Origin of the sequence: Acinetobacter ihumii (genome assembly GCF_900625095.1) — a bacterium.
Taxonomy (GTDB): domain Bacteria; phylum Pseudomonadota; class Gammaproteobacteria; order Pseudomonadales; family Moraxellaceae; genus Acinetobacter; species Acinetobacter ihumii.
On the sequence record NZ_LR130760.1, the window covers coordinates 1,366,567 to 1,481,909 of the forward strand.

A 115,343-nucleotide genomic window follows, 5' to 3' on the forward strand; every position below is an offset into this window, starting at 1 on the left:
GCAGCGCATGCCCTTGTCGCAAATTGAGCATTATGTCGATGATTTTAAAATCTATGCCGAACATCATCCGAAAATAAAATATTTCATTACGGCTTTAGGCTGTGGCATTGCAGGTTATAAAGTCTCTGAAATTGCGCCCTTATTTAAAGGCATTCACAACAATGTGATTTTGCCAGAATCCTTTAAACCTTATATTGATGAAAATGCCATTTCACAATTTCCAGATTTGACCTCGCATACCGTGCAGTCTTTTATTCATGATGATGTGATCTTCTATTTTGATCATGGAAGTGACTCTTTTGAGGAAGCATTAAATAAGACTGATTTGAACGATGCTGAAAAATCAATCGCGCTGATTGTTTTAAATGAAGAGATGTATCCACGTGACCGTTATGGTCGTGGACGTGAAAATGAACTTGAAGATATTTTAAGTAAGTTAAATGGTAAGATTTTTAACTTTCATGGTCATAGCGAAGGCGCGATGATTTTTGTCGGGGTCATTGTTGCACTGATGGAGCTTTATGATATTGATGAACAGGATTTTATAAAACTCTGGCGTGGTGATATCACCATTCAGCATCCGATTAATCGAATTAAACCTTAGAACCTGAAAAATGCGCTTTTATCATGCACAGATGAAAGAGCATTTTTGATTTTTATTTTTGGCATTGATATACAAAGCATTTTTAATACAAATTTGTATGATCATCATTAAATTGATTGTTTATTACACTCATCTATTTCAAAGCGTCATGCTTGGTTTTATACTCCATTAAAAATCAAATCATTCATTGGAACTTCCTGAATGCAGACTTTAGATTCATCTATTTTTGACCTTGCACCAATTCCAATGTGGCTGGAAGATTACAGCGATATAAAAATCCAGTTTGATGCGTGGCGCGCTCAAGGCATTAAGGATCTGTACACATTTTTAAGTGAAGATCTTGATCGAGTTCGCCAGTGTGCACATAAAATAAAAATTATCTCGGTCAATCAACAAACACTGGATTTATTTGAAGCTAATTCTCAAGAACATTTATGTAGCAATCTGGATCGGATCTTTCAGGAAGATATGTTTAAGTCCCATATCCATGAATTAGTCGATTTATGGCAAGGGAAAACCCATTTTTCCAGTGTTGCAGTCAACTATACGATATCTGGAAAACGTCTGGATATTCAATTACGAGGGGCAATATTACCGGGTTATGAACAAAGCTTTGAGCGTTTGTTAATCACAACGGAAGATGTCACCTCCTATCAAAACGCACGTAGACTCGAAGAAAAAAATCGTCACTTGGCTGAGGCAAGATTTGTTTATTCACCTGCTTCACTTTGGGTCGAAGATTTTAGTCGAGTGAAGGTTCGAATCGATCAATTAAAACAGATTGGAATTGATGATTTTCGTACTTTTTTAGATGTCCATCCTGAGTTTGTTAATCAATGTATTGAGGATATTTTAATACTGGATATTAATCAGGCGACACTGGATTTATTTCAGGCACCCGATAAACAAACCTTACTTAAAAATATTCACAAAGTTTTTTCAAATGAAATGTTAAATACTTTTCGTGAGCAACTGATTGAGCTCTGGAAAGGCAATATTCATCACCAGCGCGAAGCCATCAATTATGCGTTAGATGGCAGTATCCGCAATGTGCTTTTACAATTTACGGTATTTCCGGGCTATGAAGAAGACTGGGGACTGGTTCAAGTTGCTTTGACTGATATTACCGCACGCAAGAAGGCCGAAAATTATCTGGAATATTTAGGTAAGCATGATGTGCTGACTAAACTTTATAATCGTTCATTTTTTACTGAAGAGCTGAATCGGCTGGAACGCAGTATTTTACGACCAGTTTCCTGTATCTTTTTAGATATGAACGGCTTAAAAGAAGTCAATGATCAACTCGGACATGATGTGGGTGATGGCTTATTGCGTCGTGTCGGCAGTGTATTGACTCAAGCCATTCAAAATACCACCTATACTGCATCACGTATTGGCGGTGATGAATTTGTAGTATTGATGCCGGGAACAGATGAAACAGCCGTGTTGGTCATGTTACAGACCATTCAGGAACTGTTTAATATCGACAACCAATATTATTCAAGCCAACCGATTAGCATGTCTTTTGGTTCTGCGACCACACTTGAAAATGAAAGTATCGAATCTATGCTGAAACGGGCTGACCAACAAATGTATCAACGCAAAAAACATTTTTATCAGGATAAAGAAGCCAGTTAAAAGCATTCAAATAGCTTTTAGCCCTGACGCGCTTTAAAACGTGGATTAGATTTACAAATCACATAGAGCTTGCCACGACGACGTACAATTTGACAGTCAGATGAGCGTCGTTTTGCACTTTTAAGAGAAGATAAAACTTGCATGAATAAGCCCTATTTTTGATACATTATATCATTACATTAAAATATTTATTTAGCGACGTCAAGTCTAAAATATTTATAAAAAAACCCTTCATGTTTAAATAAAGGGTTTTCTGATACATAGTTTTCAATGTCGACAGAAATCTAGCGTTTTCCCATCGATCGACGTGTACCACGCGGTGGCATCCAAGTACGATCTGCATATTGTTCAGGTTTTGGTCGAACCTGATTATGTACGGCATCTTCGTCATCGCGATCAGCCGCTTGAGGCATTGGAAAAGGTAATTTTACAGCCGCCTTTTTCGCTTTGGGCTTTTGTTCACTCATGATGTTCACTTAAATTGGGTGATCTTTATATATCTTAAATGATTTTGACCAGAGATGCCGCTAAAAATAACAAAGCATATTGTGATTCGATCATTTCGATGACATTCGTTTTATATTTTTTATAAATTTGTTTGGATAATAAAACATGTATCCAAGATTTTGGGCTAAGATAGTATGCTTTTATTTTTTTAATCCCATAAGAAGGAATGCTGCCGTGGACGTACGTCTGTCTGATCGTGTAAATGCCATCAAACCGTCCCCTACTCTTGCTGTTACCAACAAAGCTGCTGAGCTTAAAGCAGCGGGTAAAAATGTGATTGGTTTAGGTGCAGGTGAACCAGATTTTGATACCCCGCAACACATCAAAGATGCTGCTATTGAAGCCATTAACAATGGTTTTACTAAATATACCGCAGTTGATGGTACGCCAGGCCTAAAAAAAGCAATCATTGCAAAATTTAAACGCGATAATAATCTTGATTATCAAGCCAACCAAATTTTGGTGTCTTGTGGTGGGAAACAGTCTTTCTTTAACTTGGCACTTGCTTTGTTAAATAAAGGTGATGAAGTGATTATCCCTGCACCTTACTGGGTCAGCTATCCAGATATGGTGATTATCGCTGAAGGCACACCTGTCATTGTAAAATGTGGTGAAGACCAGCGTTTTAAAATCACGCCTGAACAATTAGAAGCAGCAATTACACCAAATACGCGTTTACTGGTATTGAACAGCCCTTCTAACCCAACAGGCATGATCTATACCAAAGCTGAACTTGAAGCATTGGCTGAAGTTTTGCGTAAACACCCGCAAGTGTATATCGCATCTGACGACATGTATGAACCGATTCGTTGGGAAGATGAGTTCTACAATATTGCAACCGTTGCTCCAGATTTGTATGACCGTACCATTGTTTTAAATGGTGTATCAAAAGCTTATGCCATGACAGGCTGGCGTATTGGTTATGCCGCAGGTCCTGCAAAATTAATCGGTGCGATGAAAAAAATTCAGTCTCAATCTACTTCGAACCCAACTTCGATTTCACAAGTGGCTGCTGAAGCTGCATTGAATGGTCCACAAGATGTGCTTGAGCCAATGATTGAAGCATTTAAACGCCGTCATGATTTAGTGGTAAATGGTTTGAATGAAATTCATGGCATTAGCTGCTTACCAGCCGATGGTGCTTTCTATGCTTATGCCAATATTCGTCCATTGATTCGTGCTAAAGGTTTAAAATCTTGCACTGAGTTCTCTGAATGGTTGCTTGAAGAAACTGGTGTTGCCGTTGTACCGGGTGATGCATTTGGTCTAGGTGGATTTATGCGTATTTCCTATGCAACAGCAGACGAAGTACTTGTTGATGCGTTAGCCCGTATTAAGAAAGCAGCTGAATCGATTGATGGTATCGATGCTGCAATAGCATCCATTGAAGCTGAGAAAAAAGCTTAAGTTTTTTAAGCTTTTAAATAAAACCCCGTTAGAGTGATCTAACGGGGTTTTATTTAAATATGGGTTTTAAAGTTCATGTATGGCTGCCAATACTGAATCATTATTTTTTGATTTTTCCTGATGTACTAAACCAATATTTGAACGATCCAGAATCTGATCAATAATCTGCAATAATAGCTGATTTGCATTTTCACGTGCCTGATGACTACGCCATGCGACATGATGATCTGGTCGCACCAATACGCAACCATTTTCATTAATTTCACGTAAAGTCGTCCAATCACCATAAGAGTCAAAATACTCAAGCCCCAGACCAATTTGTTTCACATATACTTTGAAACCTGTCTGCTGTTCAACGTATTGTGCTGCTTGCAGCCAACATGCTCCACCATGTCCTGTTAACAGGGTCATTTGGCCATGCCCACAGATATCGAGTGTTGAAAGTTGATTACCTTTGGCATCATGCAACCATGCATGTGGCAATTTTGCTCCCGGACTTGTGGTCGGTTGATAATACAAATCTGCATCTTGAGTTTTTTGCGGCGCGCTGGGTTCACTGACAATGGCCTGACTGGCATAGTATTGACCAAGCTCTACACCATGACAATTAAACTGATAATGTTGTAATTGTACGGCTTGATGCAACTGGTCGCGGCGTTGCTGACCCAATTCAGTATCTTTGTACAGTTCATTTAAACTGTCCCAACCTTCTTGTTCAGATTGTCCCGGTTTAAAACCCAAAGCCTGAGAAATTGGCAGCATATTTTTAACCGATTGCATGGCACGATCAACCACACCTTTGCCGACTGGTTGACGTTCTTGCGTATAGGATTCCAGCAAGCCCTGACCAGCTTGTCCTTTTAACACCATCGCCAGTTTCCATGCTAAATTGAATGCATCCTGAATCGATGTATTGGTACCTAAACCATTTGCGGGTGGATGACGATGAACGGCATCTCCCATACAAAATACGCGACCTTTGGAATATCGCTCTGCCACAATATGATTGATTTGCCATTTACTGGTGGTTAAAACTTCGATATCAATTTCATCATCACCTATGACTTTTTTGGTACGGGCAATCATCGCTTCATGACTCAAATCAGGCTCACCTTCGGCAGGATCATACATATATAACATGATCCATTCATCCCACGGTTTGACACAAATAAAGGTTCCACTTCCTACCCAGTAATCGCTGCCCGGCTGAACAATCCAGTACAAAACACCCGGACGATGTTCACAATATTTGGTTAAATCTGCTTTCAACCAGACATTGACCGCGCAACCCAAGCCCATTTCACCTTGTAAATTCAGTCCTAATTGATCAACCACCAGACTTCGTGCGCCATCTGCTCCAATCATATATTGTGAGCGAACAGTCAATTCTTGTTGCGTGGTTCGATCTAAAATCGTCGCGGTTACGCCCTGATCATCCTGTACAAAATCGAGCAATTCCGTATTAAAGCGTGTAAGTGATCCTGCTCGTAATGCTTCATTGGCTAAAATTGGCTCTAAAATGTGTTGGGGAATATTACACATCTCTGATGGACTGGCTTTTTCATAATCTGACTTGCGCTCAATCGCATTACCCCATGTCAGAAGCCGAGCAATTTCTTGTCCTGAAAAACTGGTTGCCCAGATATTATTGGCCATTAAATCATGTGGTAAAGACAGGGCTTTAACCTGCTCTTCAACCTGTGCATCACGAAAGACTTCTACCGTACGCTGGTTGGTAATGTGCGCGCGTGGCCCGTTGGCAGTCCAACTATGTTTATTAATCAATAGATTCTTGATACCGTACCGAGAAAGTAATAGCGATGAAACCAATCCTGCTGGACCACCACCCACAATCAGAACAGGCACTTCAATATCATATTTTGCTGTATTTTCTGTAGATGAATGACTCATGATGAAACTCCATTTCACATATTGAGCGATAATTTGACGAGTAATGATTTAAACGACTTCGTAATTCACAACAAAATCTTCTGGGACATTCGGTCCCCATAAGTACAAAGAATCTTCTGGATCATGATTGGCGGCGGGCCACTCAAAACCAGCAGGAATAAAGTCAATATCGTAGGAATACTCGCAATAGCTGCCCCACGGATCGCGCACATAATAAAAATAATTGGAGCCGAGCACATGGCGACCTACACCCCAGCCCCGATTCCAGCCTTGTGCAAACATTTGCATTGCACCAAGTCCAACTTCTTCAAGTGAACCGACGTCCCAGCTACAATGATGAAATCCTGCTGCGCTCGACTGAGCAAATGCAACGGTATGATGATCTGCACCATGTGGCGCATGCATAAATGCTACAATGCCTTCTGAATAATCAGACAGATTTAAACCGAGGGTCCGATGATAAAACTCAATGCTACGGGCTAAATCTGAGGTAAATAATAGAATATGTGACAGACGCTGTGGTCTTACCTGAGTGGTTAAACGTCGATAACGTGCACCACGTTCACCCCCATGTGCTTCTGCATAGCTCACAGGTTTTTTACTATCAGGTGTCACTTTATTCGCAACACGAATATCAACTGAAATCCCGTCTAAATCTTGAAAAGTAAATCCTTGATCATGTTCAGTGATGCTTATATTTTCCGCCAAAACTCTCTGTTTTAGCGCATCAATATCTTGTTGATAAGCCCCAAAGCAAACCTGACGTAAAACTTTTTTATCCGCTTGACCGATATATGCCCAAATATGATCATCCTGAAATGTTCTTAAAACTAGACGATCTGCCTGTTGTTCGACCCTTAAACCAAAATCCTGATAAAACTTTTGTGCAACCGCTAAATCTGGAACATCAATAGAAAAATGATCAACTGAATGTATGCCAAAAGGTCGTTGCGTATCTAATGTAGTTTTCATTGCAATCCTCTCTAGGTCATCAAAAGTAATCCTTACTTTCTCTCTGGATTGAAACTGAATAATAAAGTAGCTGAATAAAAGCGTCCTATTCAGCTCTTTTGTTCATTATTTGGTTTCATTGCGAATAGGTGAATGCAAAATGCCAATTTGTTCAATCTCTACTTCACAAATATCACCTTCTTTCATCCATAAAGGTGGCTTGTGACCAAGACCCACACCGGCAGGTGTACCAGAAACTATCAGATCACCCGGTTCGAGCGTCATTGCTTCACTGATCGTACTAATCAAGGTTTCAATATCGAATAACATGTCATTGGTATTGGCTTGTTGCACAATTTTGCCATTTAATCGTGTGGTCAATAACAAGCCTTTTGCACCTGCGGGTAGTTCATCGGCGGTCACAAACTCTGGACCAAAAGCACCTGTGTCATCAAAGTTTTTACCCACCGTCCATTGAGGTGCTTTAAACTGATAGTCACGAATAGAAGCATCATTAAAAATAGAATATCCAGCAACATAATCCAGCGCATCTGCTTTTGAAATATGACGACCACGTTTACCAATAATCGCAACCAGCTCACCTTCATAGTCCAGTTGCTCTGAACACAAAGGACGTTTAATCGGCTGCCCGTTGGCAATTAGGCTAGAATTAAACCGTGAAAATAAAGTTGGATAATCTGGCTGCTCATAAGGAGATTCTTTCGTGTGGTCAGCATAATTTAATCCAACACAAATAATTTTTGGCGGTTGGCTTAAAGGCGGTAATAGTTCGACGTAATTCAGGTCAATTGTACTTCCTTGTTTTAGTACTTCTGCGGCGTGTGTCAATGCATCACTGCCTTGTTGTAGCAACTGCTCCAAACTACCCAGATAGTTTTCTTCTGCTTCGCTAAGACCCTTGAGTTGATCACCCACCCGAATGGCCAATCCTTTTTTACCTGCCTGCATATAACTTAAAAATCGCATGGCTTTACTCCCTGTATGTATCGCTTAAAAAGTGTGCATACATTCAATATAATCTAAAAATATATTTTTTCAACAAAAAATATATTTTTTTATAAAATATTTATATTCCACTTTTTTTTGCGTATACTTTTAACTATGAGAGAAAAGTTAGCCATAAAAATGATGACTTCAAAAACGTTAAGCCAAACAGAAATTGTTTATCGATCAATACGCGATGACATTCTTTCGTGTAAACTTGCACCGGGTTCTAAACTCAAAATCAATGAACTTTGTGAAAAATATGCAGCCTCATTAGGTGCAGTTCGTGAGGCACTCTCGCGCTTATGTTCTGAAGAATTAATTATTTCTGAAGCACAAAAAGGCTTTCGGGTCTCACCTATTTCCACCAAAGACCTACAAGATTTAGCGAATACCCGTATCCATATTGAGAGTTTGTGCCTTGAACAAGCCATTAATAAAGGTGATTTATCTTGGGAATCCAATATTGTCGCCAGCTTGCATCGATTGAATCATTTGCCTGAACGACAAGCCAATGCCCCCGAACTGACCGACAATGTTTGGGAGGAAGCGCACAATGCCTTTCATAATGCACTGATCGCGTCATGTGATAGCTATTGGTTACAGCATATTCGTAAAATATTAAGTGTGCAGAATGAACGTTATCGCCGCCTTTCTGCTGTACTTGATCAACATGATCGTGATTTAAAACAGGAACATCAACATATTGCTAATGCTGTACTTGAACGTAATATTAAAATGGCTCAACAATATATCGGAGACCATATTTTGACGACCACCCAAATTGTGCTCGGTAATTTTGATCTTTCAATTGCGGAGCTTTAACTGTAAAAGCTCCAGATAAAATACTTCAGCCCATTAACTCAAACGCTTTGGTCGTTCCAGACTCAAATAATGACAATAATAAGGCAGGGTTTGCTCAAGGCTTATTTGTTTAACCTGCTGCTCTTCTGTACTCCACGCCAAAGCAGAAGTTTTTGCAAAAAGCCCTTTACGTTCAATTGCAAAAAGAAAAAGTGAGTTATGCCAACATTCTGTCAGGTGTGTCCATAAACTCTGATCAGCATGACTCAAAATTTTAACTTGATGCTCAGTCCACTTATCGCCCAACCAGAGTTGCAATAAATCACCCAGATAAATTTTTTCTTCACTTACGATAGAAAAATGAATATGGGCATCTTCAACAGACTGATAGTACAACGCTGGATCACGCAAAATATCCAGATAGCGAGTTTGATAATATTGAAATTGAGAGAAAATCTCTTGGATATGAAGTGTTGGCATGATACTGCCCTCCGATTTAGCCATTTAGTGCTGGCAAGTTGGGTTAAATCCACACAGTTTGAATTTGAGTTCAAACAAAATTATGCTTTTAAACATAGCAATCTATAATCTAAAGCACAAGTATTTTTACACCCGATGTGACATTTGTTCAAATAAGCAACATACACACGCAAAATGAAAGAAACATGAAAGATTAGGCTTGACCCTGTTTAAAATCCCCTTATAATCGCTTTCAGATTCTCCCATAGCTCAGTCGGTAGAGCGACGGACTGTTAATCCGCAGGTCCCTGGTTCGAGCCCAGGTGGGAGAGCCAAATACGAAAAAGCCCGCAGCATTAAAGCGGGCTTTTTTTACGTCTAAAATTTATGTTTCAGGTCTCAACTACCATTCTATTTTCTGTCTCCATAAAATGTACTATACAAATTAAAGCATAAAAAAGCTCGCATTCAGCGAGCTTTTTTAAATTAATATGAATTACAGGCTGTAGTACATATCAAACTCAACTGGGTGAGTCGTTGTATTTAAACGACGTACGTCTTCAGTTTTAAGTTCGATATAAGCATCCAACATTTCTTTAGTGAACACGCCACCTTTAAGAAGGAATTCGTGGTCATTTTGAAGGGCTTCAAGTGCCATATCAAGGCTATGAGCCACTGTTGGGATTTTTGCTTCTTCTTCAGGAGGAAGGTCATACAAGTTTTTGTCAGCAGCTTCGCCCGGATGGATTTTGTTTTGAATCCCATCGATACCCGCCATCAACAATGCTGCAAAGCCCAAGTACGGGTTCATCATTGGATCTGGGAAACGAGCTTCGATACGTTTGCCTTTCGGGCTAGACACGTAAGGAATACGAATAGACGCTGAACGGTTACGTGCAGAGTAAGCAAGCATGATTGGTGCTTCGAAGTGAGGAACCAAACGCTTATAAGAGTTTGTAGATGGGTTTGTGATGGCATTCAAAGCACGAGCATGCTTGATGACACCACCGATGAAGTAAAGTGCCATTTCTGACAAACCTGCATATTCATCACCAGCAAACAAGTTCTTGCCATCTTTAGAGATTGACATATGAACGTGCATACCAGAACCATTATCACCCACCATTGGTTTAGGCATAAAGGTAGCTGTTTTTGCATATTGATGTGCAACGTTCCAAACCGCATATTTAAATTGTTGTACTTCATCCGCTTTACGAACAAGCGTATTGAAGCTCACACCAATTTCTAACTGGCAAGATGCAACTTCGTGGTGATGTACTTCTACACGACCTGGACCCATGATGTCTTCAATTTTTGCACACATTTCAGCACGCATATCTTGATGAGAATCAACTGGTGGAACTGGGAAGTAACCCCCTTTAACACGTGGACGGTGACCAGAGTTACCAGACTCATAGTCTTTACCAGTTGACCAAGCCGCTTCTTCAGCAATTAAAGTATGACGAGCACCAGACATGTCGATGTCCCATTTCACTTCGTCAAATACAAAGAATTCTGGCTCTGGACCGAAGAATGCTGTATCACCAATCCCCGTTGATTTTAGGTATTCTTCTGCACGACGAGCAATCGAACGTGGGTCACGCTCATAACCTTGACCAGTTGAAGGCTCAATGACGTCACAAGTGACAACAACTGTAGGCTCAGCAAAGAACGGGTCGATAAAGCCAGTTTCTGCATCTGGACGTAAAATCATGTCAGATGCTTCAATGCCCTTCCAACCAGCAATTGAAGAACCGTCGAACATTTTACCGTCTTCAAAAGTATCTTCATCAATTGAATCTGCTGGATAAGTAACGTGTTGCTCTTTCCCTTTAGTATCGGTAAAGCGAAAATCGACCCATTTTGCGCCACTTTCTTTGATGAGTTCGAGGACCTTGTTCGCCATGCTCTGTATGCTCCAGTGAAGTATTATTGCACTTGTGAAGTGCGTGTTAGTCGTTGGCTGTTATAAAGCAAATCCCATACCAACTTTTAAAGACTATTCTAATTTATTGAATTCCTTAGCAGAAAACCTAAATAGAGTTCATCGTGACTAAACTATTATACTGCGTGTAATTTTAAATGCACCATATTCAATCATTTTCATTTTTGTTTAGATTTCTAATTATTTTTATGTTTCATAATGGTGCATTTTTATTTTTATGTATTAATCCAGTGCATCTTTGTCGGAATAGCATGTTCAAGCTGAGTTCGCTAATATGACCGTATTGCTAAAGCTACGAATTTTTACATGAAACCCTCAACCGCTAATCTACTCGGGCTGTCATCTATCTTGATTTGGGCCAGCATTGTCGGCGGCGTTAAACTAATTACAGAACAATTAACCCCCTTATTGGCGATTGCACTGCTTTATAGCGTCAGTGCAATCAGTATGGTCATTTTAAACCGTAAAACCATTACATTTGCTTTACCTAAGACATATTTAATTGTTTGTGGGGGCTGTTTTGTCCTATATGAAGTTTTGTTTTTAAGCGCAATTGGCTTATCACATACCCGCGACGAAGCCCTGATTTTAGCCATGGTGAATTATCTATGGCCAAGCTTTACGTTGTTATTTGCTTATTGGTTTCGGCAAGTTTCTTTTCAGTTAGCTGCATATCTAGGTATTCTGATTTCAATCTTTGGTTTGGCTCTTGTTATTAACCCCAATGTTTTAAATATTTCGTTATTGTTAAAGACCATCGCCCAAAACCCAAGTGCTTATTCACTGGCTTTTATTGCAGCAATTTTATGGTCATTTTACTGTATATTTACACGAAAATATGCTCAAGGACACAATGCAGTTCCCTTATTTTTTTGTTTAACTGCACTTTCATTGTGGGTTTTATTTTTTATTTCTAATCAATCTTGGCAACAACCCTTAGCTTCACTCTGGTTGATGATTATCGTGATGGGCAGCTTGATTGGAATGGCATATAAAAATTGGAACCAAAGTCTTCAATTTGGGCAGATTCAGTTATTGTTGCTCGCGTCTTATTTTACTCCGATTTTATCGAGTTTATTTGGCAGCATCATTTTAGGTATTATACCAGTTTGGACATTCTGGCTGGGCACTTTTCTCGTTAGTTTTGGCGCACTACTGTGTTGGCGATTTAGCAAAAGCATTTGAAATGATTTAAGCAAAAATTGCCAAGTAAAATTAAAGCCCAATTTTGCGTTGGGCTTTTGATTGTTATCTCAATAAGTGATTTAAGTTAAAACCTTTTCACTCATCAATTTCTATAGGGTCACCATCTTCAGGGCGAATATGCGGTTCACCATCTTCCGCAGGATCGACACTTGAACCATCTTTGGTTATGGTGTTGTACAATTCATCTTCTTTTTTATCATCAATGAATTCTTCATCTGCAAAATCCATTGGCTCGTCATCATCATTAAAATCTAAAGGTTTTTCTTCGTCTATCATGGTCGATCCGTCACTTATATTGAATTGAATGTAGATCATATAATCTTTAAGCATTTATACGTGACATTCAACAGCAGACAAGCATGGTTTATGTAACAGTGAACTAAAAAGATTTTAATAAAACTTGATGAAAAATTTACTGCTTGTGCTCATGCGTGCAAACTGTAGTTAAACAAGATGAAAATTGATACTATAGCCGCTTAGTTTGGCGGCTTTATTTTGAGTGAAAATCTTAAAACGGGTTACTAAACAGGTAACACAAACAAGCTAAATAAATATCTAAATATTTTTCAATAGGTTGCGTTTACAATGCTGCTCATGATCGACAATTACGACTCTTTTACGTACAACATCGTCCAATATTTTGGCGAGTTAAATCAAGACGTTAAAGTAGTTCGCAATGACCAAGTCACATTAGAGGACATTGAACGATGGCAGCCGAAGTATTTGGTGGTCGGTCCAGGTCCTTGTTCGCCAACCGAAGCAGGGATTTCCATTCCAGCGATTCACCATTTTGCAGGGAAAATTCCCCTGCTCGGTGTTTGCCTAGGACATCAAGCGATTGGACAGGCTTTTGGTGGCCATATCATTCGTGCCAAAACCGTGATGCACGGTCGTTTATCCGATATGCATCATATTGATAAAGGCATTTTTAGTGATTTGCCATCACCATTTTCAGCAACACGTTATCACTCTTTAGTGATTGAACAGGAAACCTTACCTGAGTGTCTGGAAGTGACCTGCTGGACCAATCAAGCAGATGGTTCGATGGAAGAAATTATGGGCGTCAAACATAAGACACTCCCTGTTGAAGGTGTGCAGTTTCACCCTGAATCGATCTTGAGCCAACATGGTCACCAAATCTTCAAGAATTTTTTAGAGATTTATGCATAAATGAATATTCAACAAGCGTTAAATCATATCACCAAAAATATTCATCTCACTCAAGCGCAAATGGAAGATGTGATGCGTAGCATCATGCAAGGTGAAGCCACTGAAGCACAAATTGGCGCGCTGATGATGGGTTTACGCATGAAAGGTGAAAGTATTGATGAAATTACCGCTGCGGCGCGTGTTATGCGTGAACTTGCGATTAAAATCGATGTCAGTGATGTCCAGTATTTAGTTGATATTGTAGGTACAGGTGGCGATGGTCAAAACCTGTTTAATGTTTCAACCGCATCCAGTTTTGTGATTGCTGCGGCAGGTGCAACCATCGCTAAACATGGTAATCGTGGTGTGTCGAGTAAATCAGGTTCTTCTGATTTATTAGAACAGGCAGGGATTAATCTCGATCTGGACATGCAACAAACTGAACGTTGCATTCGTGAAATGGGGGTCGGTTTTTTATTTGCACCGAATCATCATAAAGCCATGAAATATGCGGTTGGTCCACGTCGTGAACTCGGCATTCGAAGCATTTTTAATTTACTCGGTCCGCTTACGAATCCGGCTGGGGTAAAACGTTTCGTAATTGGTGTGTTTTCAGATGAACTCTGTCGCCCAATTGCAGAAGTGATGAAGCAACTTGGTGCAGAACATGTGATGGTGGTGCACTCCAAAGATGGTCTGGATGAAATTAGCCTTGCATCGCAAACCTATATCGCAGAACTCAAAAACGGCGAAGTGACTGAATGGATACTCAATCCTGAAGATGTTGGCATCACTTCTCAAACTTTAAGCGGTTTAATGGTGGAAGACTCTAGTGCCAGTCTAAAATTGATCAAAGATGCGTTGGGTCGTAAAAAATCTGACATTGGTGAAAAAGCGGCCAATATGATTGCCCTGAATGCAGGGGCAGGTATTTATGTATCAGGGCTGGCCACCAGCTATAAACAGGGCGTGGCTTTAGCACATGATATTATTTACGGCGGACAGGCACTTGAAAAGATGAGCATCTTGTCTGAATTTACCAAAGCATTAAAGCAATACGCAAACAACTGAGGTTATCCAAATGATCCAGATTCAAAATACCATCTTGGGTAAAATCGTTGATCGTAAGCATGAAGAATTGGCTGATCGTTTAAAACAACGTAGCCTGAAAGATGTCGAAGAGTGGGCACAACAAGCGACACCTGTTCGTGGTTTTGCTCAATCGTTACACAGTAAACGTCCCAGTGTAATTGCAGAGATTAAAAAAGCATCGCCATCTAAAGGCGTGATTCGCGCTGACTTTAATCCTGCTGAAATTGCAGCACAATATGAACAGGCAGGTGCAGCTTGTTTATCGGTACTGACGGATGTCGATTTCTTTCAGGGTGCAGATGAAAATATTGCCATCGCGCGTGAACATTCTAGTCTTCCTGCCCTGCGCAAAGACTTTTTGGTTGATCCATACAATGTGATCGAAGCACGTGCCTTACAAGCTGATTGTATATTGTTGATTGTGGCGTGTTTGTCTGATCAACAACTTGAAGAAATGTCGAAGACTGCATTTGAATATAACTTGGATGTTTTGGTTGAAGTGCATGACGAACAAGAGTTGGAACGCGCACTTAAACTTTCTGAGCAATGTTTATTGGGCGTGAATAATCGTAATCTTAAAACCTTTGAGGTTGATTTAAATACCAGTTTGCGCTTAAAGAAGCTTCTTGATCCTTCGCGTTTATTGGTCACTGAAAGTGGTATTGCTACACCGAATGATATTGCCATGATGCAGGATCATGATATTCATGCGTTCTTGGTGGGCGAAAGCTTTATGAAACAACCACGACCTGACCACGCCTTTACGGCATTGTTTGGTGTACCAGAACAAGTTTAATGTTGAAACAGACGACTGTTTCATTTCTTCAAAACTGCTTAAGTTTAAACACTTAAGCATTTTTTGTTTTCACAAATATGTTGCAGATTGTGATTAAGACGAACCGATCTTATGATCTCTTGTGTTTTTCATACTATAATCCTCTCAAATATTTTTTATTGTGATTCTTTAATTTCAGTCATGAGCAAACACGACACCTCCCTCTCCAAAGCCCAACAAGATTTGTTAAAACAGTTTAAAAAACAAATCTCAAATGGTCAGGAAAAAGTGAGTAAACAACAAACGTCAAATAAACAACCCATTTATAATGGTCCTCAAACTGAACCAGAAGATGACAGTCAATTGTTGAGTAAAGCATTGCAAGGTGTAAAACCGATTGATACTGGTAATATCGCGGATATTAAACCCAGCCGTGCAAAAAAGGTTGATGCGCAAACCCTAGCCAAACGCGCAGCGGCTGAAGGTAGTGCTGATACTGAAGATGCTGAACTGTCTGACACTCAAGCGGTGCTTAACCCAGTGGCGAGTCAGGCAAGCCTGAGTTACCGTATTGCGACTTTACAACACAAAGTCTTTGAAGATTTAAAAGCAGGTAAATTACGCTGGTTTGAGGCAGTAGATTTACATGGCTGTACAGTAGAACAAGCGCGTTCTGCGGTGTTGCAGATTATTCAGATGGCCAAAGCTGAAAATCAAAATGTCATCAAGATTGTACATGGCAAAGGTCCCGAAGCCATTTTAAAAACCTATGTGAATGGCTGGTTGCGTCAGCATCGTGATGTTTTAGCTTTTATCAGTGCGCCTGAAAATCAAGGCGGTACAGGTGCAGTTTTGGTTCTACTCAAACGTGCAGAGAAAAATCCGAAATTTGATGCACAGAAATGATTCAATACAATCATTTTTGTATATCAAAAACCTGTAGTAACTGCGCCACGACTGAAACTGCGATGATTGCAGGTTGTTTTGAAGTGATTCCAGTCATTCCAATCGGGCAAATCAAACGCTGCAAATCTGTCTGAGTATAACCTCTGGCAGACATGCGTTTTTCAAAAATTGCCCGTTTACTTTTTGAACCAATCATCCCAACAAAAGCAAAAGGTTGCTCTGAGGGTTTTAACGCTTCAAAACACAATTGTAAATCCAGTTGATGATCATGGGTTAAGATTAAAATTGCACCCTTTCGGTCAAAATGGGCAATTTCCGTTTCAGGTAAATCAGTACTAATACAATCAATCTGCTCGGTTAAATCCTCTGGAAAGATATCATCGCGACTATCCACCCAACTAATCTGCACCCCAATCGGCAGTAAGCAACGCACAATTGCCTCACCGACATGACCTGCACCAAAAATCATGACTTTCATGGCATAAGGTTGAACTGTCTGAACCCATTGCCAATCCGTATCAACTTGCTGGAAATCACAATTCAGTACAGTTGATGAATCATTTGCAATCGACCAAATAGATGTTTGTTTATTCGATATTTGTCGAACAATACGCTGTCCTTTTTGCCAAGCCTTTTCACAAGCAACAAGATCATGATGCACAGCCTCTATTTTTTCAAACAGTAACCACATCACGCCCCCGCAACATTGCCCCAAACGTGCACTCAGATTAAATCGCTCAACAAACTGTTGTCGTGCATCAAGACTCAACAGCATGTTTTTTGCAATATCAATTGCTTGAAACTCCAAATGACCACCGCCAATGGTATCGGATTGTTGTATTTGCTGTTGCTGATCCAGTCGAAGTAGCATGCTTGCTCCGACTTCGCGCGGAGTAGAACCATCAGCTCGAACGACTGTGACCAGTACGGCAGCAACACCTTGCGCTTGCCATTCGACTAAATCTCGCCACCATTGTAAATGCTGTATTGCCATCGAAAAAACTATCTAAGATGCGGCTGTGGACGAGCTGCCATGGCTTGACCCCGACCGATCGAAATCGCACGTAAAATTTCTTCTGCTGTTGCAGGTGCGTTCAATTCAAGTGGTGCATCTTCTGGAATTGCTGCTTGTACCGCTTGGCGGATGGCAGAAAACACTGAAAGCCCCAACATAAACGGCGGTTCACCTACTGCTTTAGAACGGTAAATGGTATCCGATGGATTTTCATTATCAAATAATTTGACATTAAAAATAGGGGGTATGTCTGCACTGGTTGGAATTTTATAGGTCGACGGCGCATGGGTAAACAAGCGTCCAGCATGCGACCCTTGTGGTTGCCAATACAGCTCTTCAGTCGTGAGCCAACCCATGCCCTGAATAAATCCACCTTCAATCTGTCCAATATCAATGGCTGGGTTAATCGAACGTCCGACATCATGCAAAATATCGGCACGTAAGACCTTCATCTCTCCCGTCAAAGTGTCAATCGCCACTTCACTCACTGCTGCACCATAGGCGTAATAGAAAAATGGACGACCTAAATGATTGACCTGATCATAATGAATTTCAGGGGTTTTATAAAAACCGCTATCCCAGAGTTGCACCCGTGCCATATAAGCACGATTCACTAAATCAGCAAATGCCCATGAATGACCATTTGCTGTGATCACTGTGCTATTTTCAAACTGTATTTGCGCTGCATCGCTATGGCTAATTTCAGCTGCCAGTTTAGCTAAACGTTCACGAATTTTGATACAGGCATTTTGTACCGCCTTACCATTTAAATCTGCACCACTCGATGCTGCTGTCGCAGAGGTATTGGGTACACGAGACGTATCTGTGGCAATCAGACGCACCCGATCAATCGGTAATCCTAATTCATGTGCAGCCACTTGACGGACTTTGGTATAAAGTCCCTGTCCCATTTCCGTACCGCCATGCGTAATGGCAACTGTACCATCCATATACACATACACCAGCGCACCCGCTTGGTTGTAGTGTACCGCGTTAAAGGAAATCCCAAACATTAAAGGTGTTAAGGCAATACCACGTTTAATGACGTCGTTATTTTGGTTAAAAATTTCAATATTTTGTTTGCGTTTAAAATATTGGCTGCTTTGCAATAATTCTTCGACTATTTTCGGCGCAACATTGTCCCGAACTTCTGCACCATAATGCATATGATCACGACCATTGCCCGGTTTTTCGGCAAAGAAGTTACGCTGACGGACCAAGACAGGATCACATTTTAAATGTCGAGCAATATCATCCATGATATTTTCAATCACAAACATCCCTTGCGGGCCACCAAAACCCCGATAGGCGGTATTGGAAACGGTATTGGTTTTACAACGCAAATTTCGTAGTTGTACCGCATTTAAATAATAGGCATTACCAATATGACAAATGGCACGTTCATTCACAGGTCCAGACAAATCCGCAGAAAAACCACAGTTTGATGCCAATTGCACTTTAAGTCCTTGTAATACACCTGCATCATCAAACGCCACTGACCACTCATACGCAAAACCATGTCGTTTGCCTGTCGAGCTCATGTCATCATCACGATCTAAACGTAATTTACAAGGTCGTCCACTTTTCTGTGCAGCCAGTGAGGCAATACATGCCCATTGTGCTGATTGCGATTCTTTACCTCCAAATCCACCGCCCATGCGACGTGCTTCAACACTGACCTGATGCATGTCAAAACCCAAGGCATGACAAATCAGAAGTTGCATTTCTGTCGGATGTTGTGTTGAACAATACACTTTCAAAGTATGGTCTTCTTGGGGAACAGCGTAAGAAATTTGACCTTCAAGATAAAAATGCTCTTGCCCACCCAGTTCAATTGAACCACTTAATTGATACTTTGCCGTTTGAAACGCTTGCTCCACTTCACCATGAGAAAAATCAACCGGTGGCAATACCCACGATTCTTTTTCGATTGCATCTTGAATACTGAGAATAGGCGTTTCTGGGACATATTCTATGTGTGCTAAGCGTACTGCATGACGTGCCTGCTGATAGGTTTTGGCAGCGACCACAAATAAAGCCTGACCATAAAATTCAACCTGATCTTCAGCAAAAATCGGATCATCATTGACAATCGGCCCCCAATTGTTTTTGATCAGAATATCCTTCGCCGTATAAACGGCATAAACGCCATCCGCCTGACGCACAGCATCCAAATTAAATTGACTCATTTTACCTTTGGCACACTTTGAAAAACCGACTGCCAAATGCAGGGTATTTTCAAGTTCTGGCAAATCATCAATATAAGTTGCAGTTCCTGTTACATGTAAATGTGCACTTTCATGTGGAATTGAATCTCCAGCTTTGGCAGATTGTCTTTGCACTGTTAAATGATCAATCGATTGATTCATATTACACCTCCACCAAAGCAATCAGATCATCCAGCCGGGCAACAGATGATTGCTTGATTTTCTCAATATAAAAACGCTGTAAACAGTTCTGCGCTACCTGTAAACGATACGCGGCACTAGCACGGCCATCATTTAACGGTTGATAGTCCTTTGCCAATGCGACTTGTGCCTGTTCAATCCGTTCAGGTGTCAGGCTCTGACCCAATAAAACTTTTTCAGCATTGAAGGCACGTTTAGGAATTGCTGCCATTCCACCGAAAGCAATTCTTATAGATTGCACCACATTATTTTTGTCCAACTCGCAGTAAAAAGCAGCACACACTGCGGAAATATCTTGTTCAAAACGTTTCGAAATTTTATAACTTGCAAATTTAAATGCTGTGGAGGGTTCACGAATTGGAATTAAGATCGTTTCGACAAACTCTCCAGTTTGTAGTGCAGTTTTTTGATAATCCAAATAGAAATCCGCTAAGTTCACTTCACGCGTTTGCTCACCACAACGTAAACGTAAGGCAGCATCCAGTGTAATTAATGCAGGCATTGAATCACCAATCGGCGAGCCATTTGCAATATTTCCGCCTAAAGTGCCTGCATTTTTAATTGGCATAGAGGCAAAACGGCGTTGTAGATCGGCGAAATCTGGATAAATTTCAGTGATTTTACTCAAGGCATCACTGAGGCTAACATTCGCGCCAATTTCTAAACGACCAGCTTGAACTTTAATGTTTTTTAGCTCTGGAACCTGACCGATATATAACAGATCTCCAAGCTCACGCCCAAGTTTGGTGACCCATAAGCCCACATCAGTACTGCCAGCGACAATACGTGCCTGCGGATATTGTTGACGTAAAGTAGCAAACTCCCGCAAGGTTTTGGGTGCAAAAAACTGTTGGTGAAGATAGGACAACTGTAAAGGTGGTAAATCCTGCATCTGTTTCAGTTCATCAATAATGTTCTGACGTTCCAGCATCATTTTTGGATAATCAAATGCTTTTTGTGCTGCATCCAAAATCGGGCGATATCCTGTACAACGGCATAAATTGCCTGAAATATAATCCGTCACTGTTGCTCTGCTTGGCATTTCTGCTTCATTTTCATACATCGACCACAACGACATAATAAAACCAGGCGTACAAAAACCGCACTGCGAGCCATGATATTCCAGCATGGCCTGCTGCACAGGATGTAAATGAGCTTCTGTGGAGCTAGAAAGTGTTTGCAAGTCTTCAACACTAAATAATGCTTTACCATCTAAAGTCGGTAAAAACTGGATACAGGCATTGACGCTGTGCAGTTGTAACTGGTCATTGACCAACTCCCCAATGACCACTGTACATGCACCACAATCTCCTTCAGCACAGCCTTCTTTGGTTCCTGTTTGACGCGTTTTGTCTGAACCTACATATTCACGTAAATATTGTAAAACTGTTGTGGTCGGAGAGAGCGTATCAATTTGCTGTTTTTGTCCCCTAAAATAAAATGTGATTGGACGTACTGACACTTTTGACATTTTCTATCCCTTTTTCTTTCTGCATCCAGATACCGTTTAATGAGCAAATAAAATGCCATTTCGTTCTATCATGTTGAATTTCCGCCCAACCAGATACCCTGTATAAGAGTTTAGATATATCCGAAGTTTCAGTTAGAAATTGCACATGCTCAGATCATTTTTAACAGACTTTTGATGCAAAAAAGCATAAGAAGTTTGTATTTGACGAAATATCGACCATGAACAAGCTGAAAATTATTCAGCTTTTATTTCGTCCTCTCTATCAGAATAAATATACGGCAAAGTTGCATGACCCACTTGTTCGGTTTTCTGATACAATGCCGAGCTTGTTTAGTAGAGTAAGCCAACACGTCTTATGTCAATGCAGCAATCCTATGCAAATATTCTGACCTCAGTCGGTGAGGATTTAAATCGTCCTGGGCTAAAAGATACGCCTATTCGAGCTGCCAAGGCATTTTCGTTTTTGACCTCTGGCTATGGGAAAACACTAGAAGAAGTCACCAATAGTGCCGTTTTCCCATCCGATAATCATGAAATGGTCTTGGTCAAAAATATTGAATTCTATTCTTTATGTGAGCATCACCTCCTTCCCTTTTATGGTCGGGTACATATTGCCTACTTGCCAGAAGGTAAAGTTTTAGGTTTGTCAAAATTCGCACGTATTACCGAAATGTTTGCACGTCGTTTGCAAATTCAGGAAAATTTGACGCAACAAATTGCGCAAGCTGTGCTGGATGTGACACAAGCGCGTGGCGTTGCTGTCATGATTGATTCAGCGCATATGTGTATGATGATGCGTGGCGTAGGCAAACAGGAATCTACAACGCGTACTGTTTCATTTTTAGGCGACTTCAAAACTGACAAAGAAGTCCGTCGTGAATTTTTAAGTGCTGTACCAGAAAGTTATTAATTTCTGGGCAATTTCATCAAAACCAGCCAGAAACTTTCTAAAATCTGGCGGTTTTAGACATTAACGAAGTCATGATAAAGGTAGGTCGTTAGTGGAGTTTTTCGAGTTTTTAACTGGTTTTGAACATTATCTTCCTATTTTGATTCAACAATATGGCTTATGGATTTATGCCATTTTGTTTTTGATTATCTTTGCAGAAACTGCCTTTATTTTTATGTTTTTTTTGCCGGGCGATAGTCTTTTACTGGCCGTCGGTGCGCTTTGCGCCACGGTTCCCATGATGAATCTGGGTTTTATTATCCTATTACTGTCATTAGCAGCAATGCTCGGTTATATGGTCAATTATCAGATTGGTCGTCGTTTAGGCGTTCGTGTTTTTGAAATAAAATCTCGTTTTATTAAACATGAACATCTCCTCAAAACGCACGAGTATTTTAGACGACGTGGTGCCATCACGATTTTAGTTGCCCGATTTATTCCCTTTGTACGTTCTTTTGCACCGTTTGCAGCTGGTTCAAGTGGCATGAACTACACCATATTTTCAATTTACAACATTATTGGTGCTTTTATCTGGATTGCTGTTTTGGTTACAGCAGGCTATTTATTGGGTCATACCGTCATGTTTATTGGTGATATTGAATAACGCTGTCTAAGCTTATCAGAAAAGTGACTTGATCATGACCATAAAACATGGGATATTCTTTCGCAGCGTCAGCAAGTATTCCACTTGGCTACATCGTAAGCGTTCACGTTAGCCAACGCATCTTTTCCAGTATCTTTTAGATCTTGGAAGTGGATGCATGTGTCAATGGTATCCTCTTCCTTGGAGTATCGAATGACACAGATTGATCAGAATACCAATATGCGCTCAGCCCTTCAGACTGACTCAGAGATGAGAACGCTTTATCCTTTGGTTATTGCCCTTTTTCTTTCTTATTTAACAATTTCTGCTCCACTTGCAGTGATCCCACTTTATGTACATGACAATCTAAATCTGAATAATTTTTGGGTCGGGATTGCTGTTGGGACGCAATTCGTTGCCACTGTCCTGACACGTCCTTATGCAGGTCGTATCGCAGATCAAATCAGTGCAAAACGTGCCACCTTGCAAGGTATGATTGCCCTACTTGTTGCAGGCTCAATTTATATGCTTGCCTTTTTTCTGCCAACAAGCATTAGCATTAAATTTATGATTTTATTGGTCGGGCGTTTAGCTCACGGCTATGCTGAAAGCTTATTGGTGAGTGGACATTTAACTTGGGGACTCGGTCTAGTTGGTCAAGCACGTGCAGGTAAATTACTCTCTTTGACAGGCATGGCGATGTTCGGTGCGCTCGCAGCAGGTGCACCCTTGGGTTTGTGGTTGTTTGAACTTTACGGATTTGCAGCAGTCGCATTACTGATTCTCATTCTGCCTTTATTTTCCTTAATGATTGATGGTTATATTCGTGCAACGCAACCTCATAGTGGTCATTATCCGCCACTTAAGCATGTGATCCGCTATGTATGGCGTTTTGGTCTGATTCTGGCTTTACAAGGCGTAGGATTTGCCTGTATCGGAACTTTCGTTGCTTTATATTTTAAACAGCAGCAGTGGCAATATGCTGGTTATGCATTGACCTTTTTCGGTCTAGCTTTTGTGGCTGTACGTATTTTTTGTGGACATTTAACTGATAAAGTTTCAGGTTTTAGTTTGGTCAAATACTCCTTAATGATTGAAGCCATGGGTTTATTTTTATTATTTATTTCGCCACGTGTAGAAATTGCCTTAGTCGGTGCAGTCGTCACTGGAGCAGGATGTTCTCTTATTTACCCAGCCTTGGGTGTAGAACTGATTAAAGGTGCACCTGCACAAATTCGTGGTACCGCCATGGGGGTCTTTTCAGCGTTTCAGGACATTGCCTATGCAATTTATGCACCTGTATTTGGCTTAGTCGCGCTTTATCTAGGCTATCCTTCGGTATTTATTGCGGCTGGTTGCTGCGCACTTGTAGGCTGCCTGATGAATATTTACACACGAAAGTTTGCACACAATTCATAAACACAGGGGCACATTTTGCCCCTTTATTTTCAATGCTGTTGATAAAATGTCGTTTTATAAATCGTTACTAAAAACCGCACATCATCTTGGTTATTTTGAAATGATGGATGGTTTCTATTCGATTGCTTTCATCGCTGTTCAAACCCACTTTATATCTTTACTTAAGGCACAAAAATAAATGACTTAGACAACAATCTATTGAAAATGATTCAATTTCCAATGTCCGTTAGAATCTCTCGTTCCTAATATCTTGAGGACTAAAACCAAACTGAGCAGCAATAATAAATACCATGAACCCAATTTACCCCAACCGACCATGTGCCAAGCATCAACTTGGCTTGGATAAAGCCAGATTTTATAAAAAGTACTGATATTTTCAGCAATCCAGATGATAAATGCCAAGACTAAAAGTACAGGCAACATCGGCAATTGAAAGCTTTGACCAGATAAACAAAACCTTAATTTGGTTTTCCAGAAGATGATTGCACTCCAGAGAAATAAAACATAGCGCAAATCGGGAATAAAAAACTTACTCATAAAATTGATATATGAGCACAATGCTAAGGCCAACATATGGCCAAAACGTGGCAAAGCCTCAAATGATATCTGATATAAACGTAAGGAACGGGCAAAAAAACTGCCGACGGCTGAATACATAAATCCAGCAAAAAGCGGTACTGTCCAGAGTTTAAAGATGGCAGGCTGTGGATATTGCCATGATGCAATTGCAGGATGTGTCAGAAAAATTTCCATCAGCATCGCCATAATATGAAACAGCGCAATGACTTTGGCTTCAGCCCAAGATTCTAATTTAAGGTAAAGTAAACAGGCTTGAATGATGAGTGCATAAAAAAGCAAATAGTCGTAACGATAAAAACCATGATAGTCATGACTGCCCATAGGCGCAGTAAACACAAATGCCAACAGTAGTAAAATACCAAACAAGGCAGCCGAAGCTGCCTTAAAAGAAAAATTAAATACAAGTCTCAGGATGTACACAAAAATGTTATCCCAAGTATTTGGCACTATATTCATGCACGGTATCGACAAAGACTTTGGGTTGAGCTGGATCAACCCATTGCGTGATGCCATGTCCCAAGTTTGCAATATAACCTGTGGTTTCACCATTGGCATAGGCATCGTCTAGCATGGCTTTAACAGACTTTTCAATGGATGCATGAGAGCCATATAACACGGCAGGATCCAGATTTCCCTGCACCGCGACACGTCCGGCAATCGTTTGACGCGCAACATTCAACGGTGTGGTCCAATCCAGACCAACAGCATCTGCACCTGTTGCAATCATCGGCTCTAGCCATTGACCACCGCCTTTAGTGAATAAAATAACAGGAATACAACGACCATCTTTTTCGCGCTGTAAGCCTGCCACAATTTTTTGCATATAATTGAGAGAAAACTCAATATATTCACGGTGTGCCAACGCCCCGCCCCAACTATCAAAAATCTGGATGGCTTGAGCACCGGCATCTATTTGCGCATTCAAATAATCAATGACGGCGACAGCCAGTCGATCCAACAAGGCATGTAACACTTCTGGCTGTGCATACAACATGTGTTTGGTATGGCGAAAATCTTTGCTCGAACCACCTTCAATCATATAGGTTGCCAAGGTCCACGGACTACCTGAAAAACCAATGAGAGGCACCTGACCACCTAAAGCAGAACGAATAGCGGAAACGGCATTCATGACATAGTCCAGATCAGACTTGGCATTAAAATGAGGTAAATTTAAAACATCCTGTTCTGTGCGAATGGTCTTTTTGAACTTGGGCCCTTCTCCAGTTTCAAAATACAGCCCTAAACCCAGCGCATCTGGTACAGTTAAAATATCTGAAAATAAAATAGCCGCGTCTAAATCATAGCGACGTAAAGGCTGTAACGTCACTTCACAGGCAAAGTCAGTATTTTTACATAACGATAAAAAGTCGCCCGCTTTACCGCGTGTTTCACGATATTCTGGTAAATAACGACCTGCTTGTCGCATCATCCATACAGGTGTGGTATCTACAGGCTCACGCAATAAAGCACGTAGAAAACGATCATTTTTTAAGGTCGTCATTTACTTTCTCTATCTCAATTTTTTCTTGCATGCATCATAACAAAAAGGGTTGCGATTTAATAACGTCTTGGTGCGATAAAATGCGGATTAGACAAGATAAAAATGAGGAACTACACAAAACAACTACTGCATGATCCTGTATTTTCTGTAATACTTGCCAAGTTTCTATCCCAACTATATGAATAATTCTTAAGGTTGAATTACATGTTTGTTCGCTCTTTGCTCGCTTTGAGTCTAACTTGTATTATGACTGGTACAGCCTTTGCTGCGCCTACGGCCGAGCAACCGTTAAATCCTAAAGTGATTCGCACTCAGTCTGTTCAAGATCCGATCGATCCACTTGCTATTGAACGTAAGCCTCTTTCACAAGATACGTCGGCGGCATCTAGTCCGGTCTCCTCTCCTGTTGCAAATGCAGCTTCAACTCCTGCTGCAAATGTTGCATCTGCCTCTAGCCCAGCAAGCTCAGATCAGGCAGAAGTCAGTGCTCAGGAAGAACATGACCTTAATCAGGCATCTGCCACCTTGCAGAATCTTGAAAGCAGTGAAACTAAAAATGCAGATACAGGCATCGCACCTACTGCTGCACAAAAAGCCGCAGCCACAACAACTGCATCAAAAACTCAAGTTGGCAAAGCCTCTTGGACGCTTGATGGTTTAAATCATGCAGACTGGTATGAAAATATCGGACGTGGTCAGTTTCCCGTGTATGCGCGCGCACAAGTCATGCTAAACAATACACATGCGTCTCCAGGTGCTATTGATGGCACCAGTGGCATGAATACATTGAAAGCGCTTTCATCTTTTCAGCAAATGAACGGTTTAAAAGCAACAGGTGAATTAACCCAAGAAACTTGGGATGCATTGGTTGCCAAGCAAAATAAACCTGCTTATGTGGAATACACCATTACTGAAGAAGATTTAAAAGGTCCTTATGCTCCTTCTATTCCACATGACTATGCGCTACAAGCTAAAATGAAAGGCTTGTACTATGTACGTGTGACTGAAATGCTGGGTGAAAAGTTCCATATGGATGAAGACTTTTTGAAAAAGTTAAATCCAAAAGCTACTTTTAAAAAAGCGGGTGAAAAAATCATTGTTGCCAATGTGCGTAATGACCTGCCAGAAGATATTCATTTGATTATTGCGCATAAAGGCGCACGTCAATTGTACTTATTTAATAGCCGTAACCAGATGATTGCTTCATTCCCTGCAACCATCGGTAGCAGTGATACGCCATCGCCAACAGGAACTTATAAAGTGGTCGGTGTTGCACCGAATCCGTGGTATAGCTACTCACCAAGTAACTTTGTACAGGGTAAAAACTTAAAACCACTATCATTACCACCGGGTCCTAATGGTCCTGTTGGGAATATCTGGATTGGTTTAAGCAAGAAATCATTCGGTATTCATGGTACGCCAAATCCATCTACAATTTCTAAAACTGCATCGCATGGTTGTATTCGTTTAACCAACTGGGATGCTAATGATTTAGGTAAAAAAGTACGTAGTGGCGTGACTGTAAAATTCCTAGAATAAATTTAACCTGTATTGAATACTAAAAAACCTGCATTTCTTGTGCAGGTTTTTTTATGATGATTTGAGATATTCATCAGTTATTTTGATTCATTTTATTGTTCCATTATTTTTAATAATATCCATTAAAATTAAAAATCATTTCAAAAATAGAACAATTTGTTCCAATTCTGAGGTTTTTACTCAGGTTTGGTCTTGTTAGTATAAGCCCATGAGATAAATACAAGAATTTGGGAGGTGCAGAATGAATGCATATCTACATCGTAGTGAAAACCGTGGTCATGTCCAAGCTGGTTGGTTAAATACCTATCATAGTTTTTCATTTGGTAGCTGGTACAACCCGAAATATATGGGATTTGGACCACTACGTGTGATTAATGATGACACCATTGCCGCACATAATGGGTTTGGTACACATCCACACGACAATATGGAAATCTTAACTTATGTGACCGATGGCCGACTCACTCACCGTGATAGCATGGGGAATGAAGAATATATCCATGCTGGTGAATGGCAGTTAATGAGTGCAGGTACAGGTATTACACACAGTGAAATCAATAATGGAGATGAGCCTGTTCATCTATTCCAAATCTGGATTCACCCTAATGTGCGTGATGCTGAGCCAACTTATCAACAAATCAAACTTGACCCACGTGAAGCTCCGAATCAATGGCACTTGATTGTGGGACCTAATGACAATGCGCCTATGTTGATCCGCCAAAATGCGGAAGTCAAAACTGCCGTATTGGAAGCAGGTAAAGAGCTTGAAGTTGTTGCCACTCAAAAACACAATTATGTGCATGTGGTCAAAGGTCAAATCATGATTGAAAATCAAATTGTTAAAGCAGGTGACGCTTTATTATTTGATGAGAAAACCGTGATTAATGCACTTGAAGATAGTGAAGTGATCTGGTTTGACTTACCAGCATAATGTTCTCAAATATACGCACTGTTTCGTCAGAAGCAGTGCGTTTTTGTTATTTTTGACTGAGACAACCCGATCAGGCATGCTTGATCATCTTAAACATTCTTAATTTAAATGCAATGCAACCGTTGAATATAAAAGAAATTTCCAAGATAACATCTTTTGATATGCATCCAATATTAAAACAATTGTTATTACAAGCTGACCCTGATTGGCAAAGCATTACACAGTATGTTCATGACTCTTTAATTTTTCTTGTACAAGACTCCGAGCAGAATATTTTAGGTGAACTTTGTTTAATTGCCGATAATCATTTAGCCGAAATCAAAAATTTAGCGATTGCTAAAGAGTATCAAGGTTTGGGCTTGGCTAAAGGACTGATTCATTATGCAATTGATTATTGCCAGAAGCAGGATATACATACGCTGATTGTAAAGACTGGAAATTCAAGTTTAAATCAACTTGCCCTCTATCAAAAATGTGGTTTTCGAATGAGCTATATTGAAACTGATGCTTTTAAAGATTATCCAGAGCCAATTTTTGAAAATGGTATTCATTGTGTGGATCAAATCGTGTTGATACAGCAACTTTGAGTCGGAAAATTTTATAAGCTACTTTTTCAACACCTTAAATCTTTATTTAACATATATTGTGCATGTCTAAATACTAAATATCGTTAGCAAATTTTTACCTATTTTGGAATTTATAATTGACGTATGCCGTCATGAACATGCTCCATTTTTTAAAGTAGCTGATCCTGAATTTCTAAATGACGTATGCCGTCATGAACCTAAGAACCTCCATGATGGTTATACACAATATTTTCTAAATGACGTATGCCGTCATGAACGAGCGTGGCTGGTGGTGGTCGCCGTCAAATCATTTCTAAATGACGTATGCCGTCATGAACCCGTCAGTTGCATCAACACCGCCCAAAACATTTTTCTAAATGACGTATGCCGTCATGAACTACTGGATTTGCTAAAGCAGGTGTTTGACCTTTTTCTAAATGACGTATGCCGTCATGAACGTTGCCCAATTTGAATTGATCGAATGCAGCATTTTCTAAATGACGTATGCCGTCATGAACATTGCAATATTGATTTGCTTGAGGGTATGCAATTTCTAAATGACGTATGCCGTCATGAACTCACTTCGAGTAGATCCGAGAACTCACCTATATTTCTAAATGACGTATGCCGTCATGAACTGTTTAAAGCGGGTATTAAATACAAGAAATGTTTTCTAAATGACGTATGCCGTCATGAACTCAGCATTTTGAAGATGGTGAAATGATCGATTTTTCTAAATGACGTATGCCGTCATGAACTGGTCGATTGCGCTGAGTCGGGAGCAATCACATTTCTAAATGACGTATGCCGTCATGAACAAATTTATGCTGCATGCACATGAGCGTGGGTTTTTCTAAATGACGTATGCCGTCATGAACCTTATGATCGTGTTGTGCCAGTGCCGTTTGCTTTTCTAAATGACGTATGCCGTCATGAACTTTCTTCGCATTCTTATCTGCTGTGATTGTTTTTTCTAAATGACGTATGCCGTCATGAACTTTCACGCTGCTTTTGGGTAATGCGCTTTGTCTTTCTAAATGACGTATGCCGTCATGAACATGCGTTGCAAGTTGAGCAGTCTTATCAGCGCTTTCTAAATGACGTATGCCGTCATGAACTAGACATCAAGGGGAATGAATGGGAATTAATTTTCTAAATGACGTATGCCGTCATGAACGCATATTTTAACGAGTGAGTTAAAAAAATGGTTTTCTAAATGACGTATGCCGTCATGAACTCGAAAAATCACGCACACGCTACAAGATTGCTTTTCTAAATGACGTATGCCGTCATGAACCCTTATCATTATTAATATATTCAATAAATTCTTTTCTAAATGACGTATGCCGTCATGAACGCAATAAAGACTGTGATTGAAAGGGTGGGTGATTTCTAAATGACGTATGCCGTCATGAACAATCTTACTATCCAATACAATCTGCGCTGGTCTTTCTAAATGACGTATGCCGTCATGAACGTTCTGATTGCTTTTTGTCTTGCATCTTTTGCTTTCTAAATGACGTATGCCGTCATGAACAGCAGCCACTTTTGTATGTGTCACACAATCACCTTTCTAAATGACGTATGCCGTCATGAACACCTCAACACGCATAAAACTTTAATCAACATTTTTTCTAAATGACGTATGCCGTCATGAACATCTTTCTACAATGTCAGACGAAACACCGCAGTTTCTAAATGACGTATGCCGTCATGAACCAATGTTTATGAAGATGCCGACAATATTCAGTTTTCTAAATGACGTATGCCGTCATGAACAATACTTTTCCTGTCCAGAGCCTATTAGTCTTTTTCTAAATGACGTATGCCGTCATGAACTTGGTTCATATGCCGGTGATTTCGAGTGGCAATTTCTAAATGACGTATGCCGTCATGAACCTTGGTGGCACATTTCGACAACAGTGGATATTTTTCTAAATGACGTATGCCGTCATGAACCAGATCTGCAAGGGTGGCGGCTTTCATAACAATTTCTAAATGACGTATGCCGTCATGAACTTAGTTAATTTTATTGACGTAAAAACTAACTTTTTCTAAATGACGTATGCCGTCATGAACCGTCGCGATATTAATCGCATTTTGTTGACGTTTTTCTAAATGACGTATGCCGTCATGAACGGGGTTTATCTAGAATTCTGTTAAGAATCAATTTTCTAAATGACGTATGCCGTCATGAACGATTTTTTATACAACGCAAAAGCCTGATAACATTTCTAAATGACGTATGCCGTCATGAACACACTTTCTTTTTTCTCATACCTGATTTTTAATTTCTAAATGACGTATGCCGTCATGAACGAGTTTTATCATAATGGCGAAAAGGTGGCTGTTTTCTAAATGACGTATGCCGTCATGAACATTGGTTTAAATACAACAATCATCGTGAACTCTTTCTAAATGACGTATGCCGTCATGAACAAATAACTGAGCAGGTAAGAGTTTTGCCTAAACTTTCTAAATGACGTATGCCGTCATGAACGTACATTGCAAGTAACCGTTCACGCTGCTTTTTTTCTAAATGACGTATGCCGTCATGAACGCATATAGCCAACTTAGCAATGTATTACGATTTTTCTAAATGACGTATGCCGTCATGAACTGTCCTTTTGGTGCAGTGGGTGATCGTCTTTGTTTCTAAATGACGTATGCCGTCATGAACATGCTGATTTCCCGTGTGGTTGCCCTCGTCACTTTCTAAATGACGTATGCCGTCATGAACGTCGAGAAGCTCAAGACTTGTTTTTTGAGTTGTTTCTAAATGACGTATGCCGTCATGAACGCCAAAGCTAAGGCTTATCAGGCGCAGTTTGCTTTCTAAATGACGTATGCCGTCATGAACTCTTCAAACGAAGATTATTACATCGAAGATCTTTTTCTAAATGACGTATGCCGTCATGAACTAACACCTGTCTTGATTTTGTTTTCGTAGTGATTTCTAAATGACGTATGCCGTCATGAACTTAAATTCTTTTTCGCTTCGAGAATATCCATATTTCTAAATGACGTATGCCGTCATGAACACATAAACCCCGCTGACATACATGTTATTGGCTTTCTAAATGACGTATGCCGTCATGAACTGATAAAAGCCTTGGCTTCCTTAATTAGCTCATTTCTAAATGACGTATGCCGTCATGAACCAGGCTCAACACTCATAGGTATTGCACATAAATTTCTAAATGACGTATGCCGTCATGAACCATCTGGAATCTCAGTGAAAACGGACGGTACATTTCTAAATGACGTATGCCGTCATGAACTAGCAACGTCTGTTTGTATTAAGAATACGTTATTTCTAAATGACGTATGCCGTCATGAACGATCCGTAGACATTATGCCCTTGGAGAATCTTTTTCTAAATGACGTATGCCGTCATGAACCCTTGAGTTGTCTGATTTCATCTTCTCTATGCTTTCTAAATGACGTATGCCGTCATGAACTTTCAAGGCATCAGCATCAATCATTTTTCTTTTTTTCTAAATGACGTATGCCGTCATGAACTAGAAAAAATATTTTATAGAAATTTTTTGCTATTTCTAAATGACGTATGCCGTCATGAACATCTGGAACTCTGAAATTTTCCCCTTCCCCTTTTTCTAAATGACGTATGCCGTCATGAACATTCATAAGCAGGATTGCCCCCGATGATTAATTTTTCTAAATGACGTATGCCGTCATGAACAACATGCAGAATTGCGATCTGGATAAGATTGATTTCTAAATGACGCATGCCGTCATGAACACATCAATCTGCATTATACGAACTGGAGGAGAATTTCTAAATGACGTATGCCGTCATGAACGGAAAAAGAACAAGCTTTCGAGATCGTTGCTAATTTCTAAATGACGTATGCCGTCATGAACTTTAAACAATTCAGAGTTAGCTTTGACCCATATTTTTAAATGACGTATGCCGTCATGAACGCCGTACTCGCACTTGCTTATCTTTTTGCAATTTTCTAAATGACGTATGCCGTCATGAACGCGCGTACCGATTGAACAGCAAAACTGGATTGCTTTCTAAATGACGTATGCCGTCATGAACTCCGCAGCAATCAGAACTTGATTAATCATCCCTTTCTAAATGACGTATGCCGTCATGAACTGAAGCTTGGTATGAAGGCTGAGCAACGTGATTTTCTAAATGACGTATGCCGTCATGAACTTTGGTGCGATCTTTGGTAGGTAGCACTACATTTTCTAAATGACGTATGCCGTCATGAACTGTTAAATCCAAAACAGTTTCTATTTTTTCTTTTTCTAAATGACGTATGCCGTCATGAACACTGGCAATGACTGATTGATCATCATGTCGGCTTTCTAAATGACGTATGCCGTCATGAACAGCCTGAAAATACAAAACTAGCTCTGGCTACATTTCTAAATGACGTATGCCGTCATGAACATTTCTACTCAGTTCAGCACCAAATCATTTTTTTTCTAAATGACGTATGCCGTCATGAACAATAGGGAGGGTGGTCACTTCAAAAAGGGTATGTTTCTAAATGACGTATGCCGTCATGAACGTAATCGTTTGGTCGATGCGATGCAAGCTTGTTTTCTAAATGACGTATGCCGTCATGAACATTTTGCATTGCAAGTTGATCAGAATTAATCTTTTCTAAATGACGTATGCCGTCATGAACAAAGGCATAGTAAAACTTTATATTCTGTTCGTTTTCTAAATGACGTATGCCGTCATGAACTCAGTTGCATATCTTCAACTTTCTGCCCTTGCTTTCTAAATGACGTATGCCGTCATGAACATATGAATGCTGCTGCAAACAAGTCAGCATCATTTCTAAATGACGTATGCCGTCATGAACTAAAAGAACACGCGTTACGCGGCTGGATAGATTTTCTAAATGACGTATGCCGTCATGAACGGATTTACAACACTTGGCGCAGGTGCGGTTTTTTTCTAAATGACGTATGCCGTCATGAACGGTCAAGTGTCTGACGTTGAACTACAAATTGTTTTCTAAATGACGTATGCCGTCATGAACATGAGCCATATTGAATTATTGCGCGGCAAGAAATTTCTAAATGACGTATGCCGTCATGAACACGTTCTTGGAATCAATATTTGGTTTGCTTTTTTTCTAAATGACGTATGCCGTCATGAACGACCAAGTGGATACTTTAATTGATGCGATAGATTTCTAAATGACGTATGCCGTCATGAACATCCATTTTTGTATTCTATCTCGCATTTGGTGTTTCTAAATGACGTATGCCGTCATGAACTATCGGTCGCAGGAAAAAGAAAGGGGTTAGATTTTCTAAATGACGTATGCCGTCATGAACTATAATCTGAAGCAGGGGACGGAAAGCCTGCTTTTCTAAATGACGTATGCCGTCATGAACAAAGCGATTATGCTTGTATGGTGAGCGTTGGCTTTCTAAATGACGTATGCCGTCATGAACCATAAAGTAGGGCCATTTACTAGGATCATTTGTTTCTAAATGACGTATGCCGTCATGAACCATGAAGTAATTCAGCAATGTGATCATGATCATTTCTAAATGACGTATGCCGTCATGAACAATCACAACATCTGGCATTCGCAATGCAGCGCATTTCTAAATGACGTATGCCGTCATGAACATGCTCAACAGCAGGATGGTTATTCGCAGTTATTTCTAAATGACGTATGCCGTCATGAACCATAGCTAAACTGATTTTTAAGACTTGTTTTGTTTCTAAATGACGTATGCCGTCATGAACGCACGGAAAAACTAACGTGGCGCGTTGTAATTTTTCTAAATGACGTATGCCGTCATGAACGAGTTTGCAAAGAAATTCTATACGGACGTTGATTTCTAAATGACGTATGCCGTCATGAACTGCCCTGAATATCGCTAATGCTCGTTTCCTCTTTTCTAAATGACGTATGCCGTCATGAACCTCAGTATCAACGTCTTTACAGTTTAAAATCTTTTCTAAATGACGTATGCCGTCATGAACTGGCATTTGCTTCCCAAAAGTCATTCGTTCTATTTCTAAATGACGTATGCCGTCATGAACATGTATGAGACACACAGATCAGTTGTGAATTGTTTCTAAATGACGTATGCCGTCATGAACTCGGGGGGGCACATGCAAGAGCATGAAAAAGTTTTCTAAATGACGTATGCCGTCATGAACCTTCAGGTACTGTTCTCCAGTCGTCAAGTAATTTTCTAAATGACGTATGCCGTCATGAACGTTGAGCATGAATGCAATGAAGATAAATATCATTTCTAAATGACGTATGCCGTCATGAACTCAAATATTAGATCATTATCATAGTTATGAAATTTCTAAATGACGTATGCCGTCATGAACTCAAAAAAGCAGGCTAATCACTGCAACAAAAATTTCTAAATGACGTATGCCGTCATGAACCCGTTGTGCTTGTTGTTGGCTGTTGGCCAGTATTTCTAAATGACGTATGCCGTCATGAACAAATCTTTAACTGCATCATTTAAGCCATCAACTTTCTAAATGACGTATGCCGTCATGAACCAAGCCTGCATATACATCTCGTTAATATCTTTTTTCTAAATGACGTATGCCGTCATGAACACCGTAGATGGTGGCGAGATAACCGCGGGGCTTTTCTAAATGACGTATGCCGTCATGAACACGCAGATTTTGTCGAGTATTCGAGACGTTGCTTTCTAAATGACGTATGCCGTCATGAACCCGTTGCAAGTGGTATTTCAACATATGTGGTTTTTCTAAATGACGTATGCCGTCATGAACATACAGCGAGATCCAGTTGTAGGAGCTGTGTTTTTTCTAAATGACGTATGCCGTCATGAACAGTGCATTATTAAATGCAAAAGGCGCGGTTATTTTCTAAATGACGTATGCCGTCATGAACTTGCATTACCGCATATTTGTGAAATTATGATTTTTCTAAATGACGTATGCCGTCATGAACGAGCATAAAGTTCACACAGAATATGGCTCAAATTTCTAAATGACGTATGCCGTCATGAACTTCAACTGTGACACCTGCAAAACCTTTTTTCTTTTCTAAATGACGTATGCCGTCATGAACATTTAAGGTTTTTGCATTGTCGCTAAACCGTTTTTCTAAATGACGTATGCCGTCATGAACTCATTAAAGATGACGGCATGCCGATGGTTTCATTTCTAAATGACGTATGCCGTCATGAACTTGGTGTAGAAGCCGGTAATGTAATGGAGGTATTTCTAAATGACGTATGCCGTCATGAACATTGATGCATGGGGTGTAACCTCACGCGGACATTTCTAAATGACGTATGCCGTCATGAACAATGACTGGCCTTGATACCGAGTGGCGCGATTTTTCTAAATGACGTATGCCGTCATGAACAATCACGGCGCGAACTGCATTGCCGATCATTTTTTCTAAATGACGTATGCCGTCATGAACTCGGCTGATCTCAAACAAGTCACATTGGATCGTTTCTAAATGACGTATGCCGTCATGAACGCAGGCGGTGTGCCGTTTTTACCCAATAAGGCTTTCTAAATGACGTATGCCGTCATGAACAACTCTACCGGGTATTGCGACTGGATCCGAATTTTCTAAATGACGTATGCCGTCATGAACAATCCCCCTTGTCGTTGCTCTTGCCGAATCACTTTCTAAATGACGTATGCCGTCATGAACTGAGTGGCAATCGCGCACGGTTTTAATTCTAATTTCTAAATGACGTATGCCGTCATGAACTGACAAAGCTGTTCCGTTGGCGCTGAACACTGTTTCTAAATGACGTATGCCGTCATGAACTCAGTCTGCGTCACATAGAGTTCACCTTTAGCTTTCTAAATGACGTATGCCGTCATGAACGGGGTTGGTGGGTTGTCCTATGCGAAAAGAGTTTTCTAAATGACGTATGCCGTCATGAACTTGTGCTATTTGGTCGTTCATAGTTCATACCCTTTCTAAATGACGTATGCCGTCATGAACAAAAATTTAACAATCGTGAAGTGAAGTTGCGTTTTCTAAATGACGTATGCCGTCATGAACTATCTGATCGACCGAAGTTATTTTTTGAGAGTTTTCTAAATGACGTATGCCGTCATGAACGCTGTGGTTCGCTTAGTCCCCATGAAGCCGAATTTCTAAATGACGTATGCCGTCATGAACACGTTTTCACGGTCATATCTCTTATGAAGACTTTTCTAAATGACGTATGCCGTCATGAACTAATTGTTCCTACAGGTGCAACTGCGGCTGTGTTTCTAAATGACGTATGCCGTCATGAACCACAAATGTATTAATTGCAAAGCCTTTGGAAATTTCTAAATGACGTATGCCGTCATGAACAGTAAGAATAATATAAAAAGATAAGTTACAACAAGCATTTATCATTGGTTTTAGCAATTTACCCAATCAAAAAACGACCTATTGTAACTTATTGATTTTATTAAGTTGTTAAAGAACTAAAAAAATATTGGGTTAAAACTCTGGAACAGTTGCTGTTCGACTTAGTCCATATGTTCCAAATTTTCCATCTTTTGCCTCATCAGCAACAGATTTACCAATATATAACCTGTAAGGTCGATCTATATTTTCCTCACGTTTAGCACTTAAGCTTTTTAAACTTATATAAGGCTCAAATATAGGTTGTTCAACATATTCTTTAAAATGTTGTTTGGCTTCATCCAAAGAAATATTGCGGCGCTTTGCCTGATGAGCAACTCTTTCATCTAAACTCATTTTAGGATTGACTCGATAATAATGAGCATATTCGGTAATTTTATCTTGAGGCACTTCGCGAGGTCTCGTCACATGCACATAGTCAATTAGTCTCTCTAACCATTTATCTAAATGAAGTTGCTGTAACTGATCTTCAGTATTAGCAAAGATACGCATTTTTGTCCCCAAAAAACCAAGTTTCTTTTGCTGATTGATACGATATTGCGGAAAAGATACACCAAAGGGTATTTTTTCCTGTTCATCAATATGTTCAACAAAAGCAATATGGAGCTGGGTGTAAACTTTTGACCAAAGAAAATACGCAGAAGTATCTTCATTAGGTAAGAGTGTAAGCTCAATATAATATTGCATTATTTATCACTCTCACCAAAGACACCACCACGTACCAGTACAGACATCACATAATGTTGCTGTTCAGTTTCTGGAACTTTGCCTGTATTTACCCAACCATCAAACAAGCTATAAAAATCTTGCCCTTCTTTGGGCTGACGATATGCTTTACCTTCGGAAGTCACTGAACCATAAGGTTCAACTGCAATCGGTTTAGTTGCATTTGGATACCAAGTATCAATGGTACGCAGGGCATTACCAATTTTTTGTGAGTGAATCCCTGCTTCTTTTTCTTTAACCGCATAAAGAGTTTTACTTTTTTTTCCTTTGCTATTTCCTGTATCTAAAATTAACTCTTGAGATGGATATACCTCCTGTCCCTCTCCTAAACGGGCAAAACCAGTAACGCGTAACAATACATGTTCATCGCCAGTCAAACCTGCCTGAATCCATTGCGATAATTGATCTAAAGATTTTTGCTGATTTGAATCAACTTTAACTTCAAATAAACGGTTAGCCAAAGCATCAAAATTTAATTTTTCACTTGATTTACCATCAATAATGCGTTCAACAGTCACAATAACGTTTTCCGCACCAATGCGGTTTCGCCATAAGAAACGTCCATTTGCCAGATTTACCGCATAACGTCCTGCAAGTTCATTAAACTTTGATTCAGCTTTATATCCTGAAACCACTGCATTAAGGCGTTCAGCAAAACTTTCATCATTACATGCAGATGGCTGTCCTACATTCGGTAAAACACGCAAAGTAAAAGTCACAGCAACGGTATCTTTACCTTGTGGCAATGCTGCAATATCAACGGTTTGTAAATTAGCTTTTTCCACTGCTGCATCAATATAAGCAGGATCAATTTCTTTGGCATTTTTAGGGCGATTTGAAATTGTACCTCGTACTGATTTTTCCTGAATTTGGATAATCGTTGTACCTGCACCCTGTTCAATTTCATTCCAGTTGACTGCGGTCATACGTCCATCTGATGGATCTAAATGACGGTTAAATGATAATACTGATGCAGTTTTAATTTTAGTAGTTGCTGGAGCTTTAGCCATGATTAATATTCCTCATTTTCATAATTTGTATAGTCATCAAATGATTGTTCTTCTGAGTCATCTGACAATAATTGAATGTTAAGTTTTGGTGCGAAAGGTTGAGTGAGTTGATAAACACCATCTTTTGCTTCGGTACTATATGTCCATAAGATTTCGGTTAAATCCTCAATCCGATGCGGGCTTTGCCACTCCCCCAGACTCAATAAAGTTTCAACAAAAGTTGCTGGATAGCGGTTGTCTCTTAAGCCTGTAACTGAACCTTTGTCTTGCAGTTCTGTTAATGCCGCATATCCAATTGGGATTGGTACTAACCAGCCTTTTAAATGCTCAGGACGAGACCGTACTTGCCAAATGCCTTTACGCTCTCCATCAACACCGAGTTGCGGCTGTTCTATACTGCAAAGATTTAGACGGCTGATATCAAGCAAAGTATCTAAGACATTCGGTTCATTTCCTTGTGTCTCTAAATAGGTTTGTTGCTTGCTTAAATATTTTTGATGGGCAAGCAATATTTCATGCCGATGCAACAATGCAAAACTTGGCAATAACCCATGACGCAACTTTTTAGTTTTAGCAACTGCATCAGACAGTGACCAATTGATCAATTTAGGCTTTATGCGTCGATGAGGAAAAATTGCCCCACCCGCCAAACGCATGCCATAAATCAACTGATTCATTTGTTGAGTTAAGCGTTGGGTTTGCTCATTTAAATCTTCATCATTGGCAGATAAATGTTGATCTAAATTATCACCACTCAAACCAATAATTAAACTGACTTCAAAATGCCCTTTACCCTCTTCCACCATCGCAGGGGTTGATCCATCAGACTCTAATGGATGACGAGCGAGATTGAGTTGATACGGTGAATAACGATAATCGCTACTTTTGGTCACTTGTGGGCTAAATTGATGACACAGGATACCAACTCCACAACATTCCAGATGACGATATTGTTCTTGTTCATTCAGTTGACGCTGCAAAGCATTGGCAAAACCTGTAAATGCACTCGGTGCAGGAAATCCCCACGTCAAATGGCTACTGATAATAGACGCATTTTCGACTTGTAAACGAACAATATATAAGGCTTTAGGATAGGCATAACTCATTAGGCAAATTCCTCTTTGAGTAATTGCAACTTATCTCGTAAAGCAATTGACCATACCCGAGCTTCATGATCATCCAGATCAGCTAATTTGCCTTTGGTGGTTAAAATCTTGTTTAGCCAATTGCCAAAGTTATACCCCACTTCAGTATGCCAATCCCGCTCACGATAATCGTCTAACCATTCCTGTTCTTCATCAGTTAAAGTATTTTGATCTTCTTTCTCAAAAAGCTCTTCACGATAGCCACGATCTAACCAAAAACTTTCAGCACGGTTAAATTTACGTTGTGATTCAAGTGTCCAACCTGAATTTGCACTTTGTTGAAGTTCAAGGCTCATATCAATGACACAATCCACAAGCTGATCGACTAATTCATCACGTTCACTTCTAAATTCATCATTATTTTTATGCTCTTTTCGATACATACGAATAATAGAACTTAAAATCGGTTTTACATCCTTACGATTACTTAAATACCCTGTAAACACTGAATCTGATTTTGGCAATTCCACCATCAGTCCTTGCCAAACAGGAGGTAACGATGGCAATAACCACATCGAACCACGGCGATCGCTATTCAGTTGTGAAATGTTCTGGGGCTTTGATCCGCCATAATTATGAACCAGTAAGTTTGGGTATTCTCGGCTTTCCTGCGTATGATGCAAACCCTTAAAGCGAGCTTCACGCAAAGCCTTATTTTGCTCACCAAAACGATCATGTGAAATTTGCTGATAAACCCGATGTACCAATGCACTTGGATATAAAATTACCAAGATGTGATAGTCATTCTTTTTGACAGGAAAATAAACCTGCTTGGATAATCGCCCTGCATTTAATTCCGATGGGTTTTCACTAAATGCTAAAAACCGTTTAAAGCGAATCTCAGCCTGTTCAGCATTGCTTGCAAGTGCAGCGATAAGGTCTTGATCGGCTTTTAGTAAACGTTCAAGTAAAGAGATACCCTCAAACTTTTGCCGTAACAGCTTAAAAACATCCAAAACCGCAGCATTACCAATCACATCAGCTTCATGCTCCAGTCCTTGTGAACCGACAAAATCATGAGTCTTGTTCTGCCCTGCATAAAACATGGCCGACGCTTTTGAACTAGGATGATGCTGTTTAGGCGTATGAGTTGCCAAACGAATTTGACTAATGCGTAAACTCGCATCCTCTAACCATGTTTCGGGTTGATATTTTTCAAGCAGTTTTTCACGTTCAGTAAAGTCATCTTCTTTCAACTTCTCCAACTTTTCATTTAAACGCCCCTGAATGTATTGCTCAATCAAGGCTCGAATGGTTGCTGGTGAAGCATCTCCGAGTTCTTCTGTCATTATTTTCCCTTACTTTTACAAAGTAAATTATTTTTTTAAAGCCATCTTTGTTATCATTTACGATAGTTTAACTACCGTAAATGATGCTGGTTACCCAACTGTTTAGACTCTTCTAAACAAATGTGTGTTAAACATCATTTTTCTCCTTCCTCTATCGAGGTATGTGGGATCTGGCGAGACCGGTATTTAACAATTTAAAAGACTGCAATCTTTTAAATTTTGCCTATTCTTAACTTAATCACTCATAGGCTTGAAATGTAATATGGACTGGATTTGTTACTTTGGCAAGTCCTTTCTATGCTTTTCTTTACTGTTACACAAACAGCTTAGAAATATGAATGATTCAAATTTGATTTCAATACCGCACAGGTAGATTATTCTCCTTCACAAGATATTTTTGTCTTATGTAAGTAAATAGACAAAAGTATCTTTATTAGCTTCACCCAAACATATAGTTTTTATCTATTTGTTTTATATTAATTTTAGCACTTTTATTGCCTACTAATTAGTATAGTAGGAATATTTCTTTACCAAACATATCTGTTACCATATAGAAAGCTTGAAGTATTGGAATTAAAGCTATAATATTAAACAATCATAGGTTAATTTTTTTCAAATAATTAATCTACACAGGGGAGCAGTGTGTTGCCCGTCATAAATTAGGCTGTTAGAGTGATATGCAGTCTGGAGGTGTGTATGATGCATTTTATATGCAATACCCAATCTAAAGAAACTTTGGACAAAGAGCGTCCAAAAAACGAGCATCTAGGTGTTCACATTGACCGCTTATTATCATTGACTCACGAAGAATCTTATATAATGCCTGAGGGATTAACTCGAGAGCAAAGACGATTGTGGGCGAAGAAAAACCTCAAAACAAAATAAACTACACGGTTGAGTTTGGTGCAACATTTAATCTTTATTACTCTGAAAGATACTCAAGTAAGACTCTTGATAAAATTGATGATTTTATCGAACATTATGAAAAATTTGGTCTAAAAGACTGGAAAGGTAAAATCTCTCCCTCTGACCGTGTACCTGATACATATCCAAATCAACAGAATCTAATTGCAAAAGCAAAAAAATATAATTTATGGCATGTCCATATTGGTGAACCAAAATGGCAAAGACCTCTTCATGACCAATATTTAGTTTCCGAGTGGGTTTTACATTTTCAAAAAATCAATAACTACCATATAAAACTACTTGAACTAAGTTGGCATAACCCAATGGAATTACCTAGTGATGAGATGATTAATGAAGAATAATCAAATGAGAAGATAGACTATTCATGTCACTAAAGTTATTTTTCCCTTATAAATCCTAACCAATCGTGATAGAGCCATTTCTTTTGTTCTGCCAGTTTGGGTAAATTCAGGCTTAAATAGCGAGAACAATTTTCAGACCAGCTTCTCTCTACTGAGGTCGCATCTAAATAATTCTGTAAAGCAATTTCAGGCTTCTGATTCGGCCAGCAATGAATTTGTGAATTATTTGCCAATTCAATTCGCCTCACCAAACTTTCAACCAGTAACCAGTTTCCTGTTTTTTCATTGTATTGATAAAGCTTTAAAAGCTGTTCTTCTTCCTCTGCTCTTAAAGCGGTAAAGAATTCAGCCTGTGACTGCCGAAATCGGCTTAGTGTTTGTAAAATGCCTGTGTAATGAATGGGCGTATTCCAGAAACTATAGGCAGGAAATTTAATCGGTGACATATGAGTAGAACGCATATCAGGACAAATCCCATGCCCCAACAAAATATGGTGCATACGATCATGTTCTAAATCGGCTAAACGTGGATAACCCGACTTTTCATAGAACTGTTTTAGATAACTTGCAGGCGGCTGGATGAGTCGGGCAATTGAATCCAGTTGTTTAAAATGCTCAAGATTCATCAGTCCTGCATTTTTTGTATCATCTATTCCCCGTAAAAAATGTCGATTCTGCTTAAACTCAAATCCTGTTGCCTCAAAGCCAGGGCGAGAGAAACAGGCTTGTTGAGGATGTCTGAAATGTCGGATATTGGTTTCCATAATAAAGACATTAGGATGGCAATAAGGTTCTGTACGATGCCGACGTGCTCGACCAGAAGCCTGAATAATTGAACGCATGGAGGAGGGTTCAATCATCATCCAGTCATAATCATGGTCACGACCTACCTCACAGACGGGCGAAGCCAAGACCAGAATAATCTGTTTTTGCTCAGGATATTTTTGCAGCCAGCCTTGTACTAAATGATGGTCATGTGGTTGCTTTCCATTGTTCCGATCTAAAATTTCATCCAGATATTTTTCAATATTGGCTCGAATCAGCAATGGAAACCGAGAGTGATACACACATAAATGGATACGAGTATCTGCATCAATTTTTTGTTTTAATAACAGTTGGGCAATCTCTGCCATTGGGTCAATATTGGCAAAACGCACTAATCCCACACTGTATTGTTTACTGGTTTTAGGGTCTGTAATGGCATTTAGCTGATGCGCTTTTAAGCTAGTAGTCAAAATCTGTTGAGTAAATACATCTTGCCATTTTTCAGGTGCAGGAATTTGTCTAGGTAAACCGACCCATTCTAAAGTACGTCTTTGTGTTGCTGCTGCATGTTCATTTAAATAAACTGCCCGTTTTTTGGTAAATTGCCGATGCGCTTTTTCAAAGATAGGATTGGCTTCTGAATTTTTGACTGTGCCATCACATGGAATCACTTGATGAGTAATACTTTTTTCATTTTCATCAAACCATGCCGCAATAATCGGCTGATTGGCTTGGGTACGATGAAGATTATAAAACTTGCGTCCAGAACTATAGGCCAGATATAAACCATTAATTTCAGCAGGTGTTAAAGTCGCAGAAGACAATAACACCCGACTACCCAATAAGCCTGCCCAATAAACCAAACGAGTCAGTGCATAATAATCATCTGGCGAAAAATCATCGGGTTCATCAAAAACCAAATCGGATGACATCAGGCGTAACATCGGTGCAATTTGTCGCCCACCGCGTGTGCTTTCAGTGGCAGGAATCAAATGGTCAATGGTGCAACATAATATTGGACTCATCAGCATTTTTTTGACCTGATGATTGCCTTTAAGCCACTTTGCAAATAAATGATCCTGATTGAGGATGCCCTCAAAGTCGAGTTCGAAATCTTCAAAATCAACCTGTAGATCAGGTTCAAATAGCCCTATTAAAGATTCTGAACCCATCATTTTGGCTAAGGCAGGGTTTTTAATTGGATCAGGGTTTTCTTCATCCTGAATAAGTCGTTCCGAACCAACTTGGCTATACTGTTCAAATATTTCCTTAACCGCACCGCCACCCACCATAATGGCTAAATCAGTGTCATCCAGATTTAATTTTTGCCGTAAAGCTTTGCCTGTTTGTAAAGTTAAGGTTCTTAAACCCAACGCAATATTAAACCGTGCCCCTTTTTCAGGGTCAGCCAGACCATACATAATTCGAGTATTGGCTAGGGTTTTTCCTCGCCCTGTAGATGCTAAATTTACACCGAAAAATCCATGATTCGGATAGTTTTTCTGAATACTGCACGCTTCCTGATAGGACTTATCTTGCCATTTATAATAAGCATTGCTGGTTTTTCCCTCTAAAGCCCGTTGTTTTGGTAGACGATTAAATAACTCATCTAAACGCGTCAATGCGCCCATAAGTTGACGAGCAGACTGACTGACACCAATCAAATGATCATCTAAAGGCTGTTTTAATTCACCAAATTTATTGGTATTGGCATAACAAGGATATTTCGGATCATGCCATTTAGGTGTGGCCTCACAACTTGAATAATAATGATCTGATAACATCAAAACTAAACGGGAAACATGACTTAAATAAGGATCAGACAAATTAGTCGCTGGATAGGCTTTATAGAGTTGCAGTAGCTTCACTGCACAACTATTCATTTCCTTACACCATGTCTGGCTGTTAAAAGGAATATGCTCAGCTTTTATTTTCCAGCATTGCTGAATGTCTTTGTCCTTATTTTTATCTTCAGCATTATAATGGTGTGGATAACACCATTCAGAATTCAGGTCATTTAATACCGTTGCAAATTTAATAGCTTCATAGCCCCTATCTGTATTTTTATTTTTGCTTAACATGTAATTAGGAATCGGTAAACGATGATGTGAAACAATCAACCATGCCACCAGTTTGGCAATATCAGGAAGTTGCTGAAACGGTGACTGATGTTGTGTCTGGTCAGAATGATCTTTAATCATATTTCCTAACCACACGTAATCCTCATTTTGAGGTGAAATTTTGATTAATTTTTCAATCCAGAACTCATCTTTGTCACCACATGATTTTACAAAGGTCTCAAATAATCTTAAAGAAATCCATTCATGTCGAAATGGATCAGCAACAGGCTTTTTATTATATTTTGCATCGGCTATTTTCTTGGCAAAAAACGGATTGATCTTGCCAAAGTCATGGAATAGTGCAGCAATTCGACTCAACACAGCAATCAATGGAGCAGTTTGCCAATCATTATCACTATAATCCAGTTTAATCGGCTTGGCTGTCCGGTTGACAGGGACGACACCCTCACTATTAAATTTATTACGATTCCCCACAATCCAAACCAATTCTGTTCGTCTACGTGTGGCAACCCGATGACAAGCGATTGCTGCATTTTTACTTGGCTTTTTAAGTAGTAGTTTTTTAATTGCCAATAAACCATCTTCAGTAATTGTGGTTTGCCATGTGTTATCCCCGATCCGTTCTGCAAAGGCATCCAGTACACGACGAGTATGGGCAAGTGCCTTTTTCTCACATTGCGAAACAAAAATCACAATCATTGTTCGCTCTCCAAGCTTAGAAAGTTTTACATGCCTGCAACTTCACCTGCTCAAACATCCAGTCCAAACATCGATACTCCGTGAACTTTTGTAGTAGCTGTTGTCGGAACTCCTGCTCAGTCATCCCCTCTTTGGCACAAATAAATGCCCATGGCAAAACCACGGCATCCTTAATTAAATCAGCCACATCGAACACCAATGCACCACGGCGGGTTTTGCCATGCATCACGGCAAAAGAGTGACTAATTCCCAAGACCCAAAGTGTGGTGGCACTTAAACCGTATGCGAGATAATTCCCATGGTTCAAAAAATCGTTGGCTAAATCACCTTGTTCAGGATTACGCTCAAAACTGAGTTTGCAGCGTGTTGCCGCAATTTTATAAAGCTGTTTGGTGGTCATCGCTTCCACCAGCAATAAATCCCCCACTTTTGTTTGATGGGGAATCTTCTTCTCAAAACCATCTAGGGCTTGCTGAATATCAGCATCATCGAGATAAAAGCCTTCATCTTTTAAGTCTTTATCTTTAGCCCATATTTTTCGAATAAATTCAATTCGGGCAAATTGAAATTGTTTTGCAACGTCTAATCGTTTAGCATCATCAAACCAGAAACTCATCCAACCCTGCATATATTCCGTTGGACGATATTCACTTTGTGGAGTCAGCCATTCCACTTCATTACCTGAAAATAAGGGTGTACCACCACCACCGCAAAAACCCACCAGTACCCCTGCACTACACAGCATGCGCATTGCAGCCTGAGTGATGGAAGTTCCTGTGCCTAGTAAGATAACCGTAGTATTGGCAATCGGAATATTCCAGTATTGGTTTTCATTTTTAGCTTCAGTTAAATACAAAACTCGTCCATCTTTTTGCATGACACGACAATGTTCAAGATAGTATAAATTCGCTCTTTTTGAATGAAGAATCGCTTTTAAATCAGATGGATTGAGTTGTTCCATGTTATTCATCAAATGATTTTAAATTAATCTCAATCTAGCATAATTATTCGCTATTTATCTCATTCTAATCTCACTAAACGACTGAACTTGTCGCTATATCTTTCATTCATTTTAAATGGCTAGCTGAATTATTTTTATTTCAAATTTAAGCAATTTTTCAGAAAAACTTGAGTGAAATAATCAACTTTTCGTAAAAATAGAGCAAAACATTGCTATGATCTACGTGACATTTAAACAATTATGATCCTTTTCTCCTAACCATTTTGTTCTTTGGGCATATTTTCATGGCAGCAGAAGCACATTCTCTAGGTCTACTTAGTCCCGTTATTTTACTTGCTGCGGCAGTGATTGCCGTTCCGCTTTTTAAACGTTTGGGACTGGGTTCAGTTCTGGGTTATTTGGTTGCAGGTTTAGTTATTGGGCCATTTGGTTTTGCCTTTATTCATGACCCAGCCTCTATTTTACATATCGCAGAACTGGGTATTGTCATGTACCTATTTATCATTGGTCTGGAAATGCAGCCTTCGCATTTATGGAGCATGCGTCGTGATATTTTTGGCTTAGGTACCTTACAAATTACTTTTTGTACCATCGGTCTCACTGCTATTGGTTTACTGTATGGTTTTCCGTGGCAAATCGCTTTTATTGGGGCTGCTGGCTTTGTGCTAACTTCAACCGCGATTGTTATGCAAATTTTGGGGGATCGTGGGGATTTAAATCAGCCCAATGGCACCAAAATCGTAGCCATTTTATTATTTGAAGATTTACTTATTGTTCCTTTACTGGCTATCGTTGCCTTTATGTCACCCAATCAGGTCGTAGAAAGTACACCTGAACGACTCAAAGATATTGGTATTGCACTGGCAGCCGTTGCTGGACTTATTGCCGCTGGCTGTTGGTTACTTAATCCACTGTTTAAAATATTGGCCGCAGCCAAAGCTCGTGAGGTCATGACCGCAGCGGCATTATTGGTGGTACTCGGTGCTGCACATTTGATGCAAATTAGTGGCTTATCCATGGCGATGGGTGCATTTCTTGCAGGTGTTTTATTATCTCAGTCAACTTTTCGTCATCAAATTGAAGCGGATATTGAACCGTTCCGTGGCATCTTACTGGGTTTGTTCTTCTTAAGCGTCGGCATGTCACTGAATTTATCTGTTGTACAACAAAACTGGCTGTTAATTTTAAGTAGTGTCATTGCACTGATGTTAACCAAGGCAGTGCTGATTTATGTCGTAGCGCGCCTCACCAAAAGTAGTCATGCGGTTGCTTTGGATCGTGCTGTACTCATGGCTCAAGGAGGAGAATTTGCCTTTGTTTTATTCACTGCGGCTGCAAGCGCACAAGTGATTGATGAGTCGATTAAATCGAATTTAACTGCCATTGTGGTTCTTTCCATGATTTTCACTCCACTATTAGGCATTGCAGTCAATCGCTTGAGCAAACCGCAAACTACGTCTGCACTTGATGATGTCGAAATTGCTAATAATCTGCATGGACGTGTATTGCTGATTGGTTTTGGACGTTTTGGACAAGTTGCCAGTCAACTTTTATTGGCACGTGGTGTGGATGTCACTTTAATTGATACCGATATTCATATGATTCAAAACGCGACCAAATTTGGTTTTAAAGTTTATTATGGCGATGGTTCGCGTTTAGACATCTTACATGCTTCTGGTGCCGCGACTGCACAAGCAATTATGGTCTGTATCGATGATAAACAGGTGACTAATCGTATTGTGGAATTGGTCAAACATGAGTTTCCTTTGGCCAAGCTTTTGGTGCGTTCCTATGACCGTGAACATTCCTTAACGCTGGTTAAACAAGATGTAGATTATCAATTACGTGAAACATTCGAATCAGCGCTGCTCTTTGGTGGTGCAACATTGGATGCCTTAGGTGTAGATGCTGACGAAATTCGTAGTATTACCAAGGAAATCCGTGAGTTAGACAAAGAGCGTTTTGAAACTGAAATTGCCTCAGATGATGTTGATGCAGGCGTTGGTTTCCAATTCTCAAATACTTCACATCATCCACGACCGACTTCACCTTTAGTCAAACCAAGAACCCAAGCCCAGCTCTTAAATGAAACTGAGTCATCCGATACTCAATAAAATGTGTATTTGGCTGGTGCGGACTCAGCTTGTCCGATTAAATTTAACCGAATAAATCTTGATTTTATTCGGTTTTATTTTTTAGTGCTTAGTAGCGTATCAGCTTCAGTCACCACTGCTTTTTTCTGTTGTCGTTGATACAAACACAATTCTCGTCCTTTCTTATTTTTCATATGTGCCTGCGGATAATTACCTTGCATAACCAATGCGGAATATCCAACGCGATCATCAAATAACATTGTATCACTGACTATTTTTACATTTTTTAGCTGGCTGGCTTGAATACAGGCGGTTTGCATAGATTTATTTTGCTGGTTCCATGCTTTTTCAGAACTTGCATGGGTGATACCCGCAGCAATACTCAGTAAAATGGCGAATATTTTAAAATATACAGATGCATGGTTTTTATTACTTTTCATGAGTCATTCTCGATTTAAACAAATCCTGAATTCATCATAAATATAATCCTTGCAATTGAGTTTTTTTCACACAACTTTTAACAGCATTAATTTATAAGGTTACATAGATGAAAGTAATATGAAGAACATTCGATGTCTTTCCTAACTCATCTTTTAAAAGTTTCAAATAAAGTCTAGATTTAACGTAATTGATACGGCACTATGGAGTAAATGGCACTCCACTCAATCTAAAATAAACAATAAAGGTCTATGCACGATGAGTCAGCCTTCATCATCGGTATCCCCACCCGAATTAGAACCTCAACTAAACAATCTGAATGCTCAGCATCACACAGTCATGGCATTCGCCAGTTGTGAAGAATGCGATACGATTTATCGTAGAGTTCCACTCAAATCAGGTCAAAGAGCTTATTGCATATGTTGTGGAGCTGAAATTTATCGTGAGATTAAGTCTTTTAATCAAAAACTTGCACTAGTTTTGACAGCAATCATTGTCTTTATCATTGCCAATAGTTTCCCGATTGTCCGAATTGAAGTACAAGGGCATTTTCAGGAAACCACTTTACTCGGTGCAGCATGGACCATGTTTCATATAGACCGCCCCATCGTTGCAATTATTTTACTCTTGACGACTTTCGTTGTGCCATTGCTCGATTTACTGCTTTTAAGCTATGTTTTTTTCATGGTGAGTGCCTTTAAAACCCGCCCTAAATATATGGTGTTTGCATTAAGAACCTTACATCTATTACGAACGTGGGGAATGATTGAAGTTTTTTTAATCGGTATATTGGTGACTCTGGTCAAACTGGCAAATATGGTCATTATTATTCCCGAAATTGCGCTCTGGGCATTTGCGATGTTAAGTGCGCTGATGGTTTATCTGAACTCCATCAAAGTAAAGGATATCTGGAATGATATCGACAGGAAGCTGCCATGACCAAGACCCATTTCCAGCCACTTGATCACGGTCAAACTGAAGCAACTGATGTTGAACATCCTGCTTTGCCCAGAGCAATTGATTTTTCTTTGGTCACATGTCATTGCTGTGGATTACTGAGTCGAGTATCGCCCGAGTTTTTAAAAAACTCAGGATCGACTGCCCGCTGTCCTCGTTGTCATAGTCATTTACATGTCCGAAAACCCCAAAGTATTAACCGCACTTTGGCATTAGTCATTGCAGCAAGCATTTTATACGTGCCTGCCAATGTTCTGCCCATGACCATTACCGATTCTATATTTGATACACAAAAAGACACCATCATGAGCGGGGTAATTTATTTTTGGCAAAATCAGGATTATTTGGTGGCAACAGTAATTTTTGCTGCCAGTATTTTTATTCCAATTTTGAAACTACTCATTCTGTGTTTTCTTATGATGAGCGTGTCTATGCAGTCTTGGGGTCGCTGGCATTTCCAACCTAAACATTGCACACTGCTTTATCGTGTGGTCGAATTTGTGGGGCGCTGGTCAATGATTGATGTATTTGTGGTTAGCATGTTAACCGCGCTTATTCAAATTCAGTCTTTGGCCACGATTTTGGCAGGTCCAGGTGCTGTTGCATTTGGGGCAGTTGTCATCTTAACCATGTTCGCGTCTTTAAGTTTTGATCCGCGCATCATCTGGGATAATTATTATGCAAATCAAGCTACACATTCACCCCATCCAGACTCAATGAAAACTGATATGAATCATATCGCTACACCCTCCCACCTTTCACCGCCCAACTGATTAATGAACGATAGCTATGTCTGACAATAAAATAAATAACGAAGGTCAAACGCCTCCATCTGCCCATGAAGTAGATTCGTCTCTACCGACTTTGCCTGAACCCCAGAAGAAAAAATCACGCTGGCGTTTTTCACTCATATGGCTGGTTCCATTTATTGCATTATTAATTGCACTGTCTCTAGCAGTAAAGGCGATTTTGGATCGCGGACCGACCATTGAAGTTTCTTTCAGAACCGCCGAAGGACTTGAAGCTGGAAAAACGGCAGTACGCTATAAACAAGTCAATATTGGACTCGTTCGTCAAATTGATCTTTCAGAAGATAATTCGCATGTGATTGCTAAAATTGAACTGGGCAAAGACAATCGTAACTTTGCAGTGAAAGATTCACGTTTCTGGGTAGTACGACCACGGATCGGAACCAGTGGCGTGTCAGGCATTGATACGTTGCTATCGGGTTCATACATTGAAGTAGATGGTGGAAAATCGGAAGAAAAACAAAGTCATTTTGTCGGTCTTGAAACGCCCCCTGTAGTTTCATCTGATGTTCCCGGCAAGATCTTTTTTTTAAAGGCACAGGATTTAGGTTCTCTGGATATTGGTGCTCCTATTTATTATCGACGTATTAATGTTGGTCAAATTACTGCCTACAACTTATCCAAAGATGGTAAAAATGTTGAACTTCAAACCTTTATTCGCACGCCTTACGATAAATTTGTCACAACCGATGCACGTTTCTGGCAAGCCAGTGGTGTCGATGTCACTCTCAATGCATCAGGTTTTAATCTGGATACGCAGTCTTTAGCCAGTATTGTGGCAGGTGGCATAGCCTTTGGTTATCCCGAAAACTCAAACGCTGCCACTGCACCTAACAACACACATTTTAATTTATGGAATTCTCGTCAGGACGCACTCAAAGAACCAGATGGAACTGGGCGTCATGTGATTATGTATTTTGATCATTCTTTAAGAGGTTTAACCGCTGGCGCACCCATTGATTTTATGGGCATTGAAATTGGGAATATCAAAGCCATTAATGTGGAATTTAATCAAAACTATAGCAAACTACGTATGCGAGTCGACGGTATGATCTATCCGTCACGTCTGGCGCATGGTAAAGAACTTGATCCAAGTGGTGAAATCTTCAAGAATTTTATTCAACGTGGCTGGCGCGCACAAATGCGTACAGGCAACTTGCTCACAGGTCAAAATTATATTGCGCTGGATCAATTTGCCAAAGCGCCTCCTGCTACTTTAATTATGCATTCGGATGGTAGTGTTGAAGTTCCGACTCGTCCTTCAGAATTAAGTGGATTACAGGCTCAGGTTTCTCAAATTGCGGATAAATTAAGTAAATTCCCAATTACTGAAATTGGTCAGGATGTTCGTAAAACCTTAAACAATATGAACACCACGATTGAATCGACAGACAAACTGGTGAAACAGCTCGATGGCAAGGTTGCGCCAGGTTTACAAGCAACACTTGATGATGCACGTAAAACCTTACGTTCCAGCGAATCCATATTGTCGAGTGATGCGCCAATGCAACAGGATGTGCGCCGCGCACTACAACAAATGACCCGAACAGCTGCTTCCTTACAGCTCATGGCCGATTATATTGAACAACATCCTGAGTCCTTAATTCGTGGTAAAAAAGGAGAGGTTAAAAATGACAAATAAGCAGCAGCTCTCTACAATATTATCTGGATTAAGCACAAAGATAGCCAGCTTTAGTGTTATGGCTGCAAGCGTGGCAAGCTTAACTGCATGCTCCAGTTCCATGACACCGCATTATTATACCCTGACCCCCAAAGTGACCCCGATACCCAGCTCCAATGTCCGGGTGATTGAAGTATTACCCGTTAATTTACCCGATCGACTAAATCGAGCACCTTTAGTGCTAAGTACCGAACAGGGACAATCTAAAATTTTAGACAATGAACGCTGGACGTCTCCATTAGCAGCTGAGCTTCGCGATGGATTATCGTCAGGTCTACAACAAAAACTCGGTGCGGTGGATCGTTATAATAGTGGCATGACTGGTGGTAAAGTGGCGTATCGTATTGCCACTGATTTTTCACGGTTTGATATTGTCCAGTCCTCCTATTCTAATACCCATCAGGTCGAAGTTGTGGTCAGTTGGATTGTGAAACGGATTTCACCAATGCAAAGCGAATCTTCATCCGTCAATCAAAGCTTGGGACTCAATCATCAACTGAGTTGCCGTATGAGTTTTAATGAACCCATCAAAGGTTTGGATCAAGTTTCAAATGCCGTTGAGGCATCCCGACAATCTCTCAATCGAATTGTGAATACAATTGCCAATTCAGTCATTGCAGCAGAATCAGGAACAATAAACGTTCAGGGAGCGGTGTGCTCTTAATTTTTGTGATAATGATATTGTAGTATTCATTAAAATCCAAATCACCCCAGTCAAGACTGGGGTGGTTTTTCATTCATTCCACATGAGTTGAATGACTTGGCTCAAAACATCTGGATGACGACTGTAGACCAAATTAATATTTGACACTATAACTTAGGCCATAAGTACGACCTTGTGCTGGTAAGCTGGAAATTGCACCATATACAGGTACAACGGCTTGGCTATACACAGTTTTGTAGTCAGTATTCCATACATTGTAGACTCCAAAGCCGAGGGTGCCTGGACCTGCTTTCGCGCTTGCAATCACATCCATAACGGCATAGCCTTTAATTTTGGCAGCAGCATTCGGTTGTACATTGGTATCATAAACGGCTTGGAGTGAATCCTTATAAGCCTTGTCTGTACCTTTAATCGCAAGGGTTTGTACACGTAAGCTATTGCCATTTCCATCTTGCCATTCACCAAATACAGTGCCCTTAATAGGTGAAACTTGTAAAGCATTGAGTTCACGCCATTTTCCACTGGCATCTTTAAATTCACCACGGGTATAGCCTAAAGTACCGCCGACAGTAAATTGTTCAAGTATAGGAAAACTTAAATTGGCTTCAGCCCCATAAATTCGCTGGTCCGTATCTGCCACATTAACGCTACGATCAGATTTAAACTGGACCACTTTATCAGAGGTGTTGTAAAAACCCGTCAAACCTAAATTCAGGCCGTCATCTCCCTGTAAACGCCAACCTAACTCATAACTGTTGACCTTAATTGGTTCAACATTGCTCGATTGCACCACAAAGCCTGCTTGCACATCACGTAGTACGCGCTGCATATCAGGTAAGCTGAAACCTTGTGAAAAATTGGCAAAAACTTGTTGTTGGTCGCTTAGTTTAAATACAGGCCCAATATTAAAGAGTGTCGCATCATGTTTAACTGAACCCGCTGCAATCACCGCAGGATTATAGTTTTGACCTGCTGAAGCACGGTCATCAGCAATTAGCAATTCTGTAGTTGGTGAAAATGCGTCACTGTCACTTTTAATATGCTGATAGCGAACGCCTGCCTGTACATTTAAGCGATCAGTGAGCGTATAGTCTCCTTGTAAAAAAGTGCCCAAATTTTCAACTGTTACTTCTGGACCATAGGCAATAGTGGTTCCAGTCGGTCTGATATTTAAACCATTACTGGCAATAAATGTATTTAGACTATAACGGTCTGCTTCCTGACTACCCTCTTCACGGTCATAATCGACACCATAAGTCAGTTTTAAATTACGGTTCGCAACATTAAAATTTGATTCCATCGCAGCGCGAAGACCTGCTACTTTGGATTCATTTTCAGATTGCAGAACAGCGTAATACGGTGCTGCACGTGTATAAGCGGCCGCAAATGGATAGAACCTTGCTTTTTCATTGCGATAGTAGGTTTCAACATTTAAGATCTGACCAAACAGATTTTCATTACGATATTGTGCATTCACACCATAACGCTCGGTAAATGGCTGGTCATCAAGTTGCAACCCTTTCACGGCTTTTAGTGAGGGCTTTGCACCAAATAATACTGCGACATTCTTGCCATAATCTGGACCGTAATCGCTGTCTTGTTCATCATTATAATATTGTGCACCCACACTTAAAGATTGTTGATCGGTCAGTTTAAAGGTCATACGTCCATTAACATCAATCGTTTCAGTGTCTGAACGATCTGTTTGTGCTGGTTCTGGGGCAATCCGATCACCATGACTGTCCTGAATTTCACCACGTTTGGTATAAGTTGCACCTAAAAAACCGCTGAGCGCGCCCTGATTAAAAGACATGCTTTGCATGGCTTCATAAGCTAAGGCATCATGATTGAATTCGTCGCCCGCCGTAACACCTAATTTGGTTTCAAAGCTGAGGGCTTTGTCACTGGCACGCTTGGTAATAATATTGATAATACCGCCAGTTGCCCCAGAACCATAAATACTGGTTGCACCCGAAACCACTTCGATACGTTCGACCATATCGGGGCTGATACTATTGAATTGGCGTGACAAATCACGCGAACCTGTTTGTGGTACACCGTCAATCATTACCAAAATCTGACGACCGCGCATGGTTTGACCATAGTTACTGGTGGTTCCACTACTTGCACCTAATGATGGAATCAATTGCGCCAAAATATCTGCAATTTTACGTCCTGCCGCCGCCTGTTGCTGGATTTGAGCCTGATCTATCGATTGAACGGTTCCTGCAATTTCAGCAATACTTTGCGCCGAACGTGTCGCGGTCGTCACAATGGGCGCCAATTGTTGGGTGGTCTGTAGCGTCTGCTGTGTATCCCCCGATACTTGTGTATCAGCATAAAGCTGAACACTGACAGCAAGACTTAATACAGTGATTGATGTAGCAAATGAACGATGTTTCATGATAATCCCTAATTAATAGTGGGGTTTGTTTTTGATTTTCTAACAATCATCTGAGACAAAATGACACTCACAACTGAAGCAATGGCAAGCACGATATAAAAATTGCCATAGCCCAGCCCTTTGGCTAAAAAGCCAGAAAAAGCACCTCCTAAGAAATAAACCAGTAATTCAAAACACACCAGAATAGTGAAATCAGTTCCCGCCTGTTGTTTCGAGCTGTTCTGCATGAAATAAGCATAAAGTGCAGTCATAGCAATGTAGCGAATGGCTAAAATGACAATGACAAAAAGCCCCAACAAACCCTGCCAGACATCAAACCAACTGAGTAAAATCGCCAGCCCAATTACGGCGTAGACCACGGTTCTTAACCAGCCTGCCCAAATCAGAAGTTGAGTCGCTGCTAATTTTTTCAGTAAAAATGCCGCAGTTACCGCAGCCAATAAGCCCACCAATGCCCCAAACACTGACATCAATACCCCAATTTCTGTCAGAGACCAGTGTTGATCAATCAGCATCGGATTCAGCATGGCCATGGCAGGTGCTTCAACAAAGCGATAACACAGGATCAGCAGCAAAGCCCAACGAATTTCAGGGCGTTTAAACGCATTTTTTAAACTGGGTGGCTGTTTGAATGCAGTTTGCTGCGGAGCTTCTTTAATTTGCGAGATAGCCAGCATAGTGAGCGCGGTCAAGGCCGCCAAACTGCACAACGCAACTTGCCAACCATAATGTTGATAAAGCCACAAAGTTGCAGCACCACCAATCATGCTTCCCAAAGCCACACCGATACTTTGTGCCATACTGCCCAAACGGTATTCAGACTCCGCCAGTGTCTCTACCGTATAACCATCAATGGCAATGTCCTGTGTGGCTGCAAAAGTGGATATCCACAAACCAACAAGCACGAATACCCAGATGCCATAGTTAAACTGAGTCATGGCAAGCATAATGACGCCAGCAACCAGCGCAAGCTGTGTAAACAGCAACCACGTTTTGCGTTTCCCCAGTTTTTGCAGATAAAAACGATCCAATACGGGTGCCCAAAAGAATTTAAACGCCCACGGTATGTAAAGCAGTGAAAGCATGCCAATCCAGCGCAGATCGACACCTTGATGCCTTAAAATGGCGGGCAATGCCACATTGTAAAAATACAAGGGCAAAGCATGCGCCAGATATAAAATGACAATGACTCCGAGCCCCAATGCCGAGACAGATGTCAATGATTTTGAATTCGTCATGTGATTTGCGTCGTGCATAATGACCTCTGCACCGCCCATTGCAGTGCATCTGTTTTTGATAAACTGACAAAATAAGGAACTTTCCATGCCTGTTGTAAAGCAGGCGTATCCAGACGAATACGATCCTCTTCATCTTGGGCAATACGAGCAAGTCCAAGACAATATTGAAAAAAAAGCGCCTTATAGCATTTGTACCAACGCGACTGAATTTCCCGATAATCTTCTGGAAATTCAGTTTCTGGCAAAGTGTGCATGACCAGTACAAAATTCTGTTTCTGATCTAGCAAAACCTGTATCTGAGACAACCAATCTTCAAATTCGACACTTGAAACCTGTCCTGAAAACTGCATATCGAGGATCTGAATACAACAACTACTCAAGGTCATACGTTATACTCAGCCGATAAATTCTGTTTTTTATGCTGCTGCGAACGAATAAGATCATCTTCAAACTTGTTATAAAATTTATCTCGATAGCAGAAGTACAACATGGCTGTTTTTTCCGCCATCGGAATCAAGCGCTGGGCTTCGTAACACAGCCCTTCGACCACAGCCGCATAAGGCTTCACAGTATGGTCAGGTTCACCCACAATCTTGATTGATTGGGCATGTTCAAAAATATAAAAACTTAATAATCGGATGGTGGGGCGTAGATAGCCTTTACCAAAAGCAGACTTTTCACCAAAAAGTAAATGCCAACCGAGATCATGCTCATGACCGTCATAGTATCGTCCCAGACGATCACGTTTACCTTCATAAATTTCGGTATAACCAACATCTTGCCCGTCAATCCCAACAATCAATAAGCGTTGATGATCATCAGCCAGCATTTTGTCGAAATACACACTTAGCTCTAATTCTGTTTTGTTGAGTTGCCACTGTGGAATCACATGTGGTTCATGCATCCATTTATGAAGTAACGCCATATCTTGTGGATACTGCACCTGACGCAAATAATATTGAGTACCTTCCTCAAAATATTCGTAATAATCGGGGAGCTGTTTTGAAATTGTATGCATGTTTATCTCATCCCTCAGCCATTTGAATATGGTTAGATTTAGTATTTAATTGATGTTTCCAATCTGCCAAGGTTTGTTCACTTACAGGATTTGGCATTGGATCAAGAAAAACAGGAACAGGACGCTCTGCTTCATCGTTATAACTTGTTGTAAAAAGACGAACCCGATTCAGACAAATTTTTTCAAACTCAGGACGTAAGATTGAAAATTGTTCAATACGATCTACAAGTTCAGGATGCGCCTCATGCAAGCGGACAATACTATCTTGAATGGTTTGCCAGAAATCCAGCTCGCTGTATTGTGGAAAATCCTGCAAAAATACATTGGCAATATAGCGATAGTGCACCATAAATAAGCCCGTAAAAATAAAGTGACTCAACTCTAAGGCACTGTGTCGCAATAAAATCGAACCTTCTTCGGGCAAATCATTCAGCTCAGGAAAGTCCTGATCGACCAGATTTACATCATCAATAAAATCTTTAAGAACCAACGCTTTTGGAACACCATTTTCATGTACCAACATGGTATTTTCGCCATGCGGGGAGAATGCCAAACCATAACGATATAAACAGATCAAAAGTGGCGTCAGACAGACGTCGGCAAACTGTTTAAGCCAAGCTATTGGGCTCAGTTGAGAAGCGTCAATCAAGGTTTGTAGAATAGAGCGACCAGCTAAATCTCGATGTAATAACGCGGCTTGAGATAAAACTTGCTGACCTGCGGCAATATGCGGATCAACACTTTCACGCCACAAACAGCCAAACAACTCTTTAAACTGATATGGCACCCCGTCTATACGATCAAAACATGGCTGATGAATGGTTAAAGTGGCGATTTCTCCCAGAAAAATCACCCCACTTTTTTGTAAATCTGCATCATTTGCCACAATATTTTTTAGCCAACCGGTTACAGCTGGTGCCGCCAGATTTCGTTTGGATGGCAAGCCACGATAAACCGCGGTATTAAAAATACTGACTGGCAGTTTGATATAATGCCTTGTTGGATTACTGATATTGCATAGGGTTCTAATCGATTGCATCGGGACAAAACTATCTGAGCTAATATCCAGTTCCACAATCTTTTGATCAACAATTTCATTGGCATAAGTGGCGACCAGCCATTGATGCCATTGCCATGCATGCACGGGAATTAAATAGTAATCCTGTGCATTTAAGCCTTTTTGAGCAAGCTTCTGTACAAAACTTTGTAGTTCTTTGGCATCAAACTCATGTTGATATAGCGTGTTGGCATTCCAGTCTTGGGTAGATCGATAATTAGCAAGATCACGGTGTACTGCCAACCAAAGTACTTTCACTACGGGTGACAATTCAGGTGCAGCATTAAGATAATCATCATAGCCAAAGCCCATACGACCTTTACTCATAATCAGCCATGGATGCCCACGTAACATCCCTTCAATCTGATGATGTGGCTGCGTTAAAACGGCATTACTATTTAAGCGTTTCTCATCAAAAAGATGCGCCTCTGCCAGCCATGTATTGTTCATTTCTTTAATCAGATAAGCTTGGGTAAATGGCTTCACCTGAGCTGCTTGTGCTGCTGCAACAATAAACTCATGTAAATTCCATGCACTCTGATCCATGTCTAAAGAGTTAATATCTGCCTGACTCACATCACGAACAGAACCCGACTGAATATTCCAATGACCCAATAAATAACGATGCCCACGAAATTGATAGCTACGATCTGCTAACTGTAATTGATAGAGCCCCTGTCCAAGTGATTCGACTTGCAGAATTTCTTCATATAAAAACTCTGCAATTGCCATTTCGATTAAACGCTGTCCAGCCGCTCTCCATTGCTGCTGGTTAATTTGTAACTGTGCAAAACTCATAAAGATTTCTCGTGCTGAAAAACATGGGATAAGACTTGTTTAAGCTTGGATCTATTTTTTTGAAGATGTGGCAAATGAGGCGCAGGTCTACGCTGCTGCCCCAGATTTGCTATTCTATGATCGGTTTTGCTTGGATAAGACTCGTCCACTGTTGTAGCAGGATGATTAAATTGAATATTTGGATTCTGGCTTAAGTGAAAGTGCTGGAAGGTTTGAGGCTGATCTCCCAACTCATAAAGCCTTTCATTTGCCAACTGATTAGCAATCACCGCAGCACGGTAAGCTCCCAATCCTAGATCGGGTGTTCCCACACCATGACTATGCATTTCCAGATTTTGAACAAAAATATTGCCATTGGCGAAATGCTCAAGCTGATAATCTTGAGTAATTTTCCAGTGATTTTTCTGGTCTCGTTGAATAAATGCAGCAATTTTTTCCATAAAGTGAAAATGAGGCGTGCGATAGCCTGTTGCCGCAATCACATGATCAGCATCCAGATAAAACGTCTGTTGTGTGTTTTTATGCACAAAGTGCAAACGGATTTGCTCATTGGGCATGAGCATCGCTTCCACTAACTCACAGCAACTGTGCAAATGCGTATTCAGCGATGGATTCAAAATACTACGTTGATATAGTTTTTGATAAATCTCACGAATGGTTTTTGCACTGATCCCTTTATAAAGCAATGCTTGTTGTGCCAACTGACTATGTTTGACTTTTTCATCGAGATGATAAAAATGTTGTAGATAATCAGGACTAAAATGCTCTAATCCTAACGGCGCATATTCCATTGGAAAAAATCCGCTGGAACGGGTAAACCAGTGCAACTCAATATTTTGATCCGGCTGATTATTTTGCAGCTCAAATAGATCCAGAAATACTTCAGCAGCAGACTGTCCAGAACCCAACACCACCACATTGCCAGTCACATCTGCTTTATTTTTAAAAAGATAATGCGCCGAATGTAAGCATTTCTCGGCATGATTTTTTGCAATATCAGTCAAACAAGAAGGTAAGTTCGGAACATGACCCGTTCCAATCACCAATTGTTTACAGCGATAGTGCTGCTTAATCCCTTGCTGTTCAACAGTGACCTGAAAACCTGAAGTCATTGCTTCAATTTCCAAGACTTGAGACTGATACTGAATATGATCGAGTTGTGCCGCAACCCATTGGCAATATTGATTGTATTCTTGTCGGGGAATATGCGACTGTTCAAGAAAGTAAAACTTATACAGCCGCTGTTGATGCTTCAAATAATTTAAAAAACTATATGGACTGGTGGGATCAACCATCGACACCAGATCGGCCATGAAAGGCACTTGCAACATGGTGTTGGGTAATTGCATTCCCGCATGCCAGTCAAAACGATCTTTTTGCTCAAAAAATAAATAATCAAGCTGGGTTTTATCTTGCAATAAACTGGCTAAACTTAAATTAAATGGCCCTAAGCCAATGCCAATAAAATCAAGCATAGCGTAAATCCTCTTGTTTGATCATGAGAGGATTCGGCAGTTCAACGTAAACGGATTGATGCTCAACAGGCGCAATCAACTCATCCAGTTCATGTAAACGGGTTAGCAGATTGCCTTTGTAAGGTAAACTATCCTTATATAACAATCCTTTTAATAAGGAACTGTCTGGATATTGCTGGAGTAATATAATTAAGGATTGTTGCAGTCTTACCAATAAATCATCTTCAGACACATAGCCTGTTGTAGCAATCGCATTAATCAAGCCAAATAAAGTATTACCAAAGAAATAATAGCTAAAACGTTCATCAACAAAGCTTTGCGGCCCAACTGCATGTGCTTTTTCATTGAGTTCAGGGAACTGTTCAAGCACTTTTTCTGCCCGTTCTTCAATATAATAAAATCCCTGATTGTCACGTAACCAGATATTTTTTGGTTTAAAGTTTTCCAGTTCAAGCAAAACATTCTGCTGATGTGATTCAAATGCCATGCCATATTCATGGTACAGATACATCAATGGCTGTAAGCTAATCTCTAAAAAGTCGTTAAACCATTCCCGTGCAATCTGTTGATGTGTGAGCAATGGATGTTGCTGATGGATTTTGTCAAATAAACTATTAAAACGATTCAACGGTTTAGCTGGATGATCCTGACATAACGAGGCGATGCAGGTGATCTGATCATTCTTATGAAAAGGCTGCTCTCTAAAAATACAAATACTTTCATTAATTACTTCATCATCAAGTTTCAGCGCAATCCACGCTGGATCATTGACCGCTTTCAATGTTGGACAATTTTTTAATATCTGTTCACCCAAAACGCTATGCCATAAACGATGGGTCAACTCGCCACGATGACATTCTTTCGCCAGATTGACCCGAATCGAATTGGTAATCATCACGGACAACGAGGGTTTGAGCATCCACGGCGAGGAAAAACTGGCCAATGTCCGAACAGAAGTGGTTGGATAAAAATTTACACCTTGTAAACCAAGATCAATCAATCGAGATTTTTGCTTAAACTGACCGTACCATTTTTTACTTTGTAGATAACGCGCTTGCCACGGATGTAAAGGCAACAATTTATAATGCGCATAATTTTCACACAACCGCAGATCTGCTTCTGACATTTGCCATTTTAAATAATCTTTCAGTTGGGTAGAAATGAGTTCGCCTTCTGCACAACCTTCAGCAATCAAATCTGGATGAACTAACCAAAAATGAAGCGGTGTTTGACCTTGATACTCAGGTGAAAACTTATACCAGTCTTCATGAATAAAACCAGTACGACTTTTGGGAGCGGGATGCATACTATGTCCCAACAACAAAGCTTGTTCAGATTCGATAAAGTTTTGTTCAGCCGCAATTAATCCATCAAAATCTTCCGCTCGATAACTTAAAAACTGTTGTAAGGCATCACGGCTTTGTATCCAGCGTTCAATAAGGGAGGCAGCATCAAGCTGATTTTCAGCATGTGATACCAATTCTTCCAACAGAATTGTAGCAATCGTCACCATACTTACATTTTGAATCTGCTGGTTGATCCAAAGTTTTGGAAGCGATGCTAAACGATGTCGCCCCACTCGACTGACATAAGATAAAGCCACCAGCACTTGGGCGTTTAAACTTTCGATTGGAATAACAAGTAAGGTCAAGCCTCGGCTAAACCATTGTTGGGGAGAGTTTTGTTGAAAGTCTTCGAGTAAATGCCCTTTCGCAGTTTCCTGCGTATAAGCATTGACGAGATGTTGCATCGCCAAACGATTGGCAAGCTCTTTCATCGGGATATCCTCTAAAATAGAGTAAAATAAGTGACAATTCCGCCAGTCACCTAAATTAGCTTTTGATTTTTCTTAAAACTACAAACTGCTCATAGGCAGCAAAAACACGATAATGATAATAATTAACATTTTCATATGCAATTTATTAAAGAATTATTATAATTTGGTTAAAAATATATAACACGCTGATAAATATAAATTATTTACAAATAATACTTTTTATATTATGTGAAATATCTCATGATATAAAACAATTAAATAATGACTAAACATTGAGAATCTTGATAAAAAATCCATAAAAGAAACAATGGATTAAAAACTTATTCAGTAGATTAATTGGCTAAGTGATTCATCTTCCATATTTTTTAAATAGGTTAGGCTTGATTCTGGGTTATATCGACCAGTAAGAGAGTAAGTGATTTGTGCTGTACGCTGTATCTAGCTGGAATCAAAAAATTTAAAGTGCTCAATAGCCAAAAAATTTTAGATAAATTTAGTCTATTCTTGGACTGCCCCAAATTCCACTGTCTTAGATTAGCGTTCAGCCTTTGAGTATCAGACAACTTTGTACTTGATTGAGAATTGACACTTTAATTTCTAAAATATTTCAATATGCAGCTATTTATACAAGAATCATCACATGAATAAAACAATCCTTCTCACCAATAATATGAATGAAATTCACTAGCTAAATAGACAAAGCTAAGCCTTAAACAATTGCGAAAAGCTAAAAACAAGAGTGAATAAATAATTTGAATTTTTGCTAAACACTCAAGTCAAAAATATGGATCAATTCTTTGGATTTACATAAAAATATCACTTATAAAAAAAAGAGGCCGAAGCCTCTGTTTCAGTCTAATGCCTATCAAATCAGTCATTTGCATCTTTAATCATGGCAAACTCTTGCTCAGGAGTACCCTTAACCAAATGATGACGGCTGTACACTAAATAATAGATGATAAATCCACAATAAATCAGAGCAGTTAAAAACCAAACTTTTGGATTCACCATTAGCCCAGCCACGACTGCAATAGCAGCAAGAATCAAGGCTGCACCTGATGTCCATATTCCACCGGGCGTTTTATAAGGACGAGATAATTCAGGACGAGACAACCGTAACTTGATATGTGAAAGCATCATCAAGACATAGGAAATTGTCGCACCGAATACGGCCATTAAAATAAGTAAGTCACCCTCACCGGTTAAGGAAAGTAAAAATCCAATAATGCCCGGAATGATAATTGCCCAATATGGCGCCTTATTTTCATTAGTCAGAGATAATTTTTTTGGTAAATAACCTGCGCGTGACAATGCAAAAATCTGGCGTGAATATGCATAAATAATTGAAAAGAAACTTGCAATAAGACCCGCCAGACCCACAAAATTAACGAAACTAGCCAACCAAGTATACTGACCATACACCGCAATTAATGCATCGACCAAAGGGGCTCCTGAATCTTTTAGCGCATTTGAACCTGCTGCACCCGCTCCCAGAAATAAAATTAAAAGTGCAAAAGCGGCCAATATCAACATTGAACCGATCAGACCACGTGGTAAAGACCGTACCGGATCTTTTGCTTCTTCAGCAGCTAAAGGTACGCCTTCGACGGCGAGAAAAAACCAGATAGCATAAGGGACTGCTGCCCATATTCCAACATAGCCAAACGGTAAAAAACTATTCGCGCCAACATGCGAACTCACAGGGATATCAAATAACCGTGTACTATCAAAATGAGGAAGCATCGCAACAATGAATACGACCAGTGCAATACAAGCAACCGCGGTAATTCCAAACATAATTTTGAGTGCTTCACCTGCACCTTTAAGATGAATTCCCATAAACACTAAATAACAAATCAGATAAACAGCCCAGCCTCCTATGCCAAATAGTGATTCGCAATATGAACCAATAAATACAGCGATAGCGGCAGGTGCAATTGCATATTCAATTAAAATCGCCGTACCGGTGAGATAGCCCCCAAAAGGTCCAAATGCAACACGTGCAAAACTGTAGCCTCCTCCAGCAGTCGGCAGCATCGTAGACATCTCAGACATAGCAAAGCTCATACAAAGATACATAAATGCGACGATCACTGTTGCAACAAATAGTCCACCCCATCCCCCTTGTGCCAGTCCAAAGTTCCAACCCGCAAAGTCTCCTGAAATGACGTAAGAAACGCCTAGCCCGACTAAAAGTAGCCAACCCACTGCCCCCTTTTTTAACTGGCGTTTCGCAAAATAATCAGCGTCCTGTTGCAGAGCACCACTATCTATAGCTAATTCTGACTCTTTCATTGTTCTGTTGCCTTATTTGACCAAATTTACACCATCCATATTTGCTCAAAAGATAGAGCTAAAACTTGACAGCAAAACATAAGCAAAATCATTTGAAGTCAAGTTGATTCATTTTTTCTTTTATAAGATCGACTTCATCTCAACACAGAACGTGTTTAAAAATTAAATTGAGGAGTCGGATCATGTCTGTTGAACAAAACGAATTTTTAAGCCAAGTTCAATTACAAATACTTGCAGAACAAGCAATTCAACAATATCCGCTAGAATATCAAGGACAGGTAAAACTTCTCTGTCAGTCTGAAAATGCAACTTTTCAGGTTTCGACTCGATCTGCCCGATATGCGCTTCGAATTCATCGCCCGAACTACCACAGCAAACTCGACATACAAAGTGAGCTTGAATGGTTAGATGCCCTAAATGCCAATGGTATCCAAGTGCCTATTGCGATTGCGGATCAAAACGGCGAACGCGTCATTACCCTGAAACTATCGAATGATATTTATCGTTATGCGGTACTTTTCAACTGGGTCGATGGTGATATGCCTACCATTGAAGTTGATCCAACAGCATTTGAGCAATTGGGGCAAATTACTGCAAAACTGCATCAGCATAGCAAGACGTGGCAAGCATCTAGCGAGTTTCAACGCATTGTGTGGAATCATGAAACCATGATCGGTGCAGATGGTCATTGGGGAAACTGGAAAAATGCACCATATTTAAGACAGCAGGATCACTGCATTATTGAAGAAGCCATAATACAAATTGCTAAAGATTTACATTTTTTTGGGAAAACAAAAGACCGTTACGGTCTCATTCATGCCGATTTACGTTTAACGAATTTATTGCTACAACAAGAACGTATCGGCGTGATCGATTTCGATGACTGTGGCATGAGCTGGTTTATGCATGACCTTGCTGCTGCGATTAGCTTTAATGAGCATTACGCAAATGCGCCTGATTGGATCGAGCACTGGTTAGAAGGCTATGAACGTGTGGGTCATATTCAATCTGAAGAATACAAAATGATTCCGACATTTATCATGCAACGCCGTATACAAATGATGGCTTGGAATGGTTCTCATGCCCAAACTGAGATGGCGCAAAGTCTAGGAGATCAATGGTCAAATGAAACTGTACGTCTATGTAAAAAATATTTAAATGGGCTTATTCCTGTAGGAATTTAAAAACGACATATATGATTTTTTTATAAATGTGAAGGAAGATTTTATGCAAGCTACTCCTCAAATTAGCAAAGTTTTCAAAGCACTATTACTCACCACTAGCCTAGCAAGTATGATTGCGCTCAGCGCATGTAACTACACCCCTCTACAAAGTACATCTCACCCAGTCACTATTCCACAAAAGGAATATTTACAAAGAGGACAATGGGACTCGTTTAATTATGACCAGCTTAACCAGTTGATCGCTACTTATGGAAAAGATAGCCCAAACTATAATCCTGACAAACGCCCGTATATTGTCACTGACTTTGACAATACCTCAGTATTCTTAGACATCGAAGAAGCAACCTTAATTTATCAACTTGAACACTTAGCATTCAATGTCACGCCAGAGCAGTTGAATCAGATTATTCGTAAAGGAATTAGCCCACAAAATTTTGAGGCGGCCTACAACAACCAACAAAGTCAAGCCGTCAATATTGATAAAATTGCTCCAGATATTATTGCCAGCTACACATGGCTTTATCACCACTATAGCGGTCTAAAAGGTAAACAAAGTCTGGATCAAATTAAGCAGGATCCGCATTATCTCGATTTCATTACTAAAATGCGATATCTATATGCAGCCATTGGAGACACCTTTGATCATGAAGTTGCATATCCGTGGGTCACTTATTTATTTACTGGGCTTACCGAACAAGACGTCCGTAATTTGGTAAAGGCAACAGTGACTTGGCAAATGCAGCAACCGATTGGACCTGTGACATGGACCTCTCCCGCAGCACTTTCAGGCCACGCAGGCGTTGTTAAAACCACTTGGGAAAATGGTTTAAGACCTTATCGTGAAATGCAAAATCTATTCAAGGCTTTTCAGGACAATGGCATTGATGTCTATGTCTGTTCGGCATCTTTTATTGATGTGATTAAGGAAATTATTTCTAATCCAGAGATCGGCTATCACATTCATGAAAAAAATGCCTACGCCATGGAGTTAGAACGTGATGCACAAGGTCGAATTTTGCCCGAATTTCGTCATGGCTATGCGCAAACTCAAGGTAAAGGCAAAACCGCAACTATCCAGCGTTTTTTAGTCTCTAAATATGGTTATGGGCCAATTTTTATCGCGGGTGACAGTGAAGGTGATCAAAATATGATGCAGGATTTCACATCAACTCAAAAAGTATTGATTATCAACCGATTGCGCAACCCAAGCTCTGATATTGGAAAGTTTTCTCAGCAGGCTGTGCAAAACTATAGTCAAGCCAATCCCAAGTTTTTACTACAGGGTCGCGATGCCAATACAGGTCAATTTATTCCGTCTATGGCCAGTTTAAGTTATGGTTCAAAAACGACAAAAATTTTAAAAGGTCAATAATTGATTTATCTCTTTAAGCGTACAATATTGATTGTACGCATCAAAAATCGCGCTATTTTCATGTTAATTCCTCACTTTTTGGCCTGTCTTTAGAACACTGATTGCCTCCTTTTAGTTCATCATCAGAAATAGTAACAAAATGAATTGGCCACACCAGACTTCGCAAAATCAAACCTTAAAAATAAAATATAAGCGCATGTTTTATAAATATTTTTATTTAAATGAAATTAAATGAAAGTGGTATGGCTTTTGCTTAATGATAGTTAGGAATAAATATCATGAGAGTTTGCCATGTTACATCTCAATCCAACTCATCTTGTCGATGCCACGATGTGTAATCAGGGTGTACTGTCTGCGGCTGCATCAGGTCTAAGTGAATTTATTCATCAAAAGGGGGCTGATGTTGATCATGTTTTAGGAATCAGTGGTATTAATCCTGAACTGTTGGTTAGTCCTACGTTAAGCTTACAACTCCCTAATTACTGCAAAGTGCTGGAACAGGCAGCTCTGGTTTCAGGCTGTGATAATTTTGGTCTTCACTATGGTCAACAGTTTCAACCTAAATCACTTGGTTTAATTGGTTACATTGGATTGTGTTCAGAGACATTAGAATCTGCACTGATCAATATAACCCATCATTTTCATTTACATCAAAAAGATACATTAAATCGAATGGTTGATTTGGGTGATAGTTGGCGTATAGATTATCAAGTTCAACATGGTGCTATTTTAACTCGCCGTCAAGATGCCGAACTGACCATGGGTATGTTTATGAATGTGATCCGTGAAGTCATGGGTCCTCATTACTCACCACGAGCCATCCATTTTGAACATACACGGCCTGAGTTCTGGCAAGAGCACAGCAAATTATTTAACGCTCCTGTTTATTTTGATCAACCTTTTAATTCCATTCTTATTTCAAAAAAAGATGTACAACAGCCTATGCCGGGACGTGATCCAATTTTGTTAACCGTCATTCTGGATACTTTACGTTTACTCAACCGCTCTTCTCAAAGTCAAAGTCTAGCGGATCAAGTCCGTTCTCATATACAACTTGAACTCAATGATGGCGAACCAAACCTTGAAAAAATTGCACATGATATAGGTTTAAGCACTTGCACACTGACACGGCGTTTAAAAGCTGAAGCATTAACCTTTACCCATTTAGTTGATCAGGTACGATGTGAGCTCGCCGAACATTATATTAAACAAAAAAATATTCCGATTTCAGAAATGGCATTCTTACTCGGTTATTCAGAAGTAAGCGCCTTATCTCGTGCTTTTAAACGCTGGTTTGGTGTGACGCCACGTCAATTAAGACATTAAAATACAAGGAAAAATAATATGCTAAATTAAAGGCTTTCATTTCATAAAGATAGAAATCAGCTTTAAAATATTAGGGTTATAAAATAATCATTAGGCAAAAAAATTACCCCTCAAATTAGATATTTCATATCCAATTTGAAGAGTATTTTTAAATTTTGAGTGAATGTCTTACTTTAATTTTGTTAAAGATTGATCCAAAGCCCCCACTAACCAATCAATATCTTTGCTTTGAAAAGCCAATGGTGGACGTAGTTTTAATACATTGCCATAAGGACCTGCCACAGAAGTTAATACCCGATGAGTATTTCTAAGCTCCTCAATGAGGTTGAGAGCCAGTGCTTTATTCGGTTCTTTTGTCGTTCTATCTTTGACTAGTTCAAATCCTATAAATAGACCTGCTCCACGTACATCACCAACAACTTCATGCTTGTCCATAAGTTTAGTCAGTTCTTTGAGAAGCTGCCCTCCCACATATTTGCTATGGGTCTGCAATTCTTCTTCCTGAATCACGTTTAGCACCGCCTGTGCCGCCGCCATGGAAACAGGATTACCGCCAAAGGTATTAAAATACGGAATTTTATCGCTAAATGCAGCAAGCACATCACTTTTAGCTAAAAGTCCTGAAACTGGAATACCATTTCCCATTGGCTTACCTGTGGTAATGATATCAGGGACAACACCATGGCGGCCAAATCCCCAAAAAGAATCGCCAGTACGTGCGAAGCCAGGTTGAACTTCATCTGCAATAAAAATACCGCCATTGGCATGTACAACATCAACTACTTTTTGTAAAAAGCCAAGAGGATTTGGCATGACACCATCAGAAGAAAAGATAGAATCTGCAAGAAAACCCGCAAATTTTATGCCTTTTGCATTCATATCATCAATTTGTGCTTGAATCTGCTGCGCAAACCATGCGCCCAAATCATCAGTTTCTATTCGATAATCATCAGGTGCTGGAACCAAACGAGTTGTATCATCTAAAGGTTGTTCCGTCCCAAGCGCTGGAGAACATCCTGAAGTTAAACTACTTGTTCCATGATACGCCTCTTGAGAGACAATAATTCCTGTCCCGCCGCTGTATTCACGAGCAATGCGAATTGCTAAATCATTTGCTTCTGAACCAGTACACATATACATGGCACGATCAATTTCGTCAGGCGTAGTTTCCAATAATGCTTCTGTATAATTTAAAATATTTTCATGTAGATAACGGGTATGAGTATTCAGCATTTTCATTTGCTCATTCACCGCTTCAATCACCGCAGGATGACAATGACCAATACTCGCCACATTGTTATAGACATCTAAATATTGGTGACCTGCCGCATCCCACAAATATTGCCCCTGACCTTTCACCAAATGCACAGGATTTCGATAAAATAAGCGGTAGGATTCGCCTAAAATTTTATTCCTTTTATCGGTCAGCTTTCGGGTGTCATGATCTAGCTCAGCCGCATGTTCTGGCCGAAAGCTATTGGTATCCATAATGGTTGAACGCGTACCCATGAATGACTCCTCTGTTTTTATTCAGCATGCTTCTGCACAAGATATTTAATGATTCAGGCATGGCATGCGCTGATTCGATATATTTAGATATCTAATTGAAGTTACGTAAACTATATTGCTTAAGTCTCTTAAAAAAAACTTGACCTCAGAACACTTAAGTCAGTGTTTGAAGTCAAGTTAATATGAATAGCCACTACTTTTGTAAACACCTTTTATTTAGATAAAATAGCTAATTAGTTAAGTACTTATGAGCAGTAAAACATACGTTGAAGAATTCAAAAACCGAAGCAGTCAAGTAAGTACCTGAGAAAAGTCTTAGTTTGACTCGGATAAAAACAAAGAAGAGATCGCTAAAATTTCGAATAGTGTCAAAATTGTGCCAAAGAAAAAGGGAACCAAACTATATATTTGATCCCCTTTTAAATATTTGGCGGAAGCGGTGAGATTCGAACTCACGGAGGACTCACACCCTCGTCGGTTTTCAAGACCGGTGCATTAAACCGCTCTGCCACGCTTCCAATGGCGGCTATCATATAAATAAAAGCCGCTTTTGGCAAACGATTTCAACAAAAAACTCTTCAATAGCTCAAAATTAAAGCAAATTAGTCCAGATCATGAATTATCATTTATTCATATCGAATTGTATTGATATACCAAAGTTTTTTCCCCTGAGGAGTCAACACTTCCACTTCATCATCAACTTCTTTTCTTAAAAGAGCCTGAGCCATCGGTGATTCTATCGAAATATGCTGGGGGTGATGATCGTAAATTTCATCCACACCAACAATCCTTAAAGTTTTTTTCTCACCTTGGTCATTTTCGATTTCCACCCAAGCACCAAAAAAAACTTTGCCATCTTGCTCAGGTGAATAATCAATAATTTTAAGTTCCTCAAGTCGTTTTCCTAAGTAACGAACACGACGGTCGATTTTTCGCAAAAGTTGCTTATTGTATTGGTAATCTGCATTTTCAGAACGGTCACCTAAACTCGCAGCCCAGTTCACTTTTTGGGTAATTTCTGGACGTTCCTCATGCCATAGCTGTCTCAGCTCAGCGACTAATTTATCGTGCCCTGAACGTGTAATTAAGTTTGATTTCATGATCCTCTAATACCGAAACACAACATTCTATTTACAAACAATAGCATTTTATCCCTGATTGCCACACTGCTAAAGTGTATAAAATACTCCATCTTTTAAATCAATATCTTAGAAATTAAGGAGGGTGTTTTTTGTACAAAATATTTGACATTCTATTTTTATGTGTTTATTATTCGCGCTGATCCAAAATTGATCATTTTTTAAACTATGTAGTTTTTCTACAAAGTCAAGTTTTTCATTGTCATTTCTGAATGACGTCATGACTGCCCACCCTCTTGGATTTACCAACTTGTTGAAAATCTGGAAGCATTATTGTCTGGATTTTTTAGGGCGTAAATTATCTGTAGCGGAGACAACATGCACAGTAGTTCAACCACTGGATCGAGGCGTGGCCTAGGTTCTTTCTTTTCTTCAACGCCATTTAAGGCCCTAGCATTAAGTACAGCATTGTTTCCGTTTCATAGTATTAATGCCAGTAAAACTCACCAATACAATGCTGTCGTCAATACCAATACCCTCACTGTTGTTGCAGTCGAATCGCCAACCACTGTATTTAAAGAAGGTCAGTTTTTACATGGTTTCGGTTATGATCTAAGCCGCCAGTACGCCAAAAGTTTAAATGTTAAACTCAATTTTAAAACTGTAAAAGATAATGCTACAGCTTTAAATATGGTCGCTCAAGGCAAAGCTAACTTTGCTATGACTACTGCCAGTATGAACACGATTGAAAAAAATCAATTGATTTCTTTCTCAGCCAGTTGTGGTAGTGATGCTGAACTCAGTAAAAATGGCTTAAATAGTCAACTCAATTGGGTATTTAAATACGCAGATGATCCATTGGCTCAAACTGCAAGTGGTTTTATTTGTCAAAGTAAGCAAACTGGCGTGACGGGTCAACTTGCGTCTTTTTATAACCGCAATGTGGTTAAGCCAGAATCTTGGAGCACCATCCAACGGGATTTAAACAATCGCCTGCCGATTTATAAGGCAAGTTTTAAAAAGACTGCTGAACGTTATGACCTTGACTGGCAGTTATTGGCAGCAATTGGCTATCAGGAGTCTTATCTTAAACCGAACTCTGTCTCTCCCACAGGTGTTCGAGGTTTAATGATGCTGACCAACAGTACAGCGCGTGCCATGGGTGTGACCAACCGTGTTGACCCAGTTCAAAGCATTCAAGGTGGTGCAAAATATTACGACTTGATGCTGAGCCAATATGAGCATATTCCTTACCCAGATCGTAATTGGTACGCTTTAGTGGCTTATAATATGGGACCCGGAGCAGTCAATCAGATTCAAAAACGCTTGCAAGCTCAAGGTAAAAATCCCAATAACTGGGTTGAATTTTATGATTATTTAAATCGTAATAAAGCGAGTAATGGTCGTTATCGTCAAGCGGTTCAATATGTGACTCGTATTCGTAGTTATGTTGAACATATTAAAACCAGTGATCGCTGGGTTGATATTTAACGTTATGACTCTGTCTGCGGCAAAAATAAAAGTTTGGCTTTAGTCACCAAACTTTTATTTATTTCTCTATTCAGTTTTGCTCAGGCTTAAGCAGTTTGAGCAAGCACTTTCTTAAATAGATCTTTTTGTTCAGCACTTGGTTTAGCCGTTTGCAATGCCATCAATTGTGACATATCACCTTGTACTTTAATTTTTCCAGTCATAAATGCCTGCATTGCCGCAGCCATATCAAACTCCAAGAAAACTTTGCGTAATGTTTCCGCATCCATCGTCAAAGTTGTTTTTGCATTTGCAGATAAACCTTTCTGGATTTTTCCGCCATCTAAAGCCAATTCAGTATTTTCACCAGCGTCAGAAACAACAAGATTAATTGCCAAATTTGCTAATGCTGGCGGTAGATTTAGGTCACCTGCTTCAGCAGTCAATTGTTCTACAGTAGAAAACCAGTCATCAGTTAAAAATGCAGGCATGATTATTCCTCAAATATATTTGTTCAATTCCTTGTGTTGACTCAGCAGACAACATCTTTTGGAAGCAATTTGCTTGCACATTGTTATAGCACGTTCTATTTCTTTTGAGCTAACCTTTTTTGTACGCGCTGTTCATTTTTGTTGATTAATTTTCAATTCGTTTAAAAAAAATGCTAACTCAATGATAAGTTAGCATTTATAAAAAATCATTCGGCCGCGAAGCTCAAATTGACCACATCTAGTCGATTTTTAAATTCCTCTGGATCTTTAAAATCGAGCTCACGCTGTGAATCCAGTACTTCAAAATCAAACAACTCACGGTCTGCCAATTGTGATGGAGAGACATTTTGCAATGCACCAAAAATACTATGCAAACGTTTTGGATACTTTTTATCCCATTCACGCAACATATCATTGATCATGGCACGTTGCAGATTTTCCTGAGAACCACATAAGTTACAAGGAATGATCGGGAATTGGCGCAGTTCTGCGTATTTGATAATGTCTTTTTCTTCGACATAAGCCAGTGGTCGAATCAGAATGTTCTTTTTATCTGAAGATAAAAGCTTGGGTGGCATCGCTTTTAAGCTACCACCATGAAACAGATTTAAAAAGAAAGTCGCAATAATATCGTCACGGTGATGCCCCAAAGCCACTTTAGTGGCTCCTATCTCCTGCGCAAATCCATATAATGAACCGCGGCGCAAACGAGAACATACCGCACAATAGGTTTTACCCTCAGGCGTCAAACGTTTGGTAATGGTGTAGGTATCTTTTTCCAGAATACAATAAGGAATATTATTTTCTTCCATATATCGTGGCAATACGTCTTCTGGAAACCCCGGTTGTTTCTGATCCAGATTAACCGCAACTACATCAAAATTAATTGGAGCAATTCGTTTAAATTGCAACAAGATGTCCAGCAAGGTATAGCTGTCTTTACCACCCGACACACACACCATGACTTTGTCACCGTCTTCGATCATTTTAAAATCACGAATTGCATGCCCTACTTGGCGACGCAGCTTTTTTAAAAGCCGATAATATGCTGAGCTGGTTGGTAGTTCAGGCTTAAAATTAAACCCTTGCTCGGACTCCACTGGCGAGTACATAGACAGACTTTACCCATAAACAAAAATACTGGCTGATTTTATCCGATTCGATCGTGAATCGCACCTAAAGAATTTTAATTTCGCAGCTTTGTCATTTTTATGCATTAGACTGAGCGGTTGCCCCATCAAATTTTTTGTTATTCAGCGTAAAATTTCGCCAAGATGCTTATATTTTGGACTTCTCCACAGTTGTCCACAAAACCTGTGGATAAAATTGTGGATTTCTTAGTACTTGACAAACTGTTTTAAGCTGAAATTAAGGCGTGTGTTTAATTTGATCATTTTTTAACCAATTATTATTTTGTATAAAAATCAATTTCTTAGATATGTCAAGCGTCCCTTTCTAAAAAATATTTTAAATTTTTTTTGATGCATATTCAGACAAAATAGTTTGCTTTTATTTGTTTAACAGTTTTAAAAAAATTTTAGCAAAAATCACCTAAAACGTTTTTTTTTGTTAAACTGGAACACGAAAACAGTGCCTAAATATTGATAGTGAATAAATTACAATGAAAAATACTGGACGTATTTCTTTACATTTTGTTTTGGGGACTTTGCTGAGCTTAACCATCAGTGTGAGCAGTCATGCCGGACAAATCTATATTTATAAAGACCGCGATGGTGGAACCTTACTTACCAATCGCAAAAGCTCAGATCGTTCACTCACCAAAGTGAAAGCGACTTATTACGCTGATAGTAACATTCATACATATCGTAACTGGGGAAATTCTGAAGCCGCAGTTTTACCAAGCTATAGTAAAAATAAAGATGCTTTTGACGCTATTATTCGTCAGGCAGCACAGCAACATGGTGTATCTGAAGGACTGATTAAGGCGGTCATGCATACAGAGTCTGGTTTTAATACCCATGCACGTTCGCCTGTCGGAGCGCAAGGTTTGATGCAACTGATGCCAGCAACAGCCAAACGTTTTAATGTTTCCAATGTTTACGACCCTTTTGAAAACATTTTAGGTGGTGCAAAATATTTAAGCTGGTTGTTAAAGCGTTTTAATGGCAACACTCAGCTGGCACTAGCGGCATATAACGCAGGTGAAGGCAATGTAGATAAATATGGCGGCATTCCTCCTTTTCGTGAAACACAGGACTATGTCAAACGAGTGACCAGCCGTTTTCAAAATTTATATGCGACAGGTGTTGTTAACAGCAATGTAGCGTCTTCGCAAGCACAAGTGCTTGCCCAATCAGCCAATTATACGTCTTCTATGAATGCCCCTGTTGAACAAGTTTCAAAGTATAATCGTCAGATTATTTCGGTGTCCAATAATAGCTTCACAGATGCTCCGGGAACCTATGTCACTGATAATGCAACAGCTTCAGCAAGAATTCATATTTCGAATTAACGCATACATTCTTTAACTTAAAAATTCCTTAAATAAAATAATAAGTCTTGAATTTTTGAGAAAAGCCCCTCATATTTAGCCTAATGATTTTAGGATCATACGCTATTTAATTTAGAATCTTTCAAGAGGATTTACTCAATGATGCGGATTGGTTTGTTTTTGCTAACCAACCTCGCGGTACTGGTTGTAGCTGGCATTATTTTGTCACTCTTCGGTGTCGGTAGTTACCATGGCGCGGGTGGCTTAAATCTAGGCAACCTCTTAGTCATCTGTTTTGTATTTGGTATGGTTGGCTCTTTCATTTCACTGTTCATGTCAAAATGGATGGCAAAGAAGACCACAGGCACAGAACTGATTGACCCCAATGCTCCACGTAATCAGGCTGAAGCATGGTTATTGCAAACCGTGTCGGAGCTGTCGCAACGAGCTGGCATTCAAATGCCTGAAGTTGGTATTTTCCCATCTTATCAATCCAATGCCTTTGCAACAGGCTGGAATAAAAACGACGCATTGGTTGCCGTTTCCAGTGGTTTGCTTGAACGCATGAATAAAGATGAACTACGTGCCGTGTTAGCACACGAAATTGGTCACGTTGCCAATGGCGATATGGTGACGCTTGCGCTCATACAAGGTGTAGTGAATGCGTTCGTGATGTTCTTTGCACGTGTCGTCGGCGATTTTATTGATCGTAATGTGTTTGGTCGTCAGGATGGTGAAGCACCGGGTATAGGCTATTTTGTGATTACCATCGTACTGGACATCGTTTTCGGTATTTTGGCATCCGCAATTGTAATGTGGTTTTCACGCCATCGCGAATACCGTGCCGATGAAGCAGGTGCACGCTTGGCGGGTAAGCAAGCCATGATTTCTGCCCTTCTTCGCTTACAGGCTGAATCTGAAATGCCTGACCAAATGCCAAAAGAAATGAAAGCATTTGCGATTGCAGAAGGTAAAGAACAAGGCTTTAGTTTGGCCGCATTGTTTCAAACACATCCAAGTATTGAACAACGTGTTGCTGCATTACAGCAATTGAATTGCCCGTAATCCAGCTTCACGCATTCAAACTTAAAAAAAACCAGTCAAGTCGACTGGTTTTTTATGCACTGTATTTTTAATTCTATAGATTTCTATATTTTAAATGCGTGAGTTTGATGATCAATGTGCCTGATATAAAGACCATAAATAACTTGTCCCAATCCAGATCGCGGCTACAAAAAATAGAATAAAAATTAAACCGATCAAATCAGGTAAGTGCAACCAAATCCAGCTCACCACAGGGTTTCGCCAAAATGCAGATTGCTGTTGCTTGTGTTCCAGCCGTTCATGTAAATAAGGATGAACCACATGTGATTCGCTCTGAATTTGATATTCAGCACGAATATGATCATGCACAATATCCAAAGCTTTGCGACTCGGACGTATAAATACATCAAATATTGTTCCGGCGACAGGAATAAAACCCACCACGGCATCAATAGCCGCCAGTTTAATCACAGGGTTTAATTTATGTTGTGGAACACCAATCTGTCTGGCTTTATAAATTGCATAACAGGTTAGTGCAAATCCAGCGACATCACCAGCAAAAGGAATCGTACTTAATGCCGCATCTGCACCTACGCCTTGTTTGGTAAAAGGAATACGCACCAAACTATCCATCGCATTGGCAAATTTTGCCAAATCCCGTTCCAATTTAATGACTTCCTGCTGTGTCAGTTTTTCTTGTTGCGCCATAATTTTAAGTATCAAACAATCTCCAGCCTCATTTTAATCCAATTCAAATAAAATATTTTTTTAATTCTGTGAGCGATTCAATTGATCACCTTACATCGCAACCGAACTTAATAATTGTGCGGCAATAAATAAGTAAATAATGACGCCTGTCGCATCGCAAATTGAGGTCACTAGTGGTGCAGAGGCACTGGCAGGGTCCAAACCCAGTCGATCCAATATAAAAGGCAAACTCATTCCGACCACACTTCCAATCAGCACAATGCCCATCATGCTCAAAATCAGAACCAATGCGACCATGGCATCACCACGAATATAACCCAAAATCGCGACTGCAATAGCCATGGTTATTCCCAAAGCTAATGCTACCAGACATTCCCGCCCCAGTAGTTTAAACCAGTCTGTCATCACCACATCGCCTGTTGCCAAGGCGCGAACCATTAAGGTGGCTGATTGCGAACCTGCATTTCCGCCACTTCCAACCAATAACGGTAAAAAGAACACCAAAACAATGTTGGATTCAATAACCGATTCAAAATGAGCAATTCCCAAGCCTGATAACAGACTACCAAACACCAAAATGACCAACCAAAATACACGTTTGCGATATAGCAGCAATAACGGAGCTTCTTTAATATTTACACTTGGGGTCGAAGCATCAACCGCACCTACTCTTAAAAAGTCTTCATTGGCTTCAGCACTGGCAACATCCATGGCATCATCATAAGTGACAATCCCTAGCAGCGCACCCGCATGATCAATAATCGGCAATGCCAATAAATCATAACGGGCAATTTTTTTGGCCACTTCATCTTGATCATCATCCACATAGGCAGAAATCACCTCTGTACTCATCAACTGGCTAATGCTTTGATCCAGAGGTGCTAAAATGAGTTCATGTAAAGAAACCTCTCCCAGTAAATGTCGTTTTTCATCGACAATATACGATTCATAAATAGTTTCAGCATCTGGTGCTTGTTGACGCAAGGTTGCTATGGCTTTCTCAACCGTCATGTCCTGATGTAAAGTGACATATTGGGATGTCATGATTGCACCGGCGGTACCTTCTTGATACATCGCGAGACGTCGAATATCCTCCCTTTGGGCTTGTGCCAAAGCAGGCAATAATGCCTCCTGTTCAGTCAGATCTAACTGCTTAAATAAATCTGTACGTTTATCTGAGGGCATTTCCGAGACAATCGCAGCCAAATCAGCACGTGATAGCTCATGCACCAACTTTGCCTGATAATCGGGTTCAATTTTGGTAAATACCTTTGCAGCTTTCGGTAAATGGGCCAATAATTGCGCGCTACTTTGTACTGGCATTTGTTCAATCACGTCGGCAAGATCTGCGGCTTTTAAATGAGCCACTAACGTAAGCGCTTTCTGAATATCGAAATGGATAATGGCATCATTCAATGACACGGATAATGGAGCATTCATGATATTCCCCAGAAATTAAAGCAATTCCTACATATTTATCAGTTTCTAACAATCAAGTACGTTAACTTTTTGAAATTAAAATGCTTCTGTTTTAAAAATGAGCTTTTTATTTTCAAATTTATCGCATCATCCACCTATAAAAATATTTATGACCACAAAAATGTCATTTTTATATTCATGATGGATAACCTCATTTAAATTTCACTCAAGTTCAAAACATACTTTAAGATATGTGCCGTGGCGGTTTGTATTTAAACAATGTACGAATTAACACATAAATCATGGGAATAAAAATCAGGACTAAAATTGTTCCAAACAATACGCCACCAAATACACTGTATCCAATCGCCTGACGGCTTAATGCTCCTGCACCTGTTGAGAACATTAACGGTACTACGCCAGCACCAAAGGCCAAAGAGGTCATTAGAATAGGTCTGAGTCGTAATCCAGCAGATTGTAAAGCCGCATCCAGCGCACTCGCACCTTTTTCCTGCAAATTCGCAGCAAATTCGACCATCAAAATTGCATTTTTACAGGACAAACCAATGGTGGTGAGGAGCGCAATCTGAAAATAAATGTCATTGGCAAAATTAAACCAGTGACTAAATAGAATGGTTCCACCAACACCGAGCGGAATCGCCATCATGACCACGGCAGGAATGGACCAACTTTCATAAAGTGCAGCCAGACATAAAAAGATAAATGCAACTGAGATAATATAGAGCCAGATTGCCTGATTACTCGATTGTTGCTCTTGATAGGATAAACCGCTCCATGCTAAGCCCGTATCTGGCATTTGATCGACCATTCGGCTAATTTCCTGCATGGCCTGACCACTACTAAAACCTTGTGCCGCATCAGCTTCGAGTTCAATGGATGGATATCCCATGAAACGCTCCAGCAAAGGTGGTGCACCTTGCCACTGCACTGAACTAAATTGGTTGAACGGAATCATTTCGCCTTGGCTATTTTTTACAAACCAATAGCTTAAATCTTCAGGTTTTGAGCGGTATGCGGCATCCCCCTGTAAGTAAACTCGTTTAATTCGCCCACGGTCAATAAAGTCATTAATATAGGTTCCGCTCCATGCCGTGGAAAGTGTACGGTTGATATCACCCACATTAATACCATGCGCCATTGCCATACGATGATCAATTTTGATATTCAATACTGCCTGATCGTCATTGCCTTTTTTATCGACATTTCTCACCTGCTGGCTGCTTTGACTTTTTTGTTGCAGATTTTGAAATGAGGCGATTAATTGTTCACGTCCCAAACCTTGTACATCCTGTATCCAGAAATCGACTTTGTCCGAATTTCCCAACCCCCGAATGACTGAGGGCATCAGTACATTAATACGTGCCTGATTATTTTTAGCAAAATACTGTGAGGCTCTGGCACGAATCTGCTGTGCACTATTTGCCTGCCCTTTACGATCATCCCAGTGTTTGAGCGACACATACGCCTGCCCTAAATTTTGCCCTGTTCCTGAAAAATTACGTCCATTGATGACCATAATACCGTTGGTATTATCTTTCTCCTGTGCCTGAAAATAATCAGAAATCTGTTTACCCACCTGTTCGGTCTTAGCCAGTGGGGTGCCTTCAGGCAAAGTAAACTGGACCATCAAAGCTCCCTGATCTTCCTGAGGTAAGAAGCTGGTTGGCAGATCACGATACATCCAGATAAAACAAAGTACTAATACTGCAAATATGGCTGCTGCAATATATTGATGATCAATGGTTTTTTTAGAAAGATTTAAATACGCTGTTTTTAGATTTTCCAGTGCTCGATTAAAATAAACCGCCCATTTAAATTGTTTCTTTTCTGCTTTTAATAAAATTGCACATAAAGCAGGCGTTAAAACCAATGCGACCATTAAGGATAATGCCATGGCAGCAACCAAAGTAATCGAAAATTGTCGATAGATAATGCCTGTTGCACCACTGAAAAATGACATCGGTATAAATACGGCGGTCAATACCAACGTAATACCGACTAAAGCCCCACCAATCTCCTGCATGGACCGAATACTGGCTTGTCGCGCATCTATATTATCTTCATGCATAATCCGTTCGACATTTTCAACCACCACAATCGCATCATCTACCAGCAACCCAATCGCCAGCACCATTGCAAATAAGGTTAGCGTGTTGATGCTCATGCCCAACACCGATAAAATTGCAAACGTTCCTAAAATCACCACTGGAACTGTGACCGCAGGAATCAATGTCGCGCGCCAGTTTTGTAGAAATACAAACATGACCAAGACCACCAGTACAATCGCCTCAAGCAGTGTTGAAATTACTTGAGTCATCGACTCTTTCACAAAAGGCGTATCATCTCGTGGGTAAATGACAAAATAGCCATCTGGTAGATTTTTCTGGAGCTTATCAACTTCGGCATATACAGCTTTGGCCGTTTGCATCAGATTTGCCCCAACTGCCAATGAAATAGATAAACCAGAACCGGGATAGCCATTCAGTCGGTTAAAAACCTGATAATTTTCTGCCCCAACCTCAACCCTTGCAACATCTTTTAAATAAACAAAACTGCCATTTTGGTTGGCTTTTAAAATAATATTTTCAAATTGTTCAGGGGTTTTGAGTAAGGAGCCAGAAGTGACTTTAGCATTGAGATATTGATCATTATTAACCGGTAATTCACCAATGGCACCCGCCGCCACTTGAGTATTCTGATTTTCCAGTGCGGTGCGTACATCGCTGACCATCAGTTGATATTGACGTAATTTAGTCGGGTCTAACCAGATTCGCATTGCATATTGCGAACCAAAGACATTGACCTCACCCACCCCTTCGATTCGGCTTAAATTAAGTTCAAAGTTATTGCTTAAATAGTCTGAAATATCAATATTGCTTGAACGACCACTTTTGTCGCCCAAACCAATCACCATAAATGAGTCACTGAGGGATTTTCGGACATTAATTCCCTGCCGCTGTACGTCATCTGGAAGCCGATTGATCGCACCATTCACTGCATTTTGAACCTGAACCTGCGCTTCGTCAGGATCAGTTCCCTGTGCAAAATACAGGCTAATGCGGCTACTACCATTCGCATCACTACTTGAACTGAAATAAAGTAAGTGGTCAATTCCCTTGATTTGCTGTTCCAGAACTTGCGTCACGCTATCTTCCACAGCTTGTGCATCAGCACCACTATAAGTCGCAGACACCGTAATGCGTGGTGGCGCAATATCTGGATAACGCTCTACAGGCAGACTAAGTACTGAAAATAAACCCACAGCCATGACAATAATTGCAAGTACACCTGCAAAAATAGGACGATCAATAAAAAATCTTGACAACATGGCGTTGGGATTTCCAAGGCAGAAGTTGAAAAATATGCAGTTATAAATGATCGACTGCATCAATAATTCATTGATAATCAATGAGTCATTTTTTAAATTCAAGCTTTTTTAATTTTAATTTCAAATGTTGCATAAAAAGGGATAAATCATGAAGATTGTGTATAAAGACTGCGAATTTTAAGTACTGCATTCATAAAATAATCATAAAATTTTTATTTTGCTCTGTGTTTTAATCTTGTTCTTTGTTTTTTTAAAAACTATTTTTCATTAAATTTAAGACCGAAAACGATTGCACAAATTTGAGCATTCATCGCAATAATATTATGACCAAAAAATCTATTCACCCAAATACCAGCCTTTCAAAATCATATGAAAGGCTGGTACATAGAGGCAGATATTAAATCCCCTATTTTTTCAATTTATACGCAATGACATAATCACCAACAGGGGTTTTCATAAAATGATGCCCACCGGCCATGATCACAATATATTGCTCTCCATTGACTGCATAAGTCATAGGTGTTGCCTGACCTCCAGCAGGTAAATTCGCAGTCCAAACTAATTTACCTGTACGATTATCTAGGGCATGCAATTTATTATCCGTTGCAGCCGCCACAAAGGTTAAACCACCTGCCGTAATAATTGGACCACCATTGTTTGGCGTACCAATATTAATTGGCAAATAAGTCGGTAAACCAAACGGACCATTGTGTTCTGCACTTCCAAATGGATGTTGCCAGAGCACTTTTTTACGATTTAAATCAATTGCGGTAATCATGCCATAAGGCGGCTCATTACACAGTACCTGTGAAATTGGCGCATAAAATGGTGAAACGTTTATTCCATAAGGGGTATCAGCCATTGCACCATTGCCTTCTGCACCGCCGCCACCTGCTTTATAATGTGGATCATCGATTGATTTTAAGCCCTGTTTATTGGCTTCTGTACGAGTCACTAATTTGTCGTACATAGGCGTTACATTCCAGTTTGCAATCATCAAGCCAGTATTAGGATTTACTGCGACACTTCCCCAATCACTTCCGCCGTTATAACCCGGAAACTCAATCCAAGGTTTGTCAATACTCGGTGGTGTAAATTCTCCAAGATAATTTGCCTGCTTAAACTTAATTCGACAGAGCATCTGATCAATCGGTGAAATACCCCACATGGTTTTTTCCAACAAATCAGGTAAACCTAAACGTGGGATATCAACAGACCATGGTTGGGTTTTAGCACGTGGATCATTGGGGACAGCATGATACTTCACAGCATCGCTTGGTACTGGTGCTGGTCGTTCTTCAACTTTACTCAGTGCTTGACCAGTTGCACGATTAAGAATAAAGGTCTGACCACGTTTGGTCGGCATGATCAATGCAGGAACTTTTTTTCCAGTAGCGTCTGGATAATCCACCAGTGTTGGCTGTGAACCAATATCATAGTCCCAAACATCTTTATGTGCGGTCTGGAACACCCATTTTTCATGCCCTGTATTTACGTCAAGCGCGACAACCGCAGACGAGACCCGATTTTCATTGGCACTGCGCATGGCACTATAATAGTCTGCGGCAGAGTTACCCGTTGGGACGTAAACCAATCCTAATTTTTCATCACCAATCATGGCTGCCCATGAGTTTGGTGTACCACGGCTGTATTGTTCGCCAGGTTTAGGCTCGGTGGTTATATTTGGACGGTTTACATCCCACGCCCATTTAAACTGACCTGTATCAGCATCATAACCACGAATTACACCAGAAGGTGCCCAGCGACGTTGTCCATCAAGTACCTGATGATTCACCACAATTACACCATTTACAATTGGTACTGGTGCAGTGACTGCAAGTTGTCCCGGTACCCATTTGCCAATACCCGTAGACAAATCGGTTTGACCATGCTGACCGAAATTTTCACATGACTGACCTGTATCAGCGTCAACAGCCAGTAAACGCATATCCAGCGTACCGACTATAATTTTGTTATGACAGGCTTGACCTTCAGGAATGGTTTTGGATTGATAAAAAGTAACGGCTTTACAGGCTGCGGTATATGGAATATTTTCATATTTCACACCCGATTTGTGTTCCCATATTTTTTTGCCTGAAATCGCATCTAATTTAATAATATTGTTGGTTGCACTACATAAATAAACAGCGTTCCCGACTTTAATCGGGGTGGTTTCTGCTGCCCATTTATTGGTTTGACCCGCCTGAGGAACATCACCTGTTCGATAAGTCCATGCCACTTCAAGCTTATTGACATTCTCTGGCGTGATTTGATCGAGAGGAGAATAGCGTGTCGCATTTTCATCACGACCATAATATTGCCAGTCTGTATCAGGTTGAAGCTTGGAAGCATTGGATGAATGAGTCGCAATTGATTGTGCGGAAATTTCTTGCCCTGACACATAAGATGAATGTGGATAAAAAGCCAAACCACCCGCAATAATAAAACACAGAACAATAAAACCAGTGAGGCTGTACGAAACTTTCTTACTGCTACCTGAGCCAATATTGGGCATGAGTAAACTCATAAAGAAGGAAAAAACCGCCACAATCGCGAGTCGAGGAACCCATCCCCAATACCGTGTACCCGCTTCCCAGATCGTCCAAATAAGCGTATAAAAAAAGAAAAGCCAAAATAGCTTTACACCAAGTTGATGATTTTTAAATAAATACAAACTTGAAATAATTAATACGACGCCGCTAATAACGTAATACCATGAACCTCCTAAGTAAGCTAAATAAATACCGCCGATAAATAATGTAAGTGCAAATAGCAGTAAAACGAATGAAAAAACTTTTACTGAAATGCTACTTGTTTTTCTAGAGATGGAAGAATGAGCCATAGCTTTTAACCTTATTAATTTTAATTCGCATGGAATGGCTATTACATCATTTTAGTAAATATAAAAACGATCATCATATTGTTTGTGATATGTTGTTTGAAACTTAAAGTAATCTTAATTTTTAACTGTATATTTATTATGAGATTATCTAAAAAGTAGTATTTTAAAACAATCCTAAGCATTCTTACAAAATTCTGGCTATCCAAATAAAAAGGACCGTAAATGATTTACGGTCCTTCATCATTTAACTTCAAAAAGCAGCTTACATCATACCGCCCATACCACCCATGCCACCCATATCAGGCATTGCTGGTTTGTCTTCAGGGATATCTGTGATCATTGCTTCAGTTGTTAGCATGAGACCAGCAACAGAAGCAGCATGCTCAAGTGCAGAACGGGTCACTTTAGCTGGGTCAAGAATACCCATTTCAAGCATGTCACCATAAACACCAGTCGCAGCATTGTAACCATAGTTACCTTCGCCGGCTTTCACCGCATTCACCACCACAGATGGTTCGTCACCCGCATTTGATACGATTTGACGAAGTGGTGCTTCAATCGCACGGCGTAAAATGTTGATCCCTACCGTTTGGTCATCATTTGCACCGCTCAAACCATCAAGCGCGTTTACAGCACGTACTAGCGCAACACCACCACCTGCAACTACACCTTCTTCAACCGCAGCACGCGTTGCATGAAGCGCATCGTCAACACGGTCTTTCTTCTCTTTCATTTCAACTTCAGTTGCTGCACCAATTTTGATGACTGCAACACCGCCAGCAAGTTTCGCTACACGTTCCTGAAGTTTTTCTTTGTCATATTCAGAGGTTGATTCTTCAATTTGCGCACGAATCTGTTGAACACGTTCTGCAATTTGAGCTGCATTACCAGCACCATCTACAATCACTGTGTTTTCTTTAGAAACTGTTACTTTATGTGCAGTCCCTAAATCTTGAAGTGTCGCTTGCTCTAAAGACATACCGACTTCTTCAGAAATCACAGTTGCACCTGTCAAGATCGCGATATCTTGAAGCATTGCCTTACGACGGTCACCAAAACCAGGTGCTTTTACAGCACAGACTTTAATAATACCGCGCATGTTGTTAACAACTAGTGTTGCTAACGCTTCACCTTCAACATCTTCCGCAATAATTAAAAGTGGCTTGCCTGTTTTAGCAACTGCTTCTAAAACTGTGATTAATTCACGAATATTGCTGATTTTTTTATCAACAAGCAAAATGAACGGATTTTCAAGTTCAGCAGTTAAAGTGTCTTGCTTGTTGGCAAAGTACGGGCTGATATAACCACGGTCAAACTGCATACCCTCTACAACGTCAAGCGCATCTTCAAAGCCTGAACCTTCTTCAACTGTGATCACGCCTTCTTTACCAACGCGTTCCATTGCTTGAGCAATCAATTTACCTACAGTCTCATCAGAGTTTGCAGAAATCGAACCCACTTGTTCAATCGCTTTAAAATCATCTGCTGGTTTAGCTGTTGAACGGATATTTTCAACCACCGCTTTTACTGCGATATCAATACCACGTTTAAGATCCATTGGGTTCATACCCGCAGTCACTGACTTGATCCCTTCGTTAAGGATTGCTTGAGCAAGTACAGTTGCAGTTGTTGTACCGTCGCCTGCAATGTCGTTGGTTTTGCTTGATACTTCACGTACCAATTGCGCACCCATGTTTTCAAACTTGTCTTTCAGGGTAATTTCTTTGGCAACAGTCACACCATCTTTGGTGATGTGCGGCGCACCAAAAGAACGGTCGATCACCACATTACGGCCTTTAGGACCTAGAGTCACTTTCACTGCATCTGCAAGAACGTTGACACCTGCGATCATTTTTGAACGCGCTGAATCACCGAATTTAACGTCTTTAGCTGACATTATTTACTCCAAATTTTATATCTATGCTTGATCTGAGTTATCAATGAGTTAAAGTGAAAGATTAGCCTTCAAGAACAGCTAAAATGTCAGATTCTTTCATGATTAAGAATTCGTCGCCATTTACTTTTACAGTTGTGCCTGCATAAGTACCAAATAACACTTTATCGCCAACTTTAACGTCTAATGCACGTACGCCATTGTCCGTAATTTGACCATTTCCTACTGCAATCACTTCACCCTGAGCAGGTTTTTCAGCAGCAGAACCTGGCAATAAAATTCCGCCAGCCGTTTTTGTTTCTTCTTCAACACGACGAATTACGACACGGTCATGTAATGGACGAATGTTGCTCATAAATAGCTCCACCAGATTAAGTCTATGATTTGATAAATGATGCTTGCCGTCATTATTGCTTTAGCAAGTATCAAAATGAATTTGATGACACTTTTGTGGGGATGGAAAAAAACGCTTCAAGGGGAAAAATCAAAATAAATGCAGTTTTTTGTATTTTTTTTAATCACTCAAGCATCTTTATGGTGTTTTAGTACCGAATCCATATGCAAAACAAAAGATTGAGTTTCTTCATCGAACCAATAATGCTGCACCGTTCCGTCAGTTAAAATGGTATTAAAACTATTCGGCAACCCTTTGTGTAAACGATAGGAAGTCGCTGTTCCTGCGTGGATATCATACACAGGATGATCAACATTTAATCTATAAATTTGAGTTAAATCATAAACGGCAGTTTTGTGTAAATGTCCATGCAACACTCCAAACAAGCCGCTTTTGCTCCAGTTATCCAACGCCATTCTGCCTAAGACTGGGCAATCTTTAATACCATGCGGATCATCTGGTGGTGTATAAAAAGGTTGATGCAAAGCGACCAGTTTCAATTTTTCTGAAGATGCCTGTTTTAAAATTTCATTGGTTTTTTGGATTTGTTCCAAAGAGATATAACCACGAGTGTGGTAGCGACGTCGAATACTATTCACCCCCACAATAAAATAATGTTCTGTTTCTAAAGTCGGCTCTAACTCGCCAAAGAAAAACTGATAACGCGCAAATGGAGAGAAAAAACGATTCCATAAATTATAAAGCGAAATATCGTGATTGCCCGGAACGACCAAATACGGAATGCGCAGTGAATCCAGAAATTGCTTACAATTATAAAATTCAACAAAGCGCGCCCGTTGAGTCAAATCACCACTAATCACCATTACTTCAGGCTGATGTTGCAAACAAAAGTTCTCAATTGCACTCAAACATGCTTGTTTTTCTGTTCCAAAATGCAGATCAGACAGATGTAGAAGCATGAGCTGGTACCATAATATTTAAAGCATTTTTTTCCACAGAAAATGTAAGTGGTGTCGCTAGTTCTTCAATTTCCCCATCAATCGCAACCGTCAGTTTTTTACTTTTGGAATCCACCACAACTCGATCTGCGCTAAAACTATATACATCTTTTGCTTGTTCAAGCTCACCTTTAATCAGTTGAAATAACATTTTGAATAAACTTAATTTATCACTTTTGGCAACCACCACACCTGCGACATGCCCTTCGGCTGCACATTCTGCAATCTTGAGATTCATCTCTTGCAATTGAAGCTGATTATTACCAAAAAAAATCAATGGTGTTTTCACTGGATAAACATGATCATCCACTGTAATTGAAAGTTTGAGCTCTTTATGATCCCGAATCAGAACATCCAAACCCGATGTATAGGCATTTAGTGTCAAGCGCCCGAGTTTTTGATTATACAATTCACGCTTTTGAATAAATAAGGGATAAAGTCCAAGACTGGCATTATTGAGATAAATTCGGTCATTAATTTTAGCCACATGCACAGAATGAGGCTTCCCCGTTGCGATCACTTCTGCTGCTTGTAATAAATCCTGTGGAATATTCAACACTCGAGCCACATAGTTAAAAGTACCCAAGGGTAAAATCCCCATCACCGCAGTGGTGTTTTTTAATTTGGATGCAACGGCGTTGAGTGTACCATCACCCCCTGCCGCGACAATCACACCGCTATTGTCCTGATCTTGATGGCGACTCAACACTTGCTGCATAAATGCATCAAAATTATCATCTGCCCCAAGTTCAAAAACCTGTATTTCAAAATCATGTTGAGTAAATATAGTCATGATCTGCTCATACACGCCTTCTTTATTGCTTGCATGAAAACCCGATTTTTCATTATAAATAATAGATAAAGGTCTGAGTTTTGCCATTTTCTATGCTTTAGGTATAAGTATTAAAACTATTTTTGGGCAATAACTAGTCAATTAAAAGAACCTTTATGTAAAATTCAAATGGAGAGCATTTATTTAATCAATAATAATACTCAACACGATTCAAAGCATTACCATTTGATTTTAAATTAAATTTTTAAAAAAAATACCATATATTTATGAATTAAATACAAATAAATTACGCTTATAAAACATGCTATCACACTGATTTTAATTAGTTAATTTATAAAAAAACGCTCAAAAAGTGATTTATTCTTTGGTCTTATTTTTTTTTTCAATTTGTGCTTTAATATCGCCACTTTTTTACTTCATCACACTAGTTGTATCACAACCAAGTGCGATTTGTACTTTGTACGTTTTTTAAATAGGCCTCACCATGACCCAAGTGAACGCACCAGAATTCGTTCGTCATCCTAAGCTTATTGCATGGGTTGAAGAAATTGCAAAATTAACCAAACCTGCAAAAATCGAGTGGTGTGACGGTAGCGAAGAAGAATATCAACGTCTGATTGACCTGATGATCGCCAACGGCACAATGCAAGCACTCAATCAAGAAAAACATCCAGGTTCATATCTTGCAAATTCTGATCCTTCTGACGTTGCCCGCGTTGAAGACCGTACCTTCATCTGTTCTGAAAAACAAGAAGATGCAGGCGCGACAAATAACTGGGAAGCACCAGCAGCAATGCGCGAGAAGCTCAACGGTTTATTTGACGGTGCTATGCAAGGTCGTACCATGTATGTGGTTCCATTTTCAATGGGTCCATTAGGTAGTCACATTGCCCAGATTGGTATCGAGTTAACCGATTCTCCATATGTTGCAGTCAGCATGCGTAAAATGGCACGTATGGGCAAGGCGGTTTATGACGTCTTAGGCACAGATGGCGAATACGTACCATGTGTTCACACTGTGGGTGCACCGCTTGCTGAAGGCGAAAAAGATGTTGTATGGCCATGCAACGCTGAAAAATATATTGTTCATTACCCAGAAACTCGTGAAATCTGGTCATTTGGTTCAGGTTACGGCGGTAACGCACTTCTTGGTAAAAAGTGTTTAGCACTTCGTATCGCTTCTGCCATGGGTCGCGAGCAAGGCTGGTTAGCTGAACACATGCTCATTCTAGGTGTAACCAACCCACAAGGTGAAAAACACTACATCGCAGCAGCATTCCCTTCTGCTTGTGGTAAAACTAACTTTGCTATGTTGATTCCGCCAGCAGGCTATGAAGGCTGGAAAATCGAAACCGTAGGTGATGACATCGCTTGGATCAAACCGGGTGAAGATGGTCGTCTGTATGCCATCAACCCAGAGGCTGGTTTCTTCGGTGTTGCACCGGGTACAAATACCAAAACCAACCCAAACTGTATGGCAACTTTGCATAAAGATGTCATTTATACCAACGTCGCTGTCACTGATAATGGTGAAGTATGGTGGGAAGGTCTTTCTAAAGAAGTTCCTGCAAACCTAACTAACTGGAAAGGTCAACCGCACGTAGCTGGTGAAAAAGCTGCACATCCAAATGCGCGTTTCACAGTTGCCGCAGGTCAATGTCCTTCTATTGATGCTGACTGGGAAAATCCAGCGGGTGTTCCAATTTCTGCCTTCATCTTTGGTGGTCGTCGTGCAGATACTGTGCCTTTGGTTTCAGAAGCATTTGACTGGGTAGATGGTGTTTATAAAGCAGCGACCATGGGTTCAGAAACAACAGCTGCGGCAGTCGGTCAACAAGGTGTGGTACGTCGTGACCCATTTGCAATGTTACCATTTACAGGTTACAACATGGCAGACTACTTCCAGCATTGGTTAGAAGTCGGTCAACAAGTCGGTGAAAAAGCAGAAGCTGCGGGTAATAAATTACCAAAAATCTTCAATGTAAACTGGTTCCGTCGTGATGCTGAAGGTAACTTTGTATGGCCTGGTTTTGGTCAAAACATGCGTGTACTTGAGTGGATGATTGACCGTGTTGAAGGTCGTGCCAATGCCGTTGAAACACCAATTGGTTACGTTCCAACTTATGATGATCTAAACTGGGCAGGTACCGATTTTTCTAAAGAAGAATTTGATCTGATCACTGCACAAGACAAAGATCAGTGGATTACTGAAATCGAAAGCCATACAGAATTGTTCAATAAACTGGGCGATCGTTTACCACAAGCATTAAAAGAACGCCAAGAAGCGTTGTTAAATGCAGTTAAAACGTCATAATTGACGTTTTAGTGTAAAAAAGACCGCTACTTAAGCGGTCTTTTTTCTTTATGGTTTTAAGCAATCTTACTTTGCTGATGACCCAAAACATCTTGAAGATAATCATTTAGTGACTCAACTTCATTATTGTTAAATTTTAAGCCTAATTTGCTTCGTCTCCACAAAATATCATCTACCGATTGTGCCCATTCCACTTCGATTAGATAGTCAACTTCACATTGATAAAGACCATAACCAAAATTTATACCAAAATCATCCAAAGAGTGAACTTCTCTCAATAACTGCCAGACACGAGTGCCATAACTACTCGCCCAGCGCGTTGCGATATCAAGTGGAATGTTTTTAATTCTTAACTGAATGCCGCGGATTAATCCATCTAAACTTTTAAAATACTCACCTCCGGGTAAAGGCTCATGCTCGGTCCACTGTGCCTGCAACTCAGGAAAATAAACACTTAACTCATCCAGTGCCGATTCTGCAAGTTTACGATAGGTCGTCAATTTCCCACCAAATACCGATAACAATGGTACCGTCTCATGGATCAACGTCATCGCCAAGGTATAATCGCGAGTTACTGCTGAAGGTTGATCAGATTCATCGTCACACAAAGGTCTTACCCCTGAGAAAGTTTCAATAATATCTGCTTGCGTGAGAGTATGTTCAAAATGCAAATTGACCACTGCCAGCAAATATTCAATTTCATCCTGTGTGATGTCGACCTGCTGTAAATCTCCTTGATAAATTCGATCTGTAGTTCCAATGAGCGTGTATTCATTTAAATAAGGAATGGTAAACACAATTCGCCGATCTTCATTTTGTAAAATATAGGCATAATCTCCATCATAAAGCTTAGGCACAATCAAATGACTGCCCTGTATTTGGCGAATTTTATAAGGCGATTTGAGTTTTAATGTCTCATTGACAAAATGTTCAACCCACGGTCCTGCCGCATTGACCAGTGCCTTTGCACGGATTTGATACTGGTTTTGTGATTGTTTTAAAGTTAATCGCCAAGCATTATTTACAACTTCTGCGGCAATGCATTCTGTACGTGTGACCAGTTCTGCCCCTTTTTCTCTGGCCTGAATCGCATTTAAAATGACCAGACGTGCATCATCCACCGCACAGTCAGAATATTCAAAGCCCAATACGATATCCTGTTTTAATGGGCTTTGAGCATCGAAGAGTAACCGTTTGGATGCAGGCAGTTTTTCTCGTTTACCCAAATAATCATATAGAAACAAACCTGAACGGATGAGCCACGCAGAGCGTAAATGTGGACGATGCGGTAAAACAAAACGCAAAGGACGAATAATATGAGGTGCTTTTACCATTAAAACTTCGCGTTCAGCAAGTGCTTCTCGCACTAAACGAAATTCAAAATGCTCCAAATAACGTAATCCACCATGAATTAATTTGCTACTGGCCGATGAAGTATGACTTGCAAAGTCATCCTTCTCACACAAAAAGACCGATAATCCGCGTCCAGCAGCATCATTGGCAATGCCTACACCATTAATACCACCGCCAATGACTGCCAGATCATAAAGAGGAAGCTCATCTAAATCAGATAACATCTTTTCACTCCTCTTTTATTGTTATTAGGCTCATGTTCACCAATTTTTAAAATAGCAAATTTAGCAGCAAACTAAAAGTTTTGTTTTTCGCCAAAATATGTATTTTTGATGTTGTTTATTTGGTTTTAAAGTTAATACAATTTTATCGTTTGTTTCGTTTTACATAAGCTTAAAATATCAAATAAGCCTTTTAGATTTTTATGATTGATTTAAATATATATGACAAGGAATAAACGCATGAAAACAACATTATTATTTTTACTTTCAGGAACGGTGATGATCTTGACTGCCTGTCAAAGTACACCGCGCCAATATAACGGTAATACAGGTTATCAAATTGAGAATAAAACAGCATCTTCTGCAACTTTAGCCTACACGCTTGCAGGACGTTCCAATCAGGAACTGGATGAACGTAAATTACAACGCGCTTGCCAACAGGTCCTAGGCACAACACAAAACTATAAATTATCAATTTTAAGTGTAAATGAAATTGCAAATCCCGCTGCCAACCAATCAACACATGATGCCTTACAAGTTGGTAATTCACGGATGTCTGTCGGACTTATGGATTCCCCTAGCTTAAATAACAGCGAAGGCTATGCAACCCGTCAAGCCCTAGACAGTAAGCCAAGTACACTGAAAGTTGTACGCTATACCTGCTCATAATATTAAGTCATCATCCACTAAGAAAAAACGCTGTAAATTTACGGCGTTTTATAAAAGCTCACATTGCGAAACTCTTTGGCTTCATCCAGATCCGGCCATGTGGTGGCACTGCGCTCATCAATCTTCATGTATTGCGGATGACTAAAATTCTTCACTCGACTGTCTGCCACCCACACCTCTGGAGCAAATTTAAGAAATTCATCCAGAAAGAAACGATTAGATTGATCATATAAAACATCGGCAGCCAGTAATATATCGACTTGTTCTGCTTTGTATAGATCATCTAAATATTCAAGCTCAACATGATTTAGCAACGCATTTTCACGGCAAGCATCCAGACTGACCTGATCAATATCACAACAAATCACGCGCTTGGCACCTGCCATTTTCGCTGCAATCGCAACCACCCCAGAGCCTGCACCAAAATCTAAAACCACTTTATCTTTGACATGCTGCGGTTCTGCCAGTAACCATTGCGCCATCGCCAGACCCGATGCCCAACAAAAAATCCAGTAAGGCGTGTCATTCCAAATCCGCCGTATGACTTCATCATCCAGACGATCCGTTGGAAACACAGGTGGAATTAACCAAAGTGAAATGGGCGTTTCAGGTAACTGCTGTGCGGTTAATTCGCAGTTCGGAATCACGTCATGCAAAGCACTGTGCAAATGCGCTGGGGCTTTAGAAAATTGAAAAGTATGATTCATGGTCAAACCTTACATGTAAAATCTTGATCAGATTTTAAAAACCCTGCCGATGCTCGACCTAATCATCACAATTGTCCGAGCAAAATTCGAATATATTAAAAAAGTTTCTGTAAAACTTCGGCTCAAACACGTCCAGATATCGAACCCTACGATGAAAAAGGTTTGGGTTACTTTTACCAAAACAAAAGTAACCGAGCAGCTTGCTGTTTCACTCGCTCAAACAACAAGACTCACTGCGTATTTTCAGACCCGTTCAATGTTTAAGCTAAAGCTTTTTCAGCCGCTTCAACAGTTTGACGAATTAAAGTAGTAATGGTCATTGGTCCGACACCACCTGGTACAGGCGTATAAGCCGATGCAATGTCTTCGATGCCCTTCAATTGAATATCGCCTACACCACCACCTTCACGTGGATGAAAACCTGCATCAACCACAACAGCGCCCGCTTTAATCCAGTCTTTTTGAATCAGCTCAGCCTTACCGACCGCCCCTACAATAATATCAGCCTGTTTGACAAACTCAGCTAAATTCTGCGTACGTGAATGGCAAATGGTCACCGTCGCATTGGCTTCAAGTAACATGGCAGCCATTGGCTTACCTAAAATTGCAGAGCGACCAACGACAACAGCATGTTTACCTGCAATTTCGATGTTGTTTTCTTTAAGAATGGTCATGATGCCCGCAGGTGTTGCAGAACCATAAGCCGCTTCCCCCATCGCCATACGACCATAACCCAAACAGGTCACACCATCGACATCTTTAGCCAAAGAAATTGCATCGAAGCACGCACGCTCATCAATTTGTGCAGGAACAGGATGCTGTAACAAAATTCCATGTACATCTGGATTGGCATTGAGTTTTTCAATTTCAGCCAAAAGCTGCTCAGTGGTCGTTTCTTGTACTAATTCAATTTTTAGCGAATCCATACCTACGCGACGACAAGCATTCCCTTTCATACGGACATAAGTCGCAGACGCGCCATCATCTCCCACTAAAATTGTCGCCAAAATAGGGGTACGACCTGATTTTGCTTTTAACGCTTCTACGCGCTTAAGCAAGTCAGCTTCAATTTGTTTTGCCAATGCACGACCATCAAGAACCAATGCCACAGCACATCTCCAAAGTAGATATGAATTCAATTTTGCAAATGATACATGATAATTGAGTCAATTTTATTTTAGATGTTGTTTTTCTGCGCATATTCGCTGAAATCACTATTGTTTTTTTTCTGAAGCTTGCTAATATGTGCATCACCAAATGATGGCGGGGTGGCAGAGTGGTCATGCAGCGGACTGCAACTCCGTGTACGCCGGTTCGATTCCGACCTCCGCCTCCAAATTTGGTTAAGCCCGGGTGGTGAAATAGGTAGACACAGGGGATTTAAAATCCCCCGCCCACAAAGCGTGCCGGTTCGAGTCCGGCCCCGGGCACCATTTTAAATCAGTTAAAATGGTGCCAATAAAGAATCCAGCATAAGCTGGTTTTTTTATGCCTTTCATAAACTAAGACCATCAATCTCTCATCGACAGCCATATTCGATTATAACAACGGCTGATTATGTTGGGTGCAATAAAACCCACCAGAGCACAAAGTAAACTCACTGCTACAATAATACTTAATGAAGCATATGACGTATTCAGATATTTTGCGACGGACAAAGCCACACTAAAACCTAAAATTAGACCCAATACCCCGTAACAAACTGTGAAAAGCAGCCGATCAATCATCGTCCATCGCTCAATTCTTTTTCTCATTTTGATGATCCAATTCAATATTTCGCCTTACAATAAAGCCATGTTATCTTAAACATTGTCACATCTTAAATCATTCATTTAACTCAAAAACAAGCCGTCACCTTCTATGCCTAAAACTTTTGTACTTGCGCCAGACTCATTCAAGGAAAGCATGACAGCCTTGCAAGCTTGTCATGCTATGCAATCAGGCTTAGAAAAAATTTTCACTGATGCCCATTTTATTTTATGCCCTATGGCAGATGGTGGCGAAGGTACGGTCGATGCATTGATTGATGCAAAGCAAGGACAGCGAATTGATATTGACGTAATGGGGCCGCTACCCACGCAGCATATCTCGACTTATTTTGGTTTAATTGATCAAGGCAAAACTGCGGTCATTGAAATGGCAAAAGCCAATGGAATCCATTTACTTGCCCCTAAACAACGTAATCCTTTATTTACCTCCACCTTTGGCACTGGTCAGATGATAAAGGCCGCACTAGATTATGATGTTAGTCGAATTATTATTGGTTTAGGTGGCAGTGTTACCAATGATGCAGGCATGGGTATGGCGGCTGCTTTAGGTGCAAAATTTCTGGATCACAATCAACACATGGTCAGTTTGGGCGGTAGATATCTCGATCAAATTCAATCAATAGATTTGAGTCAACTTGACTCTCGTCTAAAAAATGTTGAAATCATCATTGCCAGTGATGTAAGCAATCCTTTACTCGGACCTGAAGGTGCAACACGAGTTTTTGCTCCACAAAAAGGCGCAACAGCAGAAATGGTACAACAGCTTGAATCTAAGCTAACTCACTTTGCCCACTTAGTTGAACAGCAACTTGATATTCAAGTGAAAAATGTTGCAGGTGCTGGTGCAGCAGGTGGTTTAGCGGCTGGGCTTTTGATGTTTACTCAAGCCAAAATTCAATCTGGTATAGAAACCATGATTGAGCAAACAGATTTAAAACACGCCATTGCTCAAGCTGATTATGTTTTTACCGGTGAAGGTGGAATTGATTTTCAAACCAAATTTGGAAAAACTCCAATTGGGGTTGCACGTCTTGCACAAAAATATAATAAACCTGTTTTTGTTTGTGCAGGATATGTGGGTGATGGTATAGATGAGCTTTATCACGACGGAATTACTGCTATTTTCGGGATTTTAGACCAAAACAGTGATCTTGAGACTGCACTCAAAAATGGCTCAAAAAATCTAACCCGCAGCTGTGAAAATATCGCAAGGCTCATTAACTTGCTGGATTCAAGCACTTTAAAAGATAAGTAGTTGCCTGAAAAAACTACAAATAATTCAGGATATTCTTGCCAATGTCGGGCGGTTCCTCTATTATTGCCGACATGCCCGGGTGGTGAAATAGGTAGACACAGGGGATTTAAAATCCCCCGCCCACAAAGCGTGCCGGTTCGAGTCCGGCCCCGGGCACCATTTTAAACAGTTAAAATGGTGACAATTAAAAGATCCAGCATTATGCTGGTTTTTTTATGTCTATAAAAACCAATCGTATGAAAAATCTCTGGATGGTTTCTTTCTCAGCGTTATTGACTGCTCTAAGTAATGTGCCCACTCATGCGCAAGATATTTTTATGGGAACCATTGTGGTCAAAGAGCAGAACTTCTATTTAAAACGTTGCACAATGGGAGCAGATGAATATCTAATTCAAAGTGATCATCCTGAGATTTTTAAACAACTTCAACAGCTTAATCAAAATTATACAAAGTATTGGTTAAGTCTAGCAGCAACAGTTAGTCTTGATGATGAAAATAATTTAAAACTAGATGTCAAAGAAATTTTAGATGTACATCCAGAAAGAAGCTGTCATCTCAATGAGGCTTTAGATGATTTGTCACAACTTGACACTACTGAAAATTAAAAGAAAAAAAGAATGGTGTTTACCATTCTCTACTTACCACCAATTCTTCAAGGTCAATATCTAAATATCCGGCATCCTGAACCACCATCATCATGGCTTCTGCAATATAATCCGTTGCAGTATCATCCAGACAAGCATCTAAATCCTCAAATTCAGCCTTCATCTCATTAATTTTTGACAATGTTGCATCGGCCAATCGGTAAATTTCTGATGTTGTTTTTTCAGACGTTTGAATTTGACGCGAAAACGTATAAATATGCTGTCTGATTTCAGCAACTAAAATTTCAGGATAATAACCATCATCAAACATTGGGAGAAGAAGATCATTCAACATGAGCCACACTTAACATCATAAATTTCCGTGCTGCTTATAACACATCCTCACAAAAAATTCGAGCTTGAGTGATTTGTATAACTTTATATTTGGCTACCCAATCTCAATTTTATATGGTTTGATTCATTGCTTGCCATACGCGAATCGCATCAACAGTCGCCTTAACATCGTGGGCACGCACGATAGACGCTCCCTGCTGGATACTGAACAAATGTGCAGCCACACTCCCAACAGCACGTTGCTGTGCATCTACACCCCCTAAAGCTTCACCAATGAAGCGTTTACGTGATAATGCAGACAAAATTGGATAACCCAAGTCATTGAGCTTCCAGAATTGCTGTAATAGCTTTAAATTTTGCTGCGCATTTTTAGCAAAACCAAATCCCGGATCGATTAAAATATTTTCAGTTTTCACACCTATTTTAAGCGCATCCTCAATTCGGGCTTGCAACTCTGTCATGACCTCTGCCACCACATCGTTATATTGAGCCAGTTGATTCATCGTAGTTGGCTCACCACGCATATGCATAATAATGACAGGGATATTCAACTGCGCTGCTGTTTGTAAGGCACAGGGACGCGTTAATGCACGTACGTCATTCCAGATATGTGCCCCTGCTTCTACTGCGGCTTTGATGACTTGCGGTTGACTGGTATCAATCGACAGTATGGCTTTCTCTTTTGCGAGCAATTCAACAACAGGCACAACACGTCGAATTTCCTCATCAATCTCAACAGGTGAAGCTCCCGGTCGGGTCGACTCTCCCCCAATATCGATAATGGATGCTCCCTCTGCGAGCATTTGCATGGCATGCGTATAAGCCTTTTGCTTCTGATGATATTGTCCACCATCACTAAATGAATCAGGTGTAACGTTCAGAATGCCCATCACCTGTGGCTGAGATAAATCTAACTGATATTGACCGCAGTCCAGTTTACGTTGTGGCAAAGGCATTAAACGCATGAAGTTACTCCTTTCATTCAGTCATAGTTTAACAGTAAGCAATCAAATCAGAACTATTTTCACTGGCTATCAAGCTGAACAATGATCAAATAAAAAATAAGCAAAATAAAAAGAGCTGCCTAGGCAGCTCTTTGATCGATTCAAAAATTAACTCATTGAAGGTAATGGTGGCGGCGTTGAAGGCCCACTACTTGGTGGATCTAAGTCAACTACTGGGTTTTCCGCAACATAAACTTTTGGTGGACGTGGTTCACGACCTTCCATAATGTCACGTACTTGCTCACGGTCAATGGTTTCCCAATCCATGAGTGCTTTCACCATCACATGGGCTTTATCCTGATTACCATCCAAGATGTCCCAAGCAACTTTATATTGTTCATCCAAAATACGGCGAACTTCTAAATCAACCTGTTGTTGAGTTGCTTCTGAAATAGTACGGCTACCGACATTACCAAAGAAACCATTCTGGTTTTCGTCTTCATAAACCATCACACCGAGTTTATCTGACATACCGTATTTGGTTACCATGGCACGTGCCATTTTAGTTGCACGTTCAAAATCGTTGGAAGCACCTGTTGATTGTTGCTTCATAAAGATTTCTTCAGCAATACGACCGCCAAATAAAATCGAGATTTCATTCAGCATTTTTTCTTTGTAATTACTGATTTGATCTTGTTCAGGAAGCTGCCAAGTCACACCCAAAGCCCAACCACGCGGCATAATAGTCACTTTATGTACAGGGTCAGTTCCTGGCAGCATCTCAGCAACAATCGCATGTCCAGACTCATGGTAAGCGGTATTTTTACGCTCTTCTTCACGTATAATCATCGATTTACGTTCAGGGCCCATATAAATCTTGTCTTTAGCATCTTCAAAGTCATGCATATCGACCGTGTTTTTATTGCGGCGGGCTGCAAACAAAGCGGCTTCATTGACAAGGTTTGCCAGTTGAGCACCCGAGAAACCCGGTGTACCACGTGCTAACACTTTGACATCAACACCTGTTACAGAAGGAAGCTTTTTGAGGTGAACATTTAAAATTTGTTCACGACCATTGATGTCTGGCAAGCCAACCATAACTTGACGGTCAAAACGACCCGGACGTAATAAAGCTTTATCCAATACATCTGCACGGTTAGTTGCAGCAATAACGATTACACCTTCATTGCCTTCAAAGCCATCCATCTCAACCAGCATCTGGTTTAGGGTCTGTTCACGTTCATCGTGACCACCACCTGTACCAGAACCACGATGACGACCTACCGCATCAATCTCATCAATAAAGATGATACAAGGCGCATGGCGTTTCGCTTGCTCAAACATGTCACGGACACGGGATGCACCCACACCCACAAACATTTCAACAAAGTCTGAACCTGAGATACTAAAGAATGGAACTTTCGCCTCACCCGCAATCGCTTTAGCGAGCAAAGTTTTACCTGTACCTGGTGGACCCACCATGAGTACACCACGTGGAATGGTTGCACCTAAACGTTTAAATTTAGCAGGGTCTTTTAGGAAATCGACAATTTCAACCACTTCTTGTTTGGCTTCGTCACAACCTGCAACATCTTTAAATGTCACTTTGATCTGGTCTTCCGAAAGCATTTTTGCCTTGGACTTACCAAAACTCATTGGACCGTTCTTGCCACCAGCACCCCCGCCCATATTGCGCATAAAGAACATGAACAATAAAATAATGAGCAGTACAGGGAAACTAGCAATGAGAAGTTGCATCAACAAGCCCTGACGTTGTGGAGCAGTTCCTTCAACTACAACGTTGTTTTTATTTAGGCTTGGTAAAAGCTGGGTGTCTTCAACCTGCGGACGCACTGTTTCAAAATGAGAGCCGTTGGTTTTTTCACCACTAATATTTAAACCATCAATAGTGACTTGCTTAATTTGACCAGCATTCACCGCAGCAACGAATTCTGAATAATTCATTGCCGATGGCTTATTGCGGTCACTGATGTTACTGAAAATCAAAATCAGAACACCAAGTATTATTAGCCACAATACGGCATTCTTGAAGAGATCGCTCAAAGCTTTATTCCCATTATCAATCTAATTTGATCCTGCCCATGACGGGGTAGACCTTAGTAAACAGCAAGTCTAAAGCTTGCTACAAGTTGAAATTGTACAAAATGCACAATTTTTATCGACTTGGCAAGTAAACTTTAACGCATTGCCTTTTTACGTCCCTGCCCAATCAAAAATACTTCTTTTGAACGAGCACGAGAAGCTTCAGGTTTTGCAGTTTTCAATACATCAAAACTATCCACGACTTGCTTGCGGAATTCATCGAAACCCGCCCCCTGAAACACTTTTACCACAAACTGTCCATTTGGGCCGAGTACTTTCTGGGCGAAATCAAGTGCCAGCTCACACAGGTAAATCTGACGGGGTTGATCTACAGCCCTATTACCTGATGTATTGGGGGCCATATCTGAAATTACAATATCTACGACACGGCCATTTAAAATATTTAACAATTTTTCGAAAACTTCCTCTTCGCGAAAGTCTCCCTGCAAGAAAGTAACATCAGGCAATGCATCCATCGCTAAAATATCAGATGCAATAACTAAACCTTTACTACCGACCAATTTTCCTGCAATTTGTGACCAGCTACCGGGTGCTGCACCTAAGTCAACCACAGTCATGCCAGGTCGAATAAGTTTATATTTTTCCTGAATCTCAAGAAGTTTATATGCAGCACGGGCGCGATAACCTTCCTTTTGTGCCCTTTTTACAAAAGGGTCATCGAGGTGTTCTCGCATCCACGCACGACTACTTTTAGATAACTTCTGGTTGGTAATGCGTGTCGCCATAACTCACTAAATATTAAAAAACTTCTGATTTATTATTCTACGTGAAAAATATCAATCATGCAGTATACATATGTATCTTTAATGCGTTCTTCTTTGGTTTTTTTTCAATGGTGCTCATCGAATATTTCACTGATTCACTCATATTTATTCTTGTTTAAACTCAGCTCAATCTATCTTAGAAACATGATGCAAGTTATACTAGGCTGTTTTTACATTTAGGTAGTTTTCATGGCGGCTTTATCCATTCAAGAGCGCAAACGTTTACGTCAAATTGGACATGCACTTAATCCTGTGGTCATGATTGGTGGTCAGGGTCTCACCGAAAATGTAATTGAAGAAACTTCGCGTGCACTTAATGACCACGAACTGATTAAGGTCAAGGTTGCAGGTGAAGATCGTGAAGTGCGTGCTCAAGTGATCGATCAATTGGCTGAAGCAACTCAGTCACAAGTGGTCCAAAAAATTGGTAAAATCGTGCTGTTGTATAAAAAAGCAGCCAAGCAAAATCCGCATTTATCCAATCTGGTTCGTCACGCACATTTATCAAATTAAGTTGATTGCGTTATGGCCAGCTATGAATTGACCTCATTTGATCGTTTTGATTCCATCTCTTTGGTTGGAGCAATCGAGCAACAATCTCCTTTTACACTAAATGTCGGCTTTTGGCTACGCGACCCGAATCATGTCATGCTCTGGCCTGAGCAGGTTGCAGCACATCCACGCCGTGATTTTTTATGGGAACAAACTTGTTTCGAGATTTTCATCGGAGTGAAAGATCAAGACCTGTATCGGGAGATCAATCTCTCTCCTTCTGAAGCTTGGCAAGTCTATCAGTTTGAAGAGTATCGTTATCCTGAAAATATGCCGCCTGTTGCAGCATACGATATTGAGCTCAATCAGTTAAAGCGCACTCACTATGGTTTAAATGTGAGTCTGGATTTAACAGAGTTTATGCGTGACCATCAACTGAAATGGTCTGATGTGTATTTAGGTTTGAGTGCTGTTTTAAATACCACTCAGGGTATGCATTTTTATGCCATGCAACACAGCAGTTCAATAGCTGACTTTCATAATAAACGTGATTGGTTGCATGAGTTTTAATTGTTGCCAGAAATATTAAAATACCAGTAAAAGTCATGATGCTCTTACTGGTTAACTCTTAATAGTAGCCAATCTGGCTCTCTATCAATTAGTTTTCGCGTACTTTATTCCACGCTTCAATTGCTTGCTCTTTTGAACGCTTTAATACATCAGTTAAAGTTTCTTTATGTTTTGAAGTGATTTGTGTCAAATCATCTTTAATTTCACGCCCCACTTTGCTTAAATCTTCAACCAAAGTTCCAAATTCTTTTTTAACTACATCGCTTAATTCAGTCAAATCACCTTGTGAATTATTTAATTGTGATTTAATGATATCCACACGCTGTAATACATCATCTTTTAAATAAGCCAGTTGAGTCTGTAAGGTTTGATTTAACTCTTTGGCTTCAGCCTCTATTTTTTCCTGAGTTTCACTCAATACATCTTTCACTTGCGCACTGGTTTCTGTGTAAAGTTGTTCAACATGTTGTTGATGTTCTTCCACAACAGCTTTTAGCGGTTTTTTTGCTGGCATTTTAATACCCTCTTTTTTTGAAATTATGACAACAAATATTTTAGATTGCTCAAGTTTTATGCAAGGGTTAAATTGTTAGACAAGTCATTTTTTTAGCTGGATTCCGATGGATGAACAAATAATAATACCCGATCTTAAAATTAGGGCATGTTTACTGTAAAACTCATAGACTTTAGTAGACTTCATGCGTATAATGCGCTGTTAAGTTATAAGCGAGCAGACCAGAAGGAGGGCGTGTTTTTCAAAGACAGCCGGCCTTTTTTTATGTCTACTCGCTTTTTTACAGCCCTATTTTTGTGGTTTTAATTCAGGAGCTTTGGTTTGAGCACCCCCGCCATTTTAGCCCTTGCTGATGGAACGATCTTTAAAGGTACGTCTATTGGTGCAACGGGATCAACGACTGGTGAAGTCGTTTTTAACACAGCCATGACAGGCTACCAAGAAATTCTGACCGATCCAAGTTATGCACAACAACTTGTGACCTTAACTTATCCACACATTGGTAATACTGGATGTAATACAGAAGATCATGAATCTGGTCGTATTCATAAAGTTTGGGCCAACGGTTTAATCATTCGTGACCTTCCACTGCTCCACAGTAATTTCCGTGCTGAACAATCATTGGGCGACTACTTACAACAACATAATGTCGTTGCGATTGCGGATATTGATACCCGTAAATTAACCCGTATTTTACGTGACAAGGGCGCGCAAAATGGTTGCATCCTTGCAGGTGAAAATATCACTGAAGAAGAAGCCATTGCTAAAGCACGTGCATTTGGTGGTTTAAACGGTTTAGATCTGGCGAAAGAATGCTGCGACCCAACGGGTTTTGAATGGACTGAAGGTTCATGGCAACTGGGACAGGGCTTTACTCAACCTGAATTAAAATATCATGTAGTTGCATACGATTATGGTGTCAAAACCAACATCCTGCGTATGCTAGCAGATCGTGGCTGTAAGCTTACGGTTGTGCCTGCTCAAACACCTGCTGAAAAAGTATTGGCTTTAAATCCAGATGGCGTGTTTTTATCCAATGGTCCGGGCGATCCTGCGGCTTGTGATTATGCCATTGAAGCGGTTAAAACCATTGTAGAAACCACTCACTTACCTGTTTTTGGTATTTGTTTGGGGCATCAGATTTTAGCGCTTGCCTCAGGTGCCAAAACCATGAAAATGAATCATGGTCATCACGGTGCTAACCATCCTGTACAAAACTTAGAAAAAGGTACAGTGATGATTACTTCTCAAAACCATGGCTTCGCGGTAGATGAAAGTACCTTACCAACAAACTTGAAAGTGACACATCGCTCATTGTTTGATGGTACAAACCAAGGGATTCATCGTACTGATAAACCAGCATTTAGCTTTCAGGGTCATCCTGAAGCGAGTCCGGGTCCACACGACTGTGCCCCATTGTTCGATCATTTTATCGAACTTATCGAAGCCGCTAAGAAGTAATTAAGGAGCGAATAATGCCTAAACGTACAGACATAAAAAGCATCTTAATTATTGGTGCGGGTCCTATTGTGATTGGTCAAGCTTGCGAGTTTGACTATTCAGGCGCACAAGCGTGTAAAGCCCTGCGCGAAGAAGGTTATCGCGTTATTTTGGTGAACTCGAACCCTGCGACCATTATGACTGACCCGTCAATGGCGGATGCGACTTATATTGAGCCGATCACATGGCAAACGGTTGCACAGATCATTGAAAAAGAACGTCCAGATGCAGTTCTTCCAACCATGGGTGGTCAAACAGCATTGAACTGTGCGCTCGCACTTGATGAGAATGGTGTCCTTGCAAAATATGGCGTTGAATTAATTGGTGCAAGCAAAGACGCCATTGAAAAAGCTGAAGACCGTAAGCTGTTCGATATCGCTATGCGTAAGATCGGACTCGAATGTCCTCGTGCTGATGTTGCTGAAAGCATGGAGCATGCTTTAGAAATTCAGTCACGTTTTGGTTTTCCTGTGATCATTCGCCCGTCATTTACGATGGGTGGTTCAGGTGGCGGTATTGCCTACAATAAAGAAGAATTTATTGAAATCTGCGAACGTGGTTTCGATCTTTCTCCTACCAAACAATTATTGATTGATGAATCATTGATTGGCTGGAAAGAGTACGAAATGGAAGTGGTTCGTGACAAAAACGACAACTGCATTATCGTCTGTGCCATCGAAAACTTTGACCCAATGGGTGTGCATACTGGTGACTCAATCACAGTTGCGCCTGCTCAAACATTAACAGACAAAGAATATCAGATCATGCGTAATGCATCGATTGCGGTTCTGCGTGAAATTGGGGTGGAAACAGGCGGTTCAAACGTTCAGTTTGGTATTAACCCGAAAGATGGTCGTATGGTGGTCATCGAGATGAACCCACGTGTATCCCGTTCATCTGCCCTTGCCTCTAAAGCAACAGGTTTCCCAATTGCGAAAATCGCGGCAAAACTTGCCGTCGGTTATACGCTAGATGAGTTAAAAAATGATATTACAGGTGGAACAACTCCTGCATCATTTGAACCATCAATCGATTATGTGGTCACTAAAATTCCTCGTTTTAACTTCGAGAAATTCCCACAAGCTGAACCTGTGCTCACCACTCAGATGAAATCTGTCGGTGAAGTTATGGCGATTGGTCGTAACTTCCAAGAGTCTGTTCAAAAAGCACTGCGTGGTCTTGAAGTCGGTGCGTGTGGCTTTGATGAAAAAATCGAAGTCGGTACAGCAGGTGCTAAAGACAAACTGCTTCAGGAACTTAAAGTTCCAGGACCTGAGCGTATCTGGTATGTTGCAGATGCTTTCCGTCATGGCTTTAGTTTGGATGAAGTGTTTGAAGCGACCAAGATTGATCGTTGGTTCTTAATTCAAATTGAAGATATCATCAAAACTGAACAGCAAATTAAAACTTTAGGTTTTGGTGATTTAAATGCAGATAATATTCGTGCATTTAAACGCAAAGGCTTGTCTGACCTTCGTATTGCCAATTTGATGGGTATTTCACAAAAGCAATTCCGTAAACATCGCTGGAATTTGGGCGTTATGCCTGTTTACAAGCGTGTAGATACCTGTGCTGCTGAATTTGAATCTTCAACAGCGTATATGTACTCTACTTACGATGAAGAATGCGAAGCTAATCCATCTAGCCGTGACAAAATCATGGTGATTGGCGGCGGTCCAAACCGTATTGGCCAAGGGATCGAGTTTGATTATTGTTGCGTTCATGCTGCACTTGCCATGCGTGATGATGGCTATGAAACCATTATGGTCAACTGTAACCCTGAAACGGTTTCAACCGATTATGACACTTCTGATCGTTTATACTTTGAACCGATTACACTCGAAGATGTTCTTGAAATTGTACGCGTTGAGAAACCTAAAGGCATTATCGTTCAGTATGGCGGTCAAACACCATTGAAATTGGCACGTGCTTTGGAAGAAGCTGGCGCACCGATTATTGGTACATCACCTGATGCGATTGACCGCGCTGAAGACCGTGAACGTTTCCAGCAAATGATTCAACGTTTGCAGCTTCGCCAACCGAACAACAGCATTGTCAAATCTGCTGAAGAAGGAATTTCTGAAGCTGCAAAAGTCGGCTATCCACTAGTGGTTCGTCCATCTTATGTATTGGGTGGTCGCGCGATGGAAATCGTGTATAACGAAGAAGAACTGAAACGTTATCTTCGTGAAGCCGTTCAGGCATCTAATGAAGCCCCTGTTCTTCTGGATCGTTTCCTTGATGATGCAACAGAAGTCGATGTTGACTGTGTTTCTGACGGGAAAGATGTCGTGATCGGTGGAATCATGCAGCACATTGAACAAGCTGGGATTCACTCTGGTGACTCTGCATGTTCGATTCCACCTTACTCATTGTCTCAAGAAGTACAAGACGAAATGCGTCGTCAAACCGTTGCCATGGCTAAAGAGCTGGGTGTGGTCGGTTTAATGAACGTGCAGTTTGCAGTCAAAGGCAACGACATTTATGTGCTTGAAGTGAATCCACGTGCATCACGTACCGTTCCTTTCGTTTCCAAATGTATTGGTGAATCTTTGGCGAAAGTAGCTGCACGTTGCATGGCGGGTCAATCGCTTGCATCACAAGGTTTCACTCAAGAAATCATTCCAACTCACTTTGCTGTGAAAGAAGCTGTTTTCCCATTCGCTAAATTCCAAGGCGTTGATCCAATGCTTGGGCCAGAAATGAAGTCAACTGGTGAAGTGATGGGCGTGGGTAAAACTTTTGGTGAAGCATTCTACAAAGCAGTCTTGGGTTCTAACGAGCGTTTGCCGGGATTACCAACTGAAGGCGAAGTCAAGCATGCGTTCTTGTCTGTACGTGAGTCAGATAAGAAATATATTGCTGATATTGCGAAAAAACTGATTGAGTATGGCTTCAAATTGGTCGCAACAGGTGGAACTTATCAAGTACTTAAAGACGCGGGACTAGAGTGTGAACGTGTAAATAAAGTAACTGAAGGTCGCCCACATATTGTTGACCGCTTGAAAAATGGTGAAATACACCTTATTGTCAATACCACTGAAGGTAAACAGGCTCAGTATGATTCTGCTATGATTCGTCGTGCTGCCCTCCAAGGCAAAGTGTATTACACCACCACGATTAATGGTGCTGAAGCGGTTTGCCAAGCCTTTGCAATTCAATTACCAATGGATGTATATCGCTTGCAAGATTTACAAACTGTAGGTTAATTCGTTACCGATAAGCCCGTCACCTTATCGGTGGCGGGTTTTTTATTTTTTAAAAGCTAAACTCTCATTTCATTTAGAGGGACTAAAATGCAACGTTATCCTATGACGCCTGAGGGCAAAGAAGCCCTTGAAAAAGAATTGCAGCATTTAAAAAGTGTTGAACGTCCACGTATTATTCAAGCGATTGCTGAAGCACGTGAACACGGTGATTTAAAAGAAAACGCCGAATACCATGCTGCGCGTGAACAACAAGGTTTTTGTGAAGGGCGTATTCAGGACATCGAAGGTAAATTAGGTGCAGCTCAAGTCATTGATGTCAAAGAACTTGAACAAAATGGTCGTGTGGTTTTTGGGGTGACTGTCACCATTGAAAATCTGGACACTGAAGAGCGTAAAACCTATAAAATTGTAGGGGATGACGAAGCTGACTTTAAGATTAATAAAATTTCAGTAAATTCACCCATCGCACGTGGACTTTTAGGTAAAAATGAAGGTGATGACGCGAAAATTGTCACTCCACAAGGCGAAGTTGAATATGAAGTGGTTAGTGTTGAATATCTCTAAATATTGATCGCTTTAAAATACATCAGACCTTAACCAGATATCCAGATTTAGAAATTTTATATGAAATTGTCTGAATCTGGATATTGTGTTTTTATTTAGAAAATATTCAACTAAACCCATTTACTGTCTTTATATTGCTCTATATGGATTATTTTATCTCGAGCATCCTATTCAGTCGTGCTCAAATCCTTCATAGCATTAATAATTTGACGGATAGTTGAGTATCACTGATATGAGTTTTATTCAAACCTTATTTACATGATGACTTTGATGATCGTACTAATACTTATGATCATACTAATACTAAAGCCATCTACAAAAGTGGATTGTTGCCTAGCGCTATTTCTGCTAAAAATAAAGACAAAGATTGATCACCTTATTTTTTTATTCATAAAACCTTCATTTAAAAATTTAAATTGAGACAATAATATGAGCTATCAACATATTTTGGTGTGCGTCGATGATTCAGATCTCTCCCTAAAAGCACTTGAACATAGCATCCAGTTGGCCAAAGATTTGGGCAGTACAGTAACCGTACTAGAGGTGCTTGAGCTTGACCCAATGATTGCTCAGGACTACATCAATAAAGGTCAAAGCAATGTACTCATTGATCGTGCTAAAGATTATATTTTAAAGTCTTTGGAAAATATCAAAACCCAGTATTCAGAAGATCATGTCGTCTTAAATATTCAATACCGTGAAGGGTTCTCAATTTCAGATACTATTATACAAACACTTGCTGAACTCCATACCGATCTAGTCGTAATGGGTTCACATGGCCGTACTGGGCTAAAAAAACTGGTTCTAGGCAGTGTTGCCCAGAAGGTGCTCGCGCAAAGTCCTATTCCTGTGCTCATTGTCAAATAACTAGATACTTGAAAAGCGGTTAAGTCCACTGATAGTGTTTCAGTTTGACTTTTCCGTTTAGCACCACGACCCCTTCTTCAAGAAGTTTAACTTGTTGAAGATTATTACCGTGCTGATCAAGATGAGTGGTACTAATTTGACCTTGTGCATTTATCACCCGATGCCAAGGAATGTCATGTTGATCATCTAGTTGAGCCAAGACTTGCCCAACAAGTCGGGCATGTTTAGGTAAACCTGCCATTTTTGCAATCTGTCCATAGCTGGCGACTTTACCATGCGGAATAAGTGCAACCACTTGCAATATTTGTATATAAAGCTCGTTTGACATATTCTTTGAACACTACTTAGCTTGCTGAATTTTGCTTAATTCATACCTGCACTGCAACTTAAACTTTAGTGCGATAGACACAAAATAGTTTATTAATTATGCTATTTTAAATCCATATTGAATGGCTCAAGCCAATTACTCAATATATAAAGTCAAAATATACGAAAAAATGCCTCTCTCAGTTTGATGCTGAATACTGTTAAAACGGCTTAAAAGAATAGATTAAATCGAAATTTTATAATCAAAAAGGAGTTTACTCATGTCATATCAACATATTCTAGTTCCTGTTGATGGTTCAAATACAGCTTTTGCCGCAGTGATCGAAGCCGCTAAACTTGCAAAAACCTATAACAGTAAAGTCACAATTTTACTGGTGGTCACGGTTGATCCTTTTATTGGCGTAGAATATATCAATGCAGAAAGTCAAAAAGAAGATGCCATTAAACATGGTCAAGCCATGATCAATGAAATTTTGAGTGAAGCTCAACAAGCCTTTACTGCACAAGGTGTAGAGGCTGAAACCAAACTGGTTGAAGGTCAGGAAATTGATAAAGAAATTGCCCATGCAGCCCATGAAATCCAAGCTGATTTAATCGTGATCGGCTCGCATGGTCGCACAGGCTTTAAAAAACTGATGTTGGGAAGTGTCACCCAAAAATTGTTAGGCGAAATTCATCTGCCTGTTTTGGTTGTGCGCGGATAAATATTTTCCTGACACGTGCAAAAACTAATAAAGAGAATCATCTGATTCTCTTTATTAGCGCATTTAACTTACTTAAAAATTTCCAATAAGGTGTGCTGGGCATTATGTGGTTGCTCACCTTCAGCAGGTTGTGCACGTACCCATGTACCATTCCCCTGTAATAACCATGCTTGTTGGTTGTCTTTTAAATAGTTGACTAAACCTTGTTGATAAATCCGTTTTTTCAAGGCTGCATCTTCAATTGGGAAACACGCCTCTACGCGATTAAATAGATTACGATCCATCCAGTCTGCACTTGAGCAATAAATTCGCGCATCGCCATTATTGCTAAAGTAATATACACGCGTATGTTCTAAAAAACGTCCTACAATGGAACGGACACGAATATTTTCTGAAAGTCCCGGTAAACCCGGACGTAAACTACAAATTGAACGGATAATCAGGTCAATTTGCACCCCTGCCTGCGAAGCTTCATACAATTTATTAATCAGTTGCATTTCCGTCAAAGCATTCACTTTAACAATGATTTGAGCTGGTTTGCCTGCTTTGGCATTGGCAATTTCATCATCAATGTAATGAACAAGTTGAGCATGTAAGGTAAACGGCGCGTGCAAAAGTTTCTTTAACTTCGCCATTTTGCCCATTCCAGTCAATTCCTGAAAAATACGATGTACATCATCACAAAGTTCTTTGTCCGTTGTGAGTAATCCGTAATCGGTATAAATACGGGCATTACCTGCATGGTAATTTCCTGTACCTAAATGCACATAACGCACCAGTTTATTATTTTCACGGCGCACGACCATAATCATTTTGGCATGAGTTTTATAACCGACAATGCCATAGACCACCACAGCGCCTGCTTCTTGTAACAGGTTCGCCACTTCTATATTGGATTCTTCATCAAAACGTGCGCGTAGTTCAATAACCGCCGTTACTTCTTTGCCATTTCGTGCAGCTTCAGCCAAGACCTGTACAATTTCAGAATCGGCACCACTACGATACAAAGTCTGTTTAATCGCGAGCACTTGCGGATCACGTGCAGCTTCACGTAGTAAATTAATCACAGGTGCAAAAGATTCAAACGGATGATGCAGCAAAATATCCTGTTTCTGCATTGCTGCAAAAATATTTTCAGATTTTTTTAGGATTTTGGGAATGACAGGTGTATGTGAATCATAGCGTAAGTGCGGACGTTTAAAGTTTGACAGTAAACGTGCGAGGTTAACTGGTCCGTCAACTTTATACAGTTGTTCTTCATCCAGATCAAACTCGTCCAGCAAATATTCATAAATGTGTTTTGGACAGTTTTCGGTCACTTCCAAACGCACGGCGCGACCAAATCGACGTGAACTGAGTTCTCCTTTTAAGGCTTTGGCTAAATCTTCGACATCTTCATTAAGTGCTAAATCCGCATTACGCGTTACACGGAATTGATAGCATCCCGTAGCCGTCATGCCCGGGAATAAATCAGAAATGTGCTCATGGATAATGGCCGACAGCATGACATGATGTTCCTTGCCACCCGTTAATTCATCTGGCAAACGTACTACACGTGGTAACGAACGTGGTGCAGGAACAACAGCCAAATCAATCTGGCGACCAAACGCATCCTTGCCTTCTAAAGTCACTATAAAATTCAGACTTTTATTGACCAAGCGCGGAAATGGATGTGCAGGATCAAGACTGATTGGCGTAAGTACAGGTGCAACCTGCTCCTGAAAATACTTTTTAATCCATGAAGATTGAGCAGGCGTCAGCTCACCACGGCGTAGAAAACAAATATCTTCTTCACGTAGTTTAGGTAAAATTTCTTCGTTTAAAATACGATACTGACGTTCAATCGCTTCATGCGCAGTTCGAGAAATTTGATCAAGCACCTGTCGTGGTGTTAAGCCATCTGGACTACGACTTTCATTGCCCAAATACATTTGTTCCATGACCCCAGCAACCCGAATTTCGAAAAACTCATCCAGATTACGTGAGAAGATCAACAAGAAATTCATACGCTCCAGCAGGGGATGCAGAGGATCGACCGCTTGTTCCAACACTCGCAGATGAAAATCCAGAATAGACAATTCACGGTTAATATAGCGATTATTGTAAGTATACTCCGCTTCTGTCGGCGTGTTTCCGGATGGTGTTTCAGATAGAGATGGCGTGGTCATGGCGGTATTCATGGCATTCAACCTAACATTATAAATTTTTGATGCTTCTAATTAGTATGCTGCAAAATTATGACAATTTCATAAAAAAAGCCCGTTTTGACAGGCTTTTTTAAAAATTTATACAAACTATGGTTCATTGTTTAAGGAATTTGACTATAGCGCATATATTTTAGCGTAAAACGTTGCTTAAACTTGAATTTGGGGTCATTTCGATGCTGTTGATAATACTTCGGATTAGGCAATAATGCTGCCAAAAAAGCAGCTTGTTGATTGCTTAAATTTTTTGCACTTTTACTGAAATAATACTGTGAAGCAGCTTCGACGCCATAAATGTTATCTCCAAACTCGACCGAGTTCATGTACACTTCTAAAATACGCTGCTTGGACCACATGCGTTCCATCATCCATGTCGCAACGGCTTCCTGACCTTTACGAATGAATGAACGTTTATTGTATAAAAATAAATTCTTTGCCAATTGCTGTGAAATAGTGGAACCACCATTGACCACCTCACCTGATTTTTCATTTTTTTCAAGGGCGTACTGAATACCATCCCAATCAAAACCATGATGCTGCAAAAATTTTCCATCTTCTGCGGCGACCACAGCACGTTTAAAAGTATTGCCGATATGGTCATAGTCGCGCCATTCATGTTTAAGTGGTTCCGAAGGATCAGACCAGTAGTCGATGCGCATAAACATCGTGGTTTCAACAGGATGGGTTCTCCACC

General features: G+C 40.2%; 89 protein-coding genes, 5 tRNA genes, 1 pseudogene and 1 CRISPR repeat array (2 of these 96 only partly in view). Of the genes and pseudogenes, 43 read left to right on the top strand and 52 right to left on the bottom strand.

Going from position 1 to position 115,343, the window contains the following annotated elements; all coding sequences use genetic code 11:
- Positions 1 to 604, top strand: the 3' portion of a protein-coding gene (locus E0D95_RS06390) for an A1S_2505 family phage non-structural protein (protein WP_130803107.1). 197 nt of this gene lie to the left of the window's left edge; the window shows 604 of its 801 coding nt (coding positions 198-801); its start codon lies beyond the left edge, outside the window; it ends in the stop codon at positions 602 to 604.
- 201 nt (positions 605 to 805) lie between these two features.
- Positions 806 to 2,242 (top strand): sensor domain-containing diguanylate cyclase, encoded by a 1,437-nt coding sequence (locus E0D95_RS06395; RefSeq protein ID WP_130803108.1) that lies wholly within the window; start codon positions 806 to 808, stop codon positions 2,240 to 2,242.
- Positions 2,243 to 2,259: 17 nt separating this feature from the next.
- Here the strand turns inward: E0D95_RS06395 and ykgO are convergent, their stop codons facing one another.
- Together ykgO and E0D95_RS06405 are read right to left on the bottom strand one after the other, a co-directional pair.
- A complete protein-coding gene (gene ykgO, locus E0D95_RS06400; protein ID WP_130803109.1) occupies positions 2,260 to 2,385 on the bottom strand; it encodes a type B 50S ribosomal protein L36 in 126 nt (41 codons plus the stop codon).
- A gap of 141 nt (positions 2,386 to 2,526) precedes the next feature.
- A complete protein-coding gene (locus E0D95_RS06405) occupies positions 2,527 to 2,709 on the bottom strand; it encodes a hypothetical protein (protein ID WP_130803110.1) in 183 nt (60 codons plus the stop codon).
- 214 nt (positions 2,710 to 2,923) lie between these two features.
- Here E0D95_RS06405 and E0D95_RS06410 point away from each other — a divergent pair, with 214 nt between their 5' ends.
- Positions 2,924 to 4,156 (top strand): pyridoxal phosphate-dependent aminotransferase, encoded by a 1,233-nt coding sequence (locus E0D95_RS06410; protein ID WP_130803111.1) that lies wholly within the window; start codon positions 2,924 to 2,926, stop codon positions 4,154 to 4,156.
- Positions 4,157 to 4,222: 66 nt separating this feature from the next.
- Here the strand turns inward: E0D95_RS06410 and E0D95_RS06415 are convergent, their stop codons facing one another.
- From E0D95_RS06415 to E0D95_RS06425, 3 genes are all read right to left on the bottom strand, one after another.
- Entirely contained in the window at positions 4,223 to 6,067 is a 1,845-nt protein-coding gene (locus tag E0D95_RS06415) for an FAD-dependent monooxygenase (RefSeq protein WP_130803112.1), read from the bottom strand.
- Between the two features lie 48 nt (positions 6,068 to 6,115).
- Positions 6,116 to 7,039, bottom strand: a complete 924-nt coding sequence (locus E0D95_RS06420) for a VOC family protein (protein WP_130803113.1) — start codon at positions 7,037 to 7,039, stop codon at positions 6,116 to 6,118.
- 105 nt (positions 7,040 to 7,144) lie between these two features.
- Entirely contained in the window at positions 7,145 to 8,005 is an 861-nt protein-coding gene (locus E0D95_RS06425) for a fumarylacetoacetate hydrolase family protein (RefSeq protein ID WP_130803114.1), read from the bottom strand.
- Between the two features lie 159 nt (positions 8,006 to 8,164).
- Between E0D95_RS06425 and E0D95_RS06430 the strand changes: the two genes are divergently transcribed.
- Positions 8,165 to 8,848 (top strand): GntR family transcriptional regulator, encoded by a 684-nt coding sequence (locus E0D95_RS06430; protein ID WP_165443235.1) that lies wholly within the window; start codon positions 8,165 to 8,167, stop codon positions 8,846 to 8,848.
- Between the two features lie 33 nt (positions 8,849 to 8,881).
- Here the strand turns inward: E0D95_RS06430 and E0D95_RS06435 are convergent, their stop codons facing one another.
- Positions 8,882 to 9,307: a hypothetical protein gene (locus E0D95_RS06435; protein WP_130803116.1), complete on the bottom strand. Its 426-nt coding sequence runs from the start codon at positions 9,305 to 9,307 to the stop codon at positions 8,882 to 8,884.
- Positions 9,308 to 9,545: 238 nt separating this feature from the next.
- Here E0D95_RS06435 and E0D95_RS06440 point away from each other — a divergent pair.
- Positions 9,546 to 9,621, top strand: a tRNA-Asn gene (locus E0D95_RS06440).
- 161 nt (positions 9,622 to 9,782) lie between these two features.
- On the opposite strand, the gene glnA is transcribed toward E0D95_RS06440, so the two are convergent.
- Positions 9,783 to 11,192, bottom strand: a complete 1,410-nt coding sequence (gene glnA, locus E0D95_RS06445) for a type I glutamate--ammonia ligase (RefSeq protein ID WP_130803117.1) — start codon at positions 11,190 to 11,192, stop codon at positions 9,783 to 9,785.
- 345 nt (positions 11,193 to 11,537) lie between these two features.
- Between glnA and yddG the strand changes: the two genes are divergently transcribed.
- The gene (gene yddG / locus E0D95_RS06450) at positions 11,538 to 12,416 is read left to right on the top strand and encodes an aromatic amino acid DMT transporter YddG (protein WP_130803118.1); all 879 of its coding nucleotides are present in this window, start codon (positions 11,538 to 11,540) and stop codon (positions 12,414 to 12,416) included.
- Between the two features lie 96 nt (positions 12,417 to 12,512).
- On the opposite strand, the gene E0D95_RS06455 is transcribed toward yddG, so the two are convergent.
- Positions 12,513 to 12,713: a hypothetical protein gene (locus E0D95_RS06455; RefSeq protein ID WP_130803119.1), complete on the bottom strand. Its 201-nt coding sequence runs from the start codon at positions 12,711 to 12,713 to the stop codon at positions 12,513 to 12,515.
- Positions 12,714 to 13,022: 309 nt separating this feature from the next.
- On the opposite strand from E0D95_RS06455, the gene E0D95_RS06460 reads away from it, so the two are divergent.
- The 4 genes from E0D95_RS06460 to E0D95_RS06475 all read left to right on the top strand — a co-directional run bounded on the left by E0D95_RS06460 (position 13,023) and on the right by E0D95_RS06475 (position 16,359).
- The gene (locus tag E0D95_RS06460) at positions 13,023 to 13,607 is read left to right on the top strand and encodes an anthranilate synthase component II (protein ID WP_130803120.1); all 585 of its coding nucleotides are present in this window, start codon (positions 13,023 to 13,025) and stop codon (positions 13,605 to 13,607) included.
- Positions 13,608 to 14,657 carry an anthranilate phosphoribosyltransferase gene (gene trpD, locus E0D95_RS06465; protein ID WP_130803121.1) on the top strand — a complete coding sequence of 350 codons (1,050 nt, stop codon included), beginning with the start codon at positions 13,608 to 13,610 and terminating at the stop codon, positions 14,655 to 14,657. It begins immediately after the preceding gene.
- 10 nt (positions 14,658 to 14,667) lie between these two features.
- Positions 14,668 to 15,474: an indole-3-glycerol phosphate synthase TrpC gene (gene trpC / locus E0D95_RS06470; RefSeq protein WP_130803122.1), complete on the top strand. Its 807-nt coding sequence runs from the start codon at positions 14,668 to 14,670 to the stop codon at positions 15,472 to 15,474.
- 180 nt (positions 15,475 to 15,654) lie between these two features.
- Positions 15,655 to 16,359, top strand: a complete 705-nt coding sequence (locus E0D95_RS06475) for a Smr/MutS family protein (RefSeq protein WP_130803123.1) — start codon at positions 15,655 to 15,657, stop codon at positions 16,357 to 16,359.
- 10 nt (positions 16,360 to 16,369) lie between these two features.
- Here E0D95_RS06475 and xdhC read toward each other — a convergent pair whose 3' ends face one another.
- From xdhC to xdhA, 3 genes are read right to left on the bottom strand one after another with little or no spacing between them, the layout of a single operon-like run.
- The gene (gene xdhC, locus E0D95_RS06480) at positions 16,370 to 17,347 is read right to left on the bottom strand and encodes a xanthine dehydrogenase accessory protein XdhC (protein ID WP_213073710.1); all 978 of its coding nucleotides are present in this window, start codon (positions 17,345 to 17,347) and stop codon (positions 16,370 to 16,372) included.
- A gap of 14 nt (positions 17,348 to 17,361) precedes the next feature.
- On the bottom strand, positions 17,362 to 19,743 hold the full coding sequence (xdhB, locus tag E0D95_RS06485) for a xanthine dehydrogenase molybdopterin binding subunit (RefSeq protein WP_130803125.1): 2,382 nt from the start codon (positions 19,741 to 19,743) through the stop codon (positions 17,362 to 17,364).
- Position 19,744: 1 nt separating this feature from the next.
- On the bottom strand, positions 19,745 to 21,244 hold the full coding sequence (gene xdhA / locus E0D95_RS06490; protein WP_130804847.1) for a xanthine dehydrogenase small subunit: 1,500 nt from the start codon (positions 21,242 to 21,244) through the stop codon (positions 19,745 to 19,747).
- Between the two features lie 370 nt (positions 21,245 to 21,614).
- On the opposite strand from xdhA, the gene folE reads away from it, so the two are divergent.
- The 3 genes from folE to E0D95_RS06505 all read left to right on the top strand — a co-directional run bounded on the left by folE (position 21,615) and on the right by E0D95_RS06505 (position 24,204).
- Positions 21,615 to 22,163, top strand: coding sequence for a GTP cyclohydrolase I FolE (folE, locus tag E0D95_RS06495; protein WP_171478572.1), 549 nt, complete (start codon positions 21,615 to 21,617; stop codon positions 22,161 to 22,163).
- A 91-nt stretch (positions 22,164 to 22,254) separates the two neighbouring features.
- Positions 22,255 to 22,806 (top strand): VTT domain-containing protein, encoded by a 552-nt coding sequence (locus E0D95_RS06500; protein WP_130803127.1) that lies wholly within the window; start codon positions 22,255 to 22,257, stop codon positions 22,804 to 22,806.
- A gap of 192 nt (positions 22,807 to 22,998) precedes the next feature.
- Entirely contained in the window at positions 22,999 to 24,204 is a 1,206-nt protein-coding gene (locus E0D95_RS06505; RefSeq protein WP_130803128.1) for an MFS transporter, read from the top strand.
- 195 nt (positions 24,205 to 24,399) lie between these two features.
- On the opposite strand, the gene E0D95_RS06510 is transcribed toward E0D95_RS06505, so the two are convergent.
- Together E0D95_RS06510 and hemE are read right to left on the bottom strand one after the other, a co-directional pair.
- Positions 24,400 to 25,239: a DUF817 family protein gene (locus E0D95_RS06510; protein ID WP_431830742.1), complete on the bottom strand. Its 840-nt coding sequence runs from the start codon at positions 25,237 to 25,239 to the stop codon at positions 24,400 to 24,402.
- The gene (hemE, locus tag E0D95_RS06515; RefSeq protein WP_130803129.1) at positions 25,211 to 26,284 is read right to left on the bottom strand and encodes a uroporphyrinogen decarboxylase; all 1,074 of its coding nucleotides are present in this window, start codon (positions 26,282 to 26,284) and stop codon (positions 25,211 to 25,213) included. The genes E0D95_RS06510 and hemE overlap by 29 nt, the downstream gene beginning before the upstream one ends.
- Positions 26,285 to 26,488: 204 nt before the next feature.
- On the opposite strand from hemE, the gene E0D95_RS06520 reads away from it, so the two are divergent.
- The 3 genes from E0D95_RS06520 to E0D95_RS06530 all read left to right on the top strand — a co-directional run bounded on the left by E0D95_RS06520 (position 26,489) and on the right by E0D95_RS06530 (position 29,341).
- On the top strand, positions 26,489 to 27,823 hold the full coding sequence (locus E0D95_RS06520) for a L,D-transpeptidase family protein (RefSeq protein WP_130803130.1): 1,335 nt from the start codon (positions 26,489 to 26,491) through the stop codon (positions 27,821 to 27,823).
- 241 nt (positions 27,824 to 28,064) lie between these two features.
- A complete protein-coding gene (locus tag E0D95_RS06525) occupies positions 28,065 to 28,754 on the top strand; it encodes a pirin family protein (RefSeq protein WP_130803131.1) in 690 nt (229 codons plus the stop codon).
- 161 nt (positions 28,755 to 28,915) lie between these two features.
- Positions 28,916 to 29,341 (top strand): GNAT family N-acetyltransferase, encoded by a 426-nt coding sequence (locus E0D95_RS06530; protein ID WP_228258835.1) that lies wholly within the window; start codon positions 28,916 to 28,918, stop codon positions 29,339 to 29,341.
- Between the two features lie 109 nt (positions 29,342 to 29,450).
- Positions 29,451 to 37,650: direct repeats of the CRISPR family, unit length 28 nt; unit sequence TTTCTAAATGACGTATGCCGTCATGAAC.
- Between the two features lie 132 nt (positions 37,651 to 37,782).
- Here the strand turns inward: E0D95_RS06530 and cas6f are convergent.
- Genes cas6f through csy1 form a run of 4 tightly spaced genes read right to left on the bottom strand, consistent with a single transcriptional unit; the run spans position 37,783 to position 41,877 of the window.
- Positions 37,783 to 38,394 carry a type I-F CRISPR-associated endoribonuclease Cas6/Csy4 gene (gene cas6f, locus E0D95_RS06535; protein WP_130803132.1) on the bottom strand — a complete coding sequence of 204 codons (612 nt, stop codon included), beginning with the start codon at positions 38,392 to 38,394 and terminating at the stop codon, positions 37,783 to 37,785.
- Positions 38,394 to 39,443 (bottom strand): type I-F CRISPR-associated protein Csy3, encoded by a 1,050-nt coding sequence (csy3, locus tag E0D95_RS06540; RefSeq protein WP_130803133.1) that lies wholly within the window; start codon positions 39,441 to 39,443, stop codon positions 38,394 to 38,396. Before csy3 ends, cas6f begins: the two co-directional genes overlap by 1 nt.
- A 2-nt stretch (positions 39,444 to 39,445) precedes the next feature.
- Positions 39,446 to 40,549: a type I-F CRISPR-associated protein Csy2 gene (gene csy2 / locus E0D95_RS06545; RefSeq protein WP_130803134.1), complete on the bottom strand. Its 1,104-nt coding sequence runs from the start codon at positions 40,547 to 40,549 to the stop codon at positions 39,446 to 39,448.
- Entirely contained in the window at positions 40,549 to 41,877 is a 1,329-nt protein-coding gene (gene csy1 / locus E0D95_RS06550; protein ID WP_130803135.1) for a type I-F CRISPR-associated protein Csy1, read from the bottom strand. The genes csy2 and csy1 overlap by 1 nt, the downstream gene beginning before the upstream one ends.
- 854 nt (positions 41,878 to 42,731) lie before the next feature.
- Here csy1 and E0D95_RS06560 point away from each other — a divergent pair.
- Positions 42,732 to 43,145: a hypothetical protein gene (locus E0D95_RS06560; protein WP_228258836.1), complete on the top strand. Its 414-nt coding sequence runs from the start codon at positions 42,732 to 42,734 to the stop codon at positions 43,143 to 43,145.
- Between the two features lie 35 nt (positions 43,146 to 43,180).
- Here the strand turns inward: E0D95_RS06560 and cas3f are convergent, their stop codons facing one another.
- Together cas3f and cas1f are read right to left on the bottom strand one after the other, a co-directional pair.
- On the bottom strand, positions 43,181 to 46,690 hold the full coding sequence (cas3f, locus tag E0D95_RS06565) for a type I-F CRISPR-associated helicase Cas3f (protein ID WP_130803137.1): 3,510 nt from the start codon (positions 46,688 to 46,690) through the stop codon (positions 43,181 to 43,183).
- A gap of 16 nt (positions 46,691 to 46,706) precedes the next feature.
- Complete coding sequence (cas1f, locus tag E0D95_RS06570) at positions 46,707 to 47,651, bottom strand: type I-F CRISPR-associated endonuclease Cas1f (RefSeq protein WP_130803138.1); 945 nt, start codon at positions 47,649 to 47,651, stop codon at positions 46,707 to 46,709.
- A 284-nt stretch (positions 47,652 to 47,935) separates the two neighbouring features.
- Here cas1f and E0D95_RS06575 point away from each other — a divergent pair, with 284 nt between their 5' ends.
- Positions 47,936 to 49,765 (top strand): monovalent cation:proton antiporter-2 (CPA2) family protein, encoded by a 1,830-nt coding sequence (locus E0D95_RS06575; RefSeq protein WP_130803139.1) that lies wholly within the window; start codon positions 47,936 to 47,938, stop codon positions 49,763 to 49,765.
- Positions 49,766 to 49,839: 74 nt separating this feature from the next.
- On the opposite strand, the gene E0D95_RS06580 is transcribed toward E0D95_RS06575, so the two are convergent.
- The gene (locus E0D95_RS06580) at positions 49,840 to 50,184 is read right to left on the bottom strand and encodes a hypothetical protein (protein WP_130803140.1); all 345 of its coding nucleotides are present in this window, start codon (positions 50,182 to 50,184) and stop codon (positions 49,840 to 49,842) included.
- A 337-nt stretch (positions 50,185 to 50,521) separates the two neighbouring features.
- Between E0D95_RS06580 and E0D95_RS06585 the strand changes: the two genes are divergently transcribed.
- Genes E0D95_RS06585 through E0D95_RS06600 form a run of 4 tightly spaced genes read left to right on the top strand, consistent with a single transcriptional unit; the run spans position 50,522 to position 54,293 of the window.
- Positions 50,522 to 51,121 (top strand): paraquat-inducible protein A, encoded by a 600-nt coding sequence (locus E0D95_RS06585; RefSeq protein WP_228258892.1) that lies wholly within the window; start codon positions 50,522 to 50,524, stop codon positions 51,119 to 51,121.
- A complete protein-coding gene (locus tag E0D95_RS06590) occupies positions 51,118 to 51,912 on the top strand; it encodes a paraquat-inducible protein A (RefSeq protein WP_130803142.1) in 795 nt (264 codons plus the stop codon). Before E0D95_RS06585 ends, E0D95_RS06590 begins: the two co-directional genes overlap by 4 nt.
- 10 nt (positions 51,913 to 51,922) lie before the next feature.
- Positions 51,923 to 53,590 (top strand): PqiB family protein, encoded by a 1,668-nt coding sequence (locus E0D95_RS06595; protein ID WP_165443258.1) that lies wholly within the window; start codon positions 51,923 to 51,925, stop codon positions 53,588 to 53,590.
- Entirely contained in the window at positions 53,580 to 54,293 is a 714-nt protein-coding gene (locus E0D95_RS06600; RefSeq protein WP_130803144.1) for a PqiC family protein, read from the top strand. The genes E0D95_RS06595 and E0D95_RS06600 overlap by 11 nt, the downstream gene beginning before the upstream one ends.
- A gap of 133 nt (positions 54,294 to 54,426) precedes the next feature.
- On the opposite strand, the gene E0D95_RS06605 is transcribed toward E0D95_RS06600, so the two are convergent.
- From E0D95_RS06605 to eat, 8 genes are all read right to left on the bottom strand, one after another.
- Complete coding sequence (locus E0D95_RS06605) at positions 54,427 to 56,697, bottom strand: TonB-dependent receptor (protein ID WP_130803145.1); 2,271 nt, start codon at positions 56,695 to 56,697, stop codon at positions 54,427 to 54,429.
- 8 nt (positions 56,698 to 56,705) lie between these two features.
- Positions 56,706 to 57,953 carry an MFS transporter gene (locus E0D95_RS06610; protein WP_130803146.1) on the bottom strand — a complete coding sequence of 416 codons (1,248 nt, stop codon included), beginning with the start codon at positions 57,951 to 57,953 and terminating at the stop codon, positions 56,706 to 56,708.
- Positions 57,932 to 58,321 (bottom strand): hypothetical protein, encoded by a 390-nt coding sequence (locus tag E0D95_RS06615; protein WP_130803147.1) that lies wholly within the window; start codon positions 58,319 to 58,321, stop codon positions 57,932 to 57,934. Before E0D95_RS06615 ends, E0D95_RS06610 begins: the two co-directional genes overlap by 22 nt.
- On the bottom strand, positions 58,318 to 58,953 hold the full coding sequence (locus E0D95_RS06620) for a GNAT family N-acetyltransferase (RefSeq protein ID WP_130803148.1): 636 nt from the start codon (positions 58,951 to 58,953) through the stop codon (positions 58,318 to 58,320). The genes E0D95_RS06615 and E0D95_RS06620 overlap by 4 nt, the downstream gene beginning before the upstream one ends.
- Positions 58,954 to 58,960: 7 nt before the next feature.
- The gene (locus tag E0D95_RS06625; RefSeq protein ID WP_130803149.1) at positions 58,961 to 60,808 is read right to left on the bottom strand and encodes an IucA/IucC family protein; all 1,848 of its coding nucleotides are present in this window, start codon (positions 60,806 to 60,808) and stop codon (positions 58,961 to 58,963) included.
- Positions 60,805 to 62,283 carry a lysine N(6)-hydroxylase/L-ornithine N(5)-oxygenase family protein gene (locus tag E0D95_RS06630; RefSeq protein ID WP_130803150.1) on the bottom strand — a complete coding sequence of 493 codons (1,479 nt, stop codon included), beginning with the start codon at positions 62,281 to 62,283 and terminating at the stop codon, positions 60,805 to 60,807. Before E0D95_RS06630 ends, E0D95_RS06625 begins: the two co-directional genes overlap by 4 nt.
- Positions 62,276 to 64,060, bottom strand: a complete 1,785-nt coding sequence (locus E0D95_RS06635) for an IucA/IucC family protein (protein WP_130803151.1) — start codon at positions 64,058 to 64,060, stop codon at positions 62,276 to 62,278. Before E0D95_RS06635 ends, E0D95_RS06630 begins: the two co-directional genes overlap by 8 nt.
- A gap of 870 nt (positions 64,061 to 64,930) precedes the next feature.
- Positions 64,931 to 66,355, bottom strand: a complete 1,425-nt coding sequence (gene eat / locus E0D95_RS06640; protein WP_130803152.1) for an ethanolamine permease — start codon at positions 66,353 to 66,355, stop codon at positions 64,931 to 64,933.
- Between the two features lie 182 nt (positions 66,356 to 66,537).
- Here eat and E0D95_RS06645 point away from each other — a divergent pair, with 182 nt between their 5' ends.
- From E0D95_RS06645 to qhpR, 3 genes are all read left to right on the top strand, one after another.
- Positions 66,538 to 67,539, top strand: coding sequence for a phosphotransferase enzyme family protein (locus E0D95_RS06645; RefSeq protein ID WP_130803153.1), 1,002 nt, complete (start codon positions 66,538 to 66,540; stop codon positions 67,537 to 67,539).
- A 43-nt stretch (positions 67,540 to 67,582) separates the two neighbouring features.
- Positions 67,583 to 68,911: an HAD family hydrolase gene (locus E0D95_RS06650; RefSeq protein WP_130803154.1), complete on the top strand. Its 1,329-nt coding sequence runs from the start codon at positions 67,583 to 67,585 to the stop codon at positions 68,909 to 68,911.
- A gap of 291 nt (positions 68,912 to 69,202) precedes the next feature.
- The gene (gene qhpR, locus E0D95_RS06655) at positions 69,203 to 70,237 is read left to right on the top strand and encodes an AraC-like transcriptional regulator QhpR (protein WP_130803155.1); all 1,035 of its coding nucleotides are present in this window, start codon (positions 69,203 to 69,205) and stop codon (positions 70,235 to 70,237) included.
- Positions 70,238 to 70,405: 168 nt separating this feature from the next.
- Here qhpR and E0D95_RS06660 read toward each other — a convergent pair whose 3' ends face one another.
- The gene (locus E0D95_RS06660; RefSeq protein ID WP_130803156.1) at positions 70,406 to 71,746 is read right to left on the bottom strand and encodes an aspartate aminotransferase family protein; all 1,341 of its coding nucleotides are present in this window, start codon (positions 71,744 to 71,746) and stop codon (positions 70,406 to 70,408) included.
- A gap of 322 nt (positions 71,747 to 72,068) precedes the next feature.
- Between E0D95_RS06660 and E0D95_RS15955 the strand changes: the two are divergent.
- A pseudogene (locus tag E0D95_RS15955) lies at positions 72,069 to 72,158 on the top strand (tyrosine-type recombinase/integrase); the annotation flags it as partial.
- A 16-nt stretch (positions 72,159 to 72,174) separates the two neighbouring features.
- Here the strand turns inward: E0D95_RS15955 and E0D95_RS06670 are convergent.
- Together E0D95_RS06670 and greB are read right to left on the bottom strand one after the other, a co-directional pair.
- Positions 72,175 to 72,264: transfer RNA gene (locus E0D95_RS06670), tRNA-Ser, on the bottom strand.
- Between the two features lie 108 nt (positions 72,265 to 72,372).
- Positions 72,373 to 72,846, bottom strand: a complete 474-nt coding sequence (greB, locus tag E0D95_RS06675; RefSeq protein WP_130803157.1) for a transcription elongation factor GreB — start codon at positions 72,844 to 72,846, stop codon at positions 72,373 to 72,375.
- 357 nt (positions 72,847 to 73,203) lie between these two features.
- Here greB and E0D95_RS06680 point away from each other — a divergent pair, with 357 nt between their 5' ends.
- A complete protein-coding gene (locus E0D95_RS06680; protein WP_130803158.1) occupies positions 73,204 to 74,316 on the top strand; it encodes an MltF family protein in 1,113 nt (370 codons plus the stop codon).
- A gap of 86 nt (positions 74,317 to 74,402) precedes the next feature.
- On the opposite strand, the gene E0D95_RS06685 is transcribed toward E0D95_RS06680, so the two are convergent.
- Both E0D95_RS06685 and ttcA read right to left on the bottom strand, forming a co-directional pair.
- Positions 74,403 to 74,786 (bottom strand): SCP2 sterol-binding domain-containing protein, encoded by a 384-nt coding sequence (locus E0D95_RS06685; RefSeq protein WP_130803159.1) that lies wholly within the window; start codon positions 74,784 to 74,786, stop codon positions 74,403 to 74,405.
- Between the two features lie 206 nt (positions 74,787 to 74,992).
- A complete protein-coding gene (gene ttcA / locus E0D95_RS06690) occupies positions 74,993 to 75,898 on the bottom strand; it encodes a tRNA 2-thiocytidine(32) synthetase TtcA (RefSeq protein ID WP_130803160.1) in 906 nt (301 codons plus the stop codon).
- A 509-nt stretch (positions 75,899 to 76,407) separates the two neighbouring features.
- Between ttcA and E0D95_RS06695 the strand changes: the two genes are divergently transcribed.
- Both E0D95_RS06695 and htpX read left to right on the top strand, forming a co-directional pair.
- Entirely contained in the window at positions 76,408 to 77,259 is an 852-nt protein-coding gene (locus tag E0D95_RS06695; RefSeq protein WP_130803161.1) for a lytic transglycosylase domain-containing protein, read from the top strand.
- Positions 77,260 to 77,397: 138 nt separating this feature from the next.
- Positions 77,398 to 78,303 carry a protease HtpX gene (htpX, locus tag E0D95_RS06700; protein ID WP_130803162.1) on the top strand — a complete coding sequence of 302 codons (906 nt, stop codon included), beginning with the start codon at positions 77,398 to 77,400 and terminating at the stop codon, positions 78,301 to 78,303.
- Positions 78,304 to 78,414: 111 nt separating this feature from the next.
- Here htpX and E0D95_RS06705 read toward each other — a convergent pair whose 3' ends face one another.
- From E0D95_RS06705 to E0D95_RS06740, 8 genes are all read right to left on the bottom strand, one after another.
- Positions 78,415 to 78,990 (bottom strand): DUF4112 domain-containing protein, encoded by a 576-nt coding sequence (locus E0D95_RS06705; protein WP_130804851.1) that lies wholly within the window; start codon positions 78,988 to 78,990, stop codon positions 78,415 to 78,417.
- Between the two features lie 90 nt (positions 78,991 to 79,080).
- Positions 79,081 to 80,430, bottom strand: a complete 1,350-nt coding sequence (gene mgtE / locus E0D95_RS06710) for a magnesium transporter (RefSeq protein WP_130803163.1) — start codon at positions 80,428 to 80,430, stop codon at positions 79,081 to 79,083.
- A 223-nt stretch (positions 80,431 to 80,653) separates the two neighbouring features.
- Positions 80,654 to 83,758 (bottom strand): efflux RND transporter permease subunit, encoded by a 3,105-nt coding sequence (locus tag E0D95_RS06715; protein ID WP_130803164.1) that lies wholly within the window; start codon positions 83,756 to 83,758, stop codon positions 80,654 to 80,656.
- Positions 83,759 to 84,164: 406 nt separating this feature from the next.
- Positions 84,165 to 86,600 (bottom strand): membrane-bound PQQ-dependent dehydrogenase, glucose/quinate/shikimate family, encoded by a 2,436-nt coding sequence (locus E0D95_RS06720; protein WP_130803165.1) that lies wholly within the window; start codon positions 86,598 to 86,600, stop codon positions 84,165 to 84,167.
- Between the two features lie 262 nt (positions 86,601 to 86,862).
- A complete protein-coding gene (groL, locus tag E0D95_RS06725) occupies positions 86,863 to 88,497 on the bottom strand; it encodes a chaperonin GroEL (RefSeq protein WP_130803166.1) in 1,635 nt (544 codons plus the stop codon).
- A gap of 61 nt (positions 88,498 to 88,558) precedes the next feature.
- Positions 88,559 to 88,849, bottom strand: coding sequence for a co-chaperone GroES (gene groES, locus E0D95_RS06730; protein WP_004939735.1), 291 nt, complete (start codon positions 88,847 to 88,849; stop codon positions 88,559 to 88,561).
- 167 nt (positions 88,850 to 89,016) lie between these two features.
- Positions 89,017 to 89,808, bottom strand: coding sequence for a metallophosphoesterase family protein (locus E0D95_RS06735; protein ID WP_130803167.1), 792 nt, complete (start codon positions 89,806 to 89,808; stop codon positions 89,017 to 89,019).
- Complete coding sequence (locus E0D95_RS06740; protein ID WP_130803168.1) at positions 89,789 to 90,727, bottom strand: diacylglycerol/lipid kinase family protein; 939 nt, start codon at positions 90,725 to 90,727, stop codon at positions 89,789 to 89,791. The genes E0D95_RS06735 and E0D95_RS06740 overlap by 20 nt, the downstream gene beginning before the upstream one ends.
- A 397-nt stretch (positions 90,728 to 91,124) precedes the next feature.
- Here E0D95_RS06740 and E0D95_RS06745 point away from each other — a divergent pair, with 397 nt between their 5' ends.
- Entirely contained in the window at positions 91,125 to 92,954 is a 1,830-nt protein-coding gene (locus tag E0D95_RS06745; protein WP_130803169.1) for a phosphoenolpyruvate carboxykinase (GTP), read from the top strand.
- Positions 92,955 to 93,010: 56 nt separating this feature from the next.
- Here E0D95_RS06745 and glpD read toward each other — a convergent pair whose 3' ends face one another.
- Complete coding sequence (gene glpD / locus E0D95_RS06750; protein WP_130803170.1) at positions 93,011 to 94,531, bottom strand: glycerol-3-phosphate dehydrogenase; 1,521 nt, start codon at positions 94,529 to 94,531, stop codon at positions 93,011 to 93,013.
- A gap of 237 nt (positions 94,532 to 94,768) precedes the next feature.
- On the opposite strand from glpD, the gene E0D95_RS06755 reads away from it, so the two are divergent.
- Positions 94,769 to 95,197 carry a hypothetical protein gene (locus E0D95_RS06755; RefSeq protein ID WP_130803171.1) on the top strand — a complete coding sequence of 143 codons (429 nt, stop codon included), beginning with the start codon at positions 94,769 to 94,771 and terminating at the stop codon, positions 95,195 to 95,197.
- Between the two features lie 38 nt (positions 95,198 to 95,235).
- On the opposite strand, the gene E0D95_RS06760 is transcribed toward E0D95_RS06755, so the two are convergent.
- Positions 95,236 to 95,904 carry a class I SAM-dependent methyltransferase gene (locus E0D95_RS06760; protein ID WP_130803172.1) on the bottom strand — a complete coding sequence of 223 codons (669 nt, stop codon included), beginning with the start codon at positions 95,902 to 95,904 and terminating at the stop codon, positions 95,236 to 95,238.
- Positions 95,905 to 96,164: 260 nt separating this feature from the next.
- On the bottom strand, positions 96,165 to 97,013 hold the full coding sequence (gene folD, locus E0D95_RS06765) for a bifunctional methylenetetrahydrofolate dehydrogenase/methenyltetrahydrofolate cyclohydrolase FolD (protein ID WP_130803173.1): 849 nt from the start codon (positions 97,011 to 97,013) through the stop codon (positions 96,165 to 96,167).
- 153 nt (positions 97,014 to 97,166) lie between these two features.
- Between folD and E0D95_RS06770 the strand changes: the two genes are divergently transcribed.
- The 5 genes from E0D95_RS06770 (at position 97,167) to E0D95_RS06790 (ending at position 99,533) form a co-directional block, all read left to right on the top strand.
- A tRNA-Cys gene (locus tag E0D95_RS06770) sits at positions 97,167 to 97,240 on the top strand.
- 11 nt (positions 97,241 to 97,251) lie between these two features.
- A tRNA-Leu gene (locus tag E0D95_RS06775) sits at positions 97,252 to 97,337 on the top strand.
- Between the two features lie 427 nt (positions 97,338 to 97,764).
- A complete protein-coding gene (locus E0D95_RS06780; protein WP_130803174.1) occupies positions 97,765 to 98,928 on the top strand; it encodes a glycerate kinase family protein in 1,164 nt (387 codons plus the stop codon).
- A gap of 73 nt (positions 98,929 to 99,001) precedes the next feature.
- Positions 99,002 to 99,087: transfer RNA gene (locus E0D95_RS06785), tRNA-Leu, on the top strand.
- A gap of 56 nt (positions 99,088 to 99,143) precedes the next feature.
- Positions 99,144 to 99,533: a hypothetical protein gene (locus tag E0D95_RS06790; RefSeq protein WP_130803175.1), complete on the top strand. Its 390-nt coding sequence runs from the start codon at positions 99,144 to 99,146 to the stop codon at positions 99,531 to 99,533.
- 19 nt (positions 99,534 to 99,552) lie between these two features.
- Here E0D95_RS06790 and E0D95_RS06795 read toward each other — a convergent pair whose 3' ends face one another.
- The 4 genes from E0D95_RS06795 to rlmE all read right to left on the bottom strand — a co-directional run bounded on the left by E0D95_RS06795 (position 99,553) and on the right by rlmE (position 103,659).
- Complete coding sequence (locus E0D95_RS06795) at positions 99,553 to 99,867, bottom strand: DUF5713 family protein (RefSeq protein WP_130803176.1); 315 nt, start codon at positions 99,865 to 99,867, stop codon at positions 99,553 to 99,555.
- A 109-nt stretch (positions 99,868 to 99,976) separates the two neighbouring features.
- A complete protein-coding gene (gene folP / locus E0D95_RS06800; RefSeq protein ID WP_130803177.1) occupies positions 99,977 to 100,831 on the bottom strand; it encodes a dihydropteroate synthase in 855 nt (284 codons plus the stop codon).
- 147 nt (positions 100,832 to 100,978) lie between these two features.
- Positions 100,979 to 102,874 carry an ATP-dependent zinc metalloprotease FtsH gene (ftsH, locus tag E0D95_RS06805; protein WP_130803178.1) on the bottom strand — a complete coding sequence of 632 codons (1,896 nt, stop codon included), beginning with the start codon at positions 102,872 to 102,874 and terminating at the stop codon, positions 100,979 to 100,981.
- A 134-nt stretch (positions 102,875 to 103,008) separates the two neighbouring features.
- Positions 103,009 to 103,659, bottom strand: coding sequence for a 23S rRNA (uridine(2552)-2'-O)-methyltransferase RlmE (gene rlmE / locus E0D95_RS06810; protein WP_130803179.1), 651 nt, complete (start codon positions 103,657 to 103,659; stop codon positions 103,009 to 103,011).
- Positions 103,660 to 103,887: 228 nt separating this feature from the next.
- On the opposite strand from rlmE, the gene yhbY reads away from it, so the two are divergent.
- Together yhbY and E0D95_RS06820 are read left to right on the top strand one after the other, a co-directional pair.
- Positions 103,888 to 104,211: a ribosome assembly RNA-binding protein YhbY gene (yhbY, locus tag E0D95_RS06815; RefSeq protein WP_130803180.1), complete on the top strand. Its 324-nt coding sequence runs from the start codon at positions 103,888 to 103,890 to the stop codon at positions 104,209 to 104,211.
- Positions 104,212 to 104,223: 12 nt separating this feature from the next.
- Positions 104,224 to 104,760 carry a DOMON-like domain-containing protein gene (locus E0D95_RS06820; protein ID WP_130803181.1) on the top strand — a complete coding sequence of 179 codons (537 nt, stop codon included), beginning with the start codon at positions 104,224 to 104,226 and terminating at the stop codon, positions 104,758 to 104,760.
- A gap of 88 nt (positions 104,761 to 104,848) precedes the next feature.
- Here the strand turns inward: E0D95_RS06820 and E0D95_RS06825 are convergent, their stop codons facing one another.
- Positions 104,849 to 105,274, bottom strand: coding sequence for an IFT57 family protein (locus tag E0D95_RS06825; RefSeq protein WP_130803182.1), 426 nt, complete (start codon positions 105,272 to 105,274; stop codon positions 104,849 to 104,851).
- Positions 105,275 to 105,595: 321 nt separating this feature from the next.
- On the opposite strand from E0D95_RS06825, the gene carA reads away from it, so the two are divergent.
- The 4 genes from carA to E0D95_RS06845 all read left to right on the top strand — a co-directional run bounded on the left by carA (position 105,596) and on the right by E0D95_RS06845 (position 111,414).
- Positions 105,596 to 106,735, top strand: a complete 1,140-nt coding sequence (gene carA, locus E0D95_RS06830; RefSeq protein ID WP_130803183.1) for a glutamine-hydrolyzing carbamoyl-phosphate synthase small subunit — start codon at positions 105,596 to 105,598, stop codon at positions 106,733 to 106,735.
- A gap of 14 nt (positions 106,736 to 106,749) precedes the next feature.
- Positions 106,750 to 109,983 (top strand): carbamoyl-phosphate synthase large subunit, encoded by a 3,234-nt coding sequence (gene carB, locus E0D95_RS06835; RefSeq protein ID WP_130803184.1) that lies wholly within the window; start codon positions 106,750 to 106,752, stop codon positions 109,981 to 109,983.
- 87 nt (positions 109,984 to 110,070) lie between these two features.
- Positions 110,071 to 110,547, top strand: coding sequence for a transcription elongation factor GreA (gene greA / locus E0D95_RS06840; protein WP_130803185.1), 477 nt, complete (start codon positions 110,071 to 110,073; stop codon positions 110,545 to 110,547).
- A 429-nt stretch (positions 110,548 to 110,976) separates the two neighbouring features.
- Entirely contained in the window at positions 110,977 to 111,414 is a 438-nt protein-coding gene (locus E0D95_RS06845) for a universal stress protein (RefSeq protein WP_130803186.1), read from the top strand.
- Between the two features lie 19 nt (positions 111,415 to 111,433).
- Here the strand turns inward: E0D95_RS06845 and E0D95_RS06850 are convergent, their stop codons facing one another.
- Positions 111,434 to 111,742 (bottom strand): MGMT family protein, encoded by a 309-nt coding sequence (locus tag E0D95_RS06850; protein WP_130803187.1) that lies wholly within the window; start codon positions 111,740 to 111,742, stop codon positions 111,434 to 111,436.
- 259 nt (positions 111,743 to 112,001) lie between these two features.
- Between E0D95_RS06850 and E0D95_RS06855 the strand changes: the two genes are divergently transcribed.
- Positions 112,002 to 112,445 carry a universal stress protein gene (locus E0D95_RS06855; protein WP_130803188.1) on the top strand — a complete coding sequence of 148 codons (444 nt, stop codon included), beginning with the start codon at positions 112,002 to 112,004 and terminating at the stop codon, positions 112,443 to 112,445.
- 68 nt (positions 112,446 to 112,513) lie between these two features.
- Here E0D95_RS06855 and ppk1 read toward each other — a convergent pair whose 3' ends face one another.
- Both ppk1 and mtgA read right to left on the bottom strand, forming a co-directional pair.
- Positions 112,514 to 114,625 carry a polyphosphate kinase 1 gene (gene ppk1, locus E0D95_RS06860; protein ID WP_431830743.1) on the bottom strand — a complete coding sequence of 704 codons (2,112 nt, stop codon included), beginning with the start codon at positions 114,623 to 114,625 and terminating at the stop codon, positions 112,514 to 112,516.
- A gap of 128 nt (positions 114,626 to 114,753) precedes the next feature.
- On the bottom strand, positions 114,754 to 115,343 hold the 3' portion of the coding sequence (mtgA, locus tag E0D95_RS06865; protein ID WP_130803189.1) for a monofunctional biosynthetic peptidoglycan transglycosylase. 85 nt of this gene lie beyond the right edge of the window; 590 of the gene's 675 nt are visible here — the last part of the coding sequence; the start codon falls outside the window, past its right edge; it ends in the stop codon at positions 114,754 to 114,756.

Bases quoted from the DNA above. Each gene is read 5' to 3' on its own strand.
- eat (WP_130803152.1), bottom strand. From the start codon at position 66,355: ATGAAAGAGTCAGAATTAGCTATAGATAGTGGTGCTCTGCAACAGGAC.
- E0D95_RS06395 (WP_130803108.1), top strand. From the start codon at position 806: ATGCAGACTTTAGATTCATCTATTTTTGACCTTGCACCAATTCCAATG.
- E0D95_RS06620 (WP_130803148.1), bottom strand. From the start codon at position 58,953: ATGCATACAATTTCAAAACAGCTCCCCGATTATTACGAATATTTTGAG.
- glpD (WP_130803170.1), bottom strand. From the start codon at position 94,531: ATGTTATCTGATTTAGATGAGCTTCCTCTTTATGATCTGGCAGTCATT.
- E0D95_RS06610 (WP_130803146.1), bottom strand. From the start codon at position 57,953: ATGCACGACGCAAATCACATGACGAATTCAAAATCATTGACATCTGTC.
- glnA (WP_130803117.1), bottom strand. From the start codon at position 11,192: ATGGCGAACAAGGTCCTCGAACTCATCAAAGAAAGTGGCGCAAAATGG.
- qhpR (WP_130803155.1), top strand. From the start codon at position 69,203: ATGTTACATCTCAATCCAACTCATCTTGTCGATGCCACGATGTGTAAT.
- trpD (WP_130803121.1), top strand. From the start codon at position 13,608: ATGAATATTCAACAAGCGTTAAATCATATCACCAAAAATATTCATCTC.
- yhbY (WP_130803180.1), top strand. From the start codon at position 103,888: ATGGCGGCTTTATCCATTCAAGAGCGCAAACGTTTACGTCAAATTGGA.
- E0D95_RS06695 (WP_130803161.1), top strand. From the start codon at position 76,408: ATGAAAAATACTGGACGTATTTCTTTACATTTTGTTTTGGGGACTTTG.
- groL (WP_130803166.1), bottom strand. From the start codon at position 88,497: ATGTCAGCTAAAGACGTTAAATTCGGTGATTCAGCGCGTTCAAAAATG.
- E0D95_RS06505 (WP_130803128.1), top strand. From the start codon at position 22,999: ATGACACAGATTGATCAGAATACCAATATGCGCTCAGCCCTTCAGACT.
- E0D95_RS06455 (WP_130803119.1), bottom strand. From the start codon at position 12,713: ATGATAGACGAAGAAAAACCTTTAGATTTTAATGATGATGACGAGCCA.
- E0D95_RS06650 (WP_130803154.1), top strand. From the start codon at position 67,583: ATGCAAGCTACTCCTCAAATTAGCAAAGTTTTCAAAGCACTATTACTC.
- csy2 (WP_130803134.1), bottom strand. From the start codon at position 40,549: ATGAGTTATGCCTATCCTAAAGCCTTATATATTGTTCGTTTACAAGTC.
- E0D95_RS06630 (WP_130803150.1), bottom strand. From the start codon at position 62,283: ATGCTTGATTTTATTGGCATTGGCTTAGGGCCATTTAATTTAAGTTTA.
- carB (WP_130803184.1), top strand. From the start codon at position 106,750: ATGCCTAAACGTACAGACATAAAAAGCATCTTAATTATTGGTGCGGGT.
- E0D95_RS06755 (WP_130803171.1), top strand. From the start codon at position 94,769: ATGAAAACAACATTATTATTTTTACTTTCAGGAACGGTGATGATCTTG.
- folP (WP_130803177.1), bottom strand. From the start codon at position 100,831: ATGCGTTTAATGCCTTTGCCACAACGTAAACTGGACTGCGGTCAATAT.
- E0D95_RS06525 (WP_130803131.1), top strand. From the start codon at position 28,065: ATGAATGCATATCTACATCGTAGTGAAAACCGTGGTCATGTCCAAGCT.
- E0D95_RS06645 (WP_130803153.1), top strand. From the start codon at position 66,538: ATGTCTGTTGAACAAAACGAATTTTTAAGCCAAGTTCAATTACAAATA.
- E0D95_RS06575 (WP_130803139.1), top strand. From the start codon at position 47,936: ATGGCAGCAGAAGCACATTCTCTAGGTCTACTTAGTCCCGTTATTTTA.
- E0D95_RS06795 (WP_130803176.1), bottom strand. From the start codon at position 99,867: ATGTTGAATGATCTTCTTCTCCCAATGTTTGATGATGGTTATTATCCT.
- E0D95_RS06520 (WP_130803130.1), top strand. From the start codon at position 26,489: ATGTTTGTTCGCTCTTTGCTCGCTTTGAGTCTAACTTGTATTATGACT.
- cas1f (WP_130803138.1), bottom strand. From the start codon at position 47,651: ATGGAACAACTCAATCCATCTGATTTAAAAGCGATTCTTCATTCAAAA.
- E0D95_RS06825 (WP_130803182.1), bottom strand. From the start codon at position 105,274: ATGCCAGCAAAAAAACCGCTAAAAGCTGTTGTGGAAGAACATCAACAA.
- htpX (WP_130803162.1), top strand. From the start codon at position 77,398: ATGATGCGGATTGGTTTGTTTTTGCTAACCAACCTCGCGGTACTGGTT.
- E0D95_RS06820 (WP_130803181.1), top strand. From the start codon at position 104,224: ATGGCCAGCTATGAATTGACCTCATTTGATCGTTTTGATTCCATCTCT.
- ppk1 (WP_431830743.1), bottom strand. From the start codon at position 114,625: ATGAATACCGCCATGACCACGCCATCTCTATCTGAAACACCATCCGGA.
- xdhB (WP_130803125.1), bottom strand. From the start codon at position 19,743: ATGAATCAATCGATTGATCATTTAACAGTGCAAAGACAATCTGCCAAA.
- greB (WP_130803157.1), bottom strand. From the start codon at position 72,846: ATGAAATCAAACTTAATTACACGTTCAGGGCACGATAAATTAGTCGCT.
- E0D95_RS06415 (WP_130803112.1), bottom strand. From the start codon at position 6,067: ATGAGTCATTCATCTACAGAAAATACAGCAAAATATGATATTGAAGTG.
- E0D95_RS06780 (WP_130803174.1), top strand. From the start codon at position 97,765: ATGCCTAAAACTTTTGTACTTGCGCCAGACTCATTCAAGGAAAGCATG.
- E0D95_RS06680 (WP_130803158.1), top strand. From the start codon at position 73,204: ATGCACAGTAGTTCAACCACTGGATCGAGGCGTGGCCTAGGTTCTTTC.
- E0D95_RS06585 (WP_228258892.1), top strand. From the start codon at position 50,522: ATGGCATTCGCCAGTTGTGAAGAATGCGATACGATTTATCGTAGAGTT.
- greA (WP_130803185.1), top strand. From the start codon at position 110,071: ATGCAACGTTATCCTATGACGCCTGAGGGCAAAGAAGCCCTTGAAAAA.
- E0D95_RS06635 (WP_130803151.1), bottom strand. From the start codon at position 64,060: ATGAAAGAGCTTGCCAATCGTTTGGCGATGCAACATCTCGTCAATGCT.
- E0D95_RS06510 (WP_431830742.1), bottom strand. From the start codon at position 25,239: ATGAATATAGTGCCAAATACTTGGGATAACATTTTTGTGTACATCCTG.
- csy3 (WP_130803133.1), bottom strand. From the start codon at position 39,443: ATGGCTAAAGCTCCAGCAACTACTAAAATTAAAACTGCATCAGTATTA.
- groES (WP_004939735.1), bottom strand. From the start codon at position 88,849: ATGAGCAACATTCGTCCATTACATGACCGTGTCGTAATTCGTCGTGTT.
- E0D95_RS06435 (WP_130803116.1), bottom strand. From the start codon at position 9,307: ATGCCAACACTTCATATCCAAGAGATTTTCTCTCAATTTCAATATTAT.
- mgtE (WP_130803163.1), bottom strand. From the start codon at position 80,430: ATGAATGCTCCATTATCCGTGTCATTGAATGATGCCATTATCCATTTC.
- E0D95_RS06740 (WP_130803168.1), bottom strand. From the start codon at position 90,727: ATGGCAAAACTCAGACCTTTATCTATTATTTATAATGAAAAATCGGGT.
- E0D95_RS06735 (WP_130803167.1), bottom strand. From the start codon at position 89,808: ATGCTTCTACATCTGTCTGATCTGCATTTTGGAACAGAAAAACAAGCA.
- E0D95_RS06420 (WP_130803113.1), bottom strand. From the start codon at position 7,039: ATGAAAACTACATTAGATACGCAACGACCTTTTGGCATACATTCAGTT.
- E0D95_RS06405 (WP_130803110.1), bottom strand. From the start codon at position 2,709: ATGAGTGAACAAAAGCCCAAAGCGAAAAAGGCGGCTGTAAAATTACCT.
- E0D95_RS06430 (WP_165443235.1), top strand. From the start codon at position 8,165: ATGATGACTTCAAAAACGTTAAGCCAAACAGAAATTGTTTATCGATCA.
- ttcA (WP_130803160.1), bottom strand. From the start codon at position 75,898: ATGTACTCGCCAGTGGAGTCCGAGCAAGGGTTTAATTTTAAGCCTGAA.
- E0D95_RS06760 (WP_130803172.1), bottom strand. From the start codon at position 95,904: ATGAATCATACTTTTCAATTTTCTAAAGCCCCAGCGCATTTGCACAGT.
- trpC (WP_130803122.1), top strand. From the start codon at position 14,668: ATGATCCAGATTCAAAATACCATCTTGGGTAAAATCGTTGATCGTAAG.
- csy1 (WP_130803135.1), bottom strand. From the start codon at position 41,877: ATGACAGAAGAACTCGGAGATGCTTCACCAGCAACCATTCGAGCCTTG.
- E0D95_RS06850 (WP_130803187.1), bottom strand. From the start codon at position 111,742: ATGTCAAACGAGCTTTATATACAAATATTGCAAGTGGTTGCACTTATT.
- E0D95_RS06845 (WP_130803186.1), top strand. From the start codon at position 110,977: ATGAGCTATCAACATATTTTGGTGTGCGTCGATGATTCAGATCTCTCC.
- E0D95_RS06790 (WP_130803175.1), top strand. From the start codon at position 99,144: ATGTCTATAAAAACCAATCGTATGAAAAATCTCTGGATGGTTTCTTTC.
- E0D95_RS06600 (WP_130803144.1), top strand. From the start codon at position 53,580: ATGACAAATAAGCAGCAGCTCTCTACAATATTATCTGGATTAAGCACA.
- E0D95_RS06855 (WP_130803188.1), top strand. From the start codon at position 112,002: ATGTCATATCAACATATTCTAGTTCCTGTTGATGGTTCAAATACAGCT.
- hemE (WP_130803129.1), bottom strand. From the start codon at position 26,284: ATGACGACCTTAAAAAATGATCGTTTTCTACGTGCTTTATTGCGTGAG.
- E0D95_RS06530 (WP_228258835.1), top strand. From the start codon at position 28,916: ATGCATCCAATATTAAAACAATTGTTATTACAAGCTGACCCTGATTGG.
- E0D95_RS06425 (WP_130803114.1), bottom strand. From the start codon at position 8,005: ATGCGATTTTTAAGTTATATGCAGGCAGGTAAAAAAGGATTGGCCATT.
- E0D95_RS06605 (WP_130803145.1), bottom strand. From the start codon at position 56,697: ATGAAACATCGTTCATTTGCTACATCAATCACTGTATTAAGTCTTGCT.
- E0D95_RS06685 (WP_130803159.1), bottom strand. From the start codon at position 74,786: ATGCCTGCATTTTTAACTGATGACTGGTTTTCTACTGTAGAACAATTG.
- E0D95_RS06715 (WP_130803164.1), bottom strand. From the start codon at position 83,758: ATGTTGTCAAGATTTTTTATTGATCGTCCTATTTTTGCAGGTGTACTT.
- E0D95_RS06720 (WP_130803165.1), bottom strand. From the start codon at position 86,600: ATGGCTCATTCTTCCATCTCTAGAAAAACAAGTAGCATTTCAGTAAAA.
- cas6f (WP_130803132.1), bottom strand. From the start codon at position 38,394: ATGCAATATTATATTGAGCTTACACTCTTACCTAATGAAGATACTTCT.
- E0D95_RS06460 (WP_130803120.1), top strand. From the start codon at position 13,023: ATGCTGCTCATGATCGACAATTACGACTCTTTTACGTACAACATCGTC.
- E0D95_RS06705 (WP_130804851.1), bottom strand. From the start codon at position 78,990: ATGGCGCAACAAGAAAAACTGACACAGCAGGAAGTCATTAAATTGGAA.
- E0D95_RS06590 (WP_130803142.1), top strand. From the start codon at position 51,118: ATGACCAAGACCCATTTCCAGCCACTTGATCACGGTCAAACTGAAGCA.
- cas3f (WP_130803137.1), bottom strand. From the start codon at position 46,690: ATGATTGTGATTTTTGTTTCGCAATGTGAGAAAAAGGCACTTGCCCAT.
- E0D95_RS06660 (WP_130803156.1), bottom strand. From the start codon at position 71,746: ATGGGTACGCGTTCAACCATTATGGATACCAATAGCTTTCGGCCAGAA.
- rlmE (WP_130803179.1), bottom strand. From the start codon at position 103,659: ATGGCGACACGCATTACCAACCAGAAGTTATCTAAAAGTAGTCGTGCG.
- E0D95_RS06475 (WP_130803123.1), top strand. From the start codon at position 15,655: ATGAGCAAACACGACACCTCCCTCTCCAAAGCCCAACAAGATTTGTTA.
- folE (WP_171478572.1), top strand. From the start codon at position 21,615: ATGCAGCAATCCTATGCAAATATTCTGACCTCAGTCGGTGAGGATTTA.
- E0D95_RS06580 (WP_130803140.1), bottom strand. From the start codon at position 50,184: ATGAAAAGTAATAAAAACCATGCATCTGTATATTTTAAAATATTCGCC.
- E0D95_RS06625 (WP_130803149.1), bottom strand. From the start codon at position 60,808: ATGAGTTTTGCACAGTTACAAATTAACCAGCAGCAATGGAGAGCGGCT.
- yddG (WP_130803118.1), top strand. From the start codon at position 11,538: ATGAAACCCTCAACCGCTAATCTACTCGGGCTGTCATCTATCTTGATT.
- E0D95_RS06615 (WP_130803147.1), bottom strand. From the start codon at position 58,321: ATGACCTTGAGTAGTTGTTGTATTCAGATCCTCGATATGCAGTTTTCA.
- ykgO (WP_130803109.1), bottom strand. From the start codon at position 2,385: ATGCAAGTTTTATCTTCTCTTAAAAGTGCAAAACGACGCTCATCTGAC.
- E0D95_RS06745 (WP_130803169.1), top strand. From the start codon at position 91,125: ATGACCCAAGTGAACGCACCAGAATTCGTTCGTCATCCTAAGCTTATT.